Origin of the sequence: Pseudomonas sp. EA_15y_Pfl1_P101 (assembly GCF_963970835.1) — a bacterium.
Lineage (GTDB): Bacteria > Pseudomonadota > Gammaproteobacteria > Pseudomonadales > Pseudomonadaceae > Aquipseudomonas > Aquipseudomonas tritici.
Window position 1 is genome coordinate 343726 of the sequence record NZ_CAXAPA010000001.1, and the last position, 112248, is coordinate 455973.

General features: G+C 59.9%; 111 protein-coding genes, 1 other RNA gene, 4 pseudogenes and 1 riboswitch (2 of these 117 cut by a window edge). Of the genes and pseudogenes, 53 read left to right on the forward strand and 63 right to left on the reverse strand.

Annotation, left to right across the window (positions count from 1 at the left end; translation table 11 throughout):
* From AACY36_RS01635 to AACY36_RS01660, 6 genes are all read left to right on the forward strand, one after another.
* On the forward strand, window positions 1-479 hold the end of the coding sequence (locus AACY36_RS01635; protein ID WP_339427208.1) for an alginate O-acetyltransferase. Its footprint begins 967 nt before the window's first position; only the last 479 of its 1446 coding nucleotides appear in the window; the start codon falls outside the window, past its left edge; its stop codon occupies window positions 477-479.
* Window positions 480-503: 24 nt separating this feature from the next.
* A complete protein-coding gene (locus tag AACY36_RS01640; protein WP_339417655.1) occupies window positions 504-1613 on the forward strand; it encodes a mannuronate-specific alginate lyase in 1110 nt (369 codons plus the stop codon).
* A gap of 214 nt (window positions 1614-1827) precedes the next feature.
* Complete coding sequence (locus tag AACY36_RS01645; protein WP_012722328.1) at window positions 1828-3360, forward strand: MBOAT family O-acyltransferase; 1533 nt, start codon at window positions 1828-1830, stop codon at window positions 3358-3360.
* 11 nt (window positions 3361-3371) lie between these two features.
* Entirely contained in the window at window positions 3372-4556 is a 1185-nt protein-coding gene (locus AACY36_RS01650; protein WP_339436096.1) for an alginate O-acetyltransferase, read from the forward strand.
* Between the two features lie 16 nt (window positions 4557-4572).
* Window positions 4573-5226 (forward strand): alginate O-acetyltransferase AlgF, encoded by a 654-nt coding sequence (locus AACY36_RS01655; protein WP_339417650.1) that lies wholly within the window; start codon window positions 4573-4575, stop codon window positions 5224-5226.
* 140 nt (window positions 5227-5366) lie between these two features.
* Window positions 5367-6818, forward strand: a complete 1452-nt coding sequence (locus AACY36_RS01660) for a mannose-1-phosphate guanylyltransferase/mannose-6-phosphate isomerase (RefSeq protein ID WP_339417649.1) — start codon at window positions 5367-5369, stop codon at window positions 6816-6818.
* Window positions 6819-6940: 122 nt separating this feature from the next.
* Here AACY36_RS01660 and AACY36_RS01665 read toward each other — a convergent pair whose 3' ends face one another.
* Both AACY36_RS01665 and AACY36_RS01670 read right to left on the reverse strand, forming a co-directional pair.
* Window positions 6941-7387 carry a hypothetical protein gene (locus tag AACY36_RS01665; RefSeq protein ID WP_339496700.1) on the reverse strand — a complete coding sequence of 149 codons (447 nt, stop codon included), beginning with the start codon at window positions 7385-7387 and terminating at the stop codon, window positions 6941-6943.
* A 177-nt stretch (window positions 7388-7564) separates the two neighbouring features.
* Window positions 7565-7801 (reverse strand): hypothetical protein, encoded by a 237-nt coding sequence (locus AACY36_RS01670; RefSeq protein WP_339427140.1) that lies wholly within the window; start codon window positions 7799-7801, stop codon window positions 7565-7567.
* Between the two features lie 357 nt (window positions 7802-8158).
* Between AACY36_RS01670 and AACY36_RS01675 the strand changes: the two genes are divergently transcribed.
* The 7 genes from AACY36_RS01675 to AACY36_RS01705 all read left to right on the forward strand — a co-directional run bounded on the left by AACY36_RS01675 (window position 8159) and on the right by AACY36_RS01705 (window position 12674).
* Complete coding sequence (locus AACY36_RS01675) at window positions 8159-8623, forward strand: multidrug transporter (protein ID WP_339417643.1); 465 nt, start codon at window positions 8159-8161, stop codon at window positions 8621-8623.
* A 14-nt stretch (window positions 8624-8637) separates the two neighbouring features.
* Window positions 8638-9450 (forward strand): SDR family oxidoreductase, encoded by an 813-nt coding sequence (locus AACY36_RS01680; RefSeq protein WP_339496702.1) that lies wholly within the window; start codon window positions 8638-8640, stop codon window positions 9448-9450.
* The gene (locus tag AACY36_RS01685) at window positions 9450-9851 is read left to right on the forward strand and encodes a DUF4440 domain-containing protein (protein ID WP_339417640.1); all 402 of its coding nucleotides are present in this window, start codon (window positions 9450-9452) and stop codon (window positions 9849-9851) included. The genes AACY36_RS01680 and AACY36_RS01685 overlap by 1 nt, the downstream gene beginning before the upstream one ends.
* Window positions 9852-9956: 105 nt before the next feature.
* Entirely contained in the window at window positions 9957-10883 is a 927-nt protein-coding gene (locus tag AACY36_RS01690) for an NAD synthetase (protein WP_339417638.1), read from the forward strand.
* Window positions 10873-11331: a hypothetical protein gene (locus AACY36_RS01695; RefSeq protein ID WP_339417637.1), complete on the forward strand. Its 459-nt coding sequence runs from the start codon at window positions 10873-10875 to the stop codon at window positions 11329-11331. The genes AACY36_RS01690 and AACY36_RS01695 overlap by 11 nt, the downstream gene beginning before the upstream one ends.
* Window positions 11332-11752: 421 nt before the next feature.
* The gene (locus tag AACY36_RS01700; RefSeq protein ID WP_339455517.1) at window positions 11753-12226 is read left to right on the forward strand and encodes a hypothetical protein; all 474 of its coding nucleotides are present in this window, start codon (window positions 11753-11755) and stop codon (window positions 12224-12226) included.
* Entirely contained in the window at window positions 12216-12674 is a 459-nt protein-coding gene (locus AACY36_RS01705) for a hypothetical protein (protein WP_339455516.1), read from the forward strand. Before AACY36_RS01700 ends, AACY36_RS01705 begins: the two co-directional genes overlap by 11 nt.
* A gap of 6 nt (window positions 12675-12680) precedes the next feature.
* Here AACY36_RS01705 and AACY36_RS01710 read toward each other — a convergent pair whose 3' ends face one another.
* From AACY36_RS01710 to AACY36_RS01725, 4 genes are read right to left on the reverse strand one after another with little or no spacing between them, the layout of a single operon-like run.
* Window positions 12681-13544, reverse strand: a complete 864-nt coding sequence (locus tag AACY36_RS01710) for an HlyD family secretion protein (RefSeq protein WP_339427142.1) — start codon at window positions 13542-13544, stop codon at window positions 12681-12683.
* Window positions 13545-13554: 10 nt separating this feature from the next.
* Complete coding sequence (locus AACY36_RS01715) at window positions 13555-13755, reverse strand: DUF1656 domain-containing protein (protein WP_012722318.1); 201 nt, start codon at window positions 13753-13755, stop codon at window positions 13555-13557.
* Window positions 13745-15934: an FUSC family protein gene (locus tag AACY36_RS01720; RefSeq protein WP_339496703.1), complete on the reverse strand. Its 2190-nt coding sequence runs from the start codon at window positions 15932-15934 to the stop codon at window positions 13745-13747. Before AACY36_RS01720 ends, AACY36_RS01715 begins: the two co-directional genes overlap by 11 nt.
* A gap of 10 nt (window positions 15935-15944) precedes the next feature.
* A complete protein-coding gene (locus AACY36_RS01725; RefSeq protein ID WP_339417628.1) occupies window positions 15945-17480 on the reverse strand; it encodes an efflux transporter outer membrane subunit in 1536 nt (511 codons plus the stop codon).
* 182 nt (window positions 17481-17662) lie between these two features.
* Here AACY36_RS01725 and AACY36_RS01730 point away from each other — a divergent pair, with 182 nt between their 5' ends.
* The 5 genes from AACY36_RS01730 (at window position 17663) to AACY36_RS01750 (ending at window position 22160) form a co-directional block, all read left to right on the forward strand.
* A complete protein-coding gene (locus AACY36_RS01730; RefSeq protein WP_339496704.1) occupies window positions 17663-18631 on the forward strand; it encodes a LysR family transcriptional regulator in 969 nt (322 codons plus the stop codon).
* A gap of 207 nt (window positions 18632-18838) precedes the next feature.
* Complete coding sequence (locus tag AACY36_RS01735) at window positions 18839-19813, forward strand: 2-hydroxyacid dehydrogenase (protein ID WP_339417621.1); 975 nt, start codon at window positions 18839-18841, stop codon at window positions 19811-19813.
* 113 nt (window positions 19814-19926) lie between these two features.
* Window positions 19927-20829 (forward strand): chemotaxis protein CheV, encoded by a 903-nt coding sequence (locus tag AACY36_RS01740; RefSeq protein WP_339417620.1) that lies wholly within the window; start codon window positions 19927-19929, stop codon window positions 20827-20829.
* Entirely contained in the window at window positions 20826-21308 is a 483-nt protein-coding gene (locus AACY36_RS01745) for a GNAT family N-acetyltransferase (protein WP_339417618.1), read from the forward strand. The genes AACY36_RS01740 and AACY36_RS01745 overlap by 4 nt, the downstream gene beginning before the upstream one ends.
* A 108-nt stretch (window positions 21309-21416) precedes the next feature.
* Window positions 21417-22160, forward strand: a complete 744-nt coding sequence (locus AACY36_RS01750) for a YkgJ family cysteine cluster protein (protein ID WP_339417616.1) — start codon at window positions 21417-21419, stop codon at window positions 22158-22160.
* 117 nt (window positions 22161-22277) lie between these two features.
* Here the strand turns inward: AACY36_RS01750 and AACY36_RS01755 are convergent, their stop codons facing one another.
* Both AACY36_RS01755 and AACY36_RS01760 read right to left on the reverse strand, forming a co-directional pair.
* Window positions 22278-23048 (reverse strand): transporter substrate-binding domain-containing protein, encoded by a 771-nt coding sequence (locus AACY36_RS01755; RefSeq protein ID WP_339417614.1) that lies wholly within the window; start codon window positions 23046-23048, stop codon window positions 22278-22280.
* Between the two features lie 164 nt (window positions 23049-23212).
* Complete coding sequence (locus AACY36_RS01760) at window positions 23213-23446, reverse strand: hypothetical protein (RefSeq protein ID WP_339417613.1); 234 nt, start codon at window positions 23444-23446, stop codon at window positions 23213-23215.
* A gap of 213 nt (window positions 23447-23659) precedes the next feature.
* Here AACY36_RS01760 and AACY36_RS01765 point away from each other — a divergent pair, with 213 nt between their 5' ends.
* From AACY36_RS01765 to AACY36_RS01785, 5 genes and pseudogenes are all read left to right on the forward strand, one after another.
* A complete protein-coding gene (locus AACY36_RS01765; protein ID WP_339417612.1) occupies window positions 23660-24826 on the forward strand; it encodes an efflux RND transporter periplasmic adaptor subunit in 1167 nt (388 codons plus the stop codon).
* A pseudogene (locus AACY36_RS01770) lies at window positions 24826-27920 on the forward strand (multidrug efflux RND transporter permease subunit). Before AACY36_RS01765 ends, AACY36_RS01770 begins: the two are co-directional and overlap by 1 nt.
* A gap of 31 nt (window positions 27921-27951) precedes the next feature.
* Window positions 27952-28525: pseudogene (locus AACY36_RS01775) on the forward strand (response regulator).
* Window positions 28526-28843: 318 nt separating this feature from the next.
* The gene (locus AACY36_RS01780; protein WP_339417611.1) at window positions 28844-30166 is read left to right on the forward strand and encodes an OprD family porin; all 1323 of its coding nucleotides are present in this window, start codon (window positions 28844-28846) and stop codon (window positions 30164-30166) included.
* An 84-nt stretch (window positions 30167-30250) separates the two neighbouring features.
* Window positions 30251-31753, forward strand: a complete 1503-nt coding sequence (locus AACY36_RS01785; protein WP_339417609.1) for a GGDEF domain-containing protein — start codon at window positions 30251-30253, stop codon at window positions 31751-31753.
* Between the two features lie 193 nt (window positions 31754-31946).
* Here AACY36_RS01785 and lpxC read toward each other — a convergent pair whose 3' ends face one another.
* The 18 genes from lpxC to rsmI form a co-directional block, all read right to left on the reverse strand.
* Window positions 31947-32858, reverse strand: a complete 912-nt coding sequence (lpxC, locus tag AACY36_RS01790; RefSeq protein WP_003171886.1) for a UDP-3-O-acyl-N-acetylglucosamine deacetylase — start codon at window positions 32856-32858, stop codon at window positions 31947-31949.
* A 112-nt stretch (window positions 32859-32970) separates the two neighbouring features.
* Window positions 32971-34176, reverse strand: a complete 1206-nt coding sequence (ftsZ, locus tag AACY36_RS01795) for a cell division protein FtsZ (protein ID WP_065875044.1) — start codon at window positions 34174-34176, stop codon at window positions 32971-32973.
* 130 nt (window positions 34177-34306) lie between these two features.
* Window positions 34307-35569: a cell division protein FtsA gene (gene ftsA, locus AACY36_RS01800; protein ID WP_339417589.1), complete on the reverse strand. Its 1263-nt coding sequence runs from the start codon at window positions 35567-35569 to the stop codon at window positions 34307-34309.
* 15 nt (window positions 35570-35584) lie between these two features.
* Window positions 35585-36454, reverse strand: coding sequence for a cell division protein FtsQ/DivIB (locus AACY36_RS01805; protein WP_339417587.1), 870 nt, complete (start codon window positions 36452-36454; stop codon window positions 35585-35587).
* A gap of 3 nt (window positions 36455-36457) precedes the next feature.
* Window positions 36458-37414, reverse strand: coding sequence for a D-alanine--D-alanine ligase (locus tag AACY36_RS01810; RefSeq protein WP_339417585.1), 957 nt, complete (start codon window positions 37412-37414; stop codon window positions 36458-36460).
* Window positions 37411-38856: a UDP-N-acetylmuramate--L-alanine ligase gene (gene murC / locus AACY36_RS01815; RefSeq protein WP_339417584.1), complete on the reverse strand. Its 1446-nt coding sequence runs from the start codon at window positions 38854-38856 to the stop codon at window positions 37411-37413. The genes AACY36_RS01810 and murC overlap by 4 nt, the downstream gene beginning before the upstream one ends.
* The gene (murG, locus tag AACY36_RS01820; RefSeq protein ID WP_339417583.1) at window positions 38849-39919 is read right to left on the reverse strand and encodes an undecaprenyldiphospho-muramoylpentapeptide beta-N-acetylglucosaminyltransferase; all 1071 of its coding nucleotides are present in this window, start codon (window positions 39917-39919) and stop codon (window positions 38849-38851) included. The genes murC and murG overlap by 8 nt, the downstream gene beginning before the upstream one ends.
* The gene (gene ftsW / locus AACY36_RS01825) at window positions 39909-41132 is read right to left on the reverse strand and encodes a putative lipid II flippase FtsW (RefSeq protein ID WP_339417582.1); all 1224 of its coding nucleotides are present in this window, start codon (window positions 41130-41132) and stop codon (window positions 39909-39911) included. Before ftsW ends, murG begins: the two co-directional genes overlap by 11 nt.
* Window positions 41129-42475, reverse strand: a complete 1347-nt coding sequence (gene murD, locus AACY36_RS01830; RefSeq protein ID WP_339417581.1) for a UDP-N-acetylmuramoyl-L-alanine--D-glutamate ligase — start codon at window positions 42473-42475, stop codon at window positions 41129-41131. Before murD ends, ftsW begins: the two co-directional genes overlap by 4 nt.
* 6 nt (window positions 42476-42481) lie before the next feature.
* Window positions 42482-43564, reverse strand: coding sequence for a phospho-N-acetylmuramoyl-pentapeptide-transferase (gene mraY / locus AACY36_RS01835; RefSeq protein ID WP_065875052.1), 1083 nt, complete (start codon window positions 43562-43564; stop codon window positions 42482-42484).
* On the reverse strand, window positions 43564-44937 hold the full coding sequence (locus AACY36_RS01840) for a UDP-N-acetylmuramoyl-tripeptide--D-alanyl-D-alanine ligase (RefSeq protein ID WP_339417580.1): 1374 nt from the start codon (window positions 44935-44937) through the stop codon (window positions 43564-43566). The genes mraY and AACY36_RS01840 overlap by 1 nt, the downstream gene beginning before the upstream one ends.
* Window positions 44930-46393 carry a UDP-N-acetylmuramoyl-L-alanyl-D-glutamate--2,6-diaminopimelate ligase gene (locus AACY36_RS01845; RefSeq protein WP_339417578.1) on the reverse strand — a complete coding sequence of 488 codons (1464 nt, stop codon included), beginning with the start codon at window positions 46391-46393 and terminating at the stop codon, window positions 44930-44932. The genes AACY36_RS01840 and AACY36_RS01845 overlap by 8 nt, the downstream gene beginning before the upstream one ends.
* Window positions 46393-48135 carry a peptidoglycan D,D-transpeptidase FtsI family protein gene (locus AACY36_RS01850; RefSeq protein ID WP_339417606.1) on the reverse strand — a complete coding sequence of 581 codons (1743 nt, stop codon included), beginning with the start codon at window positions 48133-48135 and terminating at the stop codon, window positions 46393-46395. The genes AACY36_RS01845 and AACY36_RS01850 overlap by 1 nt, the downstream gene beginning before the upstream one ends.
* Window positions 48135-48428: a cell division protein FtsL gene (gene ftsL, locus AACY36_RS01855; protein WP_339417576.1), complete on the reverse strand. Its 294-nt coding sequence runs from the start codon at window positions 48426-48428 to the stop codon at window positions 48135-48137. The genes AACY36_RS01850 and ftsL overlap by 1 nt, the downstream gene beginning before the upstream one ends.
* Window positions 48425-49372: a 16S rRNA (cytosine(1402)-N(4))-methyltransferase RsmH gene (rsmH, locus tag AACY36_RS01860; RefSeq protein WP_445262849.1), complete on the reverse strand. Its 948-nt coding sequence runs from the start codon at window positions 49370-49372 to the stop codon at window positions 48425-48427. The genes ftsL and rsmH overlap by 4 nt, the downstream gene beginning before the upstream one ends.
* Window positions 49369-49824 carry a division/cell wall cluster transcriptional repressor MraZ gene (gene mraZ, locus AACY36_RS01865; protein WP_339417574.1) on the reverse strand — a complete coding sequence of 152 codons (456 nt, stop codon included), beginning with the start codon at window positions 49822-49824 and terminating at the stop codon, window positions 49369-49371. The genes rsmH and mraZ overlap by 4 nt, the downstream gene beginning before the upstream one ends.
* Before the next feature lie 353 nt (window positions 49825-50177).
* An RNA gene (gene rnpB / locus AACY36_RS01870) (RNase P RNA component class A) lies at window positions 50178-50531 on the reverse strand.
* Window positions 50532-50627: 96 nt separating this feature from the next.
* The gene (gene rsmI / locus AACY36_RS01875) at window positions 50628-51533 is read right to left on the reverse strand and encodes a 16S rRNA (cytidine(1402)-2'-O)-methyltransferase (RefSeq protein ID WP_339417572.1); all 906 of its coding nucleotides are present in this window, start codon (window positions 51531-51533) and stop codon (window positions 50628-50630) included.
* A gap of 176 nt (window positions 51534-51709) precedes the next feature.
* On the opposite strand from rsmI, the gene AACY36_RS01880 reads away from it, so the two are divergent.
* From AACY36_RS01880 to AACY36_RS01895, 4 genes are all read left to right on the forward strand, one after another.
* Window positions 51710-53521 carry a penicillin-binding protein activator gene (locus tag AACY36_RS01880; RefSeq protein ID WP_339417571.1) on the forward strand — a complete coding sequence of 604 codons (1812 nt, stop codon included), beginning with the start codon at window positions 51710-51712 and terminating at the stop codon, window positions 53519-53521.
* Window positions 53521-53892: a YraN family protein gene (locus AACY36_RS01885; RefSeq protein ID WP_061435353.1), complete on the forward strand. Its 372-nt coding sequence runs from the start codon at window positions 53521-53523 to the stop codon at window positions 53890-53892. Before AACY36_RS01880 ends, AACY36_RS01885 begins: the two co-directional genes overlap by 1 nt.
* Window positions 53893-53984: 92 nt before the next feature.
* Window positions 53985-54578: a phosphoheptose isomerase gene (locus tag AACY36_RS01890; protein ID WP_007904374.1), complete on the forward strand. Its 594-nt coding sequence runs from the start codon at window positions 53985-53987 to the stop codon at window positions 54576-54578.
* Window positions 54575-55156 carry a BON domain-containing protein gene (locus AACY36_RS01895; protein WP_065875057.1) on the forward strand — a complete coding sequence of 194 codons (582 nt, stop codon included), beginning with the start codon at window positions 54575-54577 and terminating at the stop codon, window positions 55154-55156. The genes AACY36_RS01890 and AACY36_RS01895 overlap by 4 nt, the downstream gene beginning before the upstream one ends.
* A 125-nt stretch (window positions 55157-55281) precedes the next feature.
* Here the strand turns inward: AACY36_RS01895 and AACY36_RS01900 are convergent.
* From AACY36_RS01900 to AACY36_RS01910, 3 genes and pseudogenes are all read right to left on the reverse strand, one after another.
* Window positions 55282-55841, reverse strand: a pseudogene (locus tag AACY36_RS01900) (IS4 family transposase); the annotation flags it as partial.
* Window positions 55842-56108: 267 nt separating this feature from the next.
* A complete protein-coding gene (locus AACY36_RS01905; protein WP_339417569.1) occupies window positions 56109-56882 on the reverse strand; it encodes an OmpA family protein in 774 nt (257 codons plus the stop codon).
* A gap of 191 nt (window positions 56883-57073) precedes the next feature.
* Complete coding sequence (locus AACY36_RS01910; RefSeq protein ID WP_339417568.1) at window positions 57074-57718, reverse strand: MBL fold metallo-hydrolase; 645 nt, start codon at window positions 57716-57718, stop codon at window positions 57074-57076.
* 162 nt (window positions 57719-57880) lie between these two features.
* On the opposite strand from AACY36_RS01910, the gene AACY36_RS01915 reads away from it, so the two are divergent.
* From AACY36_RS01915 to AACY36_RS01930, 4 genes are read left to right on the forward strand one after another with little or no spacing between them, the layout of a single operon-like run.
* Complete coding sequence (locus AACY36_RS01915; protein WP_339417567.1) at window positions 57881-58471, forward strand: paraquat-inducible protein A; 591 nt, start codon at window positions 57881-57883, stop codon at window positions 58469-58471.
* Window positions 58468-59112: a paraquat-inducible protein A gene (locus tag AACY36_RS01920; protein WP_339417565.1), complete on the forward strand. Its 645-nt coding sequence runs from the start codon at window positions 58468-58470 to the stop codon at window positions 59110-59112. Before AACY36_RS01915 ends, AACY36_RS01920 begins: the two co-directional genes overlap by 4 nt.
* Window positions 59093-60748 (forward strand): PqiB family protein, encoded by a 1656-nt coding sequence (locus tag AACY36_RS01925; RefSeq protein WP_339427146.1) that lies wholly within the window; start codon window positions 59093-59095, stop codon window positions 60746-60748. Before AACY36_RS01920 ends, AACY36_RS01925 begins: the two co-directional genes overlap by 20 nt.
* A gap of 17 nt (window positions 60749-60765) precedes the next feature.
* Complete coding sequence (locus AACY36_RS01930) at window positions 60766-61326, forward strand: PqiC family protein (RefSeq protein WP_339417562.1); 561 nt, start codon at window positions 60766-60768, stop codon at window positions 61324-61326.
* A 12-nt stretch (window positions 61327-61338) separates the two neighbouring features.
* Here the strand turns inward: AACY36_RS01930 and AACY36_RS01935 are convergent, their stop codons facing one another.
* The 5 genes from AACY36_RS01935 to AACY36_RS01955 all read right to left on the reverse strand — a co-directional run bounded on the left by AACY36_RS01935 (window position 61339) and on the right by AACY36_RS01955 (window position 70339).
* A complete protein-coding gene (locus AACY36_RS01935) occupies window positions 61339-64068 on the reverse strand; it encodes a LuxR C-terminal-related transcriptional regulator (protein ID WP_339427148.1) in 2730 nt (909 codons plus the stop codon).
* A gap of 186 nt (window positions 64069-64254) precedes the next feature.
* Complete coding sequence (locus tag AACY36_RS01940) at window positions 64255-65619, reverse strand: DUF1329 domain-containing protein (protein WP_339417560.1); 1365 nt, start codon at window positions 65617-65619, stop codon at window positions 64255-64257.
* 29 nt (window positions 65620-65648) lie between these two features.
* Complete coding sequence (locus AACY36_RS01945) at window positions 65649-67517, reverse strand: DUF1302 domain-containing protein (RefSeq protein ID WP_339417558.1); 1869 nt, start codon at window positions 67515-67517, stop codon at window positions 65649-65651.
* 331 nt (window positions 67518-67848) lie between these two features.
* Window positions 67849-69531 carry a fatty acid--CoA ligase gene (locus AACY36_RS01950; RefSeq protein ID WP_339417557.1) on the reverse strand — a complete coding sequence of 561 codons (1683 nt, stop codon included), beginning with the start codon at window positions 69529-69531 and terminating at the stop codon, window positions 67849-67851.
* Between the two features lie 175 nt (window positions 69532-69706).
* Window positions 69707-70339 (reverse strand): LysE family translocator, encoded by a 633-nt coding sequence (locus AACY36_RS01955; RefSeq protein ID WP_339417556.1) that lies wholly within the window; start codon window positions 70337-70339, stop codon window positions 69707-69709.
* A gap of 84 nt (window positions 70340-70423) precedes the next feature.
* Here AACY36_RS01955 and AACY36_RS01960 point away from each other — a divergent pair, with 84 nt between their 5' ends.
* From AACY36_RS01960 to AACY36_RS01970, 3 genes are all read left to right on the forward strand, one after another.
* Window positions 70424-71389, forward strand: a complete 966-nt coding sequence (locus tag AACY36_RS01960) for a 2-hydroxyacid dehydrogenase (protein WP_339427149.1) — start codon at window positions 70424-70426, stop codon at window positions 71387-71389.
* Between the two features lie 30 nt (window positions 71390-71419).
* Window positions 71420-72418 (forward strand): class I SAM-dependent methyltransferase, encoded by a 999-nt coding sequence (locus AACY36_RS01965; protein ID WP_339417553.1) that lies wholly within the window; start codon window positions 71420-71422, stop codon window positions 72416-72418.
* A gap of 50 nt (window positions 72419-72468) precedes the next feature.
* A riboswitch (yybP-ykoY riboswitch) is annotated at window positions 72469-72590 on the forward strand.
* An 88-nt stretch (window positions 72591-72678) separates the two neighbouring features.
* The gene (locus tag AACY36_RS01970) at window positions 72679-73263 is read left to right on the forward strand and encodes a TMEM165/GDT1 family protein (protein ID WP_339417552.1); all 585 of its coding nucleotides are present in this window, start codon (window positions 72679-72681) and stop codon (window positions 73261-73263) included.
* A gap of 68 nt (window positions 73264-73331) precedes the next feature.
* On the opposite strand, the gene AACY36_RS01975 is transcribed toward AACY36_RS01970, so the two are convergent.
* Window positions 73332-74150 carry a M48 family metallopeptidase gene (locus AACY36_RS01975; RefSeq protein ID WP_339417550.1) on the reverse strand — a complete coding sequence of 273 codons (819 nt, stop codon included), beginning with the start codon at window positions 74148-74150 and terminating at the stop codon, window positions 73332-73334.
* 1340 nt (window positions 74151-75490) lie between these two features.
* Here AACY36_RS01975 and AACY36_RS28150 point away from each other — a divergent pair.
* Window positions 75491-75673: pseudogene (locus tag AACY36_RS28150) on the forward strand (HAMP domain-containing protein); the annotation flags it as partial.
* 114 nt (window positions 75674-75787) lie between these two features.
* Window positions 75788-76531, forward strand: coding sequence for a methyl-accepting chemotaxis protein (locus AACY36_RS28155; RefSeq protein WP_370467845.1), 744 nt, complete (start codon window positions 75788-75790; stop codon window positions 76529-76531).
* A gap of 59 nt (window positions 76532-76590) precedes the next feature.
* Here AACY36_RS28155 and AACY36_RS01985 read toward each other — a convergent pair whose 3' ends face one another.
* The 3 genes from AACY36_RS01985 to AACY36_RS01995 are packed head-to-tail and all read right to left on the reverse strand — an operon-like array spanning window position 76591 to window position 77702.
* Complete coding sequence (locus tag AACY36_RS01985; protein WP_339417548.1) at window positions 76591-77211, reverse strand: SOS response-associated peptidase; 621 nt, start codon at window positions 77209-77211, stop codon at window positions 76591-76593.
* A gap of 36 nt (window positions 77212-77247) precedes the next feature.
* Window positions 77248-77508 carry a putative signal transducing protein gene (locus AACY36_RS01990; protein ID WP_003171843.1) on the reverse strand — a complete coding sequence of 87 codons (261 nt, stop codon included), beginning with the start codon at window positions 77506-77508 and terminating at the stop codon, window positions 77248-77250.
* Window positions 77509-77519: 11 nt separating this feature from the next.
* Complete coding sequence (locus AACY36_RS01995; RefSeq protein ID WP_065875072.1) at window positions 77520-77702, reverse strand: CPXCG motif-containing cysteine-rich protein; 183 nt, start codon at window positions 77700-77702, stop codon at window positions 77520-77522.
* A 134-nt stretch (window positions 77703-77836) separates the two neighbouring features.
* Here AACY36_RS01995 and AACY36_RS02000 point away from each other — a divergent pair, with 134 nt between their 5' ends.
* Complete coding sequence (locus AACY36_RS02000) at window positions 77837-79000, forward strand: 1-acyl-sn-glycerol-3-phosphate acyltransferase (protein WP_175402970.1); 1164 nt, start codon at window positions 77837-77839, stop codon at window positions 78998-79000.
* Window positions 79001-79119: 119 nt separating this feature from the next.
* Here AACY36_RS02000 and AACY36_RS02005 read toward each other — a convergent pair whose 3' ends face one another.
* A complete protein-coding gene (locus tag AACY36_RS02005) occupies window positions 79120-79377 on the reverse strand; it encodes a hypothetical protein (protein WP_339427151.1) in 258 nt (85 codons plus the stop codon).
* A gap of 183 nt (window positions 79378-79560) precedes the next feature.
* Between AACY36_RS02005 and AACY36_RS02010 the strand changes: the two genes are divergently transcribed.
* Window positions 79561-79770 (forward strand): hypothetical protein, encoded by a 210-nt coding sequence (locus tag AACY36_RS02010; RefSeq protein WP_049709958.1) that lies wholly within the window; start codon window positions 79561-79563, stop codon window positions 79768-79770.
* Window positions 79771-79824: 54 nt separating this feature from the next.
* Here the strand turns inward: AACY36_RS02010 and AACY36_RS02015 are convergent, their stop codons facing one another.
* A complete protein-coding gene (locus AACY36_RS02015; protein WP_065875075.1) occupies window positions 79825-80412 on the reverse strand; it encodes a YajG family lipoprotein in 588 nt (195 codons plus the stop codon).
* A 194-nt stretch (window positions 80413-80606) separates the two neighbouring features.
* On the opposite strand from AACY36_RS02015, the gene AACY36_RS02020 reads away from it, so the two are divergent.
* Window positions 80607-80840 carry a hypothetical protein gene (locus AACY36_RS02020; protein ID WP_065875076.1) on the forward strand — a complete coding sequence of 78 codons (234 nt, stop codon included), beginning with the start codon at window positions 80607-80609 and terminating at the stop codon, window positions 80838-80840.
* Between the two features lie 726 nt (window positions 80841-81566).
* A complete protein-coding gene (gene mqo, locus AACY36_RS02025; protein ID WP_339417541.1) occupies window positions 81567-83075 on the forward strand; it encodes a malate dehydrogenase (quinone) in 1509 nt (502 codons plus the stop codon).
* A 67-nt stretch (window positions 83076-83142) separates the two neighbouring features.
* Here mqo and AACY36_RS02030 read toward each other — a convergent pair whose 3' ends face one another.
* The 4 genes from AACY36_RS02030 to AACY36_RS02045 all read right to left on the reverse strand — a co-directional run bounded on the left by AACY36_RS02030 (window position 83143) and on the right by AACY36_RS02045 (window position 85133).
* Window positions 83143-83430 (reverse strand): PA4642 family protein, encoded by a 288-nt coding sequence (locus AACY36_RS02030; RefSeq protein ID WP_339417539.1) that lies wholly within the window; start codon window positions 83428-83430, stop codon window positions 83143-83145.
* 153 nt (window positions 83431-83583) lie between these two features.
* Window positions 83584-84069, reverse strand: a complete 486-nt coding sequence (locus tag AACY36_RS02035; protein ID WP_339417538.1) for a hypothetical protein — start codon at window positions 84067-84069, stop codon at window positions 83584-83586.
* Between the two features lie 35 nt (window positions 84070-84104).
* The gene (locus AACY36_RS02040) at window positions 84105-84572 is read right to left on the reverse strand and encodes a WbuC family cupin fold metalloprotein (protein WP_339417535.1); all 468 of its coding nucleotides are present in this window, start codon (window positions 84570-84572) and stop codon (window positions 84105-84107) included.
* A 3-nt stretch (window positions 84573-84575) separates the two neighbouring features.
* Complete coding sequence (locus AACY36_RS02045; RefSeq protein WP_339417533.1) at window positions 84576-85133, reverse strand: hypoxanthine-guanine phosphoribosyltransferase; 558 nt, start codon at window positions 85131-85133, stop codon at window positions 84576-84578.
* A gap of 163 nt (window positions 85134-85296) precedes the next feature.
* Here AACY36_RS02045 and upp point away from each other — a divergent pair, with 163 nt between their 5' ends.
* Window positions 85297-85935: a uracil phosphoribosyltransferase gene (gene upp / locus AACY36_RS02050; protein ID WP_049709966.1), complete on the forward strand. Its 639-nt coding sequence runs from the start codon at window positions 85297-85299 to the stop codon at window positions 85933-85935.
* Between the two features lie 2 nt (window positions 85936-85937).
* A complete protein-coding gene (locus AACY36_RS02055) occupies window positions 85938-87212 on the forward strand; it encodes a uracil-xanthine permease family protein (protein ID WP_339417532.1) in 1275 nt (424 codons plus the stop codon).
* 65 nt (window positions 87213-87277) lie between these two features.
* Here the strand turns inward: AACY36_RS02055 and hisC are convergent, their stop codons facing one another.
* The 10 genes from hisC to AACY36_RS02105 all read right to left on the reverse strand — a co-directional run bounded on the left by hisC (window position 87278) and on the right by AACY36_RS02105 (window position 95507).
* On the reverse strand, window positions 87278-88330 hold the full coding sequence (gene hisC / locus AACY36_RS02060; protein WP_339427152.1) for a histidinol-phosphate transaminase: 1053 nt from the start codon (window positions 88328-88330) through the stop codon (window positions 87278-87280).
* A gap of 3 nt (window positions 88331-88333) precedes the next feature.
* On the reverse strand, window positions 88334-89653 hold the full coding sequence (gene hisD / locus AACY36_RS02065; RefSeq protein ID WP_339417530.1) for a histidinol dehydrogenase: 1320 nt from the start codon (window positions 89651-89653) through the stop codon (window positions 88334-88336).
* A 376-nt stretch (window positions 89654-90029) separates the two neighbouring features.
* Complete coding sequence (hisG, locus tag AACY36_RS02070; RefSeq protein WP_049709970.1) at window positions 90030-90665, reverse strand: ATP phosphoribosyltransferase; 636 nt, start codon at window positions 90663-90665, stop codon at window positions 90030-90032.
* A 165-nt stretch (window positions 90666-90830) separates the two neighbouring features.
* A complete protein-coding gene (murA, locus tag AACY36_RS02075; protein WP_339417528.1) occupies window positions 90831-92096 on the reverse strand; it encodes a UDP-N-acetylglucosamine 1-carboxyvinyltransferase in 1266 nt (421 codons plus the stop codon).
* A gap of 23 nt (window positions 92097-92119) precedes the next feature.
* On the reverse strand, window positions 92120-92359 hold the full coding sequence (locus tag AACY36_RS02080) for a BolA family protein (protein ID WP_049709972.1): 240 nt from the start codon (window positions 92357-92359) through the stop codon (window positions 92120-92122).
* A 113-nt stretch (window positions 92360-92472) separates the two neighbouring features.
* Complete coding sequence (locus AACY36_RS02085) at window positions 92473-92778, reverse strand: STAS domain-containing protein (RefSeq protein ID WP_339417525.1); 306 nt, start codon at window positions 92776-92778, stop codon at window positions 92473-92475.
* Window positions 92775-93422, reverse strand: a complete 648-nt coding sequence (locus AACY36_RS02090; protein WP_339417524.1) for an MlaC/ttg2D family ABC transporter substrate-binding protein — start codon at window positions 93420-93422, stop codon at window positions 92775-92777. The genes AACY36_RS02085 and AACY36_RS02090 overlap by 4 nt, the downstream gene beginning before the upstream one ends.
* Window positions 93423-93433: 11 nt before the next feature.
* Window positions 93434-93901 carry an outer membrane lipid asymmetry maintenance protein MlaD gene (gene mlaD, locus AACY36_RS02095; RefSeq protein ID WP_012722246.1) on the reverse strand — a complete coding sequence of 156 codons (468 nt, stop codon included), beginning with the start codon at window positions 93899-93901 and terminating at the stop codon, window positions 93434-93436.
* Window positions 93901-94698 (reverse strand): lipid asymmetry maintenance ABC transporter permease subunit MlaE, encoded by a 798-nt coding sequence (gene mlaE / locus AACY36_RS02100; protein ID WP_339417522.1) that lies wholly within the window; start codon window positions 94696-94698, stop codon window positions 93901-93903. The genes mlaD and mlaE overlap by 1 nt, the downstream gene beginning before the upstream one ends.
* Window positions 94698-95507 (reverse strand): ATP-binding cassette domain-containing protein, encoded by an 810-nt coding sequence (locus tag AACY36_RS02105; protein ID WP_339417520.1) that lies wholly within the window; start codon window positions 95505-95507, stop codon window positions 94698-94700. Before AACY36_RS02105 ends, mlaE begins: the two co-directional genes overlap by 1 nt.
* 298 nt (window positions 95508-95805) lie before the next feature.
* Here AACY36_RS02105 and AACY36_RS02110 point away from each other — a divergent pair, with 298 nt between their 5' ends.
* The 10 genes from AACY36_RS02110 to AACY36_RS02155 all read left to right on the forward strand — a co-directional run bounded on the left by AACY36_RS02110 (window position 95806) and on the right by AACY36_RS02155 (window position 102815).
* Window positions 95806-96780 carry a KpsF/GutQ family sugar-phosphate isomerase gene (locus tag AACY36_RS02110; RefSeq protein WP_339417518.1) on the forward strand — a complete coding sequence of 325 codons (975 nt, stop codon included), beginning with the start codon at window positions 95806-95808 and terminating at the stop codon, window positions 96778-96780.
* Window positions 96781-97305, forward strand: coding sequence for a KdsC family phosphatase (locus AACY36_RS02115; RefSeq protein ID WP_339417516.1), 525 nt, complete (start codon window positions 96781-96783; stop codon window positions 97303-97305). It abuts the gene before it with no gap.
* A gap of 8 nt (window positions 97306-97313) precedes the next feature.
* Window positions 97314-97886 (forward strand): LPS export ABC transporter periplasmic protein LptC, encoded by a 573-nt coding sequence (lptC, locus tag AACY36_RS02120; RefSeq protein WP_339417514.1) that lies wholly within the window; start codon window positions 97314-97316, stop codon window positions 97884-97886.
* Complete coding sequence (gene lptA, locus AACY36_RS02125) at window positions 97873-98406, forward strand: lipopolysaccharide transport periplasmic protein LptA (protein WP_339417512.1); 534 nt, start codon at window positions 97873-97875, stop codon at window positions 98404-98406. Before lptC ends, lptA begins: the two co-directional genes overlap by 14 nt.
* Complete coding sequence (gene lptB, locus AACY36_RS02130; protein WP_003171806.1) at window positions 98406-99131, forward strand: LPS export ABC transporter ATP-binding protein; 726 nt, start codon at window positions 98406-98408, stop codon at window positions 99129-99131. The genes lptA and lptB overlap by 1 nt, the downstream gene beginning before the upstream one ends.
* 185 nt (window positions 99132-99316) lie before the next feature.
* The gene (locus AACY36_RS02135; RefSeq protein WP_339417510.1) at window positions 99317-100810 is read left to right on the forward strand and encodes an RNA polymerase factor sigma-54; all 1494 of its coding nucleotides are present in this window, start codon (window positions 99317-99319) and stop codon (window positions 100808-100810) included.
* A 75-nt stretch (window positions 100811-100885) separates the two neighbouring features.
* Window positions 100886-101191: a ribosome hibernation-promoting factor, HPF/YfiA family gene (gene hpf / locus AACY36_RS02140; RefSeq protein WP_003171804.1), complete on the forward strand. Its 306-nt coding sequence runs from the start codon at window positions 100886-100888 to the stop codon at window positions 101189-101191.
* A 10-nt stretch (window positions 101192-101201) separates the two neighbouring features.
* Complete coding sequence (ptsN, locus tag AACY36_RS02145) at window positions 101202-101666, forward strand: PTS IIA-like nitrogen regulatory protein PtsN (protein ID WP_049709981.1); 465 nt, start codon at window positions 101202-101204, stop codon at window positions 101664-101666.
* Window positions 101667-101668: 2 nt separating this feature from the next.
* On the forward strand, window positions 101669-102526 hold the full coding sequence (rapZ, locus tag AACY36_RS02150) for an RNase adapter RapZ (RefSeq protein WP_339417508.1): 858 nt from the start codon (window positions 101669-101671) through the stop codon (window positions 102524-102526).
* 16 nt (window positions 102527-102542) lie between these two features.
* On the forward strand, window positions 102543-102815 hold the full coding sequence (locus AACY36_RS02155) for an HPr family phosphocarrier protein (protein ID WP_339427154.1): 273 nt from the start codon (window positions 102543-102545) through the stop codon (window positions 102813-102815).
* A gap of 48 nt (window positions 102816-102863) precedes the next feature.
* Here the strand turns inward: AACY36_RS02155 and AACY36_RS02160 are convergent, their stop codons facing one another.
* From AACY36_RS02160 to pmbA, 6 genes are all read right to left on the reverse strand, one after another.
* The gene (locus AACY36_RS02160; protein WP_339417504.1) at window positions 102864-103757 is read right to left on the reverse strand and encodes a ZIP family metal transporter; all 894 of its coding nucleotides are present in this window, start codon (window positions 103755-103757) and stop codon (window positions 102864-102866) included.
* 33 nt (window positions 103758-103790) lie between these two features.
* Window positions 103791-104402 carry a superoxide dismutase gene (locus AACY36_RS02165; RefSeq protein ID WP_339417502.1) on the reverse strand — a complete coding sequence of 204 codons (612 nt, stop codon included), beginning with the start codon at window positions 104400-104402 and terminating at the stop codon, window positions 103791-103793.
* Between the two features lies 1 nt (window position 104403).
* Window positions 104404-104832 carry a hypothetical protein gene (locus tag AACY36_RS02170; protein ID WP_339417500.1) on the reverse strand — a complete coding sequence of 143 codons (429 nt, stop codon included), beginning with the start codon at window positions 104830-104832 and terminating at the stop codon, window positions 104404-104406.
* 27 nt (window positions 104833-104859) lie between these two features.
* A complete protein-coding gene (locus AACY36_RS02175) occupies window positions 104860-106236 on the reverse strand; it encodes a class II fumarate hydratase (RefSeq protein ID WP_339417498.1) in 1377 nt (458 codons plus the stop codon).
* On the reverse strand, window positions 106229-106624 hold the full coding sequence (locus tag AACY36_RS02180; protein ID WP_339417496.1) for a FagA protein: 396 nt from the start codon (window positions 106622-106624) through the stop codon (window positions 106229-106231). Before AACY36_RS02180 ends, AACY36_RS02175 begins: the two co-directional genes overlap by 8 nt.
* A 147-nt stretch (window positions 106625-106771) precedes the next feature.
* The gene (pmbA, locus tag AACY36_RS02185) at window positions 106772-108118 is read right to left on the reverse strand and encodes a metalloprotease PmbA (protein ID WP_339427155.1); all 1347 of its coding nucleotides are present in this window, start codon (window positions 108116-108118) and stop codon (window positions 106772-106774) included.
* A 108-nt stretch (window positions 108119-108226) separates the two neighbouring features.
* Between pmbA and yjgA the strand changes: the two genes are divergently transcribed.
* Window positions 108227-108748 (forward strand): ribosome biogenesis factor YjgA, encoded by a 522-nt coding sequence (yjgA, locus tag AACY36_RS02190; protein WP_017738766.1) that lies wholly within the window; start codon window positions 108227-108229, stop codon window positions 108746-108748.
* Between the two features lie 47 nt (window positions 108749-108795).
* Here the strand turns inward: yjgA and tldD are convergent, their stop codons facing one another.
* The 3 genes in view from tldD to AACY36_RS02205 are tightly spaced (at most 48 nt apart) and all read right to left on the reverse strand, a layout consistent with a single transcriptional unit that may run on beyond the window.
* Window positions 108796-110238 carry a metalloprotease TldD gene (gene tldD / locus AACY36_RS02195; RefSeq protein ID WP_339417492.1) on the reverse strand — a complete coding sequence of 481 codons (1443 nt, stop codon included), beginning with the start codon at window positions 110236-110238 and terminating at the stop codon, window positions 108796-108798.
* Between the two features lie 16 nt (window positions 110239-110254).
* Window positions 110255-111103, reverse strand: a complete 849-nt coding sequence (locus tag AACY36_RS02200) for a carbon-nitrogen hydrolase family protein (protein WP_339417490.1) — start codon at window positions 111101-111103, stop codon at window positions 110255-110257.
* 48 nt (window positions 111104-111151) lie between these two features.
* On the reverse strand, window positions 111152-112248 hold the 3' end of the coding sequence (locus AACY36_RS02205) for a YhdP family protein (RefSeq protein ID WP_339496705.1). 2719 nt of this gene lie beyond the right edge of the window; the window shows 1097 of its 3816 coding nt (coding positions 2720-3816); the start codon falls outside the window, past its right edge; its stop codon occupies window positions 111152-111154.

The window sequence follows — 112248 nt, forward strand, 5'->3', positions numbered from 1 at the left end:
AGATTCTGATCTGGGAGTTCTCGCCGCTGTATCGCCTCGACCAGGAGACCATCTATCGCCAGATGATGTCCCTGCTCGATAACGGCTGCGAAGGCAAGACCGCGCAGATGGCCGCGAGCACCACCTTGAAACCCGGCAAGAACGAATTGCTGGTGAACAGTTCGAACAAAGACCTGCGCAACGCCAACCATCAGGTTGATATCCGCTTTGCCGACCCGTCGGTGAAAACCTTGCAAGCCACCCTCTGGTACATGAACGGTCGCCACGAGGACATCAAGATCGAGAAACCCGAAACATCCGATACAGACGGGCGTTTCGCCTTTGAACTGCGCACCGATGAAGACTGGGCCTCTCAGAACTTGCTGGCCGTGGAAGTGCAGGGCCCCGAAGCAGGCGCTGCCGCGCAGAAAGTCGAAGCGAAAATTTGCACACGCAACGTATTCCCAAGCGGCGGTCAAAAAACCGCATCAACGCATTGAAATAAGCGTGCAATGAGGTTACCTATGCAGAAGTTATTGATCCCTACGTTACTGGGCCTGGCGATGTTCGCAGGCTCCGTCAACGCCGCGGCACCGCTGCGTCCACCACAAGGCTATTTCGCACCGATTGAAGCGTTCAAGACCGGCGATTTCAAGAAAAACTGCGACACCATGCCGACGCCGTACACCGGGCCGTTGCAGTTTCGCAGCAAGTACGAAGGCTCCGACAAGGCGCGTTCCACGCTGAATGTGCAATCCGAAAAAGCCTTCCGCGACAGCACTGCCGACATCACCAAGCTGGAAAAAGACACCAGCAAACGCGTGATGCAGTTCATGCGCGACGGTCGCCCCGAGCAACTCGAATGCACCCTGAACTGGCTGGTATCGTGGGCCAAGGCCGATGCATTGATGTCCAAGGACTTCAACCACACCGGCAAATCCATGCGCAAGTGGGCGCTGGGCAGCATGGCCTCGGCCTATGTGCGCCTGAAGTTCTCCGACTCGCACCCGCTGGCTAACCACCAGCAGGAATCGCAACTGATCGAAGCCTGGTTCAACAAACTGGCCGATCAGGTAGTCAGCGACTGGGACAACCTGCCCCTGGAAAAAACCAACAACCACTCCTACTGGGCCGCCTGGTCGGTGATGGCAACGTCCGTCGCCACCAACCGCCGCGACCTGTTTGATTGGGCGGTCAAGGAATACAAGGTCGGCGTCAACCAGGTCGATGACCAAGGCTTCTTGCCGAACGAATTGAAACGCCAGCAACGCGCCTTGTCGTACCACAACTACGCCCTGCCGCCGCTGTCAATGATCGCCAGTTTTGCCCTGGTCAACGGTGTTGATCTGCGCCAGGAAAACAACAGCGCGCTCAAGCGCCTGGGCGACAAAGTGCTGGCTGGGGTGAAAGACCCGGAAATCTTCGAGCAGAAAAATGGCAAAGAGCAAGACATGAAGGACCTCAGGGAAGACATGAAATACGCATGGCTTGAGCCGTTCTGCACCCTCTACACCTGTGCGCCGGATGTGATCGAGCGCAAACACGGGATGCAGCCGTTCAAGACGTTCCGCCTCGGGGGCGACCTGACCAAGGTGTACGACCCGGCGCATGAGAAAGGCGACAAAGGTTCCTGACCGGACTCGGTCCCCTGTGGGAGCGGGCTTGCCCGCGATAGCTATATGACATGCAACATTGATGTCGTCTGACACACCGCTATCGCAGGCAAGCCAGCTCCCACACTGAGCCGGTTTCGACAGTGAAATTGTTGTACCGCCCTCCCCCGAATTTCGTGGGGGGGTTTGGGGGGGCTCTGGCCCTTGACTGTCTGTTAAACATGGAGAGATCGGGATGGTTTTCTCGTCCAATGTGTTCCTGTTTCTGTTCTTGCCGATCTTTCTCGGTTTGTATTACTTGAGCGGGCAACGCTATCGCAACCTGCTGCTGCTACTGGCCAGCTACGTGTTCTACGCCTGGTGGCGAGTGGACTTCCTGGCGCTGTTCGCCGCGGTGACGCTGTGGAACTACTGGATCGGCCTCAAGGTCGGTGCGGCAGGCGTGCGCACCAAGCCGGCCCAGCGCTGGCTGCTGCTGGGCGTGGTGGTCGACCTGTGCATCCTCGGCTACTTCAAGTACGCCAACTTCGGCGTCGACAGCATCAATGTGATGATGAAGTCGGCGGGCCTGGAGCCGTTTATCCTGACCCACGTGTTGTTGCCGATCGGTATCTCGTTCTACATCTTCGAGTCCATCAGCTACATCATCGACGTGTATCGCGGCGACACCCCGGCCACGCGCAACCTCATCGACTTTGCAGCGTTCGTGGCAATCTTCCCGCACTTGATTGCCGGCCCTGTGTTGCGCTTTCGCGACCTGGCCGACCAGTTCAACAACCGCACCCACACCCTCGACAAGTTCTCCGAGGGCTGCACGCGGTTCATGCAGGGTTTCATCAAGAAGGTCTTCATCGCCGACACCCTGGCGGTGGTGGCCGACCATTGCTTCGCCCTGCAAAACCCGACAACGGGTGATGCCTGGCTCGGCGCGCTGGCCTACACCGCACAACTGTACTTCGACTTCTCCGGCTACAGCGACATGGCGATTGGTTTGGGCTTGATGATGGGTTTCCGCTTCATGGAAAATTTCAAGCAGCCGTACATCAGCCAGTCGATCACCGAGTTCTGGCGTCGCTGGCACATCAGCCTCTCCACCTGGCTGCGTGACTACCTGTACATCACCCTGGGCGGCAACCGTAAAGGCACGCTGACCACCTACCGCAACCTGTTCCTGACCATGTTGCTCGGTGGCCTGTGGCACGGTGCGAACATCACCTACATCGTGTGGGGCGCCTGGCACGGCATGTGGCTGGCGATTGAAAAAGCCATCGGCCTCAACACCTCGCCGCGCAGCTTCAACCCCGTGCGGTGGGCCTTTACCTTCCTGCTGGTGGTAATGGGCTGGGTGATCTTCCGCGCCGAAAACCTGCACGTCGCCGGCCGCATGTACGGTGCGATGTTCAGCTTTGGCGAGTGGTCGCTGTCGGAACTCAACCGCGCCAACCTCACCGGCCTGCAAGTGGCAACGCTGGTGGTGGCCTATGCAACCCTGGCGTTTTTTGGCCTGCGCGACTTCTACACCAATCGCCCTGCCGAGAAGACCAAGCCAGCCGACCCGAGCCTGATCAAGGCCGTACCGGGCGACAACCCTGGCAGCATCCACGAGCCCGGTTTCACCGTGGGCCAAGATGCCGCCGTGCAACCGGCCTACTGGACCGCTGACTGGCCACGCTACGCCATGCGCGCTGCGGTGCTGCTGTTGTTCGTGGCGTCGATTCTCAAATTGTCGGCGCAGAGTTTCTCGCCGTTCCTTTACTTCCAATTCTGAGGGAGCCGACCATGACCCGTTCATTACGCGTCCTCTATATCGGCCTGTTCCTGGTGCTGCTGCTGACCCTGGGTGCCTGGTCGCTGCGCAGTTTCTTCGGATTCAGCACCAATGCCGACGCGACGGTGCTCAACGGCCGTTGGACCAAGGCTGTCGAGACGCACTACGACGAAGAGTTCCCGATCAAACGCCTGGGCACCAACCTGTGGGCAGCGCTGGACTATAAGCTGTTCAATGAAGGTCGCCCTGGCGTGGTACTGGGTCGCGATCACTGGTTGTACAGCGACGAGGAGTTCAACCCCATCGTCAACGAAGACCAGAACCTTGAAGGCAACTACGCGCTGGTCGAAGGCGTACGCCAGAAGCTTAAGGCGCAGGGCATTCAACTGGTGATGGCGATCGTGCCGGCCAAGGTGCGCCTGTACCCGGAACACCTGGGTGAAGTGAAACCGGCCAGCATCCACGCCAACCTGTACCAGGACTTCCACGCCCGTGTCGCCGCCGACAAGATCATCGCCCCCGACCTGCTTGGCCCACTGCAACAGGCCAAGCTCGCTGGCAAGCAAGTGTTCCTGCGCACCGACACTCACTGGACGCCGGACGGTGCTGAAATTGCCGCCAAGCAGTTGGCCAAGACGATTACCGAAAAGACCCCGCTGAGCGGCGAGCCTCAACGCTTTGTCACCGAAGCCGAGAAAACCGAGCCGCACAAAGGCGACCTGCGCCTGTTCCTGCCCCTGGACCCGCTGTTCGAAAACCTGATGCCACCTAAAGAGCCGCTGGAAAAACGCGTCACGCACCTGGCCGAAACCAAAGGTGACGACGCGCTGTTCAGCGACAGCGAAACCCCGGTGGCACTGGTGGGCACCAGCTACAGCGCCAACCCCAACTGGAACTTCGTCGGCGCCCTCAAGCAAGCCCTGGGCAGCGACGTAGTCAGCTACGCCGAAGACGGCCATGGCCCGATCCTGCCGATGCTCAGCTACCTCAAAAGCGATGACTTCAAGAACAGCCCGCCACAGGTGCTGATCTGGGAGTTTCCTGAACGTTATCTGCCCGTGAACAACGAAATCGGCGATGCCGACCCCAAGTGGGTTGCGCAACTTAAACAAGCCGGTACGCGCCGACAAGACATGGCACAGAACACCCCAGTTAAACATCAAAAATCCGAGACGCCCGACCGGGCGCACAACTGAAAGAGAGGTAACTCACATGACTTTCACTACAACTCCTCGTCGTCTCGCCAAAACCTTGGCCCTCGCCGCTGGCATGAGCATCGCTTCGATGTCGGCCTTCGCCGGTGATGCCGCCTTGTACGGCCCCGTCGCACCGAAAGGTTCAAGCTTCGTGCGCGTCTACAACGCCTCCAATCAAGAAGTCAGCGCCACCGTTGGCAGCACCAACCTGAGCGACGTCGCGCCGCTGGCGAGCAGCGATTTCAGCTTCATGCCGGGCGGTGACTACAGCGCCAAGGTGGGCAGCCAGACCGTACCGGTCAAACTCGCCGCCGACCACTACTACACCCTGGTCAACAACGGCAGCGGCCAGCCACAGCTGATCGAAGAACCACCGTTCAAGAATAAGCAGAAGTCCCTGGTGCGCGTGCAGAACCTCAGCGACAAGGCCCTGGCCCTGAAAACCGCTGACGGCAAGACCGACGTGGTCAAGACCGTGGCTGCCAAAGGCCGCGGCGAGCGCGAAATCAACCCGGTGAAAGTGAGCCTGGCCTTGTATGACGGCGACAAGAAAGTCAGCGACCTGAAGCCAGTTGCGCTGGAGCGCGGTGAAGCCGCCGTGCTGTACGTTACGGGTTCCGGTTCGAGCCTGTCGCCAGTCTGGGTGAAACGCCCAGTGTCGACCCGCTGATCAATTTTTCGACCAGACTCCGTTCCCCTGTGGGAGCTGGCTCCCACAGGGAGCGAGGAGTCTGGTCGGACCGAGACAAAAACAAGAGTGAAACGACAAACCTTCGTAGCTCTGACCCAAATTGATTCAAGGAGAAACACATGATCCCAGTAATCCTTTCCGGTGGTAGCGGCTCACGTCTTTGGCCGCTTTCCCGTAAACAGTTCCCTAAACAATTCCTGGCCCTGACCGGCGAACACACGCTGTTCCAGCAAACCCTGGAACGCCTGGTGTTTGAAGGCATGGACGCCCCGATCGTGGTCTGCAACAAGGACCACCGCTTTATCGTCAACGAACAACTGGCGACCCGTAAGCTGGAATGCCAGCGCATCCTGATGGAACCGTTCGGTCGCAACACTGCGCCGGCCGTGGCTCTCACCGCGATGATGCTGGTCAACGAAGGCCGCGACGAGCTGATGCTGGTGCTGCCGGCCGACCACGTGATCGACGACCAGAAAGCCCTGCAACGTGCGCTGGCCCTGGCCACCGTAGCCGCCGAGCGTGGTGAGATGGTGTTGTTCGGCGTGCCGGCGACACGTCCGGAAACCGGTTATGGCTACATCAAGTCCACCGCCGATTCGCTGCTGCCCGAAGGCGTGAGCCGCGTGCAACAGTTCGTGGAAAAACCCGATGAAAAACGTGCAGTCGAGTTCGTCAAAAGCGGCGGTTACTTCTGGAACAGCGGCATGTTCCTGTTCCGCGCCAGCCGCTTCCTCGAAGAGCTGAAAAAGCACGATCCGGACATCTACGACACCTGCGTGCTGACCCTGGAACGCAGCGAGCAAGATGCCGACACCGTGTCCTTAGACGAAGCCACCTTCGCCTGCTGCCCGGACAACTCCATCGACTACGCCGTGATGGAAAAAACCCAGCGCGCCTGCGTGGTGCCGCTGAGCGCCGGCTGGAGCGACGTGGGTTGCTGGGCGTCGCTGTGGGCTGTCAACGACAAAGACATCCACGGCAACGTCAGCAAAGGCGACGTGGTGATCCAGGACAGCCGCAACTGCATGATCCACGGCAACGGCAAACTGGTGTCGGTGATTGGTTTGGACAACATCGTGGTCGTTGAAACCAAGGACGCGATGATGATTGCCCACAAGGACAAGGTCCAGGGCGTCAAGCAGATGGTCAACACCCTGAACGACCAGGGCCGCACTGAAACCCAGAACCACTGTGAAGTCTATCGCCCGTGGGGCTCCTACGACTCGGTGGACATGGGCGGCCGCTTCCAGGTCAAACACATTTCGGTCAAGCCGGGCGCGTGCCTGTCGCTGCAAATGCACCACCACCGCGCCGAACACTGGATCGTGGTCAGCGGCACGGCCGAAGTCACCTGTGACGAGAACGTGTTCCTGCTCACCGAAAACCAGTCCACCTACATCCCCATCGCCTCGGTGCATCGCCTGCGCAACCCAGGCAAGATCCCGTTGGAGATCATCGAAGTGCAATCGGGCAGCTATTTGGGCGAAGACGATATCGAGCGGTTTGAAGATATCTACGGCCGCTCGACGCCAGTTGAGCGTGGCGTGTCGGTGAAAACTATCGCGCAGTAAAACAGTCGTACAAGAAGCCCCCGTCCAGCCGCCTGCGTCCCCTATCCGCAGCCGGTTGGGCGGGGGCTTTTTAGTTCACCGGCCGTTCAAGACTATGCGCGACCGCCCCAGTTACTTGGGGACTAGGCATTGTAATTGCCCGTATTGTTAGTGCTGGCGCCCGCCATGTCATATTTGTTCTTGCCATATTCCTCCATAGTCCTGCCGCCCCAGACCATAGCCCCTCCGAACACTTTCGCACCTGCGCCACCACTGGTCGCAATTCTCGCGCCAGCCCCCTGCATCGCCGCACCTGCCACCGTTATGGCGGCCCCGGCGGCCTTGCCCTTATTCGAATCATCCTTAACGTGAAGCGCCGTTGAAAACGGCGAATTGACGCGATTGCTGATGCCTTGCATGAGTGTGTGGCGCAGATTCGTAAGCCCCAGGTTTTGCATACGCGGTAACCCGTTCGAGCTGACCTCTTGCTTGAGCACTTGATTGGGTGTTTCCAGCACCGCAGGCGCTGGCGTGGATGCCAGCGAGACAAAAGGCGTCGGTACAGGGGCAAGGGTATTTGATACGGTCATAGAACATCTCACTTCGTAAGTCTACGGTAGAGTTCCTTCATGGCTAAACGCGCAACTCCGTGCTCAAACTCTGTGGGAAAAAGCTCGAAACCGGTTCCCGTATCAAAGGAAATGCCTACACACCCAGGTCGTGCTTTGCGGCTGCTGAACAGACGCAATCCTGGGTTTTGATTGCCGTTACCTACGATTGGCGTGATCGAATGTGTCGGCACCATACTCCTGGGCAACCTTGCCCCCCACGATCATCGCGGCGCCGAGGACCTTGGACAACGCCCCACCGCTGGTGGCCAGTTTTTGCCCAGCCTCCTGGGTTGCCATGCCGCCCATGCCAATACCAAACCCCTTGGCGTGCCGGGCGTTCATACCGCTGTTGCGCAGATCTGCTGAAGGCGCTTGCAGCAAGGTTTGCCCCAAGTTTGTAAGCTTCTGATTCTGCATACGACCAGACGGGCGTGAACCCGGCTCTTCGTTCGTTTGCCTGGACGCTCCAGCCGTATTCGCCGCTGGTGCTCGCTGAGCCGTGATGAGAGAGGTCACCGCCGACGCCAGGGCGGAGGTGACGGCCGGCGCAAGAAGGGCTGCTGCAATCATAGTTTTTCTCACTTAATCAGACTGCGGTTGATAACCCTCCTGGGTAGTCGGTATTTCCCTATGCTGGCTCTGTGGAGAAAATGAGTTATCAGGTTCCCTGTAAACGAAAACCGCCTCCCGCGATAGGCACCGAGGCCACCCCGCAGGTAGGATGTTTTATCTGCTTATGAGGTTGTCATCATGTTCTTCGGCGTCCTACTGATCATCACCTGGTTGATCCTGCTGCTGCGCTACCCGGCCAAGGCCTTGCCAGTGTCGCTGGCAGCCGCCATTGGCCTGGGCCTGGTCGCCGTGTGGGTGGTATGGCTGGACAACCGCGAAGCCTCTCAATTAGCCCGGCTGGAACTGCGAATCACCTATGCCGCCGAAGAATGCCCGGCCGACCGGCCGCTCAAACTGACCCTGAACAACGGCAACGACGTGCCCCTCACCGAGCTGCGTTGGCGCGTCGCCGCCTATGCGCCGGGCGACACGGTCAACCTCGCCGACAATGTCTACGCCGCCCCGCGCTATCGCGGCCCTGGTGAGTTGCAGGCCGGCGCCACCTGGGACGATTGCCTGCCCACACCGCCTCTGCGCGCCGGCTACCGCCCGCAAACCCTGCAATTTCGTGCCGAGCACGTGCAAGGCAGTTTCTCGGACTGACAAAGGACTGACCCATGCCCAACGTACTCATCACCGGATGTTCAAGCGGCATCGGCCGTGCTCTGGCAGATGCTTTCAAAGCGGCTGGCTACAACGTGTGGGCCAGCGCCCGCCGCCCGGAAGATGTCACCGCTCTCGCCGCCGCTGGCTTCAATGCCGTCGAACTGGACGTCAACGATCGGGTCGCCTTGATGCACCTGACCGAGCAATTGGGAGAGCTGGATGTTCTGATCAACAACGCTGGCTATGGCGCCATGGGACCGCTGCTGGACGGCGGCACCGAGGCAATGCAGCGCCAATTCGAGACCAACGTGTTCTCCATCGTCGGCGTGACCCAGGCGTTGTTCCCAACCCTACGGCGCAGTAAGGGCCTGGTGGTGAATATCGGCAGCGTTTCCGGGGTACTAGTGACGCCTTTCGCAGGCGCCTACTGCGCGTCGAAAGCGGCCGTGCATGCATTGAGCGATGCGCTGCGTATGGAGTTGGCACCGTTTGGTGTGCGCGTGATGGAGGTCCAGCCTGGCGCAATCAACACCCACTTCGCAAAAAATGCCGGGGCCCAGGCCGAACTGTTGATCAATGAACAGTCGCCGTGGTGGCCGTTGCGCGACAACATCCGTGCGCGCAGCCAGGCCTCCCAGGACAAGCCGACGCCGGCCAGCGAGTTCGCGGCCGAGGTGCTCAAGGCCGTGCAGCAACCTCAGCCTCCACGCCTGTTGCGTTCGGGCAATGGCAGCCGAGCGCTGCCGTTGATGGCGGCACTGCTGCCCAAAGGTTTGTTAGAGAGCGTCTTGAAAAAGCGCTTTGGATTGGAGCGGAGTTTGTAATGATCGACTACAGCGACTTTTTTGATGAAGTGATCCAGACCCATGTCGAGATCGAGCAATGGTTTGCCGGCGTTGCGCCGGAGGGCACTTTGCAGAGTTTGCTCGCGCGTTTCTCGCCGGCGTTCAGCATGGTTGCACCGGCGACCGGTACCCGGGTCAATACGGCCGGGGTCAATGCGCTATTCACTCGTTTGGGCGGCATGCGTCCAGGGTTGAAGATCACGTTGAGCGAGATGACCGGGATTGACCGGCATGCACGTGGCGCCACGGTGACTTATCGTGAACATCAGATCGACGACAGCGGCACCCAGACCGATCGCCGCGCCACGGTGGTGTTCGAGAAGCAAGCCAGCGGCGCGCTGTTGTGGCGGCATTTGCATGAGACTTTTATAGCGCAATGAGGTAACTGCCAGGCCGGGTCCTACAAGAAACAGCGAAATGCCTGACAGCATTACAACTAACCAATCCCCAGGCTCTTTCACCTCTGTTTACTCACAGGTGAAAGGATGCCCAGCGATTTCTTGCGAAGCGGTGTGCCGGATGCGCACACCACGACCCGCCAGCGACTGACCAGTCAGCTGGACTTGCCTAAGCTCTATCGAACACTCGATGCCGACCCGGCTATCGTCGGGGCCGGGGTGGTGCATATCGGCAGTGATTATCGTGTGACGGTGCTGCGTGAGTTTTTACCGTTATGTGGCGTCAAGCCCAAACGGGTGATTTTGCGGGAGGTGGCTGGGCCGATAATGACTGCCGATGACTATGCGGAGCTGACGGCAAGCTCGCCGCGTGAATCGCAGCTATGGCGAGAGGCATCGGGGATGGCTACCTCCTGTGGAGGGGCCGTAATTGGCTACATCATTGCGAAATCAGGAATCGCAGCAGCGCCTTTCAGCGCGGGTACCAGCCTTGCATTAAGCTACGTCGCTTACAGCGCTGCGACTGCCAGTGCCCTCCAGTGTGTCAATGGTTCATGGAGAGTCGCCAACGAATTGACCAATCCCGCCACAAACGACTATTACGACAGCCTAAGCTGGTATCAGGCAATGACCGTCGCCCTGGATGGCATTTCATTGGTCGGGGCAGGTACCACCACCTTCGCTACCGTCAAAACAGTAATGGCCATCAAGCGTGCGACTGGGCGTAATTCGACAGACATCTTGAGACGCATGAGTCGCCAGGAACGTGCAAAGTTAACGACCGAAGTGCTGCGACTGCAGAACCCTCGCCATCCCCGCGAAATGCTTCGCCTGAAGCAGCTGGCGGGGCAGCTACCCAAACGCTACAGCAACCCCCAATTGCGTTTAGGCATTCTCACTCAAATAAAAGACCAGGTTGGAGCGACATTGAGCGTTGGAGGCAGCACCTATTGCGGAAATATCAATCACATAGTCATTGGTCTCTATGAGGAGTTTTCCGACCATGACTTATAGCGTCGACCCCTCCCGTGAATATCGAATTTGGCGCCGTTACGCCTATCGGTTCTTACCCTCATGGGGCAGTGCTCTGCTGCTGAGCCTGAACAACATAGCGATCAACATGGCGCTTAGCTTGTCTTATTACGCAAAGGCCAATCATTTACCGATTGAGTTTTCTTTCGGGACAGGTATGGCACTTTGTCTGATTTTTTTAGCAGGCCAGATAATGCTATTTGAAGGCTTGCGTCACGCATTCCGAATACTCACACCCGTCGCCATCGTTAATACCTGGCTCGCGATTAGCTACCTGGCCAATCACCCGGCGACGCTGTTCAACTTATTCCCTTTGTTCACATCCCTGCTTTACATCTTGGTCCTCCACTCAAAGAACCACCGCCGCTATACCAGCATGCTCAGGGTAAAGCGCCGACGAAAAATCAGGTTTAAAGCACTATTTACCTAGACCCACCTCTTCATTTTTGCACTGCACCGACAATCACCGTGCAAGTAATCCCCGCTGCCAGCAACACCCCCTCTGCCAGGCCGGGTCCTACAAAAAACAGCGAAATGCCTGACAGCATTACAACTAACCAATCCCCAGGCTCTTTCACCTCTGTTTACTCACAGGTGAAAGGATGCCCAGCGATTTCCTGCGAAGCGGTCGCCGGATGCGCACACCACGACCCGCCAGCGACTGACCAGTCAGCTGGACTTGCCTAAGCTCTATCGAACAATCGATGCCGACCCGGCTATCGTCGGGGCCGGGGTGGTGCATATCGGCAGTGATTATCGTGTGACGGTGCTGCGTGAGTTTTTACCGTTATGTGGCGTCAAGCCCAAACGGGTGATTTTGCGGGAGGTGGCCGGGGTGTTGATGACCGCCGATGACTACGCGCAACTGGCGGCAAGTTCACCGCGAGAGTCTCAGCTGTGGAAGGAGGCGTTACGACAGCCTGAGCGGGTATCAGGCAATGACTTCAGCCTTGGACGGTATTTCGCTGGTGGGCGCGGGCAGCACGACGTTTGTCACGGTAAAAACCGTCATGACGATCAAAAACACCACAGACCGCAGCGTCACTGACATTTTAAGACGCTTGAGTCGACAGGAACGCGCAAAACTGACTCATGAAGTTCTGCGCCTGCAAAATCCCCGCCATGCTCGCGAAATGATCCGGTTGAAGCAATTGGCTGGAAAGCTTCCAAAGCGGTTCAGCAATCCCCAACTACGTCGGGACATTCTCATTCAACTAGCCGATCAAGTGGGGGCGGTTATTGCGATAACTGGCAGCAGCCTCTCTGGGAATATCAACCAAATCGTCATCGCCTTATATGAGGAGTTTGACAACCATGAGCAGTAAAAACGAACCCACTCGGGCGCCTCAAACATTGCGGCGTTACACCCAGCGTTTTGCTTTTACGGTGGGTACCGCAGTGTCCATGAACTTGGTCAGTCTCTCAGGCAACCTTTCACATAGCCTGTCGTATTACTCCCGAATAAATTATCTCCCCAGCGAATACTCGATAGCGGCGAGCCTGATGTTGCTACTGATAATTTGCGCTGGTTTGACCCTGGTAGCGGCAGGCTTACGCTTGGGGCCTGCTCTACTTGTGGGCGCCGCCGCCCTGAACGCTTTGCTGGCGGCAGACTATTTGGGCAACCACCGCGTTACTATGTTCGCGCTATTTCCGTTGGTTCAAGCTCTGTTCTGCCTACTGTTGCTCAATACAAAAAACCATCGCCGCTTCGTCGGTATGTTGCGCGTCAGACGCCGGCGCAAAGTGAGGGCCAGAGCACTCGCGTATTAGTCAGACTCAATCGACCTGCAACTCTCGAACAATCACGGTGCAGGTAATGCCTGCCGCCAACAACACCCCTTCCGGCACTTCATCAATGTGAATCCGCACCGGCACGCGCTGCGCTAAACGCACCCAATTGAAGGTCGGGTTCACATCGGCAATCAGCTCGCGACTTTCGGGGTTGTCACGGTCGTAGATGCCGCGCGAGATGCTTTCTACGTGCCCCTTGAGGGTCTCGCCGCTCATCAATTGCATATCGGCTTTGTCACCGACCTTGACGTGAGGCAGTTTGGTTTCTTCGAAGAACCCGTAGACCCAGAACGAGTTCATATCCACCACCGCCATCTTGGCTTCGCCGATGCGGGCGTAGTCGCCGCGATGCACATTCAGGTTGGTGACATAACCATCGACCGCCGCCACGACTTGAGTGCGTTTGAGGTTGAGTTCGGCCGCTTCCAATTGCGCCAACGCGTGCTGGTAATCCGCCAGCGCCGAGTCAGCGATGTTGCTGGCGTCTTCCCGGTTTTCCTTGGAGATCACCAGCGCATCCAGGTCAGCTCGGCGATGGGCGTTGACCTTGCGCATCTCCCAGGTGGCCTTGCGCGACGCCACCAGCGATTGCGCCTGCTTGACCGCAATGCGGTAGTGCTCGGGGTCGATCTGCATCAGCAGGTCACCCTTTTTTACCCGTTGGTTATCACGCACAGGCACATCGACCACTTCACCCGTTACGTCAGCCGCCACGTTGATGATGTCCGCACGCACGCGGCCGTCGCGGGTCCATGGGGTCTCCATGTAATGCACCCACAGCGTGCGGCCAATCCAGATCGCCAAAGCCAATACCAGCAAGGTCGCAAGCAGGCTGAAAAACTTTTTCATCGGGGCATTCTCAACGGTAGACGGTCAGCGCAAGGGCGCCAAACAGGCAAACGAACAGGCTCAGGCGCAGCAACGCCGGGTGCCAGAAAAAACGGTACAGGTCGAACCCGGCCAGGAAGCGATCCAGCGCCCAGGCCAGCACGGCCGCGATCAGGAACATCAGGGTCATGGTCGGCATGTACACGCCGTGGAAGGCGATTTCACGGGGCATGCGGAGATCCTTGCGTGGCGCCTTCGAGGGCTGCCAGTGGTGATTGCGGGTTCAAAAGCGAGGTGCGGATAAAGTGCAGATAGCTCTTCACCCGGCGCAGGGCCGAGGTGTCGAAGTGCGGGGCGAAGGGTTCGTCGGTGGCCTGCACGCGGCTGATCGCGTGGTCCACAGCGATCAGGCCACGCTCCAGGTTGCTCGCGCTGGGTTGCAGGAACAGGCGCACCAGTGAGCGGCCCATCACGCGGATCGCCTGGCGCCAGGGCTGGGATTCGGCGTACGCCGGGTGCACTGGCAAAATCGCCTGTTCCTTGCGCAACTCGATGATCGCGTGGCCGACTTCCAGCACCACGAACATCCAGCGCAGCAGGTCGCGCTGCACGTGTGGCTGGCCGACGGCCAGGCCATAGGCCTGGTGCAGCAGGTCGCGGGTGCGGCTTTCGAAACTCGAGGCCAGGCCCTTGAGCTTGCCGCTGATCGCGTATACCACTTGCTCACGCAGGTCCTGCTCCAGGCGGCGCCACAGCCAGCGGCTGTTGGGCGGCAGGACGATCGCCCCCGCCGCCGCGCACACCAGCATGCCGATGACCATGGCGATGTAGTCGTTGATAAAGGTGTAGGGGTTGTAGACCGTAAGGTTGTCCGGCACCGAGCCGGTGCTGAAGAAGATCAGCAGGCCCACGCCTACACCCGCGTATTGCGGGCGTGAAGCGAGGAAGGCGCCAAAGATGATCACCGGGGCGAGCATCACGCAGAGCAGCGCAAAACCGTCGATCAAGGGAAATACGAAGAACATTTCGACAAAACCCACCAGTGCACCGATCAAGGTGCCACACGCCATCTGGAATGCCATGCGCTTGGGGTTGGGTGTGGCGGCGGACAAGCCGACGGTGGCAGCGGCGATCAGGGTCATGGTTGCGCCGCTGGGCCAGGCGGTAGCGACCCAATAGCTGCCGAGCACAATCAAGATGAATGACGCACGAATCCCCGAGGCGGCGCAGGCCAGCCAATTGGTTTTCGGTATGAAGGTTTCGTCCCACTGCTCGCGCGCATGGCTGTGATCCGCGAGGGAGGCGTGGGTTTGTGCGTAGTTGTGCAGGTCATCGACAAAGCGGTAAAGCAGCTCGTAGGCGGTATGAAAATCCAGCTGTTCGGCTTCGCTGGGGCTCTGTTCCTGGAAGGTCGCGCGCAGGCTGCGGACCTTGGCGGGCAGGTCGCCCTTGTAGGCGCTCAGTTGGTTGACCAGGCGCGCCGCGTCAGGGCTGGTGAGTGCGCGACCGGAGAAACCGTCGAGCACTTCGGCAAGATCCTGCAGGCCGGGTTTGATTGCCGCTACCACGTGGTCCGCCTCGTCGGTGCGTAGGCGTTCAAGCAACTGGTGCAAGGCGTTGAACCGCGTGGTGATACTCATGAATTCGCTGTTGAGGCGGCTCAGCCGACCATTGCGCCGGCGCATGTGCGGGTCTTCAAACACGGTGAGACTGCGCAGCCCTTCCAGGCCGATCGCTTCGGCGATAAAGCGTACATTGCTGGCCTCGAAACAGTGGCGTTCACTGCGCCCGCGCAGGCCATCGGTGACAAACAGCGCGAACACGCCAAAACGTTGGTACAAAGCGTTGCGCATGGCGGCGCTGCTGGTTTGCGGCAGGATCGCCGCGCTGACCAGCGTGGAACACAAAATCCCCAGGGAGATTTCCAGCACGCGCCACACCGCCGCCATAAAGGCGCCGTCCGGGTGGGCCAGGGCTGGCAAGCCGACCATCGCCGCCGTGTAGCCGGCCAGTACAAACCCGTAGGCGCGAAAGTTACGGTTGCGCGTCGCACCTGCAGTGCAGACACCGACCCAGATCGCCAGCGCGCCGAGAAACAACTCGGTGTTCTGCGCAAACAGGGCAATCAACAACACCATCACCGCGGACCCCGCCAGGGTGCCAAGGAAGCGGTAGAAACTCTTGGCAAACACCTGGCCGCTCTGCGGTTGCATCACGATAAACACGGTGATCATTGCCGTGCGCGGTTGCGGCAGCTCCAGGCGCATGGCCAACCACAGCGTGAGGAACGCGGCGATCAGCACCTTGAAGATATACACCCAGGTCACGCCGTCGCTGCGTGCCCAGTCGAAAAAACCACGGCGCCACTCAAGGGAATGCAGCCAGCGCAGCGGTGCAGGCAAGGGGGTCATCTAATCCTACTCAGTGATCAAACACGGCGAGCGCCGCCGGGGTCTTGCTCGGGAGGGTCTTGGTATCTGGCGGTACGTCGTCGCCGGCCTTGATACCGCCGCCCAGGGCGGTCACCAGTTCGGCATAGGTGGCCAGGCGTGCGGCCTGTACTTGTTGCTCGACCTGCTGCTGGCGGAACAGCAAGGTCTGGGCGTTGAGCACATTGAGATAATCGGTGAGGCCGCGCTGGTAGGCGATCATCGCGATGTCGTAGGTCTTTTGCGCCGACGCCACCGATTGCGCGGCGAAAGAGGATTGCTTATCCATCGATTCACGGCGGATCAATTGATCGCTGATGCCTTTGAGCGCATTCACCAGGGTTTGGTTATAGCGCGCCACCGCGATGTCATAACCGGCACTGGCCTCACCCAGTTGCGCACGCAAGCGACCGCCGTCGAAGATCGGCAAGGTGATCGCCGGGCCAACGTTGTAGTTGAATTTCTTGCCCGCCAGGAACGCTAGCATGCCGCCGCCGGTGGCCACATAGCCAAGGCTGCCGAGCAGGTCCACGTTGGGATAAAAGCCGGCGTGGGCCACATCGATGCCACGCGCCTGGGCCGCAACCTGCCAGCGACTGGCGACCACATCCGGACGTTGGCCGAGCAATTGCGCGGGCAGGCTTGAGGGTAATGTCAGCGGTGCGGCCAGGGACAGTGTCGGGCGATGCAATTGCGCGCCCTCCCCCGGGCCTTTGCCCGCCAACGCCGCCAACTGGTTACGGCTCAGGGCAATTTCTTCGTCCAGGGCGTCAAGTTGCCGGTGGGTTTCCGGCAGCGGGGTTTCAGCCTGGCTGACGTCGAAGTGCGTGCCGATCCCGGCGTTCAGGCGTTTGTTGGCCAGGTCGAGAATCTGCTGCTGTTGCGCCAGGGTGGCCGCGACGATATCGCGATTGGCGTAGTGCAATGACAGCTGGATATAGGCGCGCACCACTTTATTTTGCAGTTCGAGCTGGGCCTGGCGTGCTTCGGCGGCGCTCACATGCGCCAGGTCGACGGCACGCTCGGTGGTATTGCTTTCGCGGCCCCAGAGATCAAGGGCATAGCTCAGGCCGAGGGACGAATTATTGTCCCAGGTGTTGGCGCCACTCAATTCACCTGGGCCATAGAACTGATCCTTCGGCCAGTTGTGGCGCTTGAGGGTGGTGTCACTGTTGACCTGCAACGACTCGGCTGACTCGGCAATCCCGGCCATCGCCCGTGCTTCACGGACGCGTGCGGCAGCCATGGCCATGCTCGGGTTGTTTTGAGTGGCGAGGTCGACCCAGCGGTTGAGTTGAGGGTCGCCGTAGGCCTGCCACCATTGCGCGGTGGGCCAATGAGCATCCTTGGCGGCACTCTGAATCGCTTCGTCGGTGGTCAGGTTGTTGGCGTTGAGGGACTGGCCTTGGGGAGCGATTCCTCCGGTTCCGATGCAGCCGCTGATTGCTAACGATAAGGCGCAAACACTGAGAGCCTTCAGCCCTCTGTTAATGAGAGTCTTCAGCTCTCTGCTGATGCGACGCGGCACGGCAAGCGAATTCCTGAGGTGGTGATGCGAGGGAGGTGGCGCAATTCTAGGCGGCACCATGAGAGACGATAAGCTGGTATTCCTGTGAATCTTTGTTACCGTTCCAGCGATAATCCGTTGGTAGGGATCACTGGACGGCGTAACTTTCTGTCACAATTTGTTATCTCCCCTGAGAAATCCCCATGGACACTTTGCAAAATATGCGCGCCTTCAGTTGCGTGGCCGAAGCGGGCAGCTTCACCGCCGCCGCCGTGCAACTGGATACCACCACAGCCAACGTGTCGCGCGCGGTCTCCAACCTTGAGGCCCATCTGCAAACCCGCTTGCTCAACCGCACCACCCGCCGCATTGCGCTGACCGAAGCCGGAAAGCGTTATTTGTTGCGCTGCGAGCAAATCCTGGCCTACGTCGAAGAAGCCGAGGCCGAAGCCAGCGATGCCCACGCGCGCCCTTCCGGGCAGTTGAAAGTGCACACCATGACCGGCATCGGCCAGCATTTCGTGATTGACGCGATCGCCCGCTACCGCCGTACCCACCCGGACGTGACCTTCGACCTGACCCTGGCCAACCGCGTGCCGGACTTGCTCGACGAGGGCTATGACGTGTCGATCGTGCTCGCCAGCGAGCTGCCGGACTCGGGTTTCGTGTCGCAGCGCCTGGGCATCACCTACAGCATCGCCTGCGCCTCGCCGGATTACGTCAAGGCCAAGGGCTGCGCGCATCGCCCCCATGACCTGCTCAACCATGCCTGCCTGCGCCTGGTCAGCCCGGTGATCCAGCTGGACAAGTGGACCTTCAACGGCCCCGAAGGCCAGGAAAGCGTGGCGATCAACACCTCGCCTTTTCTGGTGAACTCGGCCGATGCGATGAAAACCGCGATCACCAGCGGCATGGGCATCGGCTTGCTGCCGGTGTATGCGGCCATTGAGGGCTTGCGCAACGGCACCCTGGTGCGGGTGATGCCCAATTACCGCTCCCAGGAGTTGAACCTGTACGCCATCTACCCGTCGCGCCAATACCTCGATGCGAAGATCAAAACCTGGGTGGAATACCTGCGCGGCTCGCTGCCGGAGATTCTGGCGGCGCACCAGGCGGAGTTGGTGGCGTATGAGTTGGGTGGCAGCCTCAGCGGCGCTCGGTTGGCGAACTGAGTCCTCTCACGCAACACCGATTCAATGTGGGAGCTTGCCTGCGATAGTGGCGGGTCCGCGACGGCTGATGTTGGCTGATACGCCGCCATCGCAGGCAAGCCACACACATTCGCTCCCTGCCCACTTTAGGTCGGCGGTGCCCTGACAATTGTTGGCAGGAATGTTAGCGTGCTTGGCATTCTTCCGTAGTCGATGAGCCCGCCTGCAATGAAAAAGACTGTCCTCGCCTTCAGCCGTGTCACCCCGGAAATGATCGAACGCCTGCAACAGGATTTCGAGGTGATTGCGCCCAACCCCAAGCTGGGCGATATCAACGCTCAATTCAATGAAGCCCTGCCCCACGCCCACGGCCTGATCGGCGTGGGTCGCAAGCTGGGCCGCGAGCAGTTGCAAGGCGCGGGCAAACTGGAAGTGGTGTCCAGCGTGTCGGTGGGTTACGACAACTATGACGTACCGTTCTTCAACGAGCGCGGGATCATGCTCACCAACACCCCCGACGTCCTCACCGAAAGCACCGCCGACCTGGCCTTCGCCCTGCTGATGAGCAGCGCCCGCCGTGTGGCCGAGTTGGACGCCTGGACCAAAGCCGGCCAGTGGAAAGCCAGCGTGGGCGCGCCGTTGTTCGGTTGCGATGTGCATGGCAAGACGCTGGGCATCGTCGGCATGGGCAATATCGGCGCGGCCGTGGCACGGCGTGGACGCTTGGGTTTCAACATGCCGGTCCTGTACAGCGGCAACAGCCGCAAGCCGGCGCTGGAGCAGGAACTGGGCGCACAATTTCGCAGCCTGGATGAACTGCTGGCCGAGACGGACTTCGTCTGCCTGGTGGTGCCGTTGAGCGACAAGACCCGTCACCTGATCAGCACCCGCGAGCTGGGGCTGATGAAGACCAGCGCGATCCTGATCAACATTTCCCGAGGCCCGGTGGTCGACGAGCCGGCGCTGATCGAAGCACTGCAAACCCAGCGCATCCGTGGCGCCGGGCTGGATGTGTATGAACAAGAGCCGTTGGCCGAGTCGCCGCTGTTCCAACTGAGCAATGCCGTGACCCTGCCGCACATTGGCTCGGCCACGAATGAAACCCGTGAAGCCATGGCCAACCGTGCGGTGGACAACCTGCGCAGCGCCCTGCTGGGTCAACGTCCGCAGGACCTGGTGAACCCGCAGGTGTGGAAGGGTTGACAAAAATTCTCTGTGGGAGCGGGCCATGTACCACACAAAATACGGTTAAAGCCTGGCGCGCCCAAGTCGATAACCTTCCATAGATCGTCCTCCCTGATCCACAGAAGGTTTTTATGTCCACCACCAAAGCCCGCGCAGACTCACTTTCGCTTCTGCTCTTTACCTTGCGCAGCGGCAAGCTGATGGCCATCAACCTGCTGAAAGTCAGCGAAATCATTCCGTGCCCGCCGCTGACCAAGCTGCCGGAGTCTCACCCGCACGTCAAAGGCATTGCCACCCTGCGCGGTGCCTCGCTGGCAGTGATCGACCTGAGCCGTGCCCTGGGCGAAATGCCCCTTGAAGACCCCAACGGCGGCTGCCTGATCGTCACGGATGTGAGCCGTTCCAAGCAGGGCCTGCATGTGCAGGCGGTGAGCAAGATCGTGCATTGCCTGACCACCGACATCCGCCCGCCGCCCTATGGCTCCGGCGGTAACCGCGCGTTCATCACCGGGGTCACCCAGGTGGAAGGCGGCCTGGTGCAGGTACTGGATATCGAAAAAGTCATCCACGGTATCGCGCCGGCACCGGTCGAAGTGGCGCCTACCGACCTGACCATGGAAGAAGCTGAAGTACTCGGCCATGCGCGGATCCTGGTGGTCGACGACAGCCAGGTCGCCCTGCAGCAATCGGTGCACACCCTGCGCAACCTCGGCCTCACCTGCCACACCGCGCGCAGCGCCAAGGAAGCTATTGATGTGCTGCTGGAGCTGCAAGGCACGGCCGAGCAGATCAATGTGGTGGTGTCGGACATCGAGATGTCTGAAATGGACGGCTATGCCCTCACCCGCACCCTGCGTGAAACACCGGACTTCCAGCACCTGTATGTATTGCTGCACACCTCCCTGGATAGCGCGATGAACAGCGAAAAAGCCCGCCTGGCCGGGGCTAACTCGGTGCTGACCAAGTTTTCCTCGCCCGAGCTGACCAAGTGCCTGGTAGTGGCCGCCAAAACCGTGGCGCAACAGGGTCTGTGACCGAGTATTTCCAACTACTGCGCCGCGACCTGAGGGGCAGCCTGCCCGCCCCGCAGTGGCCGGCCAATACACAGTTGGATCATTACCGCGCAGACCTCGCCCCGGCGATTCACGCGGTGTTGCGCATGACCCAGGACCAGGGCGGCGGCCGCGTTCCCAACCTGGAAACCTGGCAGCGCCAATTCAATACCGATGCCGAGTTCGACCCCACGCTGTGCCTGGTGGCCAGCAACGGCGAGAGCATTCTCGGCGTGGCCCAGTGCTGGACCAGCGCCTTTATCAAGAACCTTTGCGTACACCCTTGCGCCCAGGGCCAGGGAGTGGGCCGCGCGTTGTTGCTGCACAGCTTCCAGGTCTTCAAGCAGCGCGGCGAACCCTACGTGGACCTCAAGGTGCTGGAGAGCAACCTGCGTGCCCGGCAACTGTATGAAAGCGCGGGCATGGTATTTGTCCTACGGGATGTGGCCGCAGACGACTGACAGTCGCTGGCGCATAACTTGCTTCCAGAGTCCCTGAACGGTGAACAGAGGTAAAAACCCGTCACCGTTCCTGCGTGCCTTCTGACCTAGCCTGGTGACAGATCTGCCATGAACACTCACTTTTCCTGCGTCGGTTGCGGTAAATGCTGCACCGACCATCACGTGCCCCTGACACTCGACGAGGCCCGCCTGTGGGCGGCGGACGGCGGTAACGTCATCGTCCTGGTGGAAGGGTTCCTGGGTAATGGCCTGGGCCTGCCCCAGCAGCAACGCGAACATGCCGAGCGCCGTTCGGTGGTGGTGCCCAGCGGCAACACCGAGGCGTTTGTGGCGATCACCTTTGCCGCCTACAACGCCGGACGCTGCCGGAATCTTGACGAAGACAACCTGTGCCGCATCTATGAACGCCGGCCATTGGTGTGCCGCATCTACCCAATGGAGATCAACCCGCACATCCCGCTGAACCCTGCCGCCAAGGATTGCCCACCGGAATCCTGGGAACAGGGCCCTGCGCTGATCGTGGGCGGTGAGTTGATGGACCTGGAGCTGGCTGAGTTGATCCGCCGTTCACGTCAGGCCGATCGCGATGACGTGCAGACCAAGGAAACGGTGTGCGCCTTGCTGGGCATACGGACCACGGCGCTCAAGGGGGATGGGTTTACCGCTTACCTGCCGGACATGGGCGCATTTGGCCAGGCGATTGAGTCCGCAGCGAATCAGCCACCCGTGGCCAGCGAGTGGGTGTTCCATGTGTCGGGCCTGGACATCGCCGAACAGGTGCTGGACGCCGGCGCGCGGGTTGCGACTGAGGTGCCGGCCAACTATGCGTTTATTTCGTTGCGGGCGGCTTAGGCTGTTCCTGCCCGCGATAGCGATGGCGCTTTCACCACGAGGGCGTTGATTTGCGTGACGCACTGGCTGGGGCTGGCACCTCCAGTGCGACGCCAGCATGCTGGGCCTGTTGGACGCTCACGGTGCATTCAGCCGGTAAGGCGCAAGAATCCGCTGATACTCGCCGTTGTGCATAAGGTGTTCGAGGGCGCGATTAAGCTCAGTACGCAACGCCGTGTCGGTATTGCGCAGTGCAATCGCCACGCCCTCGCCCAGCAGTTCGGCAGACACGGCAGGGCCCAGAAAGTCGAAATCCGCACCAGCGACCGTGTCGAGCAGGGCGTTGCGGATTTCCACAGTGCCCTGCAGAGTGGCGTCAATATCGCCTGCCACCAGGCTGCGCACCAATTCGTCGTTGAGCCAGAAGCTCTTGATGATCACGCCGTTGCGCGCCCATTGCGACCGGGCAAAGGCTTCGCGATTGCTGCCCAACAATACGCCAACGCGCTTGCCCTTGAGCGACGCTGTCGTTGGCATCAGGCCTGAGGTTCGATGCGCGACCAGGCGCGTGGTGAAGGGGTAGAGGATATCGCTGAAGCTCACCCAGCGCCGCCGCTTGGGGGTGGGCGCGATCCCCATGATTGCATCGAATTGGCGGGCATCAAGGCCTTCGAAGTTCTCGACCAACACCTGGTCGACCCAGGTGCAGCGCGCATTCAACTGCCGGCACAAAGCATTGCCCAGCTCGATATTCAGACCGACCAACTGCCCTTTAGGGTTACGGCTCTGGAAGGGGGGGAATTGCGCGGCAACGGCGAAGCGGATTTCGCGTCGCGGTTGATCAATGCCAGCAACGGCATCCACCGCGAGCAACAGGGCAAGCGCTACACAGAGCTGTATCAGGGCCACAGGAAACATCCTTTTCCGGAAAGAGCGCCGTCTGTTCAGCCTCGGTAAAAAGTCGAGGCTGAACAGAAGCGGTGCAAGCTTTCAAGAAACGATCGCGGGCCTACAAGCGGAAATTTCAGCGGGCACTGTAGGTAGCATCCTGCAATGCGTGTTGCAGATTATTCCTAACGTTTACCCATCGAACGACGAGTACCCGGCGGCGCCATGCCTGGGGTCTTGGTGTGGCCGTTCTTGGCACCGTTTTTGTACCAGGGCTGGGCGTCACTCTTGCTGCCGCCCAGTTCACCCGGTTTGAAGGGAAACTTGAACGCCGGGATCTCGGCTTTTTCAACGCCGTCGGCGTTGGCCGAATCGACGAGTTCGGCCGCTTCAACAGAGGGGGGTGTCGGGGATTTCATGAAAGCTCCGGGGCATGCAGAAAATGATGTAGCCCCAAGTGAAGGGCCACATAGATAGGAAGTATACCTGTGCGACTCAGATCTTTGACCAACGTCGTACGAATGGTCAGGAGTTAACTGACGCAGCTGTCAGATGGCGGTCACTTTACTGACTGGGTCAGCAGGCTATAAATACTCCCACCTACCTCAACCCCTGCCTTGGCGCCTTACAGCATGCACATTAAAAGAAAAACTGTATTGACCGTGGGAGTCCTCGCAATTCTGGCTGTCGCGGCCTGGGCGCTGACCCGACCTGCCAAGCCCAAACTGGTTGTCTCCACCGCCGTGCCGGTAAGGGTCGTGAAGGTGGTGGAGCAGGACTTGCCGCGCTACGTGACCGGAATCGGCTCGGTGCTGTCGTTGCACAGCGTGATCATTCGCCCGCAAATCGACGGCATCCTCACTCGATTGCTGGTCAAGGAGGGGCAACGGGTCAAGGCTGGTGATCTGCTGGCGAGCATCGATGACCGCTCGATCCGTGCCAGCCTCGACCAGGCCAAGGCACAACTGGGCGAAAGCCAGGCGCAACTGCACGTGGCGCAGGTCAACCTCAAGCGCTACAAGGAGCTGAGCATTGATGATGGCATCTCCAAGCAGACCTACGACCAGCAACAAGCGCTGGTCAACCAGCTGAAAGCCACGTTACAGGGTAATCAGGCCGCCATCGACGCGGCCCAGGTGCAACTGTCTTACACGCAGATTCGCTCGCCCGTCACCGGCCGCGTCGGTATCCGTAGTGTGGATGAAGGCAACTTCCTGCGCATGAGCGATGCCCAAGGGCTGTTCTCGGTCACCCAGATCGACCCGATTGGCATAGAATTCTCCCTGCCACAGCAGATGTTACCGACGTTGCAGGGCCTGATCGCAGCCGCTTATCCCGCCCGCGTGGACGCCTACCTGGGTGCCGATACCGAAGGCGACAACGCCGACCTGCTGGGCCAGGGCCGCTTGAGCCTGATCGACAACCAGATCAGCAGTACCACCGGCACCCTCCGCGCCAAGGCCGAATTCAGCAACAGCACACAGAAACTCTGGCCGGGCCAACTGGTGACGATCAAGATCCAGACCGCCCTCGACCGCAACGCCCTGGCGGTTCCGCCAAGCGTGGTGCAGCGCGGCCTGGACTCGCACTTTGTGTACCGCGTCAACGGTGACAAGGTTGAAATCGTGCCGGTGCAAGTGGTGTATCAGGACAGTGAACGCAACATTCTCAAGGGCATCCAGGCGGGCGATGTGCTGGTCAGCGATGGTCAGTCGCGGCTCAAGACGGGCGCCAAGATAGAGGTTCTCAAAGAACCACCCCAAGTGATCCAGACCGCTGACGTCAAGGTGCAGCCATGATGACATCCCGGGGCTCGATTTCCGCCTGGTGTATCGACCGCCCGGTCGCCACCCTGCTGCTCACCGTCGCCCTGGTGCTGCTCGGGCTGATTGCCTTTCCAAAATTACCCATCGCCCCACTGCCACAGGCTGAATTTCCCACCATTCAGGTGACCGCACAGTTACCAGGTGCCAGCCCCGACACCATGGCATCGTCGATTGCGACCCCGCTGGAAGTGCAGTTCAGCGCAATCCCTGGCATGACTCAGATGACCTCCAGCAGTGCCTTGGGCTCCACTCTGCTGACCCTGCAATTCACCCTCGATAAAAGCATCGATACCGCTGCGCAGGAAGTCCAGGCAGCTATCAATACCGCTGCCGGCAAACTGCCGAGCGATATGCCGAGTCTGCCGACCTGGCGCAAGGTAAACCCGGCGGACAGTCCGATTCTGATCGTCAGCGTCAGCTCCCACGACATGTCCGGCACTGAACTGAGTGATTTGGTCGAAACGTTGTTGGCGCGTCAGATCAGCCAGATCGACGGCGTAGGCGAGATCAACATCACCGGCCAGCAGCGCCCGGCGATTCGCGTGCAGGCTTCTCCCGATAAGCTCGCCGCCATCGGCCTGACCTTGGCCGACATCCGCCTGGCGATCCAGCAATCCAGCCTCAACCTGGCCAAAGGGGCGCTGTACGGCAAGAACAGCGTCTCGACCCTGGCAACCAACGATCAGCTATTTCACCCGAGTGAATACGGCGACTTGATCGTCTCCTACAAGGATGGCGCACCTGTTCAACTGCGCGACGTCGCCAACGTCGTCAGCGGATCGGAAAACGCCTACGTACAGGCGTGGGCCGTCGACACGCCTGGCGTTAACCTGGTAATTACCCGCCAGCCCGGCGCCAACATCGTCGAGACCGTGGAGCGCATCCAGGCCGAATTACCACGACTGGAGGCCATGTTGCCGGCATCGGTGCAGGCCAGCGTGCTGATGGACCGTACCACCACCATCCGTGCCTCGCTGCACGAAGTGGAAATGACCTTGTTGATCGCCGTATTGCTGGTGGTCGGGGTGATGGCGATTTTCCTGCGCCAATGGTCGGCAACCATCATTGTCTCCAGCGTGCTGGGCGTATCGTTGATCGCGAGTTTTGCCCTGATGTACGTGCTGGGCTTCAGCCTGAACAACCTGACCCTGGTAGCCATCGTGGTGGCCGTAGGCTTTGTGGTGGACGATGCGATTGTGGTGGTGGAGAACATCCATCGCCATCTTGAGACCGGCATGGACAAGCGCGAGGCGGCGATCAAGGGGGCCAGTGAAATTGGCTTTACCGTGGTGTCTATCAGCGTGTCCCTGGTGGCAGCGTTTATTCCGCTGCTGTTCATGGGCGGCGTAGTCGGCAGGCTGTTCAAGGAGTTTGCCTTGACCGCCACGTCGACCATTCTGATTTCTGTCGTGGTGTCCCTGACGCTGGCGCCGACCCTGGCGGCATTGTTCATGAATGCACCAAACCACCGCGCGCATGACAAACCCGGCTTTGGTGAAAGACTGCTGGCAGCCTACGAAAGAACCTTGCGTCGCGCCCTGGCCCACCAGCGCACCATGGCTGGCATCTTCATGCTGACCTTGGCCCTGGCCGTGGCTGGCTATGTGTTTATTCCCAAGGGTTTCTTTCCGGTGCAGGACACCGGTTTTATCCTCGGCACCAGCGAGGCGGCGGCGGACGCGTCTTACCCGGACATGGTCGCCAAGCACAAGGCGCTGGCGCAAATCATGAAAAAAGATCCGGCTGTGCGAGCGTTCTCCCACTCCGTCGGTGTAACCGGTAGAACCCAGACCATCGCCAACGGGCGCTTCTGGATTTCCCTTGTACCCCGGGGTGATCGGGATGTGTCCGCCAGCCAATTTATCGACCGCATCCGACCTCAGCTGGCCAAGGTGCCTGGCATCGTGTTGTACCTGCGCGCAGGCCAGGACATCAACCTCAGCTCTGGCCCACGCCGTAGTCAATATCAGTACGTGCTCAAAAGTAACGACGGCGCGACGCTGAATACCTGGACCCAACGTCTGACCGAAAACTGCGTTCCATTCCGGCGTTCCGCGACATATCCAATGACCTGCAACTGGGCGGCAGCATCACCCACATCACCATCGATCGCCGCGCTGCAGCACGGTTCGGGCTCACCGCCACCGACGTCGACCAAGCGCTGTATGACGCCTTCGGCCAACGCCAGGTCAATGAGTTCCAAACCGAGGTCAACCAATACCAAGTGGTACTGGAGTTGGACACCCAACAGCGCGGCAAGGCCGAAAGCCTGAATTACTTCTACCTGCGTTCGCCGCTGACCAATGAAATGGTGCCGCTGTCGGCATTGGCCCGCGTCGAAGCGCCCACTGTTGGGCCGCTTTCCATCAGCCACCACGGCATGTTCCCGGCCGCCAACCTGTCGTTCAACCTGGCGCCCGGTATTGCGTTGGGTGATGCGGTGATTCTGCTCAACCAGGCGAAAAACGAGATCGGCATGCCGGCTTCGATCATTGGCAGTTTCCAGGGTGCGGCGCAGGCGTTCCAGAGTTCGCTGGCCAGCCAGCCGTGGCTGATCCTTGCGGCATTGGTGGCGGTCTATATCATTCTCGGCGTGCTGTATGAGAGCTTCGTGCACCCGCTGACGATCATCTCGACGTTGCCCTCGGCAGGCCTGGGTGCGCTGGTCATGCTGTGGTTGTTGGGCCAGGATTTCTCGATCATGGCGCTGATCGGCCTGGTGCTGTTGATCGGCATCGTCAAGAAGAACGGTATCCTGCTGATCGATTTCGCCCTGGACGCCCAGCGCACACGTGGGCTGTCACCGCAGGATGCGATCTTCGAAGCCTGCATCACACGGTTCCGACCGATCATCATGACGTCCTTGGCCGCGCTGCTCGGCGCCCTGCCGCTGATGCTCGGTTATGGCGCCGGTGCGGAACTGCGCCAGCCGCTGGGCATCTCAGTGGTCGGCGGGCTGCTGGTCAGCCAGGCGCTGACGCTGTTCACCACGCCGGTCATCTACTTGTACCTTGAGAAGTTTTTCCACAAGCCCAAACCAACACCTGAGTTGGCGACCACACATTGAGGCTGGGCCCCCACCCTAGAGCAAAAGGCTCATGTGCGTCCTGATTATTGAAGGCGAAGAAAAAACCGCGGACTACCTGCACCACGGCCTGATAGAACAGGGCTAGACCGTCGATGTGGCCCGCGAAGGCGTCGAGGGTTTGCACCTGGCGCGGAGAATGACTACGCCGTGATCGTGCTCGATGTGATGCTGCCAGGCCTCGATGGCTTTGGTTATTGCGTACGTTGCGTGCGCGCAAACAAACGCGGGTGATCATGCTCACCGCCCGCAAGCGCGTGCAAGATCGCATTCATGGCCTGCGCGAAGGCGCTGACGATTACCTCGGCAAGCCGTTCTCTTTCCTGGAGCTGGTGGCACGCTTGCAAGCCTTGACCCGCCGCAGCGGTGATCATGAGCCGGTGCAGGTAACCGTTGCCGACCTGTGGATCGACCTGATCAGCCGCATTGCAGAAATGGTCTGAGACATCAATTTCGACAGCGGCGCCAACGCCGCGGAAGTGGCGATCAAGCGCCTACGCGTCAAACTCGATGGGCCGTTCGACACCAAGCTGCTGCACACCATTCGTGGCATGAGGTATGTGCTGGAGAGTCGCAGTGTCAGCTAACTCCATTGCCCTCCCACAGTTTGTTCGATGTACACCAGACGAAGATATCAGGCAGCCCGACTGTTGCAGTTTGGGCAACAGTCATTATCTTGTTACACTCTGTATCGTACCGCTCGCCTGCGTTAATTTGACGCATCGATGAGCGCGACGGCAAAGGCAGCTTGCGCTTACCCGAATTTCCCTCGACTTATTTCCAGGGCTCTACACTGGGAATCTGTCTTAAAGCCGCTGACTTCAGCGGCTTTTTTTTGCCATAAAAAAGGCCAGGCACACCCCCACGACATTGGCCGTTCCAGATTGACCAAAGGAGCTCCACCGGTGAAGAACTCGCTGACGTTCACCCCGTTATTCCTCGCGATTGCAGCAACGATTGCCCCTCTTGCCCATGCGGCAGACACTCCCCCTGCCGATGGCTTTGTCGAAGGTTCCAGCCTCACGCTAAACGCCCGCAATTACTACATGAACCGCGACCGGCGCGACATCCACACCGATGACAGCAAAGAATGGGGCCAGGGTTTCATCGGCACTTTTGAATCCGGCTACACTCAGGGCACTCTCGGCTTCGGCCTGGACGCTCACGCCATGCTTGGCCTCAAGCTCGACGGCGGTGGCGGCACTGATGGCTCCAGCATCCTTCCCTACGGCAGTGGCAACGGCAAGGCACCCGGCTCGTTTTCCACAGCCGGTGGCACCTTGAAAATGCGTGTGTTCGATACCGAGCTGAAAGCCGGCGACCTGTTTCTGAATAACCCGGTGATCGCCGGCGGCATGACGCGCATGCTGCCACAGACCTTCCGCGGCGTGAGCCTGGCCAACCACAGCCTGGATGGCTGGATGTTCGAAGGTGGTCAGGCCAGCTTCACCAAGCTTTATAACCAGAGCGGCCACCGGCGCATCGGCACCAGCTACGGCGCTCTGCCGAACAACGCGGACAGCCAGCACATGAACTGGGCAGGCATGTCGTTCAGCGGCATCGATGGGCTGACCAGCAACCTCTACGCCTCAGAACTCAAGGACGTGTGGAACCAGTACTACTACGACCTGGACTACACCTATGTGGTGAACGAGATGATCAGTCTCAACCCCGGCCTGCACTACTATCACACCCAGGACACCGGGCAGTCGCTACTGGGAGATATTGATAACAATACTTACAGCCTGCATTTCACCGTGAACGCGGGCCATCACAGCGTCACCGCCGCCTACCAGCGAGTCAATGGCAACACGCCGTTCGACTACATTGCCCAGGGCGATAGTGTGTACCTGGACAACTCACAGCAATACTCCGACTTCAACGGCCCCAACGAACGCTCGTGGAAGCTCAGGTACGCCTATGACTTCGGCGGCCTGGGCCTACCCGGCCTGAGCACGGCCGTGTCCTATATCAGCGGCAAGACCGACCTGACCAAGGTCGATCCGCAAAGCCGTGGCTACAGCGCCTGGTACAGCGCTGACGGTAAGAACGCCAAGCACTGGGAACGGGATATCGATGTGAAGTACGTGGTACAAGGCGGCAAGGCCAAGGACTTGGCATTGCGCCTGCAATGGGCGGTCAACCGGGGCAGCAACGGTTACTCAGCGGTGGATCGGGATGTGGATGAATATCGGGTGATCGTCGACTATCCGATCAACGTGTTCTGACACTCTCATTTCTTTCGCGGCGATTATTTGATTTTCATCGGGTAGGGCTAAACTGCCAGTATCTTCCCTGCTGAAGCCTGCGCGATGAGCCAACGCCGCACTCGTACCCTGCCTGCGCGCCCGGAGCTGTTACTGATTCTGGGCAGCGGTTTCACCGTGACCTTGATTGTGATCATTGTCGCGGCGCTGTTGATTCGTGAACACGCCAGCACCTTGCAGGCCGCTCAACGCTCGACGAGCAACATCACACAACTGATCAACGCCGACGTGTTGCGTAACGTCGAACTCTATGACTTTGCCTTGCAGGGATTGATCACTGCCAGGCAGCATCAGGACTTGTCCCAGGCATCGGCGGCCATCCAGCACCTGGTGCAGTTTGATCAATCCATCGCCGCGCCTTTCAAAGGCGAGGTCCTGCTGCTGGACGCCAATGGTTCAGTGATCGCAGACTCGTCGACACTCACGCCGACACCGCGTAATTTCGCCAACCGTGACTATTTCCTGGCACACAAAAACGCTGAGCAAACGGAGTTGTATATCAGTCGTCCATTCCACATCCACTGTCACTGCGACCAAGTGTGGCGCATTGCATTCAGCCGGCGCGTATCAGGCCCCAATGGCGAGTTTGCCGGCGTAGCGGTAGCGACCATGCGCCTGGCTTATTTCGACCAACTGTTCAGTCGCCTGACGATCGGCAACGGCAGCTCGGTCAACCTGCTCAACAACCGCGGCATTCTGTTAGCCCAGCAACCACTGCTGGAGCGCGACATGATTGACAAGGACCTGAGCGATCGTCCGAACTTCAAACGCATGCTCGATGAAGGCAGCGGGAGTTTTCAGGCCATCTCGACCATCACCGGCAAGGAGCGCCTGTATACGTTCACTAATGTCGGGGCATTGCCGCTGATCGTGGTGGTGGCGCTGTCCAGCCAAGACGTGCTGGCGCCATGGAAGCGCGCCGCGCTGCTCACCAGTGGGGCCACCGGCATCCTGTGTATTGGCGTGTTATGGCTGACCTGGATGCTGCGCCGGGAACTGCGGCGCCGTTATCGCGCTGAACGTGTACTGTCAGAACTGGCAGCCACCGATGCCCTGACCGGCCTGGCCAACCGCCGCATCCTCGACGAACGCCTGCGCCTGGAATGGGAGCGCGCCCAGCGCTCGGCCGAGCCACTGACGGTGCTGATGATTGACGTAGACCACTTCAAAGCCTTCAACGACCGCCACGGCCATCACGGTGGGGACGAAGCGTTGCGCACCGTGGCCCAAGTGATCGTCAGCAACATCCGTCGCCCTGGCGACCTGGCCGCGCGCTATGGTGGAGAAGAGTTTGCAGTGGTGCTGCCGCATACCGATGCCAAGGGCGCCAGGGTGATTGCCGAGCACATCCGCAGCAGCATCGAGCATTTGCCACGGGTGGCAGGGGATGAGCGGCCGATTACCGTGAGTATCGGCGTGAGCACTTGGGACAAGCGCAGTCACATGTCGCTGGAGGCGTTGTTGTTGAGTGCGGATCGGGCGCTGTATGAGGCCAAGCACAGTGGGCGCAATAGAATTGTGGATGCTGCATCACTGCGAGATGTGTGAGCCCGGTCAATGTGGGAGCTGGCTCGCCTGGGATGCAGACGACTCGTTACTGCAGGCACAATGAGGTGATCCCACCGCAGCCCCGCTGGGGCTCGACAGCCCCACATTCGAGTTGCTTTGCTCTCAGAAACAGCGCACATAAAAAAGGCCACCCGAAGGCAGCCTTTCAAAACTAAAGAAAGAGAGTTGTTACTTACACCGCCGCGACGGGACGCATGTAAGAGATCGGTGCGGTGCTGGCATCTTCGAAGGTCACAACTTCCCAAGCATCTGTCTGCTCAATCAACTTGCGCAGCAACTGGTTGTTAAGGGCATGGCCCGACTTGAAGCCTTTGAACTCGCCTATCAGGCTATTGCCCAACAGGTAGAGGTCACCGATTGCATCGAGGATCTTGTGCTTCACAAATTCGTCTTCGTAGCGAAGGCCGTCTTCGTTCAGTACACCATCCGCGTCGACCACAATGGCGTTTTCAACGCTGCCGCCGAGTGCGAGGTTGTGCTTGCGCAGGTACTCGATGTCACTCATGAAACCAAAGGTACGGGCGCGGCTGACTTCTTTTACGAACGAAGTGCTGGAAAAATCCACGCTTGCACTTTGTGTGCGGTCACGGAATACCGGGTGATCGAAATCGATCTCAAAGCTCACTTTAAAGCCTTCGAACGGGACGAAGGTGGCGCGCTTGTCGCCGTCTTCTACTGTCACTTCCCGCAGAATGCGAATGAACTTCTTGGCTGCGTCCTGTTCTTCCAGGCCGGCAGATTGAATCAAGAATACGAAGGGTCCAGCGCTGCCATCCATGATCGGGACTTCGGACGCGGAGAGCTCGACGTAGGCGTTATCGATGCCCAGGCCAGCCATGGCCGAGAGCAAGTGCTCCACCGTGTCCACTTTGACGTCACCGTTGACCAATGTGGTCGACATCGTGGTTTCGCCAACGTTTTCCGCGCGAGCAGGAATCTGCACCACAGGGTCCAGGTCGGCACGAACAAACACGATGCCGGTGTCGACAGGTGCAGGTTTGAGGGTCAGGTATACCTTCTCCCCGGAGTGCAGACCTACACCTGTGGCACGGATAATATTCTTCAGGGTGCGTTGTTTAATCATGGCTTGGACCGCTTGAGCGCAAATTGCGAACTGGTATCAACAAAGGCTGGCGATAATAGCAGACCAGACCTTTGCTGAACACCAATCACCTTCATAGCCCTGATACATTCCATCAATCGGCCTGACGACGCAGGAATGCCGGGATGTCCAGATAGTCCAGATCATCTTGCGGATTCGGGCTACGGGACGCAGCAGCACCGGCCTGAGCCTGGTTGCGCATCACGGTCGGACGGTCCAGATCACGGTAGTTCACCGACGGCAGTTCCTGGCGCGAAGGCGCTGGAGCAGCAGCCGCTTGGCTGGCGTGGCTGTTGTGGCTGGTATGAACGGTATTGTCGATCACCTTTACAGGCTTCTCGATTTTAGCGCCCAGGCCGGTCGCAACCACGGTCACGTGCAATTCATCACGCATGTCTGGATCGATAACGGTACCGACTTTGACCATCGCGTGCTCGGAAGCGAAGGCTTCGATGATGCTACCCACGTCGGAGTACTCACCCAGGGACAGGTCAGGACCGGCGGTGATGTTCACCAGGATGCCGCGTGCGCCTTGCAGGTTCACGTCTTCGAGCAACGGGTTGCGGATGGCCGCCTCAGTCGCTTCACGTGCACGGTTCGGACCGCTGGCGCAGCCAGTGCCCATCATCGCCATGCCCATTTCGCTCATGACAGTGCGTACGTCGGCAAAGTCGACGTTGATCATGCCTGGGCGCTTGATGATGTCGGAGATACCGCGAACGGCACCGGCCAGTACATCGTCAGCCTTGGCGAACGCGGACAGCAGGCTTGCGTCCTTGCCCAGGATGGTCAGCAGCTTCTCGTTGGGAATGGTGATCAACGAGTCGACGCTTTCAGACAGCAGACGGATGCCTTCGTCGGCGATCTGCATGCGCTTGCGACCTTCGAACGGGAACGGACGGGTGACGACAGCCACCGTCAGAATGCCCATTTCCTTGGCCACTTCGGCAATGATCGGCGCAGCACCGGTACCGGTACCGCCGCCCATGCCGGTGGTGATGAACACCATGTTGGTGCCTTGCAGCACTTCAGCAATACGCTCACGGTCTTCCAGCGCGGCTTGACGGCCGACTTCCGGATTGGCGCCAGCGCCGAGGCCTTTGGTCACGGCTGTGCCCAATTGCAGGATGGTCCGCGCGCCGATGCTTTTCAGCGCCTGGGCATCAGTGTTGGCGCAGATGAATTCAACGCCTTCAATGTTGCTCTTGACCATATGGTTCACAGCGTTACCGCCGCCACCGCCGACACCGATCACTTTGATGACCGGGCTAGCGGGGATGTTGTCTACGAGTTCGAACATGTTCCCTCTCCTTTCATTTTCTCTAGTTTTTTCGCCTACTGCTTTACATCAGCTACAAGTTGCAAGCTATTAGCTGCAAGCTTGAAGCGTGTTACTTGAAGCTTGTAACTTGCCGCTTGAAGCTACTTCTTTAGAAGTTGCCCTTGACCCATGCCTGCAAACGCTCGAACAACGGCGCTTTCGCCTCGTCGTCGCTGCGGTAACTGTCACGGTTGCTCGGGCCCGACAAGGAAATGCCGTCGGCCTGCTTTTGCAGCCCGTACAACAGCAAGCCCACACCGGTGGAATAAATCGGGTTGCGTACCACGTCGCCCAGGCCTTTGACGCCATGGGGCAAGCCCAGGCGGACGGGCATGTGGAAGATTTCCTCGGCCAGCTCGACCGCGCCTTCCATCTTCGAAGTACCACCGGTCAGCACGATGCCGGCCGGGATCAAATCTTCGTAGCCGCTGCGACGCAGTTCAGCCTGGATCAGGGTGAACAGCTCGTCGTAGCGCGGCTCGACCACTTCGGCCAGGGCCTGACGCGACAATTCGCGCGGTGGACGGTCGCCCACGCTTGGCACTTTGATGGTCTCGCCGGCACCGGCCAGCTTGGCCAGGGCGCAGGCGTAGCGGATCTTGATTTCTTCGGCGTACTGGGTCGGTGTACGCAGCGCCATGGCGATGTCGTTGGTCACCTGGTCGCCGGCAATCGGGATCACGGCGGTGTGACGGATCGCACCCTCGGTGAAGATCGCGATGTCGGTGGTGCCGCCGCCGATGTCGACCAGGCATACGCCCAGTTCTTTTTCATCGTCGGTCAGTACCGAGTAGGCCGAGGCCAGTTGCTCGAGAATGATGTCGTCGATTTCCAGGCCACAGCGGCGCACGCATTTCTCAATGTTTTGTGCAGCGTTGACGGCGCAGGTCACCACGTGGACCTTGGCTTCCAGGCGCACGCCCGACATGCCCAGAGGCTCACGAACGCCTTCCTGGTTATCGATCACGTAGTCCTGCGGCAGGGTGTGCAGCACACGCTGGTCAGCCGGGATCGCCACGGCCTGGGCAGCGTCGAGTACACGCTCAAGGTCAGCCGAGCTGACTTCGCGGTCGCGGATCGCCACGATGCCGTGGGAGTTCAGGCTGCGGATATGGTTGCCCGCCACGCCGACAAACGCCGAATGGATCCGGCAACCGGCCATCAGTTGCGCTTCTTCGATAGCGCGCTGGATCGATTGCACGGTGGACTCGATGTTCACCACCACGCCCTTCTTCAGGCCACGGGACGGATGCGTGCCAATACCGACGATTTCGATCGTGCCGTCTTCCCCAACCTCGCCCACCAGCGCCACCACTTTGGAGGTGCCGATATCGAGACCGACGATCATTTTGCCGCTTTGCACGTTTGCCATGGGTCCTGCCTCTTCTTAATTCTTCGCGACAGCGGGTTGCGCTGCCGTGGGCGCAGCCGGTTCACGCCAGCCGACGGCAAGGCCGTTGGCGTAACGCAGGTCGACGCTCGCAATGTTCGTAATCTGTTCTTTCAAGGTCTTGTCATAGATGACAATGAAGCGGCGCATCTTTTCCACCAAGCGGTCGCGTCCCAGCAACAACTGGATGCCCGGGCCGGAACTGCCAGCCCCGGTCGTCAAAAACCAGCTGCCCCGTTCACGCAGCTCCAGGCGTGCAATGGAGAAGCCCAGTGGCCGCAGCATCTGGCTCAAGACCTGGTACTGCTGCATCACTTGCTGCTGCGCCCGCTGTGGCCCGAACAACTGCGGCAGGTGCTCGTAGTTGGCCAGCTCACGCGGGGTGAACGCCTGGCCCTGGTTGTTCAACAGCGCTTCATCGCCCCAACGGGCCACGGGCAGTTGTTCTTCCAGGCGGATCGTTACCTGGTCCGGCCATACACGGCGGACTTCGGCGTGGGCGATCCACGGCATCTGTTCCAGCTCCGCGCGCATACCGGCCAGGTCGATGGTAAAGAAGCTCGCCGCCAGGTACGGGCCGATGCGCTGCTGTACCGCTTGCTGGCTGATGTAGCTCAAGTCGCCCTGCACACTGATCTTGGTGATCGGCCGGTCGGCGTACGGCAGTAGACGCTGTGCGCCCTCGTAAGTGCCAAAACCCAACACCACCAGCAGCACCGGCCAGAACAGCGCCTTGAGGAAACCAAAATTGGCTTTCGGCAGGCGCGCCGACATCGGCTCTTTAGCCACCATTCGGCTGGCACCCCGAGGCACCGGCTTGCGGTTCGGTGCTTGTGCGGGCTGATGACGAAGCGATGCGCCTTTCATGTCTTAGCCTCTGGGCTCAATGCTTGCCGCGAGGATCGCCAGCACCAACTGCTGAAAATCCAGACCGGCTGCGCGAGCGGCCATGGGCACCAGGCTGTGATCGGTCATGCCCGGAGCGGTGTTGACTTCAAGGAACCAGAAATTCCCTTGGTCATCCTGCATCACGTCTGCCCGCGCCCAACCGGCGATACCCAGCGCCTCACAGGCTTTCGCCGTGAGGTCCATCAATTCCTGTTCTTTGGTTGCATCAAGGCCGCACGGGATCCGGTACTGGGTATCGGAAGCCACGTACTTGGCGTCGTAGTCGTAAAAGGTGTGGGGCGTGCCCAATGCGATGGGCGGCAATACCTGGCCACGCAGGGTGGCGATGGTGTACTCGGGACCCTGGATCCACTGTTCAACCAATACTTGCGAATCGTAGGTGCTTGCCGCTTTCCATGCGTCGATCAATTCGGCGGCCGAGTTCACTTTGGCCATGCCGATACTGGAGCCTTCATGGGCTGGTTTGACGATCAAAGGCAGGCCCAGTTCCTTGGCTGCAGAAATACAATCGTCTTCGCTGCACAGCACGCTGTGACGCGGGGTCGGAATGCCCAGGCTGTGCCACACCTGCTTGGTGCGCAGCTTATCCATGGCCAATGCCGACGCGAGGATGCCGCTGCCGGTATAAGGAATGCCAGCGCACTCCAGCAGGCCTTGCATACTGCCGTCTTCACCGCCACGGCCGTGCAGGATGATGAAGGCGCGGTCAATTTTCTCGGCCTGCAGGCGGGCGAGGAAGTCGTCGCCTACGTCGATACCAAACGCGTTCACACCAGCGCTTTGCAGGGCTTCAAGCACGGCGTTGCCGGACTTGAGCGACACGTCGCGTTCAGCGCTTTTGCCGCCGAACAGCACCGCCACGCGACCGAAGTCGGCAGGCGTGACAGTGGAGAACAGGGAGCCGTAGTCAGTGGTCATTTCGACCTCCCCTTCGCGGCCGCAAACAGCGGGCTCGCCAACAATTTCGGGGCAAGGCCGCCAATGTCACCGGCCCCCTGGCACAGCAGAATGTCGCCGGCACGCAGCAGTGGCTTGACGATAGGGGCCAGGTCCACACCGCGCTCTATGTAGATCGGGTCCAACTGGCCACGCTGACGGATGCTGTTACACAGCTTGCGGCTGTCGGCACCCGGAATCGGTTCTTCACCGGCCGGGTAGACTTCCATCAACAACAGCACGTTGGCATCGGCCAATACATTGACGAAATCGTCGTACAAATCCCGGGTACGGCTGTAACGGTGCGGCTGGTAGACCATCACCAGGCGGCGCTCCGGCCAGCCACCACGCACGGCCTTGATCACGGCGGCCACTTCGGTGGGGTGGTGACCATAGTCGTCCACCAGCATCACGTCGCCGCCTTCTACCGGCAGTTGGCCGTAGACCTGGAAGCGACGGCCCACGCCGGCAAAGCGCGACAGACCTTCGACGATGGCTTCATCGCTGACGCCCTCGTCACTCGCAATGCAGATAGTCGCCAGCGAGTTCAAGACGTTGTGGTTGCCCGGCATGTTCACCGAGACATCCAGCGGTTCACGGTCCGGGCGCAGCACGGTGAAATAGGTCTGCATGCCTTCCTGGCGCACATTGATCGCGCGCACGTCGGCGTCTTCGCTGAAGCCGTAGGTCACGGTTGGGCGCTTGACCGATGGGAGGATTTCACGCACCACCGGGTCGTCCAGGCACACCACGGCCAGACCGTAGAACGGCAGGTTGTGCAGGAACTCGACGAAGGTTTTCTTCAACTTGTTGAAGTCGCCGTCGTACGTCGCCATGTGGTCTTCGTCGATGTTGGTGACGACGGCGACCATCGGCTGCAGGTGCAGGAAGCTCGCATCACTTTCATCGGCTTCGGCGATCAAGTAACGGCTGGTGCCGAGCTGGGCATTGGTGCCGGCTGCATTCAGGCGGCCGCCGATCACGAACGTTGGGTCCAGGCCACCGGCCGCGAACACCGAGGCGATCAGGCTGGTCGTGGTGGTTTTGCCATGGGTACCCGCAACGGCAATGCCGTGGCGATAGCGCATCAGCTCGGCAAGCATCTCGGCGCGTGGCACCACGGGAATACGGCGCTCAAGGGCCGTGGCCACCTCCGGGTTGGAGGTGTTCACAGCGCTGGACACTACCAGCACGTCGGCTTCGGCGGCGTTCTCGGAACGGTGGCCGATGAAGATCTGCGCGCCAAAGGTTTTCAGGCGCTCGGTGACCGGCGACTCTTTCAAGTCAGAGCCGGACACCTGGTAGCCCAGGTTCAGCAGTACTTCGGCGATACCGCACATACCCACGCCGCCGATACCGACGAAGTGGATGCGACGGATGCGGCGCATTTCCGGTTGCGGCATGGCTTTCTGATTCTCAACCATGAGCCACCTCCAGGCAGATATCGACCACGGTGCGGGTTGCGTCAGGTTTGGCCAGGCGGCTTGCGGTGCTCGCCATGCTATTGAGTCGTTCCGGTTGCATCAAAACCTCGGTCAGGCGTGCGGCCAAATCGGCGGCGCCAGTCGTTCTTTGCGGCAGCAGGAAGGCAGCGCCCTCCCCGGCCAAATATTCGGCGTTGCGGGTCTGGTGATCGTCAATCGCGTGGGGCAGAGGCACCAGCAAGGACGGCAGACCGGCGGCGGCCAGTTCACTGACGGTCAGCGCACCAGCGCGACAAACCACCAGGTCGGCCCAGCCATAGGCTTGGGCCATGTCTTTGATGAAGGGCTGTACGTTCGCCTCTACACCGGCTTCGCGGTAGCGCGTCGCGGTGCCTTCATCGTGATGCTTGCCGGCCTGATGGAAGACCTCCGGGCGCACTTCCACAGGGAGTTGCGCCACGGCTTCCGGCAGCAGTTTGTTCAGCGGCTCGGCGCCGAGGCTTCCACCCAGGATCAGCAGGTGCGCCTTGCGCCCGGCCAATGCTTCGCGAGCGATGTCCATAAACAGTTCAGTGCGCACCGGGTTGCCGGTGGTGCGGCGCTTGTCCGATGCTGCAAACGTATTCGGGAACGCTTCACACACCCGTGCAGCCAAGGGCACCAGCAGGCGGTTGGCAGTACCGGCGACGGCGTTCTGTTCGTGCACGATCACCGGCACGCCGGCAAGCTTGGCGGCGACGCCACCCGGGCCGGTCACGTAACCGCCAAAGCCGAGCACGCACACCGGTTTCAATTCGCGAATGACCTTGCGCGCTTGCCATACCGCCTTGAGCAACACAAACGGCGCCTTGAGCAAGGACAGTTTGCCTTTGCCACGCAGGCCGGTGACGTTGATCAGGTGCAGGGGCAAGCCGGCATTGGGTACCAATTCGTTTTCGATGCCTCGCGGTGTTCCCAACCAGTGCACGGTGAAACCACGGTTCTGAAATTCGCGCGCGCAGGCCAGGGCCGGGAACACATGGCCCCCGGTGCCGCCCGCCATGATCAGCACGTTAGCGCCCATGGGTCGGCTCCTCGGCGAAGTCACTTTCGCTGAACTCCATCTCCTCGCTGCCCAAGTGGGTTCGACTCTCCCACTCGATACGCAACAACAAGCCCAGACAGATGCAGCAAATCACCAACGAACTGCCGCCGTAGCTGAGGAACGGCAGGGTCAGGCCCTTGGTCGGCAGCCGACCGATATTCACCCCGACGTTAATCAGGAATTGGCCGATCCATAGGAAAGCCAACCCATACGCAACGTAGGCGGCAAAGTACTGCTTGGCTTTCTCTGCCCACAGGCCTATGTACATGGCGCGCACACAGACAAATACAAACAGCGCAACAGTGCACAGCGAACCCACTACACCAAGCTCTTCCGCCAGTACCGAGAACACGAAGTCGGTGTGGGCTTCCGGCAGGTAAAACTGTTTCTGCACACTGTTCCCCAAGCCCACGCCAAACCACCCGCCGCGGCCAAAGGCGATCAGCGCCTGGGTCAACTGGTAACCCGCGCCAAACTGATCGGACCATGGATCGGTAAAGGTAATCAGGCGGGCCATCCGATAGGGTTGCGCCAGGACCAGAAGGTAGACCGCGACCACCGCCAGCACGACCATCAAGGCGAAGCGTACGAGCCCGACGCCACCGAGGAATAGCATCGCCGCCGCCGCGCCCATCATGACGACGGTGGCACCGAAGTCGGGCTCCATCAGCAACAGGCCGGCCATAGGCAGCAGCACGATGAATGGCTTGAAGAAACCCATCCAGCTTTCGCGCACTTCTTTCTGGCGCCGCACCAGGTAGCCGGCGAGGTAGATCACCACGAATACCTTGGCGATTTCCGAAGGCTGCACGTTGAACGCACCGAAGCCGATCCAGCGCATCGAACCGTTCACCTCGCGGCCGATGCCGGGCAGGATCACCATGACCAGCAAGCCAAACGCACCGATCAGCATCAGCCAACCCAGGCGTTGCCAGGTAGCGATCGGGATCATCATGGTTACGACGCAGGCACCGAGGCCGATCACCAGGTACACCAAGTGACGGATCATCATGTACAGGGTGTTGCCCGACTGCACGGCGGCCACTTCGGAGGACGCCGACGTGATCATCACCAGGCCCAGGCCAAGCAGGGCCAGGCAACCGGCGAGCATTGGGAAATCCAGGTCGATACCGCGCCCGGTAATAATCGGCGACGGGTACGGCTTGATGATGTTTCTGAAGTCGATACTCATGCCAAGGCCTCCACGGCGCGGGCGAACAGCTGGCCGCGCTCTTCGTAGTTCTTGAACATGTCGAAACTGGCGCATGCCGGCGACAGCAGGACCGCATCGCCGGGCTGGGCAAGGGCTTTGCACTGGGCGATGGCGTCGTCCAGGGACGTGGCGCGTATGTGTTGCACGCCTTCGCCCAACGTAGCAGCGATCAAGTCAGCATCGCGCCCCATCAGCACCACGGCACGGCAATGTGCAGCGACCGGACCTTTAAGGTCCTTGAAGTCGGCACCTTTGCCGTCACCGCCAGCGATCAGCACCAGCTTGCCTTCGATATCGGCACCAAGGCCCTCGATGGCAGCCAGCGCCGCACCGACGTTGGTGGCCTTGGAATCGTTGTAATAGCTCACGCCATCCAGGTCGCGGACCCACTGGCAGCGATGCTCAAGACCGCCGAAGGTGCGCAGGGCCGATAACATAGCGTCGAACGGCAGGCCCACGGCATGGCCGAGCGCCAAGGCCGCCAGGGCGTTGGACTGGTTATGTGCGCCACGGATTTTCAGCTCGCGCACCGGCATCAGGTTCTGGAATTCGAAGGCCAGGTATTTCTCGCCGTTCTCTTCGCGAATGCCGAAGGTTTTGAAATCCGGCTTGCCGAGGCCGAAGGTCCAGCACGGCAGGCCCTCGCCCATCAGCGGGCGGCTCAATGCATCTTGGCGATTGACCACCACTTGCCTGGCGCCACGGAAGATCCGGTGCTTGGCCAGATGGTACGCAGGCAGGCCGCTATAGCGGTCCATGTGATCTTCGCTGACGTTCAATACGGTGGCGACTTCAGCACCGAGGTCGTGAGTCGTTTCCAGCTGGAAGCTCGACAACTCCATCACGTAAAGCTCGACGTCGTCGCTCAGCAGTTCCAGCGCCGGCGTGCCGAGGTTGCCGCCCACGGCCACGCGCTTGCCGGCCGCCGCCGCCATCTCGCCAACCAGAGTGGTCACGGTGCTTTTCGCGTTCGAGCCGCTGATGGCGATGATCGGTGCCTTCGCGTTACGTGCGAACAGATCAATGTCGCCGGACAGCTTGACGCCCCGCGCTGCTGCGGCTTGCAGGGCCGGTGTCGCGATTGCCAGGCCGGGGCTCACGTAGAGCTCGTCGGCACGGCACAGAAACTCGACATCCAACTCGCCACAACGCACTTCCACGTGCGGGTAGTCACGGCGCAGCGTGACCAGCTCCGGTGGATTTTCCCGCGTGTCGGCCACGGCAAACGACGTGCCCCGGTTCGCCAGGAAGCGAACCAGGGACATGCCGCTCTTGCCGAGGCCGACAACGATGCGGAAGTGGTCTGAAGCGATCAGGGACACTCGTTTCTACCTCAGTTTCAGGGTGGCAAGGCCGACCAGGACCAGAATCACGGTGATGATCCAGAAACGGACAATCACGCGCGGCTCGGGCCAGCCCTTGAGTTCAAAATGGTGGTGAATCGGCGCCATGCGGAACACACGACGCCCGGTCAATTTGAAGGAGGCCACCTGGATGACCACCGACAGGGTTTCCATCACGAACACACCGCCCATGATGAACAACACGATTTCCTGGCGAACGATCACCGCGATGGTGCCCAGGGCCGCGCCCAGTGCCAGTGCGCCGACGTCGCCCATGAAGACTTGTGCCGGGTAGGTGTTGAACCACAGGAACCCCAGGCCAGCACCGATCAGCGCGCCGCAGAACACGATCAACTCACCCGCGCCCGGTACGTAAGGGATCAGCAGGTATTCAGCGAATTTCACGTTACCCGACAGGTAGCAGAAGATGCCGAGCGCACCGCCGACCATCACCGTCGGCATGATCGCCAGGCCGTCGAGGCCGTCAGTCAGGTTCACCGCGTTGCTTGAGCCAACGATCACGAAATAGGTCAGCACCACAAAGCCGATGCCCAGTGGAATGCTGGCGTCCTTGAGCATTGGGATGATCAAGGTGGTCTCGACGGCGCTCGGCGCCGTCATGAACAGGAAAATCGCTGCGCCCAGGCCGAACACCGATTGCCAGAAATACTTCCAGCGGCTCGGCAGCCCCTTGGAGTTTTTCTCGATCACCTTGCGGTAGTCATCCACCCAGCCGATGGCGCCGAACAACAAGGTCACCAGCAGCACCGTCCAGACATAACGGTTGTGCAGGTCAGCCCACAGCAAGGTGCTGATGCCGATGGACGAGAGGATCAGCGCGCCGCCCATGGTCGGCGTGCCGGATTTGGACAGGTGCGACTGCGGGCCGTCATTGCGAACCGATTGACCAATTTGCAGGTTCTGCAGGGTGCGGATCATCCACGGCCCCAAAAACAGTGACAGAGACAGCGCGGTCAGCACACCCAGGATCCCGCGCAGGGTCAGGTACTGAAAGACCGCGAAGCCTTTGTGGAACTGTTGCAGATACTCAGCCAGCAGCAGCAGCATTAATGTTTCTCCGTACTTGAGCCACACAAGGCCGCGACGACGTTTTCCATCACCGCGCTGCGCGATCCCTTGATCAAAATGGTTGTGTGTTTGTCTTGTTCAGCCGCCGTCAGCGCCTGGATCAGCTCGGCCTGGGTCGCGAAATGCCGCGCGCCGGAACCAAAGCTGTTTACCGCGTGAGCCATGTTCGGGCCGACGGCGTAGAGCGCGTCAACGTTGCCTGCGGCATACGCACCGACTTCACGGTGCGACTGTTCGGCCCACTCGCCCAGTTCGGCGATATCACCCAGCACCAGTACCTTGCGACCGTCAAAGCCTTTGAGCAGGTCAATGGCGGCGCAGACCGAGGATTGGTTGGCGTTGTACGTGTCATCAATCACGCGCATGCCGTTGGTGGCCAACTGCGCCACAGTGCGGCCCTTGACCGGCTGCACCGCGCCCAACCCGGTGGCGATACCGAACAACGATACGCCCAAGGCGTAAGCAGCAGCGGCGGCGGCCAAGGCGTTGGCGACGTTGTGGTTGCCCAGCAGGTTCAACTGAACGTGCTCACTGCCTTGCGGAGTATGCAAGGTAAAGGACGGGCATCCACGCGCATCGACCGTGATGTTGGAGGCATGGAAATCGGCCGCTGCATTCAGCACGGCAAACGTCAGGACCTTGCGCCCGGCAGCGCGTACCCGCCAGGTTTCGAAAGCCTTGTCGTCAAGATTCAGAACAGCAGTGCCCGACGCATCCAGGCCCTCAAGGATTTCACCTTTGGCTTGGACGATTTTTTCCGGGCCACCGAACTCGCCGACGTGGGCGGTACCGGCATTGTTGATGATTGCCACGTGAGGCTTGGTCAAGGTCACGGTGTAGGCAATTTCACCGACGCGCGAAGCGCCCAGTTCGATCACAGCCGCGGTGTGTTCCGGGGCGAGTTCAAGCAGGGTCAGCGGAGCGCCGAAATCATTGTTCAGGTTGCCACGTGTGGCAAGGACCGGCCCGCGCGTGCGCAGCACACCGGCAAGCAGTTCCTTGACCGTGGTCTTACCGCTGGAGCCGGTGATGGCTGCAACCGGCTTATCAACAAAGGCGGCGCGGTTCAACGCGCCCAGCTGGCCCAAGGCCAGACGGGTATCGGCGACCAGCAATTGCGGCAAGGTGGAGTCGGCGACTTCGTGCTGCACCAACGCGCCGACGGCGCCTTTGGCGGCGACGTCGTTCAGGTAGTCATGACCGTCGAAACGCGGACCGGTCAGGGCAACAAACAGTTGCCCCGGCGTGATGGCGCGGCTGTCGATACTGACGCCGTCGAAACTGCAATCGCCCGACAACACACGGGCCGACAGCGCCTGGGCAAGTTCGCTGAACGTCATCGCTTTAAGCATGAGCGACCTCCCAGGCCGTCAAGGCATGCTCAGCCTCGAGCAGATCGGAGAAGGCATGCCGCTCGCCGTTGATTTCCTGGTAGTCCTCGTGACCTTTGCCGGCCAGCACGACCACGTCGTCAGCGCTGGCGCTGGCGATCAGTTGGGCGATAGCGGCGCCGCGACCGGCAACGAAAGTGACCTTGGACGCCTCTTTGAAGCCAACACGGATGTCGTCAAAAATCTGGCTCGGGTCCTCGCTGCGTGGGTTGTCGTCGGTGACGAGCACACCATCAGCCAGGCGTTCGACAATGTCGGCCATCAGCGGGCGTTTGCCGCGATCGCGATCGCCGCCGCAACCAAACAGACATAGCAATTTGCCCTTGGCGTGCGGACGCAGGGCCATCAGTACTTTTTCCAAAGCGTCTGGCGTGTGGGCGTAATCGACCACCACCAACGGCTGCGTGCCGCCACCCAGGCGCTGCATGCGACCGGCCGGCCCCTCCAGCTTGGGCAGTACGCGCAGGATTTCGTCCAGGGCGTAGTCCAGGCCGAGCAACGCGCCGATAGCGGCGAGTACGTTGCTCAGGTTGAAGCGACCGAGCAAGGTGCTGCGTAAATGGTGTTCGCCTTGCGGTGTAACCAAGGTGGCGCGCACGCCTTCGTCATTGAATTGGGCTTCGCGGCAATACAGGTAAGCGCTGGAGTCTTCCAGGCTGTAGCTGATCAGGCGCGATTCACGGTCTTCGGCTGCCAGTTGGCGACCAAACGCGTCGTCCAGGTTCACGACCCGGCACTTGAGGTCATTCCAGGCAAACAGCTTGGCCTTGGCTGCCGCGTAGGCTTCCATGGTGCCGTGGTAGTCCAGGTGATCACGGGACAGGTTGGTCATCACCGCCACATCAAACGCCAGCGCGGTGACGCGCCCCTGGTCCAGGCCATGGGACGACACTTCCATCGCAACCGCCTTGGCACCGGCCTTTTTCAGGTCGGCCAGGGTCGCTTGCACGGCGATCGGGTTTGGCGTGGTGTGCAGGCCGCTGTGCAGCGCGCCGTAGAAACCGGTGCCCAAGGTGCCAACAATGCCGCAATGCTGGCCGAGCAGGTCAAGGGCCTGGGCGACCAATTGGGTCACGCTGGTCTTTCCGTTGGTACCGGTCACGCCGACCAGATTGAGCTGGCGGCTCGGGTCGCCATAGAAGCGGCCGGCAATGTCGGACAATTGCGCAGCCAGGCCTTTGACCGGAATCAATGGCACGTCAGTGATCGGCAGCACGGTAGCGCCTTCCACTTCGTAAGCCACGGCGGCTGCACCACGCTGCAACGCGTCTGCGATATGCGCGCGGCCATCGAATTTACCGCCAGGCACGGCCAGGAACAGGTCACCGGCACGCACACTACGACTGTCCAGGCTCAACTCGCGAATCAACAAATCGCGACCAGCGTGGGCAAAAATCTTGTTCAGGCTAAGAGACATCAGCCGCGCCCTCCATTGGCTTTTACAGCAGCGGTCGGTGGTCCGGCGCTCGCTTGTTGAGTCGGCGGCAGGTTGTCCGGCGTGATGTTCATCAGGCGCAGGGTGCCGGACATCACTTTGCTGAACACCGGCGCCGATACCAGGCCGCCGAAGTAGCCCGCTTTGCTCGGCTCATCGATCACGACGACGATGGCGTAGCGTGGGTCGCTCATCGGACCGAAGCCGGCGAACAACGAACGGTAGGAGTTTTCGGCGTAGCCCCTGGTGCCGACCGATGTCTTGCGCGCGGTACCCGACTTGCCGGCCACGTGATACGCCGGCACTTGGGCACGGAATACACCGCGCGGTGCTTCGATCACTTGTTGCAGCATGCCTTGGATGGTCTTGGCGACGTTTTCCGGGATGACCTGGGTGGCTTTCGGCGCTTCGTCGATGTGGATCAGGCTCAGTGGAACCATCCGGCCATTATTTGCCAATACAGAGAAAGCATGGGCCAGTTGGATCGCCGTCACCGACAGGCCGTAGCCGTAGGAAAGTGTGGCGGTCTCGGCCTTTTTCCAGTCGCGATAGTTAGGCAGGTTGCCCACACGTTCGCCAGGAAAATCCAGGCCGGTGGGTTGGCCCAAACCGAGCTTCTGCGCCAGGTGGTAAATGGTTTCGCCACCAATATCGAAGGCGACCTTACTCATGCCCACGTTACTGGAGTTGATCAGGATACCTGTCAAATCCAGCACAGGACCTTCGGAGCGCGATACGTCGCGAATGGTGTATTTTCCCAGCTGCAAGGTGCCTGGGTACACCTCGACCTTGTCGCTGGGTTTCCAGCGTCCGGTTTCCAGGGCGGCACTCATCGAGATGGCTTTCATGGTCGAACCTGGTTCGAACACGTCGATCATCGCGCGGTTGCGCATCATCGCCGGTTGCAGGTTGCGACGGTTGTTGGGGTTGTAGGTCGGCTGGTTGACCATGGCAAGGATCTCGCCGGTCTTCACGTCCATGATCACCAGGCTGCCGGCCTTGGCGCCGTTCTCGATGATCGCGTTACGCAGCTCGCGGTTGGCCAGGTATTGCAGGCGCAGGTCAATCGACAACGCCAAGGGCTTACCGGCCTTGGCGTTTTTGGTGACCTGGACATCCTTGATCAACCTCCCGCGCCGATCCTTGATGACTTGTCGCTTGCCGGGAACTCCGGCGAGCCATTCATCGTAGGCGAGTTCCACACCTTCTCGGCCGTGGTCATCGATGTCGGTAAAGCCGACCATGTGCGCGGTGGTTTCACCCGCCGGGTAGAAACGACGGAATTCCTCGATGCCGTAGACACCGGGGACTTTAAGATCGAGCACTTGCTGGCCCTGTTCGGGGGTGAGGCCGCGAACCAGGTAGATGAATTCTTTGTTGGCTTGCGCTTCCAGACGCTGGGCCAAGGCTTTCGGGTCTTGGCCGAGGGCAGCGGCAAGCGCTGGCCAACGGTCCTTGGCCACCTGCAGTTCCTTGGGGTTTGCCCACAGGGTAGTCACCGGGGTGCTGACGGCCAAAGGCTCGCCATTACGGTCGGTGATCAGGCCGCGGTGCGCAGGAATCGGAATATGCCGCAGACTACGTGCATCGCCCTGGCTGATCAGGAACTCACGGTCGATCACTTGCAGATCAATGATCCGCCAGGCGATCGCACCCACCATCAATGCCAGCAACCCCACCACCAGGCGGAAGCGCCATGGGTAGAGTGCGCCTTCGAGCTTCATCATGGCGTCACCATGCGAACTTCGGCCGCGCCGGGGATGTGCATTTTCAACTGTTCGGTGGCCAGCACTTCGATGCGACTATGGGCAGTCCAGGTGCTTTGCTCCAGGATGAGCCGGCCCCACTCGGCTTGCGCCTTGTCCCGCACACTCAATTCCCCGTACAGGGTATTGAGCAATTGACGGTTGTAGTGCGCGCTGTAGGACACCGCAATCGCGGACACCAGCACGCCAACGTACAACAGCATCATGAAGAAGCTGCCGCCCGGAAGAGGCTTGGCAAAAAGCTTGCTCACCGTAACCTCTCCGCGACGCGCATGACGGCACTGCGGGAACGTGGGTTAGCCTTGAGTTCGGCCTCGGAAGCGAACTGCGGCTTGCCATGGATTTTGATTTTCGGCACAAAGGCGTCGAAACGTACCGGCAGGTTGCGCGGCAGGTTGTCGGACTCACCCTTGACCAGGCGACGCATGAACAGTTTGACGATACGGTCTTCCAGGGAGTGGAAGCTGATCACAACAAGTCGACCGCCCACTTCCAGCGCCTCGAGGGCAGCTTCGAGGCCGGCCTCCAGGTCGCCCAATTCGTTATTGACGTGAATACGCAAGCCTTGGAACGCACGGGTCGCCGGGTTCTTGCCTTTTTCCCACGCGGGGTTGGCGACTTTCAGTACTTCGGCGAGATCAGCGGTGCGCTCGAATGGCTGGATTTCGCGGCGCTCGACCACGGCACGGGCCATGCGACCGGCGAAGCGTTCTTCACCGTATTCCTTGAACACACGGGCGATTTCTTCCACGGGTGCGGTGGCGATGAACTGTGCAGCACTGACGCCACGCGTGGGGTCCATGCGCATGTCGAGCGGGCCGTCGCTCATGAAACTGAAGCCGCGCTCCGGGTCGTCGAGCTGTGGCGAAGACACGCCCAGGTCGAGCAAAATCCCGGCCACCTTGCCCGCCATGCCGCGCTCGGCGACTTCAGCGCCCAGTTCGGCAAAGCTACGCTGCACAACGACAAAGCGGCCGTCTTCGGCCGCTAGCGCTTGCCCGGTGGCAATCGCTTGGGGGTCTTTGTCAAACCCGAGGAGTTTACCGTCCGACCCAAGCTGGCTGAGGATCAACCGACTATGCCCGCCCCTGCCGAAAGTGCCATCCAAATAGCAGCCATCCGCGCGTACGGCGAGAGCCTCAACGGCTTCGTCAAGCAGTACGGTGATGTGGTTAAAGCCGCTATCAATAGTCACAGGATCAAATCACGCAGTTCATCAGGCATAGCGCCCGGTTGTTGAATAGCAGCCAGGTCTGCTGCAGAAACAGCATCCCAGGCATCTTCGTCCCACAATTGGAACTTGTTCAGTTGGCCGACCAGCATTGCGCGCTTATCCAGCTTGGCGTACTCGCGCAAACGCGCAGGCACCAGGAAGCGACCGCTGCCATCGAGTTCAAGGTCGACGGCATTACCAATCAGCAAACGCTGCAGGCGGCGGTTTTCTTCACGCAATGAAGGCAGGGCGCGCAGCTTGGTTTCAATCAACTCCCACTCATCGAGCGGGTAAACACATAAACAAGGGTCAACGGCATCGATGGTGATGATTAACTGCCCGGAACTTCGCGAAATCAGCTCGTCACGATACCGGCTCGGCATAGCGAGACGGCCTTTTGCATCGAGACTGATTGCATTAGCTCCGCGAAACACAGATGCGTTTCTCCAAATTTTAGCGTTTTACGTTCAAAAAACCCACTTTGTGCCACTTTCCGCCACTTGCGCACACTATAGGAATGCGCCCACCACACCGTCAAGGCGCGGATTCAAGGAAAAGCCTTACAGAACGGAGATTTAGGAGCGTAAACGGAGGAGAAACCCGAGTTCGTCGGTATTTTTGGCTCAACAAGCGCAGATAGCTCAAAGAGCTATGGCTTAAAGTTAAAGTGATTTATTAAGAGTAAGATTTTTTTGGTATTACGAAGATGCATCTGCCAATGATTTGGCAGGGAGGGATTCTTGCGTTACTACCGATTTCCGCCCGAGATTCAGACAGAAGAAAAAAGGTGGAGAGTCGATCTGTAAGCCGGGTTCTGTCTTGAACAGTCATTCGTCTACGATGGCCATCACTGGACACCTTTAGCAACCTACCCGGTCCCAGCGCGGGCCACGCCTTGGGACCCTATTTGGTCTTGCTCCAAGTGGGGTTTACCTAGCCACGAACTGTTGCCAGTCGTGCGGTGCGCTCTTACCGCACCTTTTCACCCTTACCGGCACCGAAGCGCTTAGGCGGTTATTTTCTGTGGCACTTTCCGTAGGCTCACGCCTCCCAGGCATTACCTGGCACTTCGCCCTATGGAGCCCGGACTTTCCTCCCCCTCCTAATTTTCATAGAAGGCAGCGACTGTCCAATCGACTCTCCGCCGCGAAGGTTAACGGCACGGCGGACTTAGGACAAGTAATAAAAGTTCAGAATTGCCATCACGTTCAGACGGAATACAGGTTTTAGCCCAAAACTATTCGGCTTTCTGTTTATCCAGCGCAGCCTGGTACAAGAGGTTCTTGCGAACGCCGGTAATTTCCGCCGCCAGGGCCGCAGCACGCTTGAGGGGCATTTCCTTGAGCAGCAGGTCAAGGATGCGCATCGCCTCGCTGCCCACGGCGTCTTCATCCTCCGGCGCCGTCCAGCCCGCCACCAGCACAACGCACTCGCCGCGCTGTTGATTGCTGTCGCCCTCGACAAACCCGCGCAGCGCTTCCAAAGGCAGGCCCTTTAGTGTTTCAAAGGTCTTGGTCAGCTCACGGGCCAGCAGTGCCAGGCGTTCGCCGCCAAACACCAGCTCCATGTCTTGCAGGCATTCAAGGATGCGGTGTGGGGCCTCGTAAAAGATCAGGGTGCGCGGTTCTTCCTTCAACGCCTGAAGACGCGCGCGACGGCCCACGGCCTTGGCCGGCAGAAAACCTTCGAAGATAAAACGGTCGGAGGGCAAACCTGCCGCCGACAATGCGGCGATCAGCGCGCACGCCCCCGGAACAGGCACTACATTGATACCCGCAGCCCGTGCCTGGCGCACCAGATGGTAGCCTGGGTCGGAAATCAGCGGCGTACCCGCGTCGGAGATCAGCGCCACATCGTCGCCGGCCAACAGGCGCACGATAAAACGACTGCCCTCTTCGCGCTCATTATGTTCATGGCAGGCCGCAAGTGGGGTGCTGATACCAAAATGCTGCATTAATCGCTGGGAGTGCCGCGTGTCTTCAGCCGCGACCAATTTGACGTCGCGCAACACCTTAAGCGCCCGCGCACTGATGTCGTCCAGGTTGCCAATGGGCGTCGCCACGACAAAAAGCGAGCCTGAAGTGGAATTCAAAGGACCTGGAGCAGTCAAAACGCACACCTCGATGGTTGGCAAAAGCGGCATTGTAGCGCGTAGGCGCCTTGAAAATATGCCATCAAGGTCGATGCCGTTTCAGCCGTTAGTCGCCGGTAGCAACATTTGCACGACCTAAATTGACAGTTTCACGCCACTAACATCGCGCCTGGGCCAGTGCTTGGGTACAATTCCACGCTTATTTGATCGGTATCAGGAACACTTACATGATCGCTTGCCTGCGGCTGCTCTCCGCCCTCTGCCTCGCTGCCTTGCTGGCCGCTTGCGCCAGCTCGCCCTCGTCCAGCCTTGGCGACCTTCCACGGACTCCGGACGCCAGTATCGAGCAACTGCTCGAACAGGCCACGACTGCCAACACGCCAGAAAAGGCCGCCATGCTGCGCCTGAGTGCGGCAGACATGGCCTACAAACAGAACAACTCAGGGCGCTCGGCGCAGATTCTGGCGCAGGTGCCCCTGGATATCCTCAAGCCAGCCCCGCAGGTTTTTGCGAGCACCCTGGCCGCCGAATTGGCCATGGCACGCAACCAGCCCAAGGCCGCCTTGACCGCCCTGAACCACCCGAGCCTGCAAAACCTGAAGGACCTGCCGCCTGAACAGCAGATCCGCACAGGCAGCGTGCACGCCCGTGCTTATGAGGCCGATGGCCAGACCCTGGCGGCTGCGCGTGAGCGTGTTGCCATGGCCCCGCTGCTCACTGGCGATGCCGCCAACAGCAACCACGAAGCCATCTGGGCACTGATTGGCGCCCTGCCGGCCGAACAGCTGCAAGCCAGCGGGAACCCAGTGCTGGACGGCTGGATCACCCTCGCCCAGTCGGTCAAGGGCGCCGGTACGCTGGAGCAACAACAAGCCGCGATCGACACCTGGCGTGCACAGAACCCGGGCCACCCAGCCGCCGTGCAACTGCCGTCGCCGCTGATCAAACTCAAGGAGCTGGCCAGCCAGCCCCTGACCAAGATTGCCCTGCTGCTGCCCCAAGACGGCCCGCTGGCCGCCGTCGGCAAAGCACTGCGCGAGGGTTTCATGGCTGCGCACTACCAGGCTGAACAAGCCGGGCAGAAGCCGCCAGTCATCGAGTTCTATGACAGCTCGCGCCTGACCTCCATTGATGAGTTCTACGCCAAGGCCCAGGCCGCAGGCGTGCAACTGGTGGTCGGTCCGCTGGAAAAACCACTGGTCAAACAGCTCAGTGCACGTGCGCAGTTGCCGATTACCACCCTGGCGCTGAACTACAGCGAGACTGACCAAGGCCCGCCGCAGCTGTTCCAGTTCGGCCTGGCTGCTGAAGACGAAGCCCGCGAAGTATCGCGCCGCGCACGTGCCGACGGCCTGCATCGCGCTGCGGCGATGGTGCCACGTGGTGAGTGGGGCGAGCGTGTCTACAAGGCCTTCCGCCAGGATTGGGAAGCCAATGGCGGCACGGCGATGGGTGTCGAGTATGTCGACCAGCCAGTCGCCCTCGCCCAGCAAATTGCCGAACTGCTCCAACTGCGTAAAAGCGAAGGCCGCGCCAAGAGCCTGCAAAGCACCGTCGGCACCGACGTAGCCGCGCAACCCTCGCGTCGCCAGGACATCGAGTTCATCTTCCTGGCCGTGACCCCGCAGCTGGCCCAGCAGATCAAGCCGACCCTGAACTTCCAATACGCCGGTGATTTGCCGGTGTACGCCACGTCCCACGTGTTCAGCGCCAGCGGCGACAAGAACCAGTACCTGGACATGACTAACGTGATGTTCTGCGAAACCCCTTGGCTGCTCAACACCACCGATCCTCTGCGCAACCAGGTTGCTGCCCAATGGCCGCAAGCCAATGGCAGCCTGGGCCGCCTGTATGCGATGGGCGTCGATGCCTACCGCCTGGCGCCGCGCCTGGGCCAACTCAAGGCATTGCCGGATACCCGTGTTGACGGCCTTTCGGGCAACCTGGGCATCAGCACCAACCAGCGCGTTGATCGCCAGCTGCCATGGGCCAAGTTCGTCGGTGGCGGGATCCAGCGCCTGCCGGACACCCCGCGCTGATGCCCGAGCGGTCCAGCGCACAAAGCGGCAAGGACGCCGAACTTCAAGCATTGAAACACTTGCAACAGCAGGGTCTGCGCCTACTGGCGCAGAACTGGTTGTGCAAACGCGGCGAGCTTGATCTGGTCATGCTTGACGGCGATACAGTAGTATTCGTCGAGGTCCGCTACAGAAAACACGCACAATGGGGTGGCGCGCTCGCCAGTATCGACGGGCGCAAGCGTCAGAAACTGATACTCGCGGCGCAGTTTTTCCTGCAAAAAGAGCATCGCTGGGCCGACGCCCCCTGCCGTTTCGATGTGGTTGCCATAGAAAGCACACCGTCTGGTCAGGCTGATCTGAACTGGCTTAAAAATGCCTTCGACAGCTGATTCGCCGGACATCTTCACCACACACTTTTGCTCTTTGCTTTGCGGGCTACACATTCCTGTGCCAAACAGCCGCGCTACTTAAGGTCACACAGATGGACATGCAATCCCGAATTCGCCAGCTTTTCCAGGCCAGCATCGACACCAAGCAACAGGCGATGGACGTACTTGCACCGCACATCGAGCAAGCCAGTCAGGTCATGGTCAATGCCCTGCTCAACGAGGGCAAAATGCTCTCGTGCGGCAACGGCGGTTCGGCCGGCGATGCCCAGCATTTTTCGTCGGAGCTGCTCAACCGTTTCGAACGTGAACGCCCGAGCCTGCCGGCCATTGCCTTGACCACCGACTCGTCGACGATCACCTCGATCGCCAACGACTACAGCTACAACGAAATCTTCTCCAAGCAGATCCGCGCCCTGGGCCAACCGGGTGACGTGCTGCTGGCGATTTCCACCAGCGGCAACTCGGCGAATATTATTCAAGCGATCCAGGCCGCACATGATCGCGAAATGATTGTCGTAGCATTGACCGGACGCGATGGTGGCGGCATGGCCTCGTTGCTGCTGCCGGAAGACGTGGAGATTCGCGTCCCGGCCAATGTCACCGCACGTATTCAGGAAGTCCACCTGCTGGCGATCCACTGCCTGTGCGATCTGATCGACAGCCAACTGTTTGGGAGTGAAGAATGACCGTTAACCGCCTCAGCCTTTTGGCCATTACCCTGTGCCTCGCTATCAGCGGCTGCAGCACGGCCATCACCGCAACACGTGACACCCCTATTCAGGACGACAAGGGCACCCGTACCTTCGGCAGCAAGATCGATGACTCGCTGATCGAAACCAAGGTCGAAGTCAACGTCGCCAAGGCCGCGACTGACCTGGGCAACGGCGCATCACGCATTGTTGTCACCAGCTTCAACGGCGTCGTGCTGCTAGCAGGCCAGACACCACGCGCCGACCTCAAGGCCCAGGCCGAGCAAGCCGCTGCCGCTGTGCAGCGCGTGAAGAAGGTGCACAACGAGTTGCAGGTGATGGAACCGATCACTCTGCTGGCCATCAGTAATGACGCCCTGCTGACCACCAAGATCAAGGCGCAGATGCTCACTGATAACGCGATCCCTGGTTCGCGCATCAAGGTCGTCACCGACAACGGCATCGTTTACCTGATGGGCCTGCTGACCCAGGCGGAAGCAACCCGTGCATCCAATCTGGTGCAGGGTGTGTCCGGCGTGCAAAAAATCGTCAAGGTCTTCGAGTACATCGATTGACCTGAACACGCAGCCACAAAAAAGGCCGCCGCATGGCGTAATGCCAGTCAGTTAAGCTGACTGGCATTTTTGTTTTTGATCGGGTACTTCGGCGATTTCAGCCGGATAGCACAAGTACACGCGGTGAAGCTCAGTTCGCACGGATGGATGCCCGGACAATGGCGGCTCATTCCCACCATCTGATAACGCAACAGGTTGTAGCCCAGCACCTCCCCCACAACTCTTGGCCGATCATCTCGGGCGTCTTGCTACCCAGCGTGTAGCTGCTGTTGAGCAGTGTCTGTTTCATCTCCCGGAACCCTAATTCGATCTCCCGGCGATGGCTGTACAGGTCGACGATTTCATCAGGTGGGAAGCGCAGCGAGTCGGCCATCGACGTCAAAGTCTGACAGACCTTGCCCTTGACGGTTTTGCTCAGGAGCCTTGCGGTCAGTCGCTCCGGCAATCCCGGCCATTGCTTGCGGGCCTGCGGCGAAGTGCTTAACGAGACCACCGCATCCTGACGGCCCAATCGCTGAATGACTTCGTACTGCGCCCCTTTGCGTAACGGCATCAACCAATGCCGCTCGGTGCCGGCCTGCGGCCACTGATGCAGCAACCCCAGGGAGTAAAAGCCGGGATCGAACAACGTCAACGAGTGATCCGGCGTGGTGTCGATCAGTTGCTCTGCCAGCTTCATTTCGTTGCTGCGATAAGCGCCGCTTGCACAAGGTGGCGACACCGGCCTGTTGCAATGCCTGCTCGACCAGAGAGGGATCAAGCCATGAATCCAATCCCTTGAGGGAATCGGGAGTCGAGACGACGTTGTGGGCTAGTTCCAATGCCAGAGCCAGACGCATAAAAAAATCCGACGCCTATTCAGGCATCGGATTTTGATTTCTTGCGGCCAAAGGTCAAACAATGAGGCTTAACTGATCGGCATTAGCCGCATGGCGCCCTTTTTTATTAACGTTTATTGGTATTGAGAGTACGGATTGCCCTGGAACTGGTTGTTCTGCTGTGGCGCCTGTTGCTGGGCACCTGGCTGGCCATACTGCTGGCCTGGGATTGGACCGAGGTTCACTTCAACGCGACGGTTCTGGGCACGGCCGTTAACGTCTGCGTTACTGGCAATCGGGTTATCCGGGCCGGCACCGCGTGCAGTCAGGTTGGCACCATTGACACCCTGGGACGTCAGGTAGTTGGCCACGCTCTGCGCACGACGCTGGGACAGGTCCATGTTCAACTGGCGGCTGCCGGTGCTATCGGTGTAACCAACGATCTGAATGGTATTCTGGTTGAACTGCTTGAGCGAGTTGGCCAGGTTGTTCAGAGGCTGGTAGAAGCTGCTGGAGATCGCGTCCGAGTTGGTCGCGAAAGTGATGTTGCCCGGCATGATCAGCTTGATCTGGTCGCCCTGTCGCTGAACTTCAACACCGGTATTGGCCATGCTTTCACGCAGTTTCTTTTCCTGCTGGTCGGCGTAGTAGCCATAGCCCGCAGCACCGGCGCCCGCAACCACGGCACCGATCAGTGCGCCCTTGCCACGGTTGTTATGGTCGATGGCCGCGCCCGCCAACGCACCCGCCAGGGCACCCAGGCCACCGTACTTGGCGGTCTTGCTCATACCGCCGGACTGGTTACTCGCCTGTCCCTGGCTGCTGCCGTCATAAGGGTTAGGTGATGCGCAGCCGGACAACAAGGCTACAGCGGTAGCAACAACAAGCAGACGACGCGAAGTGAACATGGGGGAGCTCCTACTTTTGCATTCTAAGGTGCAAAGGACATTGGCAATGGACCTGTGCCGAGTTTGGAACGCGACAAACGGTAAAAATTCCGTGGCTACAGAAACCGTAGCAGACGCACGCTGAACACGACCTGAGTTTTTCCGACAAGGCGTGCCTGCTATAGAACAGCACCTGCCTGGCAATTATTGCGTTACGCCCGCACAAAAGGGTTCTCGCGCATTTCATCACCCAGCCGGGTATCGGGGCCGTGACCGGTCACCACCGTCGCGCCCTCATCCAAGGTATACAAGCGCTGCTTGATCGAACGCACAATGGTCGCCTGGTCCCCGCCCCACAAATCTGTTCGCCCGATACCGCGACGAAATAGCGTGTCACCCGCAATCAGCAGCTTGGCATCGGCAAACCAAAAGCTCATCGACCCCGGCGTATGCCCCGGTGTGTGCAACGCCACACCGCAGCCGCAGGCCAATTCTTCATCATCTTCCAGCCAGCGATCAGGCGAAGGCACCGGGGTGTAGGGAACGCGAAACATCTGGCATTGCATTTCCAGATTGTCCCAGAGGAATTGATCTTCCTTGTGCAAGTGCAACGTGGCGCCGGTCTTCTCTTTCAACTGACCGGACGCCAGGAAGTGATCGAGATGGGCATGGGTGTGGATAATGCTCACGACCTTGAGGCCCAATGCATCAAGGCGCGCCAGGATCAGCTCATGGTTGCCACCCGGGTCGACCACGATGGCTTTTTTGCTGATCGGGTCGCCGATGATGGTGCAGTTGCACTGCAAAGGGCCGACCGGAAAGGTCTCGCGGATGACTGCAGCGTGTTCAATATTCATCAGTGCTCCAGCAGGCTCTATGGCATATTCGGCACAGAGTATGGTTGACGACACCCCTGACCCGAAAGGGAGCATTGCGTCCCGAGTACCAACGGCTATGCTTTCCAAGCGCCATTGAAGAACCATCCAAGACCGCAACCGCGCCGCGCTGGAGCGAGCCCCATGGCGAATCAGCTGATCATCTGCGAGCACTGCGACTGTGTGTACGAAAAAGTCACGCTCGCCAAACATCAAAAAGCCCATTGTGTGCGCTGCGCGGGCGTACTCCAGCGTTACAACGGTCTGTCAGTACAACAACGTCTCGCCCTGACCGTTACCGCCGCCGTGTTATGGACTTTCGCCAATTTCTATCCGGTGATGAGCATCAGCCTGCAAGGCCTGAAAAACAGCGCCACCCTGTGGGATTCAGTGGTTGCGCTGAGCCTGGGGCCGATTACCTTTATCGCCTTGGTGGCCGCTATTTCCATCATCATCGCACCGGTGTTTCAGCTATTGCTGCTGACCTGGGTGCTGAGTTTCGCCCTCTCGGGCAGACGTTCGCCCGCCTTCAAGCTATGCATGCGCTGGCTGGAAGCGCTCAGACCCTGGAGCATGCTGGAAGTGTGCCTGCTCGGTGCGATGGTGGCCGTGTTCAAGCTGGCCGGTATGCTGGATGTGATCCCCGGCACCGGGCTATTTGCCCTGGCGGCGCTCAGCCTGTTGCTGATCCGCATTGCCGGTCGTGACGTGCGCGATCTGTGGGACGCCGTATGAACCCGCCACCGACGGCCAGCGAGCTTAACCTGTGCCTGTGCCACAGTTGCGGCCTGTCTGCCGACATCAGCACCGGCGCGCCGGAATGCCAGCGCTGTGACGCCCCCCTGCACCGGCGCAAAGTCAACTCGCTGACCCGTACCTGGGCCTATATGCTGACGGCGCTGGTGTTTTATGTACCGGCCAACCTGCTGCCTGTGATGAACACCACCATGCTCGGTTCAGGCGCGGACAGCACCATCATGAGCGGCGTGCTGGAGTTCTGGCAGCATGGTGCGTGGGACATTGCGCTGATTATTTTCATCGCCAGCATCGCGGTGCCGGGCATCAAGTTTGTGTCATTGACACTGCTGCTGGTCACCGTGCAGCGCAACAGCCGCTGGGCGCGCAAGGAACGCTCGAAGCTGTTTCGGTTTGTCGAACTGATCGGCTACTGGTCCATGCTCGACGTGATCGTGGTTGCGCTGGTGGCCGCGCTGGTCAAGTTCCAGGCCCTGGGCACCATCGAGCCACGCCTGGGCATTCTGTTTTTCGGGCTGGTGGTGGTGTTTACCATGCTGGCCGCCATGAGCTTCGACCCGAGGCTGATCTGGGAAACCCCACACACCAAGGATACCTCGGATGACGTCCCCCACCCCTGACACCCCGCCATCCCCTGGCTCGCCGGCCGTCAAGACTCGGCGTTTCAGCGTTTCGCTGGTTTGGATCGTACCGATCGTTGCGGTGTTAGTGGGGATTTCACTGGTGGTTCACAGCGTGCTCCAGCAAGGCCCGACTATCATCCTTAGCTTCAAGACAGGCAGTGGCCTGACCGCGAATAAAACCGAGGTTAAATACCGCAACGTGGTGATCGGCCAAGTGACCGAAGTGGCCTTGAGTGACGACCAGAAAAGCGTCAACGCCACCGTAAAGCTGGCCAAGCAGGCCGACAGCTTTACTCGCGCCGACTCGCAGTTCTGGGTGGTACGCCCGCGCATCGGCGCCGGCGGCGTGTCCGGCATCGACACCCTGCTCTCCGGCGACTACATCGGCGCCGACATTGGCCAGTCCGACACCCGCGCCAAACAGTTCACCGGCCTGGAAAACCCGCCGCCCATCACTTACGGCGAACCGGGCAAACGCTTCACCCTGCACGCGCAGAACCTGGGTTCGCTGGATATCGGCTCGCCGGTGTATTACCGCAAAATCGAGGTCGGCCAGGTCGTGGCGTACAAGCTGGATGCCGAAGGCAAGGGCGTCGATATCGAGGTGTTCGTGCACGCGCCCAACGATGTCTACGTCACCGAGAATACGCGGTTCTGGAACGCCAGCGGCATTGACCTGAGTGTGGGCGCCAATGGCTTCGCGCTGAAAACCGAATCACTGTCGTCCATGCTGGTCGGCGGTATCGCTTTCCTGGCACCGCCTTACAGCCCCAATGACAAGCCGGCCGGTGAAGAGCGCACGTTTGAACTGTTCGACGATCAGCTCGCCGCCCTCGCCCCGCCCAATGGCCAGGGGCAATACATGAGCCTGCGCTTCGACCAGGCGCTGCGGGGGCTCAAGATCGGCGCACCGGTGGAATTCCTAGGCGTCGCGTTTGGCAAGGTGGTGTCGATCAACCTGGATTTCGACGCGAAGAAGCGCAGCTTTCCGCTCAACGTCGGCATCGTGATCTACCCGCAATTGCTCGGTCAGGCCCATACCAAGTTGCTCAAGACGATGAACCATGACCCCAATGACGAAGCCGCCGGTGTGCGCCTGATCGGTTCGTTTATCGAAAACGGCCTGAGGGCCCAGGCGCGCAGCGGCAATTTGCTGACCGGCCAGTTGTATATCGCCCTGGACTTCTACCCGAAAGCCGAGAAGGTGGCGTTCGATCCCAAAGCCCGTCCGGTCAGCATTCCCACGATTCCTGGCAACCTGGAACAGTTGCAGGAAAAATTCGAAAATATCGTCAACAAGATCAACCAGTTGCCGATCGAACGTATCGCCGGCAACCTCGACAGCAACCTCGTGGAATTGCGCAAAGGACTGACCCAGTTCAACGCCAAGACCTTGCCCAGCGTCCAGAACACCCTGGCTGACGTAAGCAAGACGTTGCAATCGGCCAACTCGACCCTGGCCGAAGACTCACCGCAACGCGAGCAACTGACCCAGACCCTGGATGAACTGGGTCGCATGTCGCGTTCCTTGCGCGAGCTATCGGACTACCTGGGCCGACACCCGGAATCACTGATTCGCGGCCGCCCCGACAACGCCGCCCCGTTGGACCTGCAAGGGCCGCCGCGCAAATGAACCGTGGAGCAAGCGCCATGACGTTAACGTTGAAAATCACCCTGCTCAGCGCATTGCTCGCGCTGGGGGCATGCAGCAGTACACCGATTACTTTTCATACCCTGACCCCGGCGCAGTGGAGCAATACCACCGGGGCCGCCGCGGGTGGGATAAAAATCGAAAGTATCAGTGTGCCGCCACAAGTCGACCGTCCGCAGATAGTGATTCGCCAAGGCAACAGTGGCGTGGCGATCCTGGACACCCAGTGGTGGGCTGCCAGCCTGGTGGATGAGTTGAGGAGCGCGCTGGTGGATCAATTGGCGAACAGCAACCCTCGGCAACCCATGCTGTTGCGCGTTGAGGTGCAGCGCTTTGACTCCGTGCCCGGCCAGTACGCACTGCTCGACGTCAAATGGCGTCTGCGGTCAGCCAGCGGCAGTGATCGCGCGCCACTGACCTGCCGCACCACCTTGCAGTCGCCGGCCGGCGCGAGCATTGACGACCTGGTGCTCGCCCACCAGAACAATCTCAAACGCTTCGCGGCGCAGATTCTTCAGGCAGTCGACAGGTCGTCCAACCAGTGCCCAAGCGCGCCATAGACGTCGGAGGGTCTACGCCAGCAGGCCCATTGCCTTGGCACGGGCCACCGCCTGGGTCCGCCGCTCCACCCCCAACTTGCTGTTGATGTGGCTGGCGTGTGTCTTCACGGTGTGCAGTGAGATGAAGAGCTGGTTACTGATTTCCTGATTCGAGCAGCCTTGGGCAATCAGTTTCAGCACCGCCAACTCACGCGCGCTCAAGGTTTCGTGAGCCGGCGCTATCTCAGGTGTCACGATCGTCGGTAGACGCACCAGCAAACTCTGGTTCAGCGGACCCTGCGCATCCTTGCCCAGTTGCTCGCGCATCCAGCCAGGGTGCCCTTCCAGCAAGCGCTGGAAAGGTTGCAACGCCCCTCCGGCGCCGGCCTCAAGGGCCTGGACCAGAACCGCGCGCGCCTTGGCTTCCTGGCCACTTTCCAAGAGCAACTGGGCCTGCTGCGTCAGCGCCATCAGTGCAATCATCTGGCGGCCGCTGTTGTGCGCCTGCTGCGCCAACGCTGCAAGCCGTTGCAATGCCGCAACGGGTTGATGGCGAGTGGCATCCAGCGCCGCTTGTTGAAGCTCGATATGTTGTGGCAGGTGCGGGTGAAATTCCGGCGCGGCGGCGGCCTGCTCGCCGTTGTAGGTTTGCCCCAGGCGCATCAGCCAGGCGTCGGCCAAATCGGTGCGGCCCTGGGCCAGCCACAGCTCGCATTTAATCAGGGTGATCATTGCCAGGTAGTAGATCGGCGGCACGTCCCAGATATGCATCAGGCGCTCGGCCTCGGCGAGTTCAGCAAAGGCTTTGGCGAAGTCACCACGGCGGCCTTCGAAATTGGCGATCACGCAATGCCCGATCAACACACTGATGTCGCGGCAGGCACGGGCTTCGACGAGCCCGGCGCGCAAGCGGGCGAGTCCGGCTTCGGGTTGTAGCCGCACCAGCAGCAAAAAACCTTCGTAGAGTGACAACCGCGCGCGCACCGCGTACAACCGCTGCGGCGCTAAGCCCTGCAGGCGTTGCAGGCCCTGATGCACTTCATCCAGGGAGCGCAGGATTTCACCGCGGGCCTGTAACACCCGCGCACGATCGTAATGGGCCAGGGCCTCGAACAATGGGTTGCCGACGCGCTGCGCCAACTCCAGGGATTCGCGATTCAAGCCACGCGCACGCCACAGGTCGGCATCGACAATGGCCAGGTTGGAAAGGGTCGACAGGCACATCAACCGCTGGCCGTAACGCCGTTGCGGCAGGCTTTCCAGCGCCTGGCTGCAATAGCGCTGGGTCAGCTCGCGATCGCCCCGGCCCCGGGCGATGATCCCGCTCAGCGCCAGCCACTGTGCCAGCATCGATTTTTGTGCGGTGGCCGACGGTGCTGGCAGGAAGCGGCTGAGGTAGCTGGATAATTCTTCCGCCGCATCCAACTGGCAGGCCAGACCCAAGGCCCAGCTGTAGAGCACGATCAGGCGCGGCGTGCTGATCAGCAAGCTGTCGGGCAAGTCCATTTTCCAACGCAGCAGCATGCCCACATTCTGCTCGGCCAGCAGTTGCTCTTCGGACAGGTTCTGAACCAGGTTGGCGGCGACATCCAGATGGCCGGCGCGCAACGCTTGCTCCACTGCCTCATCGATCAAGCCCTGGGCATTGAACCAGCGGCACGCGCGTAGGTGCAGGCTGGCCGGCGGCAGCACATTGCTGCTGGCGCGGCGGGTGCGCAGCAGGTCTGAAAACAAATGGTGATAACGGTACCAGTGGCCCTGCTCGTCCAGGGGCACCAGGAACACTTGGTGGGCTTGCAGGTAACGCAGGATTTCAGCGCTGTCATGGGCTTCGCGCACCGCGTCGCAGAGTTCGCTGCAAAACCGATCCTGAGGGGCCGTGTCGTACAAAAACGCCTGTACCTCGGCCGGGAGGCAGTCGATCACCTCTTCCAGCAGGTAATCACGGATCAGCCCTTCGCCGCCATGCAGGCTCTGCGGCAATGCACCGTCGTTGCCGGCCTCGGAAGCGGCGAGCAACCAGAAGCGCAGCCCGGCAACCCAGCCTTCGCTACGGCGGATCAGGTTGTCGAGGGCTTCGCCGCGCAAGGAACTGCTGTGGCGATCCAGCACCGCCAGGGATTCGCTGTGCGTCAGGCGCAAATCCTGTTCGTGCAACTCCAGCAGGTGGCGCGATAAACGCAGCCGCGCCAGATGCCAGTCCGGGCGCTGACGGCTGGTGACCAGCACGACCAGGCCATCGGGCAAATGGTTGAGGAAAAACTGCAGGCAACGGTCGAGCACGGGCCCCTGGGCCAGATGGTAGTCATCCAGTACCAATAACAACGGCGCGCGCGGGGACAGGTGCACGGTCAGCTCATCGAGCAGGCCGTCCAGCCATTCTTCAAAGGCAAAGGGTTGGTGACGCTGGCGCATTTTCAGCAGCCCCAGGGATTGGGCGCCGAGTTGCGGGAAAAATTGCTGCAGACCCTCGAGCAGGCGCTCAAGGAAACGGCCGGGGTCGTTATCCCGTGGGCTCAGGCCCAGCCACAGGCTTTGCCAATGGGCCGGCAGGCTCTGGCAGAACTCCACCGCCAACGAACTCTTGCCGAACCCTGCGGGTGCACTCACCAGCAGCAGCCGCCCTTCCAGGCCAGCACTCAGGCGTTCGCACAGGCACGGACGCAGCACATAGCCGTCAGGCAGCGGTGGCCTGTAGAAGCGACCCTCCAGCGTGGGGATTACCGCACTGGCAGGCCCTTGGATTCGGGACAGATCAGTCATCGCCGGGCTCTTGTAGAAGGCTGTTGTCGGCATTGCAGATGTCCGCAGACTAGCGGTAAAAGCAGCAGGTTTGTAGATCTTTGCAACATTTGCCTGAAAAGAACTGCGACAAAAAAATTCGCCACACAAAAAAGCCCCGAACGGGTCGGGGCTTTTTTCCAAGGAGGCTGCCTCGGTTAACTCAGCCTAGCGCACGCCGTCCTGACGCAGCGCCGCTGGGGTGAAGTCGCTGGTGGTGGCGGTGAAGCCGAAGTCATACGCCTGCTTCTCTTCGTTCTTCATGCCCAGTGCAAGGTAGCGGCCGGACTGCAGGTCGTAGAGGGTTTCCAGGGCGTACCACGGCACTTGCTTGTCGTAGTAGTTCTCAGCATGCGCTTCAGCCACGCGCCACAGTTGGCCACGGCCATCGTAGTGGTCGATGACGGCTGCTTGCCAGGTGTCTTCGTCGATGAAGAAATCACGCTTGGCGTAGATGTGGCGCTGACCTTCTTTCAAGGTGGCGACTACATGCCAGACGCGGCGCAGCTCGTAGCGAGCCAGGTCCTGGTTGATGTGGCCGGCCTTGATGATGTCTGCGTACTTGAGCTTCGGATCGTCGATCTTGTAGCTGTTGGAGGCGATGTAGATTTCTTTCTTGCCTTCCAGCTTCCAGTCGTAGCGGTCCGGTGCGCCGTTGTACATGTCGAGGTTATCGGAGGTACGCAGGCCATCGGCCGCGGTACCCGGACCGTCATAGGACACTTGCGGTGCCCGGCGCACACGGCGTTGGCCGGCGTTGTAGACCCACGCCGAACGTGGCTCCTTCACTTGGTCCAGGGTTTCGTGCACCAGCAGCACACCACCGGCCAGACGGGCCGGCGCGGTCACTTGCTGCTTGAAGTAGAACAGCACGTTGCCCGGATTTTTCGGGTCGAAGTCTTTCATTTTGTCGCGGAACACGAACTGGTCTTTGAAATACACCAGGCTGAAAGAGCCGTTGGTTTGCGGCGTAGCCTGGGTTACCAAGCGGGTCACGCTGCCCCCGCGATAGCGAGTGATGTGGTTCCAGATCACCTCCACGCCGCTTTTCGGAATAGGGAACGGCACGGCGGTTTCGAAATTTTCCAGGCCGTTACCGCCAGATACCAGGTTAGTGGTGGTGGCGTTCTTCTTGATGGCCGCGAACACATCCGCTGGCACCGTAGCGCCGCGATGGGTTGGGTAGACCGGCATCTTGAAGGTGTCCGGGTAACGCTTGAACATCGCGTACTGCCCCGGCGCCAGCTTGTCTTTGTACTGCTCGACATTTTGCGCGGTGATGGTGAATTGCGGCTGTTCACTGGCGTAAGGATTGGCCAGGAATCCGCGGGCGTCGACAGCGCCAGCGTTGGTTGGCAGCGGCGACCATTTAGGAATGGTGCCTGCGGCGTTACCGGCCATTTCAGCGCCCATCGGGGTAAGACTCGTGCCCAGCTTCGCGGCTTCATCCGCCGAGACGGCCGCCATGACGTTGCTCGCCAGGATCGACAGCCCAAGCACACCTACGTGCAACAGACTTTTGGTTATTTTCATGTTCTGGTCTTCCTGAAAATACAGTGTGCTTAGAAGTTCACGCCAAGGCTGAGCGCAACAAAATCGCGGTCATTCACGGTCGTGAAATCACCTCCGAAGAAGTTGGTGTAGTTCAGGCTGGCGGTGTAGGTGTTCTGGTATTCGGCGTCCAGGCCGAGGCTGACGGCTTTGCGACCTTCTTCGAAGTTAGCGCCTGGGCCAGGGGAATAACCCTTGACGTCATGAGACCAGGCCACGTTCGGCTTGAGGTTCACACCCGCGAAGGCATCCGGGTATTCCCAGATAGCCCGACCGCGATAGCCCCAGGAAGTGGCGGTGGTGAAACCATCATTGTTGCAGTTGGTGTTCAGGCCGTTGGCGTTGCCCAAGCCAGCGCCTTGAGCCGTAGAGAGGTTGAGTGCTGCACAAGCATTGTTCGGAAGTGTGCCTGGACCAAAGACCGGGTCACGACCGTAACGCACGTCCGATTTGCTCTCTAGGCCACCCACATGGGTAACACCGACTTCACCCACCAACGTCAAGCGGCTCGCGCCCATGACTTGGTCGAAGAAGTGAGTAAAGGTGGTTTGGAACTGGGAAATTTCCTTACGACGATAGCCATGCAGGTCTTGGCCTGGGCTGCCATTGAGCAAGGATGCGTTACCCAATACTGGCCCGCCAATCGGCTTGACGCCCGCGAACAGTATATCGGTAGAGTTCAACTGCACCGGCGCATTGGGACGGTAGCTCAACTCACCACTCCACGCGGTACCCGTAGGCAACGTGGTGGAGAAGCTCAAACCGTAGAGCCGGATGTCTTCTGGGTATTCGATGAAGTAATTGGAGTTGCCCGCGACAACCAATGGGCGCAACTGTGGCGGCAGTCCAGGCGTAGGACCGGTAAAGGCCGATTGCGGAGCACCCTGCGCACTGAAAATCGGCGCACGGCTGTGATAGTTCATAAAGTAGGCGCCGAACTCTGTGTCCAACGGCTCGAAGTTGTAATGGAACGCGACGCCGAATTGGCCGCTGTCACGCGCATCACGGTCGGGCCCACGACGAACCAGCACGCCCTCGTTGTTGACGTCAACACCCGCAGCCGCCAACCCTGGGTTAAGTGCGGCCGGTAGCGTACGGCGGCTATTCAGCACGCGAAGGTTGTCTTTACAGCCATCAGACACAATGTCCGGCTGCGAGAAGAACGTACCGCAGTTATCGGTAACCGTCTGGTCCCACTCCAACTGATAGAACGCTTCCGCCGACAAGTTATCGGTCAGCGTCTGCGACACATAGAACATGTTGACCGGAATCAAGCCCTCCTTGATTTCAGCCCCCGGACGACGAAACGCAGACACGTCGATCGGGTTGATGGAGTTGATGCCGCCGCCGATGAAGGTACTTTCACCCCAGCTCACTACCTGCTTACCGAATCGCACGTTACCCGGCTGATCGGCAATGCTGTAGTTGTGGTAGATGAACGCATCGAGAATTTGCCCGCCCGAGGACTTGGCGCCCTCTTTGCGGTTGCTGTTGCTGATGTCCTTGAACTCGCGACTCTCGTCCTGGAGTTCGAAGTCATACCAGTACTTGCCACGCACAAATACGCCGGTGTCGCCGTATTTCAGCTCCAGATCATGGATGCCCTTGAAGATTTTCGAGAACGTCTCACCACGCTTGAAGTTCAGGTGGCCGTCATCGGACGTCTGGGACAGACCATTGCCACCATTGTTGGCGCCGATCAGATCCTGATTGGGCTTGGCTGTCGACCAGCTCGCACCCACGGAAAGAGACGAGTCAAAACTCCCTTCGATTTCACCGATATTGAAACTGACGCCGAATGCGGGCCCGGCGAGCGTAGAGGCGAGACTGACGGCCAGGGGCAGTTTTGCCCGGCGCCAGAACTGGTTTACTGAGGTCATCGACGCTACTCCATGTGCATTATTGTTATGGCAGTGAGTTCGTTCTTTGATGCTTGTAACGGCCGGAATACAACGATTCCAATGCCGGACTGCAACTGAACCTCCATGGTCCGCAGCACCGCATCCTTGAAAAACTCTGGAAGGGACTATAGCCAGCAGGGGGTAGTGCTTGATCCCTCTAAAGTGTGATTTGCATCACCAACCCGTCTGCCACGACCCTTTCGCCATGTCGGCGAAGGCCGACCCGGGAAGGATGGCTGAAAATTGGCAAATCACAAGTAAAGGCGCCAGATAGAGCATTGCCGTGCCCGGACGGGCACGGCGAGGGGCTTCAAAGGGTGGACAGGAACGTGCTGTTGTTGGCCTGCCATTCGATGATGTCAATGCGGATACGTTTTTTGTCGAGCTTGCCGACGCTGGTCTTGGGAATTTCAGTAACAACAGCGATCTGGCTTGGGATCGCCCACTTGCTCAAGTGGCCCAACTCCACGAACGGCTTGAGGTGTTCCTTGAGCTCGCGGGCCCCTATCACATGGCCATCATGCACCACCAACAACGCAAACGGACGCTCCCCCCATTGCGGATCGGCGATGCCCACCACCGCTACTTCGCGTACCGCCGGGTGACGGCTGACCAGGTCTTCGAGGGCCAAGGAAGAGATCCACTCGCCGCCGGTCTTGATCACATCCTTGATGCGGTCGCGGATATCGATCACGCCAAAGGCGTCCAGCGTCGCCACGTCGCCGGTGTGCATCCAGCCGCCCGCCCACAGCTCGGCGCCTTTCTGCGGCTCGTTGTAATAACCTTCGGTCAGCCACGGTGCACGTAATACCAGTTCGCCCTGGGACTCGCCGTCGGCGGGCAGGAAATGGCCGTCGCCGTCGATGATCGCGGCTTCCACCAACGGCCCGGGCACGCCGGCCTTGATGCGATAGGTGGTGCGCTCATCCTCGGTGCCCGCCATCAGCTCTTCGTTGAGGTGCGCGCAGGACACCAGCGGCCCAGTCTCGGACATGCCATAGGCGGCGGTCAGTTGAATGCCACGGGCCTTGGACGCTTCATACAAAGTGCGGTTGAGCGCGCTGCCGCCAATGACGATTTTCCAACCGCCAAAATCCACGTCCTGGGCGGCTTTTGCATTGAGCACCATTTGCAGGATGGTCGGCACGCAATGGGAGAAAGTGACCTTTTCCTTGCGCCACAGCTCCACCAGGTATTCCGGTTCGTAGCGGCCGGGGTAGACCTGCTTCAGGCCAAGCATGGTCGCCACGTACGGCAGGCCCCAGGCGTGTACGTGGAACATCGGCGTGATCGGCATGTACACATCATTCGTGCCCAATAGCCGCACGCTGTCGACGCTCCCCATGATGGTGGCCACGCCGATGGTGTGCAGCACCAGTTGGCGATGGGTGAAATACACGCCCTTGGGATTGCCGGTGGTACCGGTGGTGTAGAAGGTGGTGGCGACGGAGTGTTCGTCGAAGTCCTGGAAGTCGTACTTCGGGCTGGCGGCGGCGAGCAGGGTTTCGTACTCGCCCACCAGGTCTGGCAGCTCGGCGGTCTTGGCCTCGCCATCGGTGAGCAGCAACGTCTTGTCGACGGTAGTGAGTTGCCCGGCAATGGCCTGGTAAAGCCCCACGAACTCGCTGTTGACCAATACAAAGCGGTCCTCGGCGTGGTTCATGGTGTAGAGGATCTGCTCCGGCGACAGGCGCACGTTGATGGTGTGGATCACCGCACCAATCATCGGAATGGCGAACATGCATTCCAGGTAGCGATGGCTGTCCCAGTCCATCACCGCCACCGTGTCACCGGCCTTGACCCCGGCTTCTGTCAGCACATTGGCCAGGCGAGCGACCCGCTCGATCAGGGTTGGATAGGTGTAGCGCAATTTATCGCGGTAGACGATTTCCCGGGTTTTCTCGTAGCGGGTCCCGGACATCAGCAGGCGCTTGATCAGCAGCGGGTATTGGTACGCACCTTCGGCGGGCGGAATGACACGGGTCTGCAACATACGAATCCCTTTTATGACTGCACGGTCTTGGCTTGAAGACCTGCACTTTAGAGACCTTATGTTTCAGCCAAATCAGCCAAAGGAATGATTTGCAGAACCCAGCGAATGCTAGCTTTGCGCCAGCACTGAAGCCTTACTAAGATCCAATGCGGCGGTGCTCACTCGAGAATGTCGTTTACTTCATGCTGGTAAACGCCAGTTTCACCCCAATCGCAATCAACACCGCACCCATGGTCCGATCAAACCAATGCCCCATCCGCGCAAACCCGGCGCGCACGCGTTGCTGGCTGAACAACATCGCCACCAGGCAGAACCACAGCGCCGTAGCCACCGCCAGGTACACGCCGTAACCGGCCTGGACCGCCAGTGGCGTGTGCGGGTTGATCACCACGGTGAACAACGACAAGAAGAACAACGTGGCCTTGGGGTTCAAGCCATTGGTCACAAAACCTGCGGTAAACGCGCCACGGGGCGTGCGTTCGCCCGCTTCGCGATGCAATTCACCCTCGCCCGTGGGCTTGGCCGGCTGCGCGCGCAAGGCCTTGAAGCCGATGTACAGCAAGTAGGCGGCCGCCGCCCATTTCAGCGCGTTGAACAGCACGATGGATTGGGACACGATCAAGCCGATACCGAGCAACGAATAACCCACATGCAGGAAAATAGCCGAGCCCACGCCCAGCGCAGTCCAGGTCCCGGCGCGACGGCCGTGGGTCACGCTCTCACGCACCACCACCGCGAAATCCGGGCCGGGGCTGGCCACCGCCAATAAGTGAATCAGCGCTACGGTCAAAAACTCGGTGGCGTACATACTCACTCCATTAAGTAACGGATTATTTCATCTGATAGTCTCGACAGATTACGCCTTCAAACCCTGTCGCAAAAGGTACAGTTGATGACGAACAATCGCCGCGCCGTCTTCCTTGATCACCCGTCGCTGGATTTGGGGGACCTCGACCTCAGCGAACTGCGCAACAGCTTCAGCGACCTGCACTTGTTCAGCGACACCACGCCGCTGAACGTGATCGAACACCTGCAAGGCGCTCAGGTTGCGATCAGTAACAAGATCGCCCTCAACAGCGAAACCCTGGCGGCCTGCCCGGCGCTCAAGCTGATCCTGGTGTCCGCCACCGGCACCAATAACGTCGACCTCGAGGCCGCCCGCGCGCACGGCATTACCGTGAGCAATTGCCAGGGCTACGGCACGCCGTCCGTGGCGCAGCACACGATCATGCTGTTGCTCAACCTGGCGACGCGCTTGAAGGATTATCAACGGGATGTGGGCGCCGGTCAGTGGCAGCAAGCCAAACAGTTCTGCCTGCTGGACCATCCGATTGTCGAGCTGGAAGGTAAAACCCTTGGCTTGCTCGGCCACGGTGAATTGGGAAGCGCGGTCGCGCGCCTGGCTGAAGCCTTTGGCATGCGCGTGTTACTGGGAGCCATTCCGGGCCGCCCGGCCCGCGCTGATCGCGTTCCCCTGGATGAGCTGTTGGCGCAGGTTGACGCGCTCACCTTGCACTGCCCCCTCAACGACCACACCCGCGACGTAATCGGCGCCCGCGAGCTGGCGCTGCTCAAGCCCGGCGCGTTTGTGCTCAACACCGCGCGCGGTGGCTTGATCAACGAGCAAGCCTTGGCCGATGCGTTACGTAACGGCCACCTGGGCGGCGCGGCGACCGATGTGCTGAGCGTAGAGCCGCCGGTGAACGGCAACCCGCTGCTGGCCGGCGATATTCCCCGGCTGATCGTGACCCCGCACAATGCCTGGGGCAGTCGCGAGGCGCGCCAGCGCATTGTCGGCCAGTTGGCGGAAAACGCCCGGGGCTTTTTCAGCGGCGCCCCGCTGCGCGTCGTGAGTTGATAAACTGCGCCCCTTTTCGAGGAGCAGACCATGGATCCGCGCAGTGAAGTACTGCTTCGTCAGGCCGAACTTTTTCAAGGCAACCTGCTGTTGGTAGGTTTGCCCGCCGACGACCTGCTCGGTCGCCTACCCAACGCGCACGGCTGGTGCTGGCATGCCGGCGACCAAGCGGCGCTGGACGCACGCTTCCCCGAGCGCTGCCAATTTGGCGTGAATGTGCCTGAGCGCGAATTCGACGCGGCGGTGATCTTCCTGCCCAAGTCCAAGGACCTCACCGACTACCTGCTTAACGCCGTGGCCGCGCGCCTGCCCGGCGCCGAGGTGTATCTGGTGGGTGAGAAAAAAGGCGGTATCGAAAGCGCCGCCAAGCAGATGATTCCCTTTGGCAAACCGCGCAAGCTCGACAACGCGCGGCATTGCCAACTGTGGCAAGTCACCGTGGCCAATGCCCCACAAGCGGTCGAGCTGGAGAGCCTGGCTCAGGTGTTCGACGTGCCTTTGGCTGAAGGGCCACTCAAGGTGGTGAGCTTGCCCGGTGTGTTCAGCCATGGTCGCCTGGATCGCGGCACCGAGCTGTTGCTGGAGCACCTGGATAAACTGCCGAGCGGCCATCTGCTGGACTTCGGTTGCGGTGCCGGTGTGCTGGGTGCTGCGGTAAAACGCCGCTACCCGCACAACACCGTAACGATGCTCGACGTGGATGCGTTTGCCGCCGCCAGCAGTCGTCTGACCCTGGCCGCCAATGGCCTGGAAGCCGAGGTGCTGACCGGTGATGGCATTGACGCAGCGCCGATGGGTTTGAACGCGATCCTGACCAACCCGCCGTTCCATGTCGGGGTGCACACCGATTACTTCGCCACAGAAAACCTGCTGCGAAAAGCCAGCAAACATCTGGCAAAAGGCGGCGAACTGCGCGTAGTCGCGAACAGCTTCCTCAAGTACCAACCCTTGATTGAAGAGCACTTGGGTATCTGTGCGGTCAAGGCCGAAGGCAATGGTTTTCGCATCTACCGTGCCAAGCGCGGCTGACGGGCGTTTGAAAAAGAAGGCTTGCCGAATGGATTTTGCCTAGGCAGAATCCGCTCCGTCCTAGGGGAGTAGTCTCCCACGAGCGCCACGCTCGTCCGGCATACGTCAACATACTTGGTCAACAGACCATGGCGTATGCGACCCAGGAGTCCGCACAGACGGACCGGGGTTTGACAAGACCTATGACACGCACACCTTACCCGGGGCGGGAAGGCTGTACGTGTCATAGCCGTGTCGACCCGCCCCTGGAAACCTACCTGATGCTGGATTCATTACTCGTTCCTACTGCAGTCGTTGCCTTGGCCGAAATCGGCGACAAGACGCAACTGCTCGCGCTCATCCTTGCTGCTCGCTTTCGCAAGCCCTGGCCGATCATCGCCGGCATCGTTGCCGCGACCCTGGCCAACCACGCGGCCGCAGGTGCCGTTGGCGCCTGGTTCGGAAGTTTCTTCTCGGACGCGGTATTGCACTGGATCCTGGCGGCAAGCTTCTGCGCCACGGCCCTGTGGACCCTGGTACCGGACAAACTCGACGATGACGAAGCCAGCACCACGCGTAAATTCGGGCCGTTCCTGACCACACTGATTGCGTTCTTCCTCGCCGAGATCGGAGACAAGACGCAGATCGCCACGGTCATGCTGGCGGCGCAGTATCCGGAACTCTGGCTGGTGATTATCGGGACGACCGTGGGCATGCTGATTGCCAACGTGCCGGTGGTATTGGCGGGTAATTTTGCGGCGGAGAAACTGCCGTTGACCTTGATTCGCCGGTTGGCAGCTACGGCGTTTTTCATCCTGGCTATCGTGGCAGTGTACAAGGCCATGCAAAGCAGCGGATGGGTCTGACTACAAGCTGCAAGCTGCAAGACGGTAGCAGTACCTTTTCTTGCAGCTTGAAGCTTGCCGCTAAAACCCTAAGACTTCCTGGCCTGCTGGTAAAGCGGCATCACCTTCGGAATCGCCGCCTGCAACGAGGCAATCCGGCTGTCGGAAGCCGGGTGAGTACTCATGAACTCCGGCGGTGCGCCTTCCGAAGCCTTGGCCATTTTGTTCCACAGCGTGATGGCCGCGTTCGGGTTGTAGCCGGCGCGGGCCGACAGTTCCAGGCCGATCAAGTCCGCTTCGTTTTCATTGCTGCGGCTGTTGGGTAAGGTCATGCCGTAGTTGGCGACCGTGTCGGCCAGTGCCAGGCTGTCCTGGCCGAGGCCGAACAACGCACCGGCGCCCTGCTTGGCAATCTCGATCCCGTAGGCCTTGGACATGGCTTCGCGGCCATGCTCACGCAAGGCGTGGGCGATTTCATGGCCCATCACGGCGGCCAGTTCGTCATCCGTGAGCTTGAGGTTATCGATCAACCCGCTGTACACGAAGATCTTGCCGCCAGGCCCACAGTTGGCGTTCATCTCGTCGCTCTTGATCAGGTTCACTTCCCACTTCCACTGCGCAGCATCGGGGCGGAAGGTCGGCGCCTGGGCGATCAAACGCTTGGCAATGGCCTGCACGCGCTTGGCGTTGGCACTGGTCTTGTCCAACTGGCCTTTGCTGCTGGCTTCGCCCAACGTCTGCTGGTAGGACTGGGCATACATCTGGTCGACTTCCTGGCTCGACAGCATGCTGAACATGTACTGCTTGCGCTCCACTCCAACGGCACCGCCGCTGGTGGTATTGACCGACTGACACCCGGCCAGCAGCATCGCTGCAACCAAACCACTTATCACCAATGACTTCTTCATGAACACTCTCCCTGAAAATACGCCCTGAAACATGGCGCGTATCGTAGGCGCACATTTGTATCTGCGCCAGATACACCAGACGTGTAACTAACGATTTTCGGATACATCTCACCTATCCCATCAACGGCGGCGGGCATTCCATTCGCGACACCCCTGACATTTTTGTCGGAAAAATGCTCATGCCCAACGCGGCCGTGGCCGATACAAAAAGGCGGACCCTCCCCTCAGTGCCCGGAGCTTTTATGAAATTCAAGTCGATTCAATTTTCTGTCGCGGCACTGGCTGGCGCTATTGTCCTGAGTGTGGTCGCAGTGCTGGTGCTTTACGCCTTGTTTGCCGGCGCGCGAACCCAGGCGATGGTGCAGGAGCGCACCCAGGCTCAGTTCGAACAGATCGTCGAGCAACGCCTCACCGCCCTGGCGCACACCCAGGCCACGTTGATCCAGCGTGAGCTGGAAGCCCCGCTGGTGACTGCCAAGAGCCTGTCCACCGCCAACGCCCTGCTCGGCATGAAAGACGCTAATGGCGAACCTGCCCTGCAGGTCGGACGTGAACAATTGATCAACCTGCTGCATGAAACCGTGGTGCGCAACCCGAAGATCCTCGGTGCCTACATTGGCTGGGAGCCCAATGCCATTGATCACAACGACACGGCCTACGTGAACAGCCCCATTCTTGGCATAGGCGCAGACGGACGTTTCCTGCCGTGGTGGTACCGCAACGCGGATGGCAGCCTGGGCCTGGATAAACTCGCTGACGTGGCCGACCAGAAAATCCTCTCCACCGGGGTGCGTGCCAGCGAGTACTACCTGTGCTCCAGGGAAAGCAAAAAAGCCTGCGTCATCGACCCGGCCCCTTACAAGGTGGGCAATGCGATGGTGATGCTGGCTTCTTTTATCGAGCCGATCCTGATCGACGGCACCTTCCAGGGCATCGTCGGTGCCGATCTCTCGGTCAATTTCATCCAGGACATGCTCACCAGCGCCGATCAGAAACTCTACGACGGTGCCGGTGAACTGGCACTGATCTCCAGTAACGGACGCCTTGTGGCCTATACCAAGGACGCCAGCAAACTCGGCGAAAAAGCCAGCGACCTGCTCGACGGCAACGAACTGGCCAACCTCGGCCAACTCAAAGCCGGTGAAGTGCGCTACGACATCGACCGGGAACACGGGCATATCGAGCTGTTCCTGCCCTTCAGCATCGGCCAGACCGACGCGCGCTGGACCTTGATGATGCAGTTGCCCCTGGGCGCAGTGATGGCCGACTCGCAGAAATTGCAAAGCGACCTGGAAGCCCAGCGCAAGACCGATATCTTCGGCATGACCATTGCCGGCCTAATGATCGCCGGTGCCGGCTTGCTGGTGATCTGGCTGGTGGGCCACGGCATCGCCCGCCCCCTCAAGCAAATGGTGGCCATGCTCAATGACATCGCCCAGGGCGAAGGCGACCTGACGCGGCGCCTGGCCAGCGATCGCGCCGATGAACTGGGCGCGATCGCCAACGGCTTCAACACCTTCCTGATCAAGCTGCAAGGCATGATCACCCAGGTGGTGAGTTCAGTGCAGAAGGTCAGTGACTCGTCGGAGCACACCGCTGACATTGCGATTCGCACCAACCAGGGCGTGCATAAACAAATGGTGGAAATCGACCAGGTGGCCACCGCCGTGCATGAGATGACTGCCACTGCGCAAGACGTTGCGCGCAATGCCACCCAGGCCGCGCAAGCCGCCAGCCATGCCGATCAGGCCGCGAGCCAGGGCATGCGCATTGTGCGCGACACTTCGATCTCGATTGGCGCGCTGGCCGCAGAAATTGGCAAGGCAGTGGGCGTGGTGCAAACCCTGGCCAAGGACAGCGAGAACATCAACGCCATCCTCACCGCGATTCGCGGTATCGCCGAGCAGACCAACCTGCTGGCGCTCAATGCTGCAATCGAGGCGGCACGTGCTGGCGAGCAAGGCCGAGGTTTCGCCGTAGTCGCTGACGAAGTGCGCAACCTGGCGCAGAAGACTCAAAAAGCCACTGAAGAAATCCAGACCATGATCCAGCAGTTGCAACAAGGCACGCGGGACGTGGTACGGGTGATGGAGGACAGCCAAAGCCGCACCGATGAAAGCGTGCAACACGCGGCGAAGGCGGCCGAAGCGCTGGAAACCATCACCCAGGCGGTGTCGGTGATCAACGACATGAACACCCAGATCGCCAGTGCGGCCGAAGAGCAGAGCGCGGTGGCAGAGGACATCAATCGTAACGTGATCAACATCGGCCAGGTGGCCAATGAAGTGGCGGGCGGCGCGGATGAATCCAGCGCGGCCAGTGCGGATTTGACCAAGCTGGCGGAGCAGCAGCGGCGCTTGATCAATCAGTTCAAGGTTTAGGGATCTGCGGCGGGCTTGCTCGCGAACAGACCAGTGAAAGCAACAGATAGCCAATAGGCTCAAGCCGGGGTCAAGCACTCCGGCCCATTGAGCTTCGGATCATTGACCATGTTGGCCAGCACCCGCTCGCGCAACGCGGTGGGCTCACTGGCCAGTAAAGCCTGCAACACCGGCAGCGGTGTTTCGGGATTGAGCCAGGCCGCCTGCCCCGCCGCATCAAGGATCAGCGGCCGACGCTGACTCTGCGCAGCCTGGGTCACCACCGCGGTGCTCAGCCACACCTGTTCCTGCACCGGATACGCTTCCCAGATCGCGGCAAAAAACAAAGTGGAACCCTCTCCTGGCGTCAGCCAGTACGGACGCTTGCGCTGGGTGCCGCGCCATTCGTAGAACCCATTGGCCGGCAGCAGGCAACGGCGCAGGCGGAACGCTTCGCGAAACATCGGTTGTTCGGCCAGGGTTTCGGCGCGGGCATGGGCCGGCGTGCGCGAAAGGTCGGTCAGCCAGGGCGGTGTCAGGCCCCAGCGGGCCCGCGCCAGGGTGAGCTGGCCGTCGGTGGTGCGCTGGATCAGCACCGAATCGTTCGGGGAGATGTTCCACTGGGCCTGCTGGTCGGCCGGGAAACCCGGCAAGGCAGCAAAAGCGGGGTTCCAGCGAAACAGGGCATAACGTCCACACATGGGGCAACATGACTCTTGGGTAAACCGACCGACAGCCTAACAGACCAGCACGTCGGGGAAGCTGTCAGGTTCATCACCCGGCAGGGGTTGCGCGCCGATGTAGGCGGTGATCAGCTCACGCGCGTCAACGGCCCGGTCGTTGTCCACCTCCAGGCCCAGCAGGCCGAAGATGGGCAGTTCGCCAGTGCCGCCGAGCAAATGCCGGCCCACCAGGTGGGCCTCGATACCTTCGCTGGCGAGCATCTGTTGCAGCAGCTCGCCTTCCATCAGGTTTTCCGGTTCGTAGATTCGCTGCATGGGCGTACCTGTCATTCGTTTTCGCTACGGGTTTCGAGCATCCACTCGTCACCATGCACCTGCAGATTGAAACTGATTGGCCGGCAACACACCTGACAGTCTTCTATATACGTCTGATCGCCGCCGGACAAATCCACCGTTGTCTCGACCTCTTCACCACAATAAGGACAATCGTACGTCGCAGTTTCCAGCATCGCAGCCTCCAAGGTGACTTGTGCGTATAATCGCCGGTCTATTTACAGGGTTATAATTTCGGCTGAGCCCATTACTCAGGCCGCACCCTGGCATTTCCTTTACTTACCCTAGCCGTTTCTAACAAGAGAGCATGATGGGCGAATTCGATACCATCCGACCTTACAACGACAGCGAAGTCCCGGCAGTGCTGGCACGCCTGTTCAGTGACAAGGCCTTTCTGGACATCCTGACCCACTTCCGCTTCCCGCGCTTTGCCGGCGCCCTGGGCTGGCTGCTCAAGCCGATGATCGCCCGCAAACTGCGCCGTGAATTCGCCGGCGTCACCACCGTTGCTACGCTGCAGGACAAAGTCGAGTACTACGTCGACCACACTATTGACCGGGCGACCGACGGTGTGACCTACACCGGCGTCGAGCAGCTCAAGTCCGGCACCGCCTACCTGTTCCTCGCCAACCACCGCGATATCGTGATGGACCCGGCCTTCGTCAACTACGCCGTGTACCACGCCGGCCTGCCGACGCCGCGTATCGCCATCGGCGACAACCTGCTGCAAAAGCCGTTTGTCAGCGACCTGATGCGCCTGAACAAGAGCTTTATCGTGCACCGCTCGATCACCGGGCGAAAGGAAAAGATGGCGGCATTCAACCTACTGTCAGCCTACATCAACCATTCGATCCGCAACGACTGCCAATCGATCTGGATTGCCCAGGCCGAAGGGCGCGCCAAGGATGGGGATGACCGCACCGAGTCGGCGATCCTCAAGATGTTCCACGTCAGCCGCAAGGATGAGCCGTTTGCCGAGGTCATCCAGTCGTTGAACCTGACGCCGGTGTCGATCAGCTACGAGTACGACCCGTGCGATACCGCCAAGGCTCGCGAGCTTTACATCCGCGCCACCACCGGCACCTACAGCAAGGCGCCGGGCGAGGATGACGTGAGCATCGCCCTTGGCATCACGGGCTACAAGGGGCGGGTGCACATCAACTTCGCACCGCCGATCACCGAGCGTTTCGAAGACACCAAGCTGCTGGCCGTGGAAATGGACCGGCAGATTCTCGGCGGTTACCGGCTGTTCCCGGTGCATTACCTGGCGTATGCCCAATGGAGCGACGCCGACCCGCAATTGCAGGTGCCGACGGCGGCCGAGGTATTCCCGGCCGACGAACTGGCCAAGGCGAAAGCAGAATGGGAGCGGCGCTTGAACGAGTGCCCGGCCGAGCACCGACCGTTCCTGGTGGTGCAATACGCCACGCCGGTGCGTAATCAGTATCGGGTCAAGGCCGGCATACCTTTGTAATACAGACCAAAAATGTGGGGGTAGGCTAGCTCGCGAAGGCGGTTAGTCAGTCAATCATGTGTTGACTGACACTCCGCCTCCGCGAGCCAACCCACCCCCACATGTGTTCTGCGCCGTAATTACAAATGGGTACTGAGCCAGGAAATAACCAGCGCCATCCCCAGGCAGGCAAACCCAACACGGTAAGCCACCCGATGCGCGCGCTCGGTGCACACATCCAGAAACAGCATCGGCTGGTCGATGGTGCGGTCTTGGCTTTTCGCGGTCAGGTCGGCCATCGCGCGTTGTTCGCGCAGGCGGGTGATGAACAACAGTGCCGCTCCCGGGCACGCTACCGCTAACGCTACAACATTGATCAGTAGTGCGGACAGCGCCATGGCGAACCTCAGTGGAACAGTGTCTTGGTATCAGCTCAGTTACCAACCTGAACGATAGTGGCGTCCGGCGCCTGAAATGCTCCCTCCCCCATTGACGTCTAATGTATCCAGTAATTTACGGCGTCACCTGAACGTCACCTTAACAGTCCACTCTGTTGCCCTTTGACGCCTCAGGAGCTTGTCATGTTGCACGCGCAAAACCAGGATCGGCTGTATCTGGTCGCCCAAAGCGATGAGCAGGAAGCGCTGATCGGCGGCCTGGCTTTCAACGTCCAGGATCGCCACTGGCTGGTGTATTGCGCCCTTGGCGGGCACCAGCATGCGGACCTTCCGGAGACCGATCTGTTAACGGGGGTGAGCCTGCTGGACTTCTGCATCGACACCGCCGCGTGAAACAGGAGGCGAAAAAAAACCGGACTCAACTGAGCCCGGTTTTTTAACAATCGTTTATTGCGCGCTGAGCAACGAACCGATGCTTGGGTCTTTGAACAGTCGGGTCAAGGCGTCACTCAGGACGTCGCTGACCAACTTGGTATTGGTTTCCTGGTTCGGCGACATGCCGAAACGCTGGTTCAGGGAGGCGCCGTAGCGACCGCTGTAGCGACGGGTACCGGCGGTGACGTCAGACTTGAACGTCGCACCGATGGAAGCTTCGGTCACGTACAGCCCGTCCTTAGGCGATTGATACTTCAATTCAGCCAGGGTGATCGTCAATTGCGGAGCACCCGGTGCATTGGCGCTCGGGGTGAAACCCAGCAAGCGCACGGCGGCTTCAGCCTGGGCCTGCAGCTTGGGCAGTACGTCTTGAGCGTTCACCGAGATCAGAGCGGTTTCCGGGTACAGGCCGCCGCGTGAGCCGAGCGTAGGCGATGGACGACCATCCACCACCCGCACCGACACCGCCTGGCCGTGGCCCACCGGGGCCAGCTGCGTGGTGAGTTTCGGTTCCGGGGTCAGTTGTTGCGGGCTGTTGGCGCAGCCCACCAGGGTCAAACTGGTCACAGTGATCAAACCGAACAACAGGCGTTGCAACATGCGCTTCTCTCCAGAAATCAGGATCCGACAGGCCGGCAGTATAGCGGGGCGCCACTGCGGGGAACTAGCATCAGTTACAACCTGTGACCCCACGTGTGGAGCGCGGTTCGCTGTCACCAAGATGTCACACCCGTTACATGGGCTCGTCATCCAGCGCAGGCATGCTTGGCCTCAATCTCAGGAGGTCAATCGTCATGCAGTTTCTTTGGTCATTGTTTACGCGCAAGCCGGCCCTTCGTCAGTTCGCCCTGCTCGATGCACAAGGTCGTTGCCAGGCCTTCAAAGAGTGCTGCCAGCCGCCCGTAGGCGACGGCTGGGTAGAAATCGATGAGATTCGCCTGAGCTGGATGCATCACCCACTGCCCGCTCGCGCCCGCGTCAGCCCACGCCCAGCGCGGTCGTCACGGCACCAGCCGTTGGCTGCCTGACCGAACGCCTAATAAAAGTCATAAAACACGCCCATTTCCCCAGCGTTCTTCGCTACAATCTCCCCCCGATTATAAGGACGTCTCCTGATCGGGCCTCGCAGCATCGTTAATGCCTCGGTATTAACCCCAAGAATCGCCCACAGAGAGCCGCCCACACAGATCGAGTGAAGCTGGCGCGCTTGCTGTTTTCTTTGCAAACCACCCGTCTTTACCGAATCTGCCAGAGCTGCCATTGCGCTCGGCCACTTGAGTTGTTTGCCCGTTTTGCCGCATGTCGGCAAGGTTTTCCGGGCCAGGTGCCAGGCTGGGGCAGCCCTTTTTTGAGGTTCACGTCTTCAAAAGAGCGTGAAAAAACGGGTTTTCACAACTTCACAAGAGTGTGGCGAGCAAATGAATAGTTTGGCGTTTGTACAAGCACCATCAGCGTCTGGAACAGCCCAACCACACAGGACCGAGTACGCCTTAAAAATCGGAGCTTGAGCCTGTCCGCTACGGATTGATTGCACGAATCACACGCTTTGACCATAAGTCGAATTGCCACAGGCGCCCATGAATGCGTTCATAGGCAGATTAGCCCGGTAGGAAGCGTGTGCTGAAGTTGCAAAGAATTGCGAAACGGACATGGCGATCCTGGCCATGGGTAACCTGGGGCAACACGTGAACCGCCCCGTCACTCCTGGCAGCCATGCCGTCAATTTGGTGCTGCAGATTTTGGAGACGCGTTAAATGGCGCATAACGAAGCAGTCGACGTAGTACTGGTAGGGGCCGGCATCATGAGTGCCACTCTGGCCGTACTGCTCAAAGAGCTCGACCCCGGCCTCAAGCTGGAAGTCGTTGAGCTGATGGATTCGGGTGCCGCGGAGAGTTCCAACCCGTGGAACAACGCCGGTACCGGCCACGCCGGGCTGTGTGAGCTGAACTACACACCGCAGGCTGCCGATGGCTCCATCGACATCAAGAAAGCCGTGCACATCAACACCCAGTTCGAGGTGTCGAAACAGTTCTGGGCGTACTTGACCAAAAAGGGCACCTTTGGCTCGTCCAAGTCTTTTATCAGTCCGGTGCCGCACCTGAGCTTCGTGCAGGGCGAAAAAGGCGTGTCCTTCCTCAAGAAGCGCTTTGAAACCCTCAGCCAGCACCACGCGTTTTCGGACATGCACTACACCGAAGACCGTAGCGAGATGGCCGATTGGATGCCACTGATGATGCCAGGCCGCCCGCTCGACGAAAAAATCGCGGCGACCCGTGTCATGAACGGCACCGACGTCAACTTCGGCGCGCTGACCAACCAACTGCTCAGCCACCTGACCAGCTCGGCAGACGCCCAGGTCAAGTACAGCAAGCGCGTGACCGGCCTCAAGCGCAACGGCGCGGGCTGGACCGTAAGCATCAAGGACGTCAACAGCGGCAACAGCCGTGAAGTGGACGCCAAGTTCGTGTTCCTCGGCGCCGGTGGCGCGGCGCTGCCGCTGCTGCAAGCCTCGGGTATCGAAGAAAGCAAAGGCTTTGGCGGCTTCCCGGTCAGCGGCCAGTGGCTGCGTTGCGACAACCCGGAAGTGGTCAAGCACCACCAGGCCAAGGTCTACAGCCAGGCCGCCGTGGGTTCGCCGCCAATGTCCGTGCCGCACTTGGACACTCGCGTAGTGGAGGGCAAAAAGTCCCTGCTGTTTGGGCCCTATGCCGGCTTCACCACCAAGTTCCTCAAGCACGGTTCGTTCCTTGACCTGCCACTGTCGGTTCGCGCCGGCAACATTGGCCCGATGCTCGCCGTGGCCCGCGACAACATGGACCTGACCAAGTACCTGGTCAGCGAAGTGATGCAGTCGATGGAACAGCGCCTGGAATCCCTGCGCCGCTTCTACCCGCAAGCCAAAGCCGAAGACTGGCGCCTGGAAGTGGCCGGCCAACGGGTGCAGATCATCAAGAAAGACCCGAAAAAAGGCGGCGTGCTGCAATTCGGCACCGAACTGGTCGCGGCCAAAGACGGCTCGCTCGCGGCACTGCTGGGCGCGTCCCCGGGTGCTTCGGTGACCGTTTCGATCATGCTCGACCTGATCGAGCGCTGCTTCCCGGCCAAGGCTGCCGGAGAGTGGGCGGCCAAGCTGCACGAGATCTTCCCGGCGCGGGAAAAGGTCCTGGAAACAGATGCCGAGCTGTATCGCAAGATCAATGAGCAGAACAACATCAGCCTGGAACTGGTTGAGCCTGCTGCCGAGACCGAGAGCTACGCTTGAGGCTTTAAGGCAATAAAAACGCCCCGCTCTCGGTATGAGAACGGGGCGTTTTTTATTGCCTGGAGAATCAACCGCGAGCGTTGTTGATCAACTCGATGTACTCGTCTGCGTGACGCTGGTCCTTGATCAGGTCGACGAAGGTCAGGCCATGCTCATCCTTGCCGTCCAGGTCCAGACCGGCTTCCTTGAAGAAACCCAGGAAGCGCTCAAAGTCGTCGATACGCAGGCCACGGTAGGCCTTGATGAGTTTATGCAGGGACGGGGAAATCGCGTCAACCGGCTCGAAGTCGAGGAACAACTTGATCTGATCGTCGCCAATCTCGTCACCAATCACCTGTTTCTTATCTTTACGCATTACCGACTCCAGCCTGCAGACATTTACACGGGGTTTGAAGTCTACCTGTGAGACGCAGGCTTCGGAAGCAGCGCAGACCCCATGTGGGAGCGGGCTTGCTCGCTCCCACATGGGGTCTGCGCTGCTTCCCACATTTGGACATCAGTGTTCTCGCTATCGAGCGCGAACGGCGCCGGTATGCAAATCCGCCCAGATATGCCCATTGGCATAACTCAGGAACTGCACGTAGACCGTGTCATTGCGCAGCAGGTCGACGATCACTCGATACTGGGCCACCGGGTAGGACAACGTCAGGGTCTTGCTCTTGTCGTCGTAGACCGGCTTTTTCAGGCTTTTGCTTTCGGCATCGAAGTTGAGCACCACCTGGCTGATGGTCGCCCCCTTGTTCAGGGACTTGCCCTTGAGGCGGATCATCAGCGGCGAGGTCACCGGGATCGGTTGCTGGCTGGATTGGCGCTGATTGCCCACCACTACCGCGTACTCGGTGACTTGCAGCAATTGCTGCTGGTCAGGGGCTTCGGCGCGCAAGGTCAGGTCGTCGGAGGGCAGGAATTGGCTGTGCAACGGCGCAGGCGCGGCGGCCAGCGGCAAACTGAGGGTCAACGCCAGGGCGGCGCAAGTACGTATCAACAGGTTCATGGGCCGCTCCGTGCGAGATAGCCCAGCACTGTAGCTCAATCGAACTGGGCAAGCATCCAACGTTGATACGCGGCCACGCCAGCCTCGCCTTCACGCGGCGCCCAATTGGCCAGCTCACCCTCGCCTACCGGACGATAAGGTCCGGCTTTGCACTCGAACATCACCGTGTCAGGCTCCAGCACCACCAAACCGTGAAACACACCGGGTGGCAGATCGACACCCGCGCATTCGCCCCCCGCCTGCATGACGCGCTTGGCCAGCACCTCGCCGGTTTCGCTGAACACCAGCAGACCCAGGCGGCCCTGAAGCACGAGCAAGGTTTCCGCCTTGTCCGCACTCAGGTGCCGATGCGGCGGCACATAAGTGCTGGGTTGCAGGCCCACGGCCAGACGATGGCACGGCTCTTCCATCTGGTGGAAATTGTGATGGTGCCGGCCACGGGGGCTGGCGCCCGCTTTCTCAGCCAATTCGGCAAACAGCGTTTGATCAAGAAAGCGGGTCATGGCTTACATCCCTTTGACGGCGTAGATCCCATTGGCGTTGCGCCAGTAGCCTTTGTAGTCCATGCCATAACCGAAGATGTAGCGGTCGATGCACGGCAGGCCAACGAAATCGGCTTTCAGCTCTGGGCGGGCCTTACGATCGTGGTCTTTGTCGATCAGCACGGCAGTGTGCACTTTTCGCGCGCCAGCGTGCTTGCAGAAGTCAATGATCGCGCCGAGGGTGTGACCTTCGTCGAGGATGTCGTCGATGATCAGCACGTCGCGGTCGATGAACGAGACTTCCGGCTTGGCTTTCCAGAACAGGTCGCCGCCGGTGGTTTCGTTGCGATAGCGGGTGGCGTGCAGGTAGGACGCTTCAAGCGGGAATTGCAGGTGGGTGAGCAATTTGCCAGCGAAGATCAGACCACCGTTCATCACGCAGAAAACCACCGGGTTGGTGTCAGCCATTTCGCGGGTGATGTGCGCGCCGACCTTGGCGATCGCCTCTTCGACTTGCGCTTCGGTGTACAGGCAGTCAGCCTCGCGCATGATTTGACGGATATGCTCGAGATCAGCGGACATGGCGCTCTCCAAGGGGTGCTGTGGCAAGAAAAGCGGGCGAAGGTACGCTTCTCGTGCGCTCCGGGCAAGCCTTAATGGACTAACGTGCTAGATGTCTATAGGACAACACCCTCGGATAGATTAATCTAGGCCGGTTTTTTTGCCCGCCGCCGGAGCCATTCCCATGCCCACTCGCGAGATCCGCCATCCGCTGATCCGACACAAGCTCGGCCTTATGCGCCGCGCCGACATTAGCACGAAGAACTTCCGTGAGCTTGCTCAGGAAGTCGGAGCGTTGCTGACTTACGAAGCCACTAAAGATTTACCCCTGGAAACCTACGACATCGAAGGTTGGGCCGGTACCGTGCAGGTCGAGAAAATCGCCGGTAAGAAAATCACCGTCGTGCCGATCCTGCGCGCCGGTATCGGCATGCTCGAAGGCGTACTCAGCCTGATCCCGGGCGCCAAGGTCAGCGCCGTGGGCGTGGCCCGCAATGAAGAAACCTTGCAGGCCCACACCTACCTGGAAAAACTGGTGCCGGAAATCAACGAGCGCCTGGCGATGATCATCGACCCGATGCTCGCCACCGGCAGTTCCATGGTCGCCACCATCGACTTGCTGAAAAAAGCCGGTTGCAAGGACATCCGCGCCATGGTGCTGGTGGCCGCGCCCGAAGGCATCGCCGCCGTCGAGAAGGCCCACCCGGACGTGCAGATCTACACCGCGTCCATCGATGAGCGCCTGAATGAACACGGCTACATCATCCCAGGCCTAGGCGATGCCGGTGACAAGATCTTCGGTACCAAGCAGAAGGACGGTTGAGCATGCAGGATGAATTCAACGACCCGCTTTGGCGCCAGATCCTGTCTGGCGCACAAATGCTCTTCGTGGCATTTGGCGCGCTGGTGTTGATGCCGCTGATCACAGGTCTTGATCCAAACGTTGCACTGTTCACCGCGGGCCTGGGCACGTTGTTGTTCCAGGTGGTGACAGGGCGGCAGGTGCCGGTCTTTCTGGCGTCGAGCTTTGCCTTCATTACTCCGATCATTCTCGCCAAAAGCCAGTTCGGCCTCGCGGCGACCATGGGCGGGGTAATGGCGGCCGGTTTCGTCTATACCTTCCTCGGGCTCGCGGTGAAGATCAAGGGCACCGGTTTCATCGACCGGCTGCTGCCGCCGGTGGTGATCGGGCCGGTGATTATCTCCATCGGCCTGGCCATGGCGCCGATTGCTGCCAACATGGCGATGGGGAAATCCGGCGACGGTGCCGAGCTGATTCATTACCAGACAGCAATGATGATCTCGATGCCGGCGCTGCTGACCACGTTGATCGTGGCGGTGTTCGGCAAGGGCATCTTCCGCTTGGTGCCGATCATCTCCGGCGTGTTGGTCGGTTTTGCCATGGCGTTCTATTTTGGTGTGGTCGACACAGCAAAGATCGCCGCCGCCCCCTGGTTCGCCCTGCCCCACTTCACCGCGCCTGAGTTCAACTGGCAGGCGATCCTGTTTATCATCCCGGTGGCCCTGGCCCCGGCGATCGAGCATATCGGCGGTGTGATTGCAGTCGGCAGCGTGACCGGTCGTGACTACCTGAAAAAGCCGGGCCTGCACCGTACCCTGCTGGGTGACGGCATTGCCACCACGGCCGCGGGCCTGTTTGGCGGCCCGCCGAACACCACGTACGCCGAAGTGACAGGCGCGGTGATGCTGACCAAGAACTACAACCCGAAGATCATGACCTGGGCGGCGGTGTTTGCCATCAGCCTGGCGTTTATCGGTAAGTTCGGCGCACTGCTGCAGAGCATTCCGGTGCCAGTGATGGGCGGGATTCTGTGCCTGCTGTTCGGTTCGATTGCCGCAGTGGGGATGAACACGCTGATCCGCCACAAGATCGACCTGGGCGAAGCGCGCAACTTGGTGATTGTGTCGGTGACGTTGGTGTTCGGGATTGGCGGTGTGCTGGTCGGCACGGGCACCGGCCCGGATGATTTCGGCCTGAAGGGTATCGCCCTGTGTGCGGTGGTAGCGATTGGTTTGAACCTGCTGCTGCCGGGCAATGATGGCTGGAAGAACAAGAAGCCGGATGAGCCGTTGCTCTAGCTAACACCGCAAAACCAAATGTGGGAGCAAGCCCGCTCCCACATTTTTTTGACCCTCAGTGTGGCTTACAGCTCACCAAGCCCATCAATCAGCGCCTGGTTCTGCTCCGGCGTACCGATGCTGATCCGCAGAAACTGGGCAATCCGCGCCTGTTTGAAGTGCCGCACGATCACACCCTGCTCACGCAACTTGGCCGCTAGGCCTGCGGCGTCATGTTGAGGGTGGCGAGCAAAGATAAAGTTGGCCGCCGACGGCAACACTTCAAAACCTTTTGCCTCCAGCTGCGCAACCACCTTGTCGCGGCTGTCGATGACCAACTGGCACGTCTTCTCGAAGTACTCACGGTCCTCGAACGCTGCCGCCGCGCCGACAATCGCCAAGCGATCCAGCGGATAAGAGTTGAAGCTGTTCTTGACCCGCTCCAGCGCCTCGATCAGGTCCGGGTGGCCCACGGCCAGGCCCACGCGCAAACCGGCCAGTGAGCGCGATTTGGACAGCGTCTGGGTAACCAGCAGGTTCGGGTAGCGATCCACCACGCTGATCGCGGTTTCGCCGCCGAAGTCGATATAAGCTTCATCCACTACGACCACCGAGTCCGGGTTGGCCTTGAGGATCTGCTCCACCGCGTCCAGCGCCAGCACGCAGCCAGTCGGCGCGTTCGGGTTGGGGAAGATGATCCCGCCGTTGGGCCTGGCGTAATCCGCCACGCGAATCTGGAACTGTTCGTCCAGCGGCATCGGGTCGGACTTGATGCCGTAGAGGCCGCAGTAAACCGGGTAGAAGCTGTAGCTGATATCCGGAAACAACAGCGGTAGTTCGTGCTGGAACAGGCCGTTGAAAATGTGTGCGAGGACTTCATCGGAACCGTTACCGAGGAAGACCTTACTGGCGTCGATCGCGTAATGCTTGGCCACGGCCTGCTTGAGCAGGTCGCTGTTGGGGTCCGGGTACAGGCGTAGGTTGTCGTTCAGCTCGGCCTGCATCGCGGCCAACGCCTTGGGCGACGGGCCGTAGGGGTTTTCATTGGTGTTGAGCTTGACCAGCTTGGTCAGCTTCGGTTGTTCGCCAGGCACGTAGGGCACGAGGTCCTTGACGAAGGGACTCCAGAATTTGCTCATGTCTCAGTTCCCCTCTTCAAGGATGCGGTATTCAGCACTGCGGGCGTGGGCACTCAGGGATTCACCACGAGCCAGCACCGAGGCGGTCTTGCCGAGCTCGGACGCACCCTGCGGTGAGCAGAAGATGATCGACGAACGCTTCTGGAAATCGTACACGCCCAGTGGCGATGAGAAACGCGCGGTGCCGGAGGTCGGCAGCACGTGGTTCGGGCCTGCGCAATAGTCACCCAGCGCTTCGCTGGTGTGGCGCCCCATGAAGATCGCACCGGCGTGGCGAATCGATGGCAACCAGGCTTGTGGGTCGACCACGGACAACTCCAAGTGCTCCGGCGCGATACGGTTGGCCACTTCGATGGCTTGCTCCATGTCGCGCACCAGGATCAGCGCGCCACGGCCATTGATCGATTTCTCGATGATCTCGGCACGCTCCATGGTCGGCAGCAGCTTATTGATACTCGCGGCAACGTTGTCGAGGAACTCGGCGTCCGGGCTGACCAGGATCGCTTGAGCGTCTTCGTCGTGCTCGGCCTGGGAGAACAGGTCCATGGCGATCCAGTCCGGATCGGTCTGGCCGTCGCATACCACGAGGATTTCCGATGGGCCGGCGATCATGTCGATACCGACCTGGCCAAACACGTGACGCTTGGCGGTGGCGACGTAGATGTTGCCGGGACCAACCACCTTATCGACCTTCGGCACGCTTTCGGTGCCATAGGCCAGGGCGGCAACGGCTTGCGCGCCACCGATGGTGAAAACGCGGTCGACGCCGGCAATGCAGGCGGCGGCCAATACCAGCTCGTTGATTTCACCGCGCGGTGTTGGCACGACCATGACCACTTCGGTCACGCCCGCCACTTTGGCCGGGATCGCGTTCATCAATACCGACGATGGGTACGACGCCTTACCGCCCGGCACGTAAAGGCCGGCGCGGTCCAGTGGCGTGACCTTCTGGCCCAGTACAGTGCCGTCTGCCTCGGTGTAGCTCCAGGAGTCTTGCTTCTGCTTTTCGTGATAGCTGCGCACCCGCGTTGCCGCCACTTCCAGGGCTTCTCGCTGTGGCGCGGTGATACGCGTCAGCGCCAACTCCAGGCGTTCGCGGGGCAGGATCAGGTCGGACATGGACTTGACGTCCAGCCCGTCAAACTGGCGAGTGAAGTCCACCAACGCCGCATCGCCGCGCTCGCGAACAGCCTTGATGATGTCGAGCACCCGCACGTTGACCGAGTCGTCGGACACGCTTTCCCAGCTCAGCAGATGATCCAGATGATGGGCGAAATCCGGATCGGCAGCGTTGAGTCGGGCAATTGCAGTGGACGTGGTCATAGCGAGGGCCTCATTGGATTGGCAAAAACTCACGCGCCCGAAGGTGCGCTGACGTTCAATAACGAAGCGCGTTGGTACTGTGGTTGTGCCAGGCAAGGCGCGGGACGCTGGTAAGGGTTGTTTCCTTACCAAGTCCCGCAACGCAGCATGGCGCAACCACAGTGCCAACCCGCAGGGCCTTACCTAAAAGGCAGACTGCTACGCGTCGCTAATTATTGAAAAAGAATCTTCTACTAACATAAGTTGCCTTTTGGGGTAAGGCGCGATTCGTTATTGAACGTCAGCGCACCTTCCCAGCAGTCGATCCGCTTGGGCACCTGAGAACTCTGGCTATGAGGCGGATAGACGGGCGCAGCCTTTCAGCTACGCGGGTAAGTCAACCGCGGTGTCGCGACTCCACTGCTTTGCGCAGGGTGTCGATCAACGCCTGGATACGGGCGTGCTGCATCTTCATCGACGCTTTGTTTACGACCAGGCGAGAGCTGATATCGGCAATGAATTCCTGGGGCTCGAGGCCGTTGGCACGCAGGGTGTTGCCGGTGTCGACCACGTCGATGATTTTGTCGGCCAGGCCGATCAGCGGCGCCAACTCCATCGAGCCGTAGAGCTTGATGATGTCGACCTGACGGCCTTGTTCGGCGTAGTAGCGCTTGGCAACGTTGACGAACTTAGTGGCCACGCGCAGGCGGCCCTTGGGCTCGACGTCACCGACGCGCCCGGCGGTCATCAGCTTGCACAGCGCAATACGCAGGTCCAACGGCTCGTACAGGCCCTGGCCACCGTATTCCATCAGCACGTCTTTACCGGCGACACCCAAGTCGGCCGCGCCATGTTCAACATAGGTCGGCACGTCAGTAGCCCGCACGATCAACAGGCGAACATCGTCCTGGGTCGTGGGAATGATCAGCTTGCGGCTCTTGTCCGGATTTTCGGTCGGCACGATGCCCGCTTCAGCCAGAAGCGGCAACGTGTCGTCAAGGATACGGCCCTTGGACAGTGCGATGGTCAACATGGAAGCGTCAGTCCTTCATCTGGCTATTGCTGTCCGGGCACAAACGGCGCCAGACACAGATCGAGGCCATTACAGCCTCGATTTGAAACAAGTTCAGCATACCGCCTATTCAGCGGCAATCATCTTGTAGTGAGCGGGCTTGCCCCGCTCACTACAAGCCCGGAACTAGCCCGGTACGCGGCGGATTTTAGCGCCGAGCATCTGCAGTTTTTCTTCGATGCACTCGTAGCCACGATCTATGTGGTAGATGCGGTCGATCAGAGTGTCGCCTTCAGCAATCAGCGCCGAGATCACCAGGCTCGCCGAAGCCCGCAGGTCAGTCGCCATGACTGGCGCGCCCTTGAGTTTCTCGGTACCGGTAACGATGGCGGTGTTGCCTTCAACCTGGATCTTGGCGCCCATGCGGTGCAGTTCATACACGTGCATGAAGCGGTTTTCGAAGATGGTCTCGATCACGGCACCGGTGCCTTCAGCAATGGCGTTCAAGGAGATGAACTGCGCTTGCATGTCGGTCGGGAACGCCGGGTACGGAGCGGTACGTACGTTGACGGCCTTAGGACGCTTGCCGTGCATGTTCAGCTCGATCCAGTCTTCACCGGTGGTGATTTCTGCGCCAGCTTCGCGCAGTTTTTCCAGGACCGCTTCCAGGATGGTCGGATCGGTGTCCTTGACCTTGACGCGGCCACCGGTAACAGCAGCAGCAACCAGGTAGGTACCGGTTTCGATGCGGTCCGGCATGACCTTGTAGGTGGTCGTGTGCAGGCGCTCAACACCGTCAATGGTGATGGTATCAGTGCCGGCGCCGGAGACCTTGGCACCCATAGCGTTCAGGAAGTTCGCCAGGTCGACGACTTCAGGCTCACGGGCGGCGTTTTGCAGCACGCTACGGCCTTTGGCCAGGGCTGCGGCCATCATGATGTTCTCGGTACCGGTCACACTGACGGTATCAAAGAAGAAGCTGGCGCCACGCAGGCCTCCTTCAGGCGCCTTGGCCTTGATGTAGCCGCCTTCGACGTCGATGGTCGCGCCCATGGCTTCGAGGCCACGGATGTGCAGGTCGACCGGACGCGAACCAATGGCGCAACCACCAGGCAATGCCACTTCAGCTTCGCCGAAACGGGCAACCATCGGGCCGAGCACCAGGATCGACGCACGCATGGTTTTCACCAACTCGTACGGGGCGATCAGGGTCTTGATGGTGCGTGGGTCGATTTCGACGGACAGCTTCTCGTCGATCACCGGCTCGATGCCCATGCGACCGAACAGTTCGATCATCGTGGTGATGTCGTGCAGGTGTGGCAGGTTGGCCACGGTGACCGGGCCATCGCACAGCAGGGTCGCTGCCAGGATCGGCAAGGCGGAGTTTTTTGCACCGGAGATGCGGATCTCGCCATCAAGACGGGCACCGCCGGTAATAATCAATTTATCCATAAGAATCTCGACGCCTTGGGGGCTCAGGTGCGCTCGGCCCAGGCCGCGCGGCTGAAAAATTTCATAGTGACCGCATGGATGCTGCCATCGGTGATCCACGGGTTCAAATGGGCATAGATCTGCTGCTGACGCTTGACCGGGCTAAGTGCCGCCAGTTCATCGCTAATCACATTCAGCTGGAAGTTGCAGCCTTCGCCTTCGACTTCAACACTCGTTTCGGGCAGCTTTCCTTCAAGGAAGCTTTTAACTTCTAGGGCCTGCATGATCAACCTCTATCGGCGCCCAGTGCGCGCGGGTCGCACATCATACAAAAAAGCCCCGCGCCTGCGAACCCCGCATAGCAGGACTCTGACGGGGGCTTCTCTAATAATGTGTATTAAGGATGCGCCAACAACTCGGTCAGCTCGGAAACTTCGGCAATTTCGCGCATGTCTTCGGGCATCGCACGGATGCTAAACGGCTTATTAACCGCTTCGGCGTCACGCATAAAGCACAACAGCAGCGACAAACCAACGCTGCTGGACTTGGTCACACCCGAACAATCCAGCACCAGTGCAGGCGCAGCGCTGGTGTTGATCAGTGCCTGGCCCTGCTTGCGCAGGTCAGGCCCGGTGCGGTAATCCAGCACGCCGCTGATGAAGAGCTCGCCGGCGTCGCCGAGACGAACAGCCGACTCGGTCATTGTGCGGGCGTCCCGGCAGTTTTATCGGTTTCTTCCTTGGCCTTGGCCACTTCACCGGCCCAACCATTGATGGTTTTGTCCAGGTCATTGCCATTGCGTTGCATGGCATCAGAGAACTGATCACGGAATAGCTTGCCGATGTTGATGCCATTGATGATCACGTTCCGCAGCTTCCACTCGCCGTTGACCTTCTCCAGCGTGTACTGCACAGGGTAGACAGCGCCATTGTTGCCCTTGACGCTCATGTTCACGCTGGTGCGATCACCTGATTCATCCCCGGCTGGAGCGACGGTAATACCCTGGTTGTTGTACTCAAGCAGCGCGTTACCGTAGAACTGGAACAGGCCTTTCTTGAAGTTTTCCTGAAAGGTCTGCATCTGCGCCGGGGTAGCCTTGCGCGAGTACTTGACCGTCATGATGCTGCGGGAAATGCCTTCGGCATCCACAACAGGACCGACAATAGTATTGAGCGCGCTGTAGAACTGACTTGGATCTTGTTTGTACTTTTCTTTGTTGGCCGACAGGTCAGCCAACATCTTGTTGGTTGTGTCCTGCACCAATTCGTGCGCAGAACCTGCTGCGTTGGCCATCAACGGCAGCGCTGCAAGCAGTACCAGGAGGCCACGTCGCAAGGTAGAGATCATGTACAGATTCCTCATTTAGCGTCTTTATTGACCGTATTAAGCAGGAATTTACCGATCAGGTCTTCAAGCACCAGCGACGACTGTGTGTCGTGGATTGTCGAACCATCCTTGAGCAGAGCTGATTCCCCGCCCACGCTGACACCGATGTATTTCTCGCCCAGCAAACCCGCAGTGAGGATAGATGCAGTGGAGTCAGTTGGCAGGTTATCCACCTTCTTATCCAGCTGCATGGTCACTCGCCCGGTGAAGCTGTCGCGGTCCAGATCGATTGCCGTGACCTTGCCGATGGTCACACCGGCCATGGTCACTTTAGCTCTGACCGTCAAACCGGCGATATTGTCGAAGTACGCGTAAAGTTTATAAGTATCGGCGGTAGGGCTGGCCGAAAGGCCGCTGACTCGCAGGGCCAACAACAATAAAGCCAGGATGCCAGCCAGCAAGAAAAGGCCTACACCGATTTCCACAGTGCGGTTTTGCATCAGAAATCTCCAAACATCAAGGCGGTCAAAATGAAGTCAAGGCCCAGTACAGCCAGCGAGGCGTACACAACGGTCTTGGTGGTGGCGCGACTGATCCCTTCTGAAGTGGGCTCACAGTCGTAGCCTTGGAATACGGCGATCCAGGTCACTACAAAAGCGAAGACGATGCTCTTTATGATGCCGTTGAGCACGTCACCGCTGAAGGTGACGCTGTTTTGCATGTTGCCCCAGTAGGAGCCGTCATAGACGCCCAACCAGTCAACCGCGACCCACGAACCGCCCCATATACCCACCACGCTGAAAATCATCGCCAGCAGAGGCAGTGAAATGAAGCCGGCCCACAGGCGCGGCGCAACGATGTACTTGAGCGGGTCCACGCCGATCATTTCGAGGCTGGACAATTGCTCGGTGGACTTCATGTTGCCGATTTCGGCGGTCAACGCAGAACCCGCGCGGCCCGCAAACAGCAAGGCAGTGACCACCGGCCCCAGCTCGCGCAAGAGCGTCAGCGCGACCATCTGCCCAACGGCCTGCTCCGAACCGTAGCCGGAAAGGATATTGAACCCCTGCAACGCCAACACCATGCCGATGAAAATCCCGGAAACCACAATAATTACCAGGGACATCACGCCGACTGAGTGCAGTTGCTTGATCAACAGGCCAAAACCGCCGCCAATGCCACCACGGCCGAGCAAGGCGTGGAACAGGAAGATTGTCGAACGCCCCAGCACTTCGACCATATCGATGCCGGAGCGACCGAAAAGGCGCACCTTCTCGAGTAAAGATGTCTTGCGCATCAACGCTTCCCCAGAAGATCTGAGCGGTAATCCGTTGCCGGAAAGTGAAAAGGCACAGGGCCATCAGGGTCGCCGGTCATGAATTGGCGAATACGCGGATTGTCTGCATTCATCAGTTCTTCAGGCGTGCCCTGCCCCAGCACCTGGCCATCGCCTACTACATAGAGGTAATCGGCAATGCTCGCGGTTTCTGCAAGATCGTGGGAAACCACGATGCTGGTGATACCCAGCGCATCGTTGAGCAGGCGGATCAGACGCACCAGCACGCCCATGGCGATAGGGTCCTGGCCGACGAAAGGTTCGTCGTACATGAGGATCTGCGGGTCGAGGGCAATGGCGCGCGCCAGGGCGACCCGACGCTTCATGCCACCGGACAGTTCGTCGGGCATCAGGTCGGTGGCGCCGCGAAGGCCTACGGCCTGCAGTTTCAGCAACACGATGTCACGAATCATTTCGTCGGACAGCTGCGTGTGCACCCGCAGCGGAAAGGCCACATTCTCGAAAACATCGAGATCGGTGAACAATGCACCGCTCTGGAACAGCACACCCATGTGCTTGCGTGCGTCGAACAGATCGCTGCGCGACAATGTCGGCAGGTTCTGGCCGTTGACCCACACTTCACCGGCACTGGGCCGCAATTGCATGCCCATCAGGCGCAACAGGGTGGTCTTGCCACAACCGGAAGGCCCCATGATGCCCGTGACCTTGCCGCGCGGAATGCGGATATCGATGTTATTGAAGATGCTGCGCGTCCCGCGCTTGAAGGTCAGTCCCTTCAGCTCGACCGCGTAGGCGTTATCGGCACTCATCTAAACTCCTTGGGATGCAGCCTCTCACTCAGACACCATGCTTGCGACAAACGTTTGCAATGATTGTGCAATAGTTGACCATATGGGCTGGGCGGACCGAACTGGCGGCGAACTATATCACTGCTGGTACGAGGCGCCCAAGGCCGGAACAGCGCTTGTTCAGATTAAGGACAGGGAAAAAACGTTGCTTCAGATGAATCTCAAGCGCGTCGCGAACAAACCCTGACGAACTTGCGTGAGGGAATTGATCATTACCGTTATAATCGCCGACTTTTCGTCAGGCTATACGATTCCAGACATGAGCCAATCCAGCGACCTTATCCAATCCGCACAACGCACCATCCGCCTCGAGCTTGAAGCCGTAGAAGGCTTACTGGCCCATATCGACGCAGATTTCGTACGCGCTTGCGAGATGATTCTGGCCAGCAAGGGCCGCGTCGTCGTGGTCGGCATGGGCAAGTCAGGCCACGTCGGCAACAAGATCGCCGCCACCCTGGCCAGCACCGGGACCACTGCGTTTTTCGTACACCCGGCCGAAGCCAGTCATGGCGACATGGGCATGATCACCAAGGATGACATCATCCTGGCGCTGTCCAACTCCGGCACCACCAATGAAATAGTGACTCTTTTGCCACTGATCAAGCGCCTGGGCATCCAGATGATCAGTGTTACCGGCAACCCGGAATCAACGCTGGCCAAGGCCGCCGAAGTGAACCTTAACGTTCACGTGGCCCACGAGGCCTGCCCGCTGAACCTGGCACCAACCTCTTCCACCACCGCCGCGCTGGTCATGGGCGATGCCCTGGCCGTGGCACTGCTGGAAGCCCGCGGGTTTACCGCCGAAGACTTCGCATTTTCTCACCCAGGTGGTGCCTTGGGCCGCCGCCTGCTATTGAAAGTGGAAAACGTCATGCATTCGGGCGACGAACTGCCCCACGTCCAGCGCGGCACTTTGCTGAAGGACGCGCTGATGGAAATGACCCGCAAGGGCCTAGGTATGACCGTTATCCTCGAAGCCGACGGGCGCCTGGCCGGGGTCTTTACCGACGGCGACTTGCGCCGCACCCTGGACCGCACCATCGACATCCACACCGCCACCATCGATGCGGTGATGACACCCCACGGCAAGACCGCCCGCCCTGAAATGCTGGCAGCCGAAGCCTTGAAGATCATGGAAGACCATAAGATCGGCGCGCTGGTGGTGGTCAATAGCGACGACCGCCCGATTGGCGCCCTGAACATGCACGACTTGCTGCGTGCGGGAGTGATGTAAATGACCGACGACCTGTTGCAACGCGGCAAACACATCAAGCTGGCAATTTTCGACGTTGACGGCGTGCTGACCGATGGCCGCCTGTACTTCCTTGAAGACGGCAGCGAATTCAAGACGTTCAACACCCTAGACGGCCAGGGCATCAAGATGCTGATGGCGTCGGGTGTGCAAACGGCGATTATCAGCGGCAGGAAAACTCCAGTTGTGGAACGCCGCGCACAAAACCTGGGGATTCCTCACCTGTATCAGGGCCGCGAGGATAAACTGGTGGTTCTGGACGAGCTTCTTGGCCAACTCAACCTAAGCTATGAGCAGGTGGCCTACTTGGGCGATGACCTGCCAGACCTGCCGGTGATTCGCCGGGTGGGCCTGGGCATGGCCGTTGCCAATGCGGCAGGCTTTGTTCGCGAGAACGCCCATGGCATCACCACTGCACGTGGTGGTGAAGGTGCCGCCCGCGAGTTCTGCGAGCTGATCCTGCGTGCCCAAGGCAGCCTTGAAGCGGCCCATGCCGCCTACTTATAGAGCGTTTTATGCTGAGTAAAAAGATTCGCAACTTCCTGCTATTCGCAGTCATCGCCGCACTGTTCCTGGCGGTGGGCTACTGGAATATCAGCCCGGAGCGCTTTCTCGACCAGCCTGCTGCGCAGGTTGACGAGGGGGTTATCGACTATTACGCCACCAATGCCAAAAGCGTGCAGTTCCTGCCCGACGGCAAGGTGCAGTACGAGATGACCTCGGACAAGGTCGAGCACGTGAAAGCCAGCGAAGTTACCTTGCTGACCAACCCGGACATGAACATTTACCGCGGTACCGAGTTCCCATGGCACGTCACCAGCAAGCGTGGCGAGGTCAACCCGGACGGTACCGAGGTGGAACTGATCGACTCGGTGCGCGTTGCGCGCACTGACGATAAAAAACGTGAGACCGTGATTACCACCAGTCGCATGACCGTATTCCCGCAGAAGCAATATGCGCAGACCGAGCAAGACGTTAGAATCGACGGCGCTGGCGGTGTAACGACTGGCAAGGGAATGAAAGCGTATTTGAAAGAAAGCAGGATACACCTGCTATCGAACGTAAGAGGACAGTATGAGGCTCGTTAAAACTCTCCCTATTTTGCTCGGTCTGGGCGCAGCACTGGGAAGCGTGAGCGCCTGGGCTCTGCCGAACGATAGCCAGCAACCGATCCACATTTCGGCTGACGATGCGCAGCTGGATGACAAGCAAGGCGTTGCAACCTATACCGGCGGCGTGGTCATCACCCAAGGCTCGATGAAGATCACCGGTAACACGGTGACGCTGACTCGTACCCAAGCGGGCGATATCGACGTGGTCACTTCGGTGGGCAACCTGGCTTACTTCGAACAGAAGCAGTCGGCCACCGACACCGGCCCGATGAAGGGCTACGGCAAGACCATCCAGTACCATGCCCAGCAGAACCGCATTGTACTGATCGACCAGGCCAAGGTGCTCAGCCCCGATGGCAACTCCACGGAAGGTGAGAAAATCACCTATGACACCGTGAAACAGATCGCTAACGCCGGTCGTGCCAATGGCAACAAGGTCACCGCGCCTCGTCCACGCATCGACATGGTTATCCAGCCGAAGAAGAAGGCCGAGTAATGGCAACCCTCAAAGCCCAGCACCTGGCCAAGGCCTATAAAAGCCGTCAGGTCGTGCGCGACGTCAGCCTGTCGATCGACAGCGGCCAGATCGTCGGCTTGCTCGGCCCCAACGGCGCCGGCAAGACCACGTGCTTCTATATGATCGTCGGCCTGGTCCAGGCGGACCAGGGTCGCGTACTGATCGACGACCTGGACGTGAGCCACCAACCAATGCACGGCCGCGCCCGCGCCGGTATCGGCTATCTTCCGCAAGAAGCGTCGATCTTCCGCAAACTGTCGGTCGCCGATAACATCATGGCCATCCTCGAGACCCGCAAGGAACTCGACCGTGACGGTCGTCGCAAGGAGCTGGAAAGCCTGCTACAGGAATTCCACATCAACCATATCCGCGACAACCTCGGCATGAGCCTGTCCGGTGGTGAGCGCCGCCGCGTAGAAATCGCTCGCGCACTGGCCACTGCACCGAAATTCATCCTGTTGGACGAACCGTTTGCCGGCGTCGACCCGATATCGGTCGGCGACATCAAGCAGATCATCCACCACCTCAAGGCTAAGGGCATTGGCGTGCTGATCACTGACCACAACGTCCGTGAGACGCTCGATATCTGCGAAACCGCGTATATCGTCAACGATGGCCAACTGATCGCTGAAGGCGACTCCGCCACCATCCTGGCCAATGAACTGGTCAAGGAAGTGTACCTGGGTCACGAGTTCCGCCTGTAAACACCGTGGTGTCACGGCCCATTGCCAAGGTGCGCGGGAGCCAATGAAAACCTCTGGATTTTTATTGTTACCGCGCTCTAGGCAAAGCCCCCGCTATCAGGCATATAATTTGCTTATGTTTGGCGCTCACGCGCCCTGTCGTGGATGGCGCATTGCGCCGGCGAATAAGGTGTTAAGCCCCTGCCATGAAACCATCGCTAGTCCTGAGAATGGGCCAGCAGCTGACGATGACACCGCAGCTGCAACAGGCCATCCGCCTGCTCCAATTGTCGACCCTGGACCTGCAACAGGAAATCCAGGAGGCCCTGGAGTCCAATCCGATGCTCGAACGCCAGGAAGAAGGCGACGACTTCGATAATGCAGACCCGCTGGCCGATAACATCGAGCAAAAACCCAACCCCGATGTGCAGGAACCCTCCTACCAGGAAACCGCCCCAACGGTGGATAACCTCGAGGAAGGCGACTGGAACGAACGCATTCCCAACGAGCTTCCCGTCGACACCGCCTGGGAAGACGTCTACCAGACCAGCGCCAGCAGCCTGCCCAGCAATGACGATGACGAGTGGGATTTCACCACCCGCACCTCCGCCGGCGAAAGCCTGCAGAGCCACCTGCTGTGGCAACTGAACCTGGCGCCGATGTCGGACACCGATCGCCTGATCGCCGTGACCCTGATCGACTGCATCAATAACCAGGGCTACCTGGACGAGACGCTTGAGGAAATTCTCGAAGCATTCGACCCTGAACTGGATATCGAGCTGGACGAGATCGAAGCCGTCCTGCACCGCATCCAGCAGTTCGAACCCGCTGGCATCGGCGCGCGCTCCCTCAGTGAATGCCTGCTGCTGCAATTGCGCCAACTGCCCACCAAGACCCCCTGGCTCGCCGAGGCCCAGCGCCTGGTAACCGATTACATCGACATGCTGGGCAGTCGCGACTACAGCCAACTGATGCGCCGCATGAAGCTCAAGGAAGACGACCTGCGCCAGATCATTGAGCTGGTACAAAGCCTCAACCCGCGTCCTGGCTCGCAAATCGAGTCCAGCGAAGCCGAATACGTGATTCCTGACGTGATCGTGCGCAAGGATAACGAGCGCTGGCTGGTTGAACTGAACCAGGAGTCGGTGCCACGCCTGCGGGTCAACCCGCAATACGCCGGTTTTGTGCGTCGCGCTGACACCAGCGCCGATAACACCTTCATGCGCAACCAGTTGCAGGAAGCTCGCTGGTTTATCAAGAGCCTGCAAAGCCGCAACGAAACCCTGATGAAGGTGGCCACCCAGATCGTCGAGCACCAGCGCGGCTTCCTGGAATACGGCGATGAGGCGATGAAACCGTTGGTACTGCATGACATCGCCGAGGCGGTTGGCATGCATGAATCGACGATTTCTCGGGTAACCACGCAAAAATTCATGCATACCCCACGGGGTATTTATGAACTGAAATACTTTTTCTCCAGCCACGTCAGCACCTCCGAAGGCGGTGAATGCTCGTCCACGGCGATTCGCGCGATCATCAAAAAACTGGTTGCCGCGGAAAATCAGAAAAAGCCATTGAGTGACAGTAAGATCGCTGGTTTACTGGAGGCACAAGGCATTCAGGTCGCCCGTCGAACCGTCGCCAAGTACCGCGAGTCCCTCGGGATCGCGCCTTCCAGCGAGCGTAAGCGTTTGATGTGACGGGCGGGCCACAGCGTTCCAGTGGCAGGCGCTTTCGCCTGTCGCTTTATGCACTGGCAACGAAGGAGAAGCTGTATGCAAGTCAACATCAGTGGACACCAGCTGGAAGTCACCAAACCCCTGCGTGAATACACCGAAAGCAAGCTGAACAAGCTTGCGGGGCATTTTGACAAGATCACCAACGTGCAGGTCATCATGGAGGTCGATAAGCTCAAGCAGAAAATCGAGGCCACCCTGCACGTACCGAATGCCAAGCTCGTCGCCAATGCTGAACATGAGGACATGTACGCGGCGATCGACTCGCTCTACGACAAGCTGGACCGCCAACTCATAAAGCATAAGGAAAAGAATCTGCACCTGATGCAAGGTACAGGTCGTTAACTCTCCCCCCATGATCCGACTTGAAACCATCCTGACCCCCGGCCGTTCCCTTGTGAACGTGCCGGGCGGCAGTAAAAAACGCGCCCTCGAACAAATTGCCAACCTGATCGGCCGTGAAGTGCCTGAACTGGAAACGCAAACTGTGTACGAGGCACTGATTGCTCGTGAAAAACTTGGCTCGACCGGTTTTGGTAATGGCATCGCTATTCCCCACTGCCGCCTCAAAGGCTGCGAGACGCCTGTCAGCGCCCTGCTGCACTTGGACCATCCCATCGATTTCGACGCCATCGATGGCGCCCCGGTCGACCTGCTGTTTGTTTTGCTGGTCCCGGAAGCTGCCACCGATGCACACCTGGAACTGCTTCGGCAGATCGCCAGCATGCTCGACCGCAAGGAAGTGCGCGACAAACTGCGCAGTGCCAGCAGTAATGAGGCGCTGTATCAGGTTGTACTGGACGAACAGAACGGGCAGTAATCATGCGCTTGATCATCGTCAGCGGCCGTTCCGGCTCAGGTAAAAGCACCGCCCTCAACGTCCTTGAGGACAGCGGTTTCTACTGCATCGACAATTTGCCTGCCGGCTTGCTGCCGGAATTGGCGGAACGCGCGTTGATCCATACCGAACTGGCGCAACCCCTGGTCGCCGTTTCGATAGATGCCCGCAACCTGCCCAGCCATCTTGAGCGATTTCCGCAATTGCTCGAGGAAGTGCGCGCCAAGCACATTCATTGCGATGTGCTGTACCTGGATGCCGACGAAGAGACACTGCTCAAGCGTTTCTCCGAAACACGCCGACGCCACCCCCTCAGCAGCCCCCACCGCTCCTTGGCCGAGGCCATCGAGGACGAAACCAAGCTGCTGGGACCGATCATTGACCTCGCCGACCTCAAGATCAACACCACCAGCCTTAACCTGTACCAGTTGCGCGATGCCATCAAGCTGCGTCTGTTGAACCAGCCGGAGCCAGGCACGGCGTTTCTCGTGGAGTCGTTTGGTTTCAAGCGCGGAATGCCGGTAGATGCAGACTTGGTGTTTGATGTGCGCTGCCTGCCGAACCCCTACTGGAAGCCGGAACTGCGCGAACAATCCGGGCTGGATCAACCTGTTGCCGACTACCTGGCTGCGCAACCGGATGTTGAGGAGATGTTCCAGGACATTTCCAGCTACCTGCTCAAATGGTTGCCACGCTTTGCAGCAAGCAATCGTGCCTATGTCACCATTGCCATTGGCTGCACCGGCGGCCACCACCGCTCCGTCTACCTGACCGAACGCTTGGGCCAGGTGCTGCAAAAAACCCTCAAGAACGTTCAGGTCCGCCACCGCGACCTTAGCTGAAAGGAACACCTGCGCGATGCCCGCTCTGGAAATTGAAATCATCAACAAGCTCGGCCTTCACGCCCGAGCTTCGGCCAAATTCGTGGGTGTGGCTGGGCAGTTTCCCTGCCAGATACGGGCCGGGCGCACGCCGGAATCCATGGTCGATGGCAAAAGCATCATGGCAATGATGATGTTGGCGGCCGGCAAGGGCACCAAGATTCACTTGAAGACAGAAGGCGAGCAAGAGCAGGAAGCGATGGACGCGCTGGTTGCGATGATCAATAACTACTTTGATGAAGGCGAATAACCCTTTGTAAGCGCCCAGTTTGCTGGGCTCCGACAAAGGGAGCGGGCATTAGCCTAAAGCCGTATCCATCACCATCATCAGGCAAAAACCGGTGCACAACCCCAGACTGGCGAGTTTTTCGTGACCATTGCGTCGCGATTCAGGGATGACTTCGTGAGTCACCACCAATAGCATCGCGCCAGCAGCCAAGGCCAGGCCCAAAGGCAACAGTACCTCGGCCAGGCTCACCAACCAGGCGCAGAGCACAGCAAACACCGGCTCCACCAAGCCTGACGCAGCACCGATCATAAAAGCCTTGACCCGCGACATCCCTGCCCCGGCCAACACCAGCGCGATCACGAGGCCTTCAGGCACATCCTGCAAGGCGATGCCCATGGCCAGGCTATTGGCCTCCGGCATGCCGCCACCGGCGGAGACGCCGACCGCCATGCCTTCGGGGATGTTGTGGGCGATGATAGCAAACACAAACAGCCAGATGCGCGGCGGGATTACCGGTTTGTCCGGCGTGCCGACGAGCATTTCCGGGCTCGCGCCGGAAACCTTGCGGTCAACCAGGTATAGCCCGAACGCCCCAAGCATAATGCCCAAGCTGATCAAGCCACTGGCCTCCCAGGGCGACAATCCCAAGCTTTCAGCCGCGGCAATGCCTGGCACGATCAGCGAAAACGCCGTCGCAGCGAGCATCACCCCTGCCCCAAAGCCCAGCAGTGTATCGCTCAACGCCACCGGCATCCGCCGAATGACCAGCACAGGCACCGCGCCGAGCGCCGTGCCGAGTGCGCAGATGGACCCGCCCTGCAGGGCGCGCAGAATGCGCGGCTCCAAGTCAAGCCAGGCCAGCCCGTGGGCCACCAGCAATGCAGTACCTGCCAATAGCAGCAGCGAGCCAAGTGCATAACGAAACATCCGCCCGCTGCTGATCGCCAGTGTGTCAGTGCGCATAGTCGGCCTTAGATCTTGTTATAGGGGTGGATGTCAGGCCACAGCGGCCTGATAGCGTGCGGCGACTTCAGGCCAGTTAATGACACTGTAGAACGCATTGATGTATTCCGGGCGACGGTTCTGATAAAGCAGGTAGTAGGCGTGCTCCCAGACGTCAAGGCCGAGGATCGGCGTATTACCGCTCATCAGGGGGCTGTCCTGATTGCCGCTGCTTTCCACCACCAGGTTCTTTTGCGGGGTGACGCTCAGCCAGGCCCAGCCGCTACCGAAGCGCGTCAACGCGGCTTTGGTGAAAGCATCCTTGAAGCTGTCGAAACCGCCCAGTTGTTCCTCGATCGCTTTGCCCAGTGCGCCCTCGGGCTTACCACCACCTTTGGGCGACATCACGGCCCAGAACAGCGAGTGGTTGGCGTGGCCGCCGCCTTGGTTAATCACGGCTGCACGAAGTTTTTCCGGCAACTGCTGCACGCTGGATACCAGTTTTTCAACCGGCCAGCCCGCAAACTCAGTGCCCTCAACTGCGGCATTAAGGTTGTTGATATAGGTCTGGTGGTGCTTGGTGTAATGGATCTCCATGGTTTGCGCATCGATATGCGGTTCCAAGGCGTCGTAGGCGTAAGGCAATGCAGGCAAGGTGTAGGTCATATCAATGTGCTCCGTAATGAGGAGTGGTCGGCTGCGCCGCAGTACCGCCCAGCAAGCGATGGGTACGCGGGTACTCACCGTGATCGCTGATGAAGTTCAGTAGCTCGACGTAGGTCTTGCTGCTCTGGCGCAGGGCCGCTTCCCGCAATTGCGGGCTCAGACGCGAGTCCTGCATGGTCTGCAAAAGACGCTGGTGAATAGCGCAAAGGTATTCCGCGCTTTCTTCCGGCTGGTTCAGGCGCAGGTGCAAGTCCGCCAGGTTGTGATGAGAAATGACGCTCGCCGCCACTGCTTCGTCGGCATCCGCCCAGCGCTCGAACAGCACTTGAGCCAAGGCCAGGGCTTGCAAATAGGCCTCGCGAGCGTCAACCAACTCGCCCGCCATAAAGCAGCGATTGGCCCGTTCGATCGTGCGTTTCCAGTGCTCCATGGTGAGCCTCCAAAGCAGGGTCGGTGATTACACGCCGCCGGCCGTCAGCTTTTCCGGATCCAGCAGGACTTCCAGTTGGCTGCGCGGCAGGTCGGTGTGCTCGAGGGCGACATCAATCACCGGACGGCCTTGCTGATACGCCTTCTTGGCAATTTCAGCGGCCTTTTGGTAACCGATGATCGGGTTGAGTGCGGTGACCAAAATCGGGTTGCGCGACAGCGCTTCCTTGAGCTTGGCTTCATTGACCTTGAAGCTGGCGATGGCCTTGTCCGCCAGTAGACGGCTGGAATTGGCCAGCAATTCGAGGCTGCTGAGCAGGTTCTGGGCGATGATAGGCAGCATCACATTCAGCTCGAAGTTGCCCGATTGACCAGCGATGGTGATCACTGTGTCATTACCGATGACCTGCGCGGCGACCATGGCCGTCGCTTCCGGGATCACTGGGTTGACCTTGCCAGGCATGATCGAAGAGCCAGGCTGCAGGCCTTCCAGTTCGATTTCACCAAGGCCTGCGAGCGGGCCGGAGTTCATCCAGCGCAGGTCGTTGGCGATTTTCATCAACGACACGGCAGTGGTTTTCAACTGGCCGGAAACGGCGACGGCGGTGTCCTGGGAGCCGATCAGCGCGAACAGGTTTTTGCCTGGGGTGAATTTCACACCAGTCAGGCTGCTCAACTGCTGGCTGAATCGCGCAGCGAATTGCGGGTGTGCGTTGATCCCGGTGCCAACCGCTGTGCCGCCTTGGGCCAGCGCTTGCAGACTTGGTAGAAGGTCCTGCAAATGCGCGATATTAGCCTTGAGTTGCTGCGCCCAGCCATTGAGCACCTGGCTCATGCGCACCGGCATGGCATCCATTAAGTGAGTGCGGCCAGTCTTGATGAACGGGTGAACCTCTTCGGCCTTTTGCTCGATGACTTGAACGAGGTGCAACAGGGCCGGCAGTGTTTGCTCATGCAGCACCAATGCGGCGCTGACGTGGAGGGTGGTTGGAATGATGTCATTGCTGCTTTGACCGCAGTTCACGTGGTCATTGGGGTTGACCGGCTCGCCGAGCAAACGACTGGCGAGGGTGGCAATCACCTCGTTGGCATTCATGTTGGAACTGGTGCCGGAACCGGTCTGGAAAATATCCACCGGGAAATGCGGCATGAAATCGCCTTCCAGCAGGCCTTGGGCGGCATCGACAATAGCCTTGCCCTGCCCTGCGCTGATTTGTTCGAGGTCGACGTTAACCTTGGCTGCCGCAACCTTGGCCAAGATCAGGGCGCGAATGAATTGCGCCGGCATGCGTTGATGGCTGATCGGGAAGTTGTTTACCGCACGCTGGGTTTGAGCGCCATACAAGGCTTCGGCAGGCACTTGCAGCTCGCCCATGCTGTCGCGTTCGATACGGGTGTTACTCATCGTTAGATCCTTGCACGAGGTCGGAGTGAGAAATAGACGGCAGCAATTCGCAGGTCGCCAATTGCCAGGCAAAGGTTTGCCAGCGCTTGAGACGGCAGGCACATTGAGAAAGCTGTTCCAGGTCGCGCAGTGGACGCCAAGCCTGGTCCAGGCAAACGCAACGCCAGTGCCACGGCAGCGCTATATCGCTGGCGGTGTCGAGCAATAAGCGCAATGAGGTCTCAGCGATCGTCCAGGGATGGGTCGCGGTGCAGCACGCCAGGTATCGACCTTCGTTGAGGTAATGCTCGATCAGGCGAGGCTCATTTGGATCGAGTGCGCAGCGGATTTGACGACTCATCCAGCGCCAGCTTTCCAGATAAGGATCCTCATGCAGGACAGAACTCATGATCCACACTCGCTCGATAATGATATTCATTATTAAATGATATTAAGAATCAAAACAAGCGCACCAAAGGATTCGTCTCACGATGGAGTTACAAAAAAGGCGCGCCATCCGTGGGATGGCGCGCCTTTTTCAGGGACCGTTGAGGGGTTAGCTGCCGGCGACGGTCATCCGCTCGATCAGCACAGAACCTGTGCGAATGTTGCTGCGCAGTTCCAAATCATTACCCACGGCAACGATCTGCTTGAACATATCGCGCATGTTGCCAGCGATAGTCACTTCCTGAACGGCAAACTGAATCTCGCCGTTTTCTACCCAGAACCCCGCCGCGCCACGGGAGTAATCACCGGTGACCATGTTCAGGCCATGGCCCATCAATTCAGTGACTAGCAAGCCACGGCCCATGCGCCGCAGCAACGCCGCCTGGTCTTCATCGCCATGGGTGACAAACAGGTTGTGCACGCCACCGGAGTTCGCCGTGCTTGGCAGGCCGAGTTTACGGCCGGAGTATGTACCCAATACGTAGGAGACCAACTCGCCGTTCTCGACGAACGGCTTGGCATAAGTCGCCAGGCCATCACCATCGAACGACGTGCTGCCCATGGCACGCATCAGGTGCGGGCGTTCATCTATGGTCAGCCATTCGGGAAACAGCTTCTGGCCAATTGCACCTTCCAGGAACGAGGATTTGCGGTACAAGTTGCCACCGGAAATCGCCCCCAGGAAGCTGCCGAACAACCCACCGGCAAGTTCTGCTGAAAACAACACAGGCACTTCGCAGGTCGGCACCGGGCGCGCGCCCAGGCGACTCGCGGCACGCTGCGCAGCACGCTGCCCAATGCTCACCGGGTCCGCCAGCAAATCGCCCTGGCGATTCACGTCGTACCAGTAATCGCGCTGCATCTGCCCGTTGGCTTCGGCAATCATCACGCAGCTCAGGCTATGACGGGTGGACGCATAACCGCCGATAAAACCATGACTGTTGCCATACACGCGGCAACCCTGATGCGTACTCAACGTGGTGCCATCAGCATTCTTGATGCGGATATCGGCGTCGAACGCCGCCGCTTCACAGATCAATGCCTGTTCGATGGCTTGCTCGGGCGTGATGTCCCAGGCGTGGAACAGATCGAAATCCTGAAGGTCCTTGGCCATCAGGGCCTTATCGGCCAAACCCGAGCTTTCATCCTCCGAGGTGTGCTTGGCAATCGCCAACGCAGCCGCCACCGTTTCGCGAATCGCTTCCGAGCCACTTGCCGACGTACTGGCCGAACCTTTGCGCTGCCCGACATACAAGGTGATGCCAAACCCTTGATCGCGATTGAACTCAACGGTTTCCACTTCACGCTGGCGTACCGACGTCGACAGCCCCTGCTCCAGCGACACCGCCACCTCACAGGCACTGGCCCCCTGGCGCTTGGCCTCGGCAAGGATCTGCTCGACTTGTTCCTGCAGTGCCGGTAACGCTTGCGGACCGACGCTTTGGGCTGCACTCATGGTTTTCTCCACTCAAATTCTGCTTTCGGTTAAGGCCATCGAGCGACCGGGCCGGACAAGCGGCCCCCGACTGGTTATCATGGCGGCGTTTCTTTGCGGACTGCCACCATGGTTGATTCTTACGACGACTCCCTCGATGGGGAGAAAAGCAAAACCCAGGTCAAACGCGAGCTGCATGCTCTGGTTGACCTTGGCGAGCGCCTTACAACGCTCAAGAAAGATTTGATTGCAAAACTGCCTTTGACCGACGAAATGCGCCGGGCCTTGGCTGATGCGCCCAAGCACACCGCGAATATCGCGCGTAAACGGCACATCATGTTTATCGGCAAACTCATGCGCGATCAGGACACTGACGCCATTCTGGCTTTGCTTGATCAAACCGATGCCTCCACTCGCCAGTACAACGAACGCTTCCATAACCTGGAGCGTTGGCGTGACCGCTTGATCGCGGGCGATGACGCCGTGCTGGAGAAATTTGTGCTGGACTACCCGGACGCGGACCGCCAGCAACTGCGCTCCCTGATCCGTCAGGCCCAGCACGAGCAGGCGCATAACAAAGCGCCGGCCACCAGCCGTAAAATCTTCAAGTACATCCGAGAGCTGGACGAGACTCAACGCGGCCTGCGCTGATCCTCTTCCCCGGGTGGTGGTTTTCGCCACCCGAAGCTCCACCTTTCTTACGAGCCCGTGCCACCCACGGTGATCGCATCAATTTTCAGCGTTGGCTGCCCGACCCCCACCGGCACCGACTGCCCGTCCTTCCCGCACGTGCCCACGCCGCTGTCGAGCGACAGGTCGTTACCGACCATCGACACCTTGCTCATGGCTTCCGGACCGTTACCAATCAACGTTGCCCCTTTGACCGGCGCAGTAATCTTGCCGTCTTCGATCAGGTACGCCTCGCTGGTGGAGAACACGAACTTGCCGCTGGTGATGTCCACCTGGCCGCCACCGAGGTTGGCGCAGTAGATGCCGCGCTTCACCGAAGCGATGATTTCCGCCGGGTCGCTTTCGCCACCGAGCATGTAGGTGTTGGTCATGCGTGGCATCGGCAGGTGCGCGTAGGATTCGCGACGGCCGTTACCGGTGCGCGCCACGCCCATCAAGCGGGCGTTGAGCTTGTCTTGCATGTAGCCCTTGAGCACGCCGTTTTCGATCAGGGTGGTGCACTCGGTCGGCGTACCTTCGTCATCAACGCTCAGCGAGCCACGACGCCCGGCGAGGGTGCCGTCATCGACGATGGTGCACAGCTTGGAGGCAACCCTCTCGCCCATTCGACCGCTGTAGGCCGAACTGCCCTTGCGGTTGAAGTCACCTTCCAGCCCATGGCCGACCGCTTCGTGCAGCAGTACGCCGGACCAGCCCGACCCCAGCACCACCGGCAAGGTACCCGCTGGCGCCGGAATGGCTTCCAGGTTGACCAGCGCCTGGCGCAGGGCCTCACGGGCATAGCCCATGGCACGGTCGTCGCTGAGGAAGTAGCGGTAATCGGTACGCCCGCCGCCGCCATGGCCACCGCGCTCGCGGCGACCGTTCTGCTCTACGATCACACTCACATTGAAGCGCACCAGCGGCCGTACATCCGCCGCCAGGCCGCCGTCGGTGGATGCCACCAGAATGCGTTCCCACACACCGGCCATGCTCACGGTAACCTGTTGGATACGCGGATCGAGGGCGCGGGTGGCCACGTCGATACGCTTGAGCAGCTCGACCTTTTCCGCGCGACTGATGACCTCCAACGGGTTATCCGGCGCGTACAACTGCGCCACATCTTGAGTGCTGAACGCCTGAACCGTGCCATTTTGGCCAGCGCGGGAGATTGAGCGCGCAGCACGCGCCGCCAGGCCCAAGGCTTCCAGGGTGATCGCGTTGCTGTAGGCAAAGCCGGTTTTTTCACCGGATTGCGCACGCACGCCGACACCCTGGTCGAGATTGAAGCTGCCTTCCTTGACGATCCCGTCTTCCAGGGACCAGGACTCGGAGATCTGGCCCTGGAAATACAGGTCAGCCGCATCAATGCCCGGTCCGGCCAGATCGCCGAGCACGGTTTGCAAGCTTTCGATGGTCACGCCACCGGGTGCCAGGAGGTGTTCACTGACTGAGGACAACAACTCGCTCATAGGTATGGCCTTAAATTCATCGTTCCGAAGCAGGCCGCTGTGCGCCCTGCGAGAAAAAGCGCCGATGGCTGACCACCGGCATACGCGCCCTTATCGACGCCTGTTCACTGCTATCGCGCTCGGCAAGCAACACCGCTTCGCCTCTATCCTGTTGCGTCAGCACGCGCCCCCAAGGGTCGACAATGGCCGCGTGGCCATGGGTTTCCCGTGGTCCCGGGTGTACGCCACCCTGAGCCGCCGCCAGCAGGTAGCACTGGGTCTCGATGGCCCGTGCGCGAACCAGCACGTCCCAATGGGCCGCACCGGTCACTGCCGTAAACGCCGAAGGCGCCGTAATCAATTCAGCCCCCGCCGCGCGCAACTCGCTGTAGAGCTCTGGGAAGCGCAAGTCGTAACACACCGTCAAGCCCAAACGGCCGACGGGCGTATCTGCCACCACCACATTCCCCCCGAAAGCATAGTCGTCGGATTCACGGTAACGACCGCGAGCATCAGCGACATCCACATCGAAAAGGTGCAGCTTGTCGTAACGGGCAACGATTTCGCCGCGATCATCAACCAGCAGTGAGCAGGCGTTGGACTTGGCGTGCGGTTGGTCCTCTGGCGGCAACGGCAAAGTGCCTGCCACTATCCATAAGGTGAGGTCGCGGGCGGTCTGTTTCAACCACGGGAGGATCGGACCTTCGCTCAGCGCCTCGGCGCGGCCGATATCAGCTACATCGCGACGCCCCATGGCGGCGAAGTTTTCCGGCAGCACCGCCAGCTTCGCCCCACCCGCCGCCGCCTGCTCCAGCAAGCGCCGGGCCTGGGCCAGGTTGGCCAGCACATCGCTCTGGCTGACCATTTGAATTACCGCAAAGGACATGGGCCGACACTCCAGAAAAGGCATGCGACCATGCTACTCCACAGGCTCTCAGTTTGGTTTTTCAAATGGTTTGTCGAAGGTGATTTTCGGGTCCTTCCACGGCCCTTCGACCTTGTATTGCACGCTCGCGAAGCGTGCAACACGATCACCAATCAGCTTGTCGATCAGGAACAGCGCGCCACCAATGGCGGGCGCCCCCACGATCAGCGCTGCGATCGGCAGGTTATTGGTAACCGGCAGGGTGACCAGCAGCTTGGCGTCGACACGGTCTGCTACCATGTCCAGGGTGCCGTTGAGCTCCAGGTTGGTAGAAGGCCCGGTCATGGTGATCGGTTCACGGGTTACGAATACACCGTTACTCGCCGCCAACAAACCTTTGACTCGGTCATAGCTCAAGCCCTTGCCGAGCAAGTCCGAGAAGTCCAGACGCAACCGGCGCCCGATGGAGTTGAAGTTCAGCAGGCCGAACACCCGCAGGGCCTGGGCGCCACCCTCCACTTCCACGAACTGACCGTTGCGCAAAGCCGCATCCAAGCTGCCGGAGAAGCGCTTAGGCCCGACATAGGCCGGCGAACCAGGCCAGCGACCATCCACATCCAAGTGAAAATCATGGCTGGTGACGGTGGGAGCATAGCCCCAACCTTTGAGCACATCGGCGATATTCTTACCGTCCAAACGGCCCTTGTACCAACTGCTGCTGTCGCCCGCCGCCCCCTCCCAACCACCGGCCCCCTTGAGCTGCATACCCTTGAGGCCCAGGTCCAGGTCATTGAAGACCAGGCCTTTGGCGGTCGGGCGGATGTTCAGCGACCAGGCGCCCACCAGTTCCGGCCCCTGGAACAGCTGATCAATGGAAATATCCAGCGCCGGAATATCCTTGGGATCGATACTTGCCAAAGGATCCGGCGCGTTTTCGTCCGCCTGCACCGTCGGATCCACCGCCGGCAGTTTCACATAGTGCAGGTTGATCGCAATCGGCGCGCCCTTGGCGTCAGGCAGGTTGACTGTGCCCTTGGCCTGCTGGCTGTCGAGCTGCAAGCCCCAGGCGGCCTGTTTGCGGTTGAGTTGCAGGTTGACCTGATCGAACTGGGTGCCCAGACCGGTGAGTTTGCCGACTTTGAAGTCGGCACTGCTCAGCAGTTGCT

Excerpts from the sequence above, each read along its gene's own strand:
- AACY36_RS01955 (WP_339417556.1), bottom strand. The coding sequence starts at position 70,339 with ATGTACGCCACCGAGTTTTTGACCGTAGCGCTGATTCACTTATTGGCG.
- murG (WP_339417583.1), bottom strand. The coding sequence starts at position 39,919 with ATGGGCGCTAACGTGCTGATCATGGCGGGCGGCACCGGGGGCCATGTG.
- AACY36_RS02110 (WP_339417518.1), top strand. The coding sequence starts at position 95,806 with ATGAGCCAATCCAGCGACCTTATCCAATCCGCACAACGCACCATCCGC.
- AACY36_RS01890 (WP_007904374.1), top strand. The coding sequence starts at position 53,985 with ATGGACATGCAATCCCGAATTCGCCAGCTTTTCCAGGCCAGCATCGAC.
- AACY36_RS01785 (WP_339417609.1), top strand. The coding sequence starts at position 30,251 with ATGAGCCAACGCCGCACTCGTACCCTGCCTGCGCGCCCGGAGCTGTTA.
- AACY36_RS01720 (WP_339496703.1), bottom strand. The coding sequence starts at position 15,934 with ATGACCCCCTTGCCTGCACCGCTGCGCTGGCTGCATTCCCTTGAGTGG.
- AACY36_RS28155 (WP_370467845.1), top strand. The coding sequence starts at position 75,788 with ATGGTGGAAATCGACCAGGTGGCCACCGCCGTGCATGAGATGACTGCC.
- hisG (WP_049709970.1), bottom strand. The coding sequence starts at position 90,665 with ATGTTGACCATCGCACTGTCCAAGGGCCGTATCCTTGACGACACGTTG.
- AACY36_RS01710 (WP_339427142.1), bottom strand. The coding sequence starts at position 13,544 with ATGAAAAAGTTTTTCAGCCTGCTTGCGACCTTGCTGGTATTGGCTTTG.
- rsmI (WP_339417572.1), bottom strand. The coding sequence starts at position 51,533 with ATGCCGCTTTTGCCAACCATCGAGGTGTGCGTTTTGACTGCTCCAGGT.
- AACY36_RS02105 (WP_339417520.1), bottom strand. The coding sequence starts at position 95,507 with ATGAGTGCCGATAACGCCTACGCGGTCGAGCTGAAGGGACTGACCTTC.
- AACY36_RS02165 (WP_339417502.1), bottom strand. The coding sequence starts at position 104,402 with ATGACCTACACCTTGCCTGCATTGCCTTACGCCTACGACGCCTTGGAA.
- yjgA (WP_017738766.1), top strand. The coding sequence starts at position 108,227 with ATGGTTGATTCTTACGACGACTCCCTCGATGGGGAGAAAAGCAAAACC.
- AACY36_RS01850 (WP_339417606.1), bottom strand. The coding sequence starts at position 48,135 with ATGAAGCTCGAAGGCGCACTCTACCCATGGCGCTTCCGCCTGGTGGTG.
- AACY36_RS01940 (WP_339417560.1), bottom strand. The coding sequence starts at position 65,619 with ATGAAAATAACCAAAAGTCTGTTGCACGTAGGTGTGCTTGGGCTGTCG.
- ftsA (WP_339417589.1), bottom strand. The coding sequence starts at position 35,569 with ATGGCAAACGTGCAAAGCGGCAAAATGATCGTCGGTCTCGATATCGGC.
- AACY36_RS02030 (WP_339417539.1), bottom strand. The coding sequence starts at position 83,430 with ATGCGTAAAGATAAGAAACAGGTGATTGGTGACGAGATTGGCGACGAT.
- AACY36_RS02080 (WP_049709972.1), bottom strand. The coding sequence starts at position 92,359 with ATGCAGGCCCTAGAAGTTAAAAGCTTCCTTGAAGGAAAGCTGCCCGAA.
- upp (WP_049709966.1), top strand. The coding sequence starts at position 85,297 with ATGCCCACTCGCGAGATCCGCCATCCGCTGATCCGACACAAGCTCGGC.
- AACY36_RS01960 (WP_339427149.1), top strand. The coding sequence starts at position 70,424 with ATGACGAACAATCGCCGCGCCGTCTTCCTTGATCACCCGTCGCTGGAT.
- AACY36_RS01995 (WP_065875072.1), bottom strand. The coding sequence starts at position 77,702 with ATGCTGGAAACTGCGACGTACGATTGTCCTTATTGTGGTGAAGAGGTC.
- AACY36_RS02005 (WP_339427151.1), bottom strand. The coding sequence starts at position 79,377 with ATGGCGCTGTCCGCACTACTGATCAATGTTGTAGCGTTAGCGGTAGCG.
- mlaD (WP_012722246.1), bottom strand. The coding sequence starts at position 93,901 with ATGCAAAACCGCACTGTGGAAATCGGTGTAGGCCTTTTCTTGCTGGCT.
- AACY36_RS02180 (WP_339417496.1), bottom strand. The coding sequence starts at position 106,624 with ATGAGTTCTGTCCTGCATGAGGATCCTTATCTGGAAAGCTGGCGCTGG.
- AACY36_RS01990 (WP_003171843.1), bottom strand. The coding sequence starts at position 77,508 with ATGCAGCGAATCTACGAACCGGAAAACCTGATGGAAGGCGAGCTGCTG.
- AACY36_RS01640 (WP_339417655.1), top strand. The coding sequence starts at position 504 with ATGCAGAAGTTATTGATCCCTACGTTACTGGGCCTGGCGATGTTCGCA.
- AACY36_RS01750 (WP_339417616.1), top strand. The coding sequence starts at position 21,417 with ATGAACACTCACTTTTCCTGCGTCGGTTGCGGTAAATGCTGCACCGAC.
- AACY36_RS01660 (WP_339417649.1), top strand. The coding sequence starts at position 5,367 with ATGATCCCAGTAATCCTTTCCGGTGGTAGCGGCTCACGTCTTTGGCCG.
- AACY36_RS02175 (WP_339417498.1), bottom strand. The coding sequence starts at position 106,236 with ATGAGTAACACCCGTATCGAACGCGACAGCATGGGCGAGCTGCAAGTG.
- lptA (WP_339417512.1), top strand. The coding sequence starts at position 97,873 with ATGAGGCTCGTTAAAACTCTCCCTATTTTGCTCGGTCTGGGCGCAGCA.
- AACY36_RS01920 (WP_339417565.1), top strand. The coding sequence starts at position 58,468 with ATGAACCCGCCACCGACGGCCAGCGAGCTTAACCTGTGCCTGTGCCAC.
- AACY36_RS02090 (WP_339417524.1), bottom strand. The coding sequence starts at position 93,422 with ATGATCTCTACCTTGCGACGTGGCCTCCTGGTACTGCTTGCAGCGCTG.
- AACY36_RS02035 (WP_339417538.1), bottom strand. The coding sequence starts at position 84,069 with ATGAACCTGTTGATACGTACTTGCGCCGCCCTGGCGTTGACCCTCAGT.
- AACY36_RS01685 (WP_339417640.1), top strand. The coding sequence starts at position 9,450 with ATGATCGACTACAGCGACTTTTTTGATGAAGTGATCCAGACCCATGTC.
- ptsN (WP_049709981.1), top strand. The coding sequence starts at position 101,202 with ATGATCCGACTTGAAACCATCCTGACCCCCGGCCGTTCCCTTGTGAAC.
- AACY36_RS01930 (WP_339417562.1), top strand. The coding sequence starts at position 60,766 with ATGACGTTAACGTTGAAAATCACCCTGCTCAGCGCATTGCTCGCGCTG.
- AACY36_RS01910 (WP_339417568.1), bottom strand. The coding sequence starts at position 57,718 with ATGAATATTGAACACGCTGCAGTCATCCGCGAGACCTTTCCGGTCGGC.
- lptC (WP_339417514.1), top strand. The coding sequence starts at position 97,314 with ATGCTGAGTAAAAAGATTCGCAACTTCCTGCTATTCGCAGTCATCGCC.
- AACY36_RS01675 (WP_339417643.1), top strand. The coding sequence starts at position 8,159 with ATGTTCTTCGGCGTCCTACTGATCATCACCTGGTTGATCCTGCTGCTG.
- AACY36_RS01945 (WP_339417558.1), bottom strand. The coding sequence starts at position 67,517 with ATGACCTCAGTAAACCAGTTCTGGCGCCGGGCAAAACTGCCCCTGGCC.
- AACY36_RS01985 (WP_339417548.1), bottom strand. The coding sequence starts at position 77,211 with ATGTGTGGACGTTATGCCCTGTTTCGCTGGAACCCCGCTTTTGCTGCC.
- AACY36_RS01740 (WP_339417620.1), top strand. The coding sequence starts at position 19,927 with ATGTCCACCACCAAAGCCCGCGCAGACTCACTTTCGCTTCTGCTCTTT.
- AACY36_RS01885 (WP_061435353.1), top strand. The coding sequence starts at position 53,521 with ATGCCCGAGCGGTCCAGCGCACAAAGCGGCAAGGACGCCGAACTTCAA.
- mraY (WP_065875052.1), bottom strand. The coding sequence starts at position 43,564 with ATGCTGCTGCTGCTGGCTGAGTATCTGCAACAGTTCCACAAAGGCTTC.
- ftsZ (WP_065875044.1), bottom strand. The coding sequence starts at position 34,176 with ATGTTCGAACTCGTAGACAACATCCCCGCTAGCCCGGTCATCAAAGTG.
- pmbA (WP_339427155.1), bottom strand. The coding sequence starts at position 108,118 with ATGAGTGCAGCCCAAAGCGTCGGTCCGCAAGCGTTACCGGCACTGCAG.
- AACY36_RS01895 (WP_065875057.1), top strand. The coding sequence starts at position 54,575 with ATGACCGTTAACCGCCTCAGCCTTTTGGCCATTACCCTGTGCCTCGCT.
- mqo (WP_339417541.1), top strand. The coding sequence starts at position 81,567 with ATGGCGCATAACGAAGCAGTCGACGTAGTACTGGTAGGGGCCGGCATC.
- AACY36_RS01715 (WP_012722318.1), bottom strand. The coding sequence starts at position 13,755 with ATGCCCCGTGAAATCGCCTTCCACGGCGTGTACATGCCGACCATGACC.
- AACY36_RS01840 (WP_339417580.1), bottom strand. The coding sequence starts at position 44,937 with ATGCTTAAAGCGATGACGTTCAGCGAACTTGCCCAGGCGCTGTCGGCC.
- AACY36_RS01905 (WP_339417569.1), bottom strand. The coding sequence starts at position 56,882 with ATGTTCACTTCGCGTCGTCTGCTTGTTGTTGCTACCGCTGTAGCCTTG.
- mlaE (WP_339417522.1), bottom strand. The coding sequence starts at position 94,698 with ATGCGCAAGACATCTTTACTCGAGAAGGTGCGCCTTTTCGGTCGCTCC.
- AACY36_RS01645 (WP_012722328.1), top strand. The coding sequence starts at position 1,828 with ATGGTTTTCTCGTCCAATGTGTTCCTGTTTCTGTTCTTGCCGATCTTT.
- AACY36_RS01655 (WP_339417650.1), top strand. The coding sequence starts at position 4,573 with ATGACTTTCACTACAACTCCTCGTCGTCTCGCCAAAACCTTGGCCCTC.
- AACY36_RS01695 (WP_339417637.1), top strand. The coding sequence starts at position 10,873 with ATGACTTATAGCGTCGACCCCTCCCGTGAATATCGAATTTGGCGCCGT.
- AACY36_RS01680 (WP_339496702.1), top strand. The coding sequence starts at position 8,638 with ATGCCCAACGTACTCATCACCGGATGTTCAAGCGGCATCGGCCGTGCT.
- AACY36_RS01880 (WP_339417571.1), top strand. The coding sequence starts at position 51,710 with ATGATCGCTTGCCTGCGGCTGCTCTCCGCCCTCTGCCTCGCTGCCTTG.
- AACY36_RS01975 (WP_339417550.1), bottom strand. The coding sequence starts at position 74,150 with ATGAAGAAGTCATTGGTGATAAGTGGTTTGGTTGCAGCGATGCTGCTG.
- AACY36_RS01925 (WP_339427146.1), top strand. The coding sequence starts at position 59,093 with ATGACGTCCCCCACCCCTGACACCCCGCCATCCCCTGGCTCGCCGGCC.
- AACY36_RS02015 (WP_065875075.1), bottom strand. The coding sequence starts at position 80,412 with ATGTTGCAACGCCTGTTGTTCGGTTTGATCACTGTGACCAGTTTGACC.
- AACY36_RS01935 (WP_339427148.1), bottom strand. The coding sequence starts at position 64,068 with ATGACTGATCTGTCCCGAATCCAAGGGCCTGCCAGTGCGGTAATCCCC.
- AACY36_RS02045 (WP_339417533.1), bottom strand. The coding sequence starts at position 85,133 with ATGTCCGCTGATCTCGAGCATATCCGTCAAATCATGCGCGAGGCTGAC.
- AACY36_RS01970 (WP_339417552.1), top strand. The coding sequence starts at position 72,679 with ATGCTGGATTCATTACTCGTTCCTACTGCAGTCGTTGCCTTGGCCGAA.
- murC (WP_339417584.1), bottom strand. The coding sequence starts at position 38,856 with ATGGTTGAGAATCAGAAAGCCATGCCGCAACCGGAAATGCGCCGCATC.
- hisD (WP_339417530.1), bottom strand. The coding sequence starts at position 89,653 with ATGACCACGTCCACTGCAATTGCCCGACTCAACGCTGCCGATCCGGAT.
- AACY36_RS01730 (WP_339496704.1), top strand. The coding sequence starts at position 17,663 with ATGGACACTTTGCAAAATATGCGCGCCTTCAGTTGCGTGGCCGAAGCG.
- lpxC (WP_003171886.1), bottom strand. The coding sequence starts at position 32,858 with ATGATTAAACAACGCACCCTGAAGAATATTATCCGTGCCACAGGTGTA.
- AACY36_RS01765 (WP_339417612.1), top strand. The coding sequence starts at position 23,660 with ATGCACATTAAAAGAAAAACTGTATTGACCGTGGGAGTCCTCGCAATT.
- rapZ (WP_339417508.1), top strand. The coding sequence starts at position 101,669 with ATGCGCTTGATCATCGTCAGCGGCCGTTCCGGCTCAGGTAAAAGCACC.
- AACY36_RS02085 (WP_339417525.1), bottom strand. The coding sequence starts at position 92,778 with ATGACCGAGTCGGCTGTTCGTCTCGGCGACGCCGGCGAGCTCTTCATC.
- ftsW (WP_339417582.1), bottom strand. The coding sequence starts at position 41,132 with ATGAGTATCGACTTCAGAAACATCATCAAGCCGTACCCGTCGCCGATT.
- AACY36_RS01805 (WP_339417587.1), bottom strand. The coding sequence starts at position 36,454 with ATGAAAGGCGCATCGCTTCGTCATCAGCCCGCACAAGCACCGAACCGC.
- AACY36_RS02200 (WP_339417490.1), bottom strand. The coding sequence starts at position 111,103 with ATGTCCTTTGCGGTAATTCAAATGGTCAGCCAGAGCGATGTGCTGGCC.
- AACY36_RS01665 (WP_339496700.1), bottom strand. The coding sequence starts at position 7,387 with ATGACCGTATCAAATACCCTTGCCCCTGTACCGACGCCTTTTGTCTCG.
- AACY36_RS01650 (WP_339436096.1), top strand. The coding sequence starts at position 3,372 with ATGACCCGTTCATTACGCGTCCTCTATATCGGCCTGTTCCTGGTGCTG.
- hpf (WP_003171804.1), top strand. The coding sequence starts at position 100,886 with ATGCAAGTCAACATCAGTGGACACCAGCTGGAAGTCACCAAACCCCTG.
- AACY36_RS02115 (WP_339417516.1), top strand. The coding sequence starts at position 96,781 with ATGACCGACGACCTGTTGCAACGCGGCAAACACATCAAGCTGGCAATT.
- AACY36_RS01915 (WP_339417567.1), top strand. The coding sequence starts at position 57,881 with ATGGCGAATCAGCTGATCATCTGCGAGCACTGCGACTGTGTGTACGAA.
- hisC (WP_339427152.1), bottom strand. The coding sequence starts at position 88,330 with ATGAGCAAATTCTGGAGTCCCTTCGTCAAGGACCTCGTGCCCTACGTG.
- AACY36_RS02155 (WP_339427154.1), top strand. The coding sequence starts at position 102,543 with ATGCCCGCTCTGGAAATTGAAATCATCAACAAGCTCGGCCTTCACGCC.
- tldD (WP_339417492.1), bottom strand. The coding sequence starts at position 110,238 with ATGAGCGAGTTGTTGTCCTCAGTCAGTGAACACCTCCTGGCACCCGGT.
- AACY36_RS02010 (WP_049709958.1), top strand. The coding sequence starts at position 79,561 with ATGTTGCACGCGCAAAACCAGGATCGGCTGTATCTGGTCGCCCAAAGC.
- AACY36_RS01810 (WP_339417585.1), bottom strand. The coding sequence starts at position 37,414 with ATGACCACTGACTACGGCTCCCTGTTCTCCACTGTCACGCCTGCCGAC.
- AACY36_RS02055 (WP_339417532.1), top strand. The coding sequence starts at position 85,938 with ATGCAGGATGAATTCAACGACCCGCTTTGGCGCCAGATCCTGTCTGGC.
- AACY36_RS02040 (WP_339417535.1), bottom strand. The coding sequence starts at position 84,572 with ATGACCCGCTTTCTTGATCAAACGCTGTTTGCCGAATTGGCTGAGAAA.
- AACY36_RS01690 (WP_339417638.1), top strand. The coding sequence starts at position 9,957 with ATGCCCAGCGATTTCTTGCGAAGCGGTGTGCCGGATGCGCACACCACG.
- AACY36_RS02160 (WP_339417504.1), bottom strand. The coding sequence starts at position 103,757 with ATGCGCACTGACACACTGGCGATCAGCAGCGGGCGGATGTTTCGTTAT.
- AACY36_RS02000 (WP_175402970.1), top strand. The coding sequence starts at position 77,837 with ATGGGCGAATTCGATACCATCCGACCTTACAACGACAGCGAAGTCCCG.
- AACY36_RS01760 (WP_339417613.1), bottom strand. The coding sequence starts at position 23,446 with ATGAAATCCCCGACACCCCCCTCTGTTGAAGCGGCCGAACTCGTCGAT.
- murA (WP_339417528.1), bottom strand. The coding sequence starts at position 92,096 with ATGGATAAATTGATTATTACCGGCGGTGCCCGTCTTGATGGCGAGATC.
- AACY36_RS01700 (WP_339455517.1), top strand. The coding sequence starts at position 11,753 with ATGACTACGCGCAACTGGCGGCAAGTTCACCGCGAGAGTCTCAGCTGT.
- AACY36_RS01705 (WP_339455516.1), top strand. The coding sequence starts at position 12,216 with ATGAGCAGTAAAAACGAACCCACTCGGGCGCCTCAAACATTGCGGCGT.
- AACY36_RS01965 (WP_339417553.1), top strand. The coding sequence starts at position 71,420 with ATGGATCCGCGCAGTGAAGTACTGCTTCGTCAGGCCGAACTTTTTCAA.
- AACY36_RS02170 (WP_339417500.1), bottom strand. The coding sequence starts at position 104,832 with ATGGAGCACTGGAAACGCACGATCGAACGGGCCAATCGCTGCTTTATG.
- AACY36_RS01950 (WP_339417557.1), bottom strand. The coding sequence starts at position 69,531 with ATGTTGCAGACCCGTGTCATTCCGCCCGCCGAAGGTGCGTACCAATAC.
- AACY36_RS02020 (WP_065875076.1), top strand. The coding sequence starts at position 80,607 with ATGCAGTTTCTTTGGTCATTGTTTACGCGCAAGCCGGCCCTTCGTCAG.
- AACY36_RS01845 (WP_339417578.1), bottom strand. The coding sequence starts at position 46,393 with ATGTCTCTTAGCCTGAACAAGATTTTTGCCCACGCTGGTCGCGATTTG.
- lptB (WP_003171806.1), top strand. The coding sequence starts at position 98,406 with ATGGCAACCCTCAAAGCCCAGCACCTGGCCAAGGCCTATAAAAGCCGT.
- AACY36_RS01735 (WP_339417621.1), top strand. The coding sequence starts at position 18,839 with ATGAAAAAGACTGTCCTCGCCTTCAGCCGTGTCACCCCGGAAATGATC.
- AACY36_RS02135 (WP_339417510.1), top strand. The coding sequence starts at position 99,317 with ATGAAACCATCGCTAGTCCTGAGAATGGGCCAGCAGCTGACGATGACA.